87 protein-coding genes and 1 pseudogene (1 of these 88 only partly in view) are annotated in these 90,345 nt (G+C 61.1%); 26 read left to right on the top strand and 62 right to left on the bottom strand.

Annotated elements, in window-relative coordinates; genetic code table 11:
- Positions 1-220: 220 nt before the first annotated feature.
- A complete protein-coding gene (locus QK296_RS06195) occupies positions 221-1,009 on the bottom strand; it encodes a transporter substrate-binding domain-containing protein (protein WP_137205351.1) in 789 nt (262 codons plus the stop codon).
- Between the two features lie 92 nt (positions 1,010-1,101).
- Entirely contained in the window at positions 1,102-1,725 is a 624-nt protein-coding gene (locus tag QK296_RS06190) for a TetR/AcrR family transcriptional regulator (RefSeq protein WP_034136096.1), read from the bottom strand.
- Positions 1,726-1,875: 150 nt separating this feature from the next.
- On the opposite strand from QK296_RS06190, the gene QK296_RS06185 reads away from it, so the two are divergent.
- The 8 genes from QK296_RS06185 to QK296_RS06150 all read left to right on the top strand — a co-directional run bounded on the left by QK296_RS06185 (position 1,876) and on the right by QK296_RS06150 (position 11,251).
- Entirely contained in the window at positions 1,876-3,654 is a 1,779-nt protein-coding gene (locus tag QK296_RS06185) for an acyclic terpene utilization AtuA family protein (protein WP_282390708.1), read from the top strand.
- Positions 3,655-3,666: 12 nt separating this feature from the next.
- On the top strand, positions 3,667-4,539 hold the full coding sequence (locus QK296_RS06180; protein WP_282390707.1) for an SDR family oxidoreductase: 873 nt from the start codon (positions 3,667-3,669) through the stop codon (positions 4,537-4,539).
- Positions 4,540-4,543: 4 nt separating this feature from the next.
- Positions 4,544-6,157 carry a geranyl-CoA carboxylase subunit beta gene (gene atuC / locus QK296_RS06175; RefSeq protein ID WP_282390706.1) on the top strand — a complete coding sequence of 538 codons (1,614 nt, stop codon included), beginning with the start codon at positions 4,544-4,546 and terminating at the stop codon, positions 6,155-6,157.
- Between the two features lie 93 nt (positions 6,158-6,250).
- Positions 6,251-7,408, top strand: a complete 1,158-nt coding sequence (atuD, locus tag QK296_RS06170) for a citronellyl-CoA dehydrogenase (RefSeq protein ID WP_003192876.1) — start codon at positions 6,251-6,253, stop codon at positions 7,406-7,408.
- Positions 7,405-8,166, top strand: coding sequence for an enoyl-CoA hydratase-related protein (locus QK296_RS06165; RefSeq protein ID WP_282390705.1), 762 nt, complete (start codon positions 7,405-7,407; stop codon positions 8,164-8,166). Before atuD ends, QK296_RS06165 begins: the two co-directional genes overlap by 4 nt.
- A gap of 109 nt (positions 8,167-8,275) precedes the next feature.
- On the top strand, positions 8,276-10,159 hold the full coding sequence (locus QK296_RS06160) for an acetyl/propionyl/methylcrotonyl-CoA carboxylase subunit alpha (RefSeq protein ID WP_169855990.1): 1,884 nt from the start codon (positions 8,276-8,278) through the stop codon (positions 10,157-10,159).
- A 74-nt stretch (positions 10,160-10,233) separates the two neighbouring features.
- The gene (locus QK296_RS06155) at positions 10,234-10,776 is read left to right on the top strand and encodes an exonuclease domain-containing protein (protein WP_003192881.1); all 543 of its coding nucleotides are present in this window, start codon (positions 10,234-10,236) and stop codon (positions 10,774-10,776) included.
- A gap of 190 nt (positions 10,777-10,966) precedes the next feature.
- Positions 10,967-11,251: a pyrimidine/purine nucleoside phosphorylase gene (locus tag QK296_RS06150; RefSeq protein WP_003192883.1), complete on the top strand. Its 285-nt coding sequence runs from the start codon at positions 10,967-10,969 to the stop codon at positions 11,249-11,251.
- A gap of 49 nt (positions 11,252-11,300) precedes the next feature.
- Here the strand turns inward: QK296_RS06150 and QK296_RS06145 are convergent, their stop codons facing one another.
- Positions 11,301-12,107: an MOSC domain-containing protein gene (locus QK296_RS06145; RefSeq protein WP_003192885.1), complete on the bottom strand. Its 807-nt coding sequence runs from the start codon at positions 12,105-12,107 to the stop codon at positions 11,301-11,303.
- Between the two features lie 38 nt (positions 12,108-12,145).
- Positions 12,146-13,081, bottom strand: a complete 936-nt coding sequence (locus tag QK296_RS06140; RefSeq protein WP_003192887.1) for a chemotaxis protein CheV — start codon at positions 13,079-13,081, stop codon at positions 12,146-12,148.
- Positions 13,082-13,630: 549 nt separating this feature from the next.
- On the opposite strand from QK296_RS06140, the gene QK296_RS06135 reads away from it, so the two are divergent.
- The 3 genes from QK296_RS06135 (at position 13,631) to QK296_RS06125 (ending at position 15,885) form a co-directional block, all read left to right on the top strand.
- Positions 13,631-14,077, top strand: a complete 447-nt coding sequence (locus QK296_RS06135; RefSeq protein ID WP_282390704.1) for a hypothetical protein — start codon at positions 13,631-13,633, stop codon at positions 14,075-14,077.
- Between the two features lie 258 nt (positions 14,078-14,335).
- A complete protein-coding gene (locus QK296_RS06130) occupies positions 14,336-15,229 on the top strand; it encodes a sensor histidine kinase (protein ID WP_282390709.1) in 894 nt (297 codons plus the stop codon).
- The gene (locus QK296_RS06125; protein ID WP_094773739.1) at positions 15,226-15,885 is read left to right on the top strand and encodes a response regulator transcription factor; all 660 of its coding nucleotides are present in this window, start codon (positions 15,226-15,228) and stop codon (positions 15,883-15,885) included. Before QK296_RS06130 ends, QK296_RS06125 begins: the two co-directional genes overlap by 4 nt.
- Here QK296_RS06125 and yegS read toward each other — a convergent pair.
- The 6 genes from yegS to motD all read right to left on the bottom strand — a co-directional run bounded on the left by yegS (position 15,844) and on the right by motD (position 20,667).
- A complete protein-coding gene (yegS, locus tag QK296_RS06120; protein ID WP_003192893.1) occupies positions 15,844-16,764 on the bottom strand; it encodes a lipid kinase YegS in 921 nt (306 codons plus the stop codon). The genes QK296_RS06125 and yegS overlap by 42 nt on opposite strands.
- 429 nt (positions 16,765-17,193) lie before the next feature.
- Positions 17,194-17,586, bottom strand: a complete 393-nt coding sequence (locus tag QK296_RS06115; RefSeq protein WP_003192894.1) for a DUF2802 domain-containing protein — start codon at positions 17,584-17,586, stop codon at positions 17,194-17,196.
- A complete protein-coding gene (locus QK296_RS06110) occupies positions 17,587-18,069 on the bottom strand; it encodes a chemotaxis protein CheW (protein WP_003192896.1) in 483 nt (160 codons plus the stop codon).
- Positions 18,070-18,148: 79 nt separating this feature from the next.
- Positions 18,149-18,940 carry a CheW domain-containing protein gene (locus QK296_RS06105; RefSeq protein WP_034136105.1) on the bottom strand — a complete coding sequence of 264 codons (792 nt, stop codon included), beginning with the start codon at positions 18,938-18,940 and terminating at the stop codon, positions 18,149-18,151.
- Positions 18,940-19,728 carry a ParA family protein gene (locus QK296_RS06100; protein WP_003192898.1) on the bottom strand — a complete coding sequence of 263 codons (789 nt, stop codon included), beginning with the start codon at positions 19,726-19,728 and terminating at the stop codon, positions 18,940-18,942. Before QK296_RS06100 ends, QK296_RS06105 begins: the two co-directional genes overlap by 1 nt.
- A gap of 51 nt (positions 19,729-19,779) precedes the next feature.
- On the bottom strand, positions 19,780-20,667 hold the full coding sequence (gene motD, locus QK296_RS06095; protein ID WP_034136106.1) for a flagellar motor protein MotD: 888 nt from the start codon (positions 20,665-20,667) through the stop codon (positions 19,780-19,782).
- 42 nt (positions 20,668-20,709) lie between these two features.
- Here motD and QK296_RS06090 point away from each other — a divergent pair.
- A pseudogene (locus QK296_RS06090) lies at positions 20,710-20,820 on the top strand (outer membrane lipoprotein carrier protein LolA); the annotation flags it as partial.
- Here QK296_RS06090 and QK296_RS06085 read toward each other — a convergent pair.
- From QK296_RS06085 to flhA, 9 genes are all read right to left on the bottom strand, one after another.
- Positions 20,819-21,559, bottom strand: coding sequence for a flagellar motor protein (locus QK296_RS06085; RefSeq protein WP_003192902.1), 741 nt, complete (start codon positions 21,557-21,559; stop codon positions 20,819-20,821). The pseudogene QK296_RS06090 and the gene QK296_RS06085 sit on opposite strands and share 2 nt — an antisense overlap.
- Entirely contained in the window at positions 21,559-22,689 is a 1,131-nt protein-coding gene (locus tag QK296_RS06080; protein ID WP_003192904.1) for a chemotaxis response regulator protein-glutamate methylesterase, read from the bottom strand. Before QK296_RS06080 ends, QK296_RS06085 begins: the two co-directional genes overlap by 1 nt.
- A gap of 48 nt (positions 22,690-22,737) precedes the next feature.
- Positions 22,738-24,942: a chemotaxis protein CheA gene (locus QK296_RS06075; protein ID WP_282390703.1), complete on the bottom strand. Its 2,205-nt coding sequence runs from the start codon at positions 24,940-24,942 to the stop codon at positions 22,738-22,740.
- Positions 24,943-24,953: 11 nt separating this feature from the next.
- The gene (locus tag QK296_RS06070; RefSeq protein ID WP_003192906.1) at positions 24,954-25,742 is read right to left on the bottom strand and encodes a protein phosphatase CheZ; all 789 of its coding nucleotides are present in this window, start codon (positions 25,740-25,742) and stop codon (positions 24,954-24,956) included.
- 18 nt (positions 25,743-25,760) lie between these two features.
- A complete protein-coding gene (locus tag QK296_RS06065; protein WP_003192908.1) occupies positions 25,761-26,135 on the bottom strand; it encodes a chemotaxis response regulator CheY in 375 nt (124 codons plus the stop codon).
- A 167-nt stretch (positions 26,136-26,302) separates the two neighbouring features.
- A complete protein-coding gene (gene fliA, locus QK296_RS06060) occupies positions 26,303-27,043 on the bottom strand; it encodes an RNA polymerase sigma factor FliA (RefSeq protein ID WP_003192909.1) in 741 nt (246 codons plus the stop codon).
- Entirely contained in the window at positions 27,040-27,873 is an 834-nt protein-coding gene (gene fleN, locus QK296_RS06055; protein ID WP_003192912.1) for a flagellar synthesis regulator FleN, read from the bottom strand. Before fleN ends, fliA begins: the two co-directional genes overlap by 4 nt.
- Positions 27,874-27,978: 105 nt before the next feature.
- Positions 27,979-29,295, bottom strand: coding sequence for a flagellar biosynthesis protein FlhF (flhF, locus tag QK296_RS06050; protein WP_137205356.1), 1,317 nt, complete (start codon positions 29,293-29,295; stop codon positions 27,979-27,981).
- 11 nt (positions 29,296-29,306) lie between these two features.
- On the bottom strand, positions 29,307-31,421 hold the full coding sequence (gene flhA / locus QK296_RS06045) for a flagellar biosynthesis protein FlhA (RefSeq protein WP_169856175.1): 2,115 nt from the start codon (positions 31,419-31,421) through the stop codon (positions 29,307-29,309).
- 404 nt (positions 31,422-31,825) lie between these two features.
- On the opposite strand from flhA, the gene QK296_RS06040 reads away from it, so the two are divergent.
- Positions 31,826-32,080, top strand: a complete 255-nt coding sequence (locus QK296_RS06040) for a DUF6124 family protein (RefSeq protein WP_282390702.1) — start codon at positions 31,826-31,828, stop codon at positions 32,078-32,080.
- 113 nt (positions 32,081-32,193) lie between these two features.
- Here QK296_RS06040 and QK296_RS06035 read toward each other — a convergent pair whose 3' ends face one another.
- From QK296_RS06035 to QK296_RS05855, 37 genes are all read right to left on the bottom strand, one after another.
- Positions 32,194-32,397 carry a cold-shock protein gene (locus tag QK296_RS06035; protein WP_057709786.1) on the bottom strand — a complete coding sequence of 68 codons (204 nt, stop codon included), beginning with the start codon at positions 32,395-32,397 and terminating at the stop codon, positions 32,194-32,196.
- A gap of 17 nt (positions 32,398-32,414) precedes the next feature.
- The gene (locus QK296_RS06030) at positions 32,415-32,633 is read right to left on the bottom strand and encodes a cold shock domain-containing protein (RefSeq protein ID WP_244175815.1); all 219 of its coding nucleotides are present in this window, start codon (positions 32,631-32,633) and stop codon (positions 32,415-32,417) included.
- Positions 32,634-33,165: 532 nt separating this feature from the next.
- Entirely contained in the window at positions 33,166-34,302 is a 1,137-nt protein-coding gene (flhB, locus tag QK296_RS06025) for a flagellar biosynthesis protein FlhB (protein ID WP_003192934.1), read from the bottom strand.
- Positions 34,303-34,305: 3 nt separating this feature from the next.
- Positions 34,306-35,091, bottom strand: a complete 786-nt coding sequence (gene fliR / locus QK296_RS06020) for a flagellar biosynthetic protein FliR (protein ID WP_003192935.1) — start codon at positions 35,089-35,091, stop codon at positions 34,306-34,308.
- Between the two features lie 4 nt (positions 35,092-35,095).
- The gene (fliQ, locus tag QK296_RS06015) at positions 35,096-35,365 is read right to left on the bottom strand and encodes a flagellar biosynthesis protein FliQ (protein WP_003192936.1); all 270 of its coding nucleotides are present in this window, start codon (positions 35,363-35,365) and stop codon (positions 35,096-35,098) included.
- Positions 35,366-35,369: 4 nt separating this feature from the next.
- Positions 35,370-36,113, bottom strand: coding sequence for a flagellar type III secretion system pore protein FliP (gene fliP, locus QK296_RS06010; protein WP_181282796.1), 744 nt, complete (start codon positions 36,111-36,113; stop codon positions 35,370-35,372).
- On the bottom strand, positions 36,113-36,547 hold the full coding sequence (gene fliO, locus QK296_RS06005) for a flagellar biosynthetic protein FliO (protein ID WP_169855988.1): 435 nt from the start codon (positions 36,545-36,547) through the stop codon (positions 36,113-36,115). Before fliO ends, fliP begins: the two co-directional genes overlap by 1 nt.
- Position 36,548: 1 nt before the next feature.
- Positions 36,549-37,016 carry a flagellar motor switch protein FliN gene (gene fliN / locus QK296_RS06000; protein ID WP_003192941.1) on the bottom strand — a complete coding sequence of 156 codons (468 nt, stop codon included), beginning with the start codon at positions 37,014-37,016 and terminating at the stop codon, positions 36,549-36,551.
- Positions 37,017-37,059: 43 nt separating this feature from the next.
- The gene (gene fliM, locus QK296_RS05995; protein WP_003192943.1) at positions 37,060-38,028 is read right to left on the bottom strand and encodes a flagellar motor switch protein FliM; all 969 of its coding nucleotides are present in this window, start codon (positions 38,026-38,028) and stop codon (positions 37,060-37,062) included.
- A gap of 9 nt (positions 38,029-38,037) precedes the next feature.
- On the bottom strand, positions 38,038-38,538 hold the full coding sequence (gene fliL, locus QK296_RS05990) for a flagellar basal body-associated protein FliL (RefSeq protein WP_003192946.1): 501 nt from the start codon (positions 38,536-38,538) through the stop codon (positions 38,038-38,040).
- A 262-nt stretch (positions 38,539-38,800) separates the two neighbouring features.
- On the bottom strand, positions 38,801-40,084 hold the full coding sequence (locus QK296_RS05985; RefSeq protein ID WP_057709784.1) for a flagellar hook-length control protein FliK: 1,284 nt from the start codon (positions 40,082-40,084) through the stop codon (positions 38,801-38,803).
- A 161-nt stretch (positions 40,085-40,245) separates the two neighbouring features.
- Positions 40,246-40,602 carry an Hpt domain-containing protein gene (locus tag QK296_RS05980; RefSeq protein WP_057709783.1) on the bottom strand — a complete coding sequence of 119 codons (357 nt, stop codon included), beginning with the start codon at positions 40,600-40,602 and terminating at the stop codon, positions 40,246-40,248.
- 30 nt (positions 40,603-40,632) lie between these two features.
- A complete protein-coding gene (locus QK296_RS05975; RefSeq protein ID WP_057709782.1) occupies positions 40,633-42,351 on the bottom strand; it encodes a fused response regulator/phosphatase in 1,719 nt (572 codons plus the stop codon).
- Entirely contained in the window at positions 42,348-42,653 is a 306-nt protein-coding gene (locus tag QK296_RS05970; RefSeq protein WP_034136115.1) for an STAS domain-containing protein, read from the bottom strand. The genes QK296_RS05975 and QK296_RS05970 overlap by 4 nt, the downstream gene beginning before the upstream one ends.
- A gap of 183 nt (positions 42,654-42,836) precedes the next feature.
- Complete coding sequence (gene fliJ, locus QK296_RS05965) at positions 42,837-43,286, bottom strand: flagellar export protein FliJ (RefSeq protein ID WP_003192954.1); 450 nt, start codon at positions 43,284-43,286, stop codon at positions 42,837-42,839.
- 3 nt (positions 43,287-43,289) lie between these two features.
- Positions 43,290-44,648, bottom strand: a complete 1,359-nt coding sequence (gene fliI, locus QK296_RS05960) for a flagellar protein export ATPase FliI (protein ID WP_003192955.1) — start codon at positions 44,646-44,648, stop codon at positions 43,290-43,292.
- Positions 44,638-45,402 carry a flagellar assembly protein FliH gene (fliH, locus tag QK296_RS05955; RefSeq protein ID WP_003192956.1) on the bottom strand — a complete coding sequence of 255 codons (765 nt, stop codon included), beginning with the start codon at positions 45,400-45,402 and terminating at the stop codon, positions 44,638-44,640. Before fliH ends, fliI begins: the two co-directional genes overlap by 11 nt.
- Before the next feature lie 10 nt (positions 45,403-45,412).
- Positions 45,413-46,429 (bottom strand): flagellar motor switch protein FliG, encoded by a 1,017-nt coding sequence (fliG, locus tag QK296_RS05950; RefSeq protein ID WP_003192957.1) that lies wholly within the window; start codon positions 46,427-46,429, stop codon positions 45,413-45,415.
- Positions 46,422-48,197, bottom strand: a complete 1,776-nt coding sequence (fliF, locus tag QK296_RS05945) for a flagellar basal-body MS-ring/collar protein FliF (protein ID WP_014719351.1) — start codon at positions 48,195-48,197, stop codon at positions 46,422-46,424. Before fliF ends, fliG begins: the two co-directional genes overlap by 8 nt.
- A gap of 16 nt (positions 48,198-48,213) precedes the next feature.
- Positions 48,214-48,543 carry a flagellar hook-basal body complex protein FliE gene (gene fliE / locus QK296_RS05940; RefSeq protein ID WP_003192959.1) on the bottom strand — a complete coding sequence of 110 codons (330 nt, stop codon included), beginning with the start codon at positions 48,541-48,543 and terminating at the stop codon, positions 48,214-48,216.
- A gap of 283 nt (positions 48,544-48,826) precedes the next feature.
- Positions 48,827-50,206, bottom strand: coding sequence for a sigma-54 dependent transcriptional regulator (locus QK296_RS05935; protein ID WP_003192962.1), 1,380 nt, complete (start codon positions 50,204-50,206; stop codon positions 48,827-48,829).
- A gap of 4 nt (positions 50,207-50,210) precedes the next feature.
- A complete protein-coding gene (locus QK296_RS05930) occupies positions 50,211-51,422 on the bottom strand; it encodes an ATP-binding protein (RefSeq protein ID WP_003192964.1) in 1,212 nt (403 codons plus the stop codon).
- 110 nt (positions 51,423-51,532) lie between these two features.
- Positions 51,533-53,005 (bottom strand): sigma-54 dependent transcriptional regulator, encoded by a 1,473-nt coding sequence (locus QK296_RS05925; protein ID WP_003192966.1) that lies wholly within the window; start codon positions 53,003-53,005, stop codon positions 51,533-51,535.
- Positions 53,006-53,174: 169 nt separating this feature from the next.
- Entirely contained in the window at positions 53,175-53,471 is a 297-nt protein-coding gene (locus tag QK296_RS05920) for a hypothetical protein (RefSeq protein ID WP_003192968.1), read from the bottom strand.
- Between the two features lie 25 nt (positions 53,472-53,496).
- Positions 53,497-53,886, bottom strand: a complete 390-nt coding sequence (gene fliS, locus QK296_RS05915) for a flagellar export chaperone FliS (RefSeq protein ID WP_003192970.1) — start codon at positions 53,884-53,886, stop codon at positions 53,497-53,499.
- A gap of 125 nt (positions 53,887-54,011) precedes the next feature.
- Entirely contained in the window at positions 54,012-55,376 is a 1,365-nt protein-coding gene (fliD, locus tag QK296_RS05910; protein WP_003192971.1) for a flagellar filament capping protein FliD, read from the bottom strand.
- An 82-nt stretch (positions 55,377-55,458) separates the two neighbouring features.
- The gene (locus tag QK296_RS05905) at positions 55,459-55,803 is read right to left on the bottom strand and encodes a flagellar protein FlaG (RefSeq protein ID WP_003192973.1); all 345 of its coding nucleotides are present in this window, start codon (positions 55,801-55,803) and stop codon (positions 55,459-55,461) included.
- 74 nt (positions 55,804-55,877) lie between these two features.
- Complete coding sequence (locus QK296_RS05900) at positions 55,878-57,632, bottom strand: flagellin (RefSeq protein ID WP_003192975.1); 1,755 nt, start codon at positions 57,630-57,632, stop codon at positions 55,878-55,880.
- Positions 57,633-58,030: 398 nt separating this feature from the next.
- A complete protein-coding gene (locus QK296_RS05895) occupies positions 58,031-58,960 on the bottom strand; it encodes a ketoacyl-ACP synthase III (protein WP_169855986.1) in 930 nt (309 codons plus the stop codon).
- A gap of 276 nt (positions 58,961-59,236) precedes the next feature.
- Positions 59,237-60,847: a flagellar hook-associated protein 3 gene (locus QK296_RS05890; RefSeq protein ID WP_169855984.1), complete on the bottom strand. Its 1,611-nt coding sequence runs from the start codon at positions 60,845-60,847 to the stop codon at positions 59,237-59,239.
- 14 nt (positions 60,848-60,861) lie between these two features.
- Positions 60,862-62,907, bottom strand: coding sequence for a flagellar hook-associated protein FlgK (gene flgK / locus QK296_RS05885; protein ID WP_169855983.1), 2,046 nt, complete (start codon positions 62,905-62,907; stop codon positions 60,862-60,864).
- Between the two features lie 10 nt (positions 62,908-62,917).
- A complete protein-coding gene (gene flgJ, locus QK296_RS05880; protein WP_032900804.1) occupies positions 62,918-64,177 on the bottom strand; it encodes a flagellar assembly peptidoglycan hydrolase FlgJ in 1,260 nt (419 codons plus the stop codon).
- A gap of 4 nt (positions 64,178-64,181) precedes the next feature.
- Entirely contained in the window at positions 64,182-65,291 is a 1,110-nt protein-coding gene (locus tag QK296_RS05875; RefSeq protein ID WP_161793221.1) for a flagellar basal body P-ring protein FlgI, read from the bottom strand.
- Positions 65,292-65,297: 6 nt separating this feature from the next.
- On the bottom strand, positions 65,298-65,993 hold the full coding sequence (gene flgH, locus QK296_RS05870; RefSeq protein ID WP_032895934.1) for a flagellar basal body L-ring protein FlgH: 696 nt from the start codon (positions 65,991-65,993) through the stop codon (positions 65,298-65,300).
- Positions 65,994-66,045: 52 nt separating this feature from the next.
- On the bottom strand, positions 66,046-66,831 hold the full coding sequence (gene flgG, locus QK296_RS05865; protein ID WP_003192986.1) for a flagellar basal-body rod protein FlgG: 786 nt from the start codon (positions 66,829-66,831) through the stop codon (positions 66,046-66,048).
- Between the two features lie 62 nt (positions 66,832-66,893).
- The gene (locus tag QK296_RS05860; RefSeq protein WP_003192988.1) at positions 66,894-67,634 is read right to left on the bottom strand and encodes a flagellar basal body rod protein FlgF; all 741 of its coding nucleotides are present in this window, start codon (positions 67,632-67,634) and stop codon (positions 66,894-66,896) included.
- Between the two features lie 857 nt (positions 67,635-68,491).
- On the bottom strand, positions 68,492-70,057 hold the full coding sequence (locus tag QK296_RS05855; RefSeq protein ID WP_003192990.1) for a sigma-54-dependent phenylalanine hydroxylase transcriptional regulator PhhR: 1,566 nt from the start codon (positions 70,055-70,057) through the stop codon (positions 68,492-68,494).
- 257 nt (positions 70,058-70,314) lie between these two features.
- Here QK296_RS05855 and phhA point away from each other — a divergent pair, with 257 nt between their 5' ends.
- The 3 genes from phhA (at position 70,315) to QK296_RS05840 (ending at position 72,754) form a co-directional block, all read left to right on the top strand.
- On the top strand, positions 70,315-71,106 hold the full coding sequence (gene phhA, locus QK296_RS05850) for a phenylalanine 4-monooxygenase (protein WP_003192992.1): 792 nt from the start codon (positions 70,315-70,317) through the stop codon (positions 71,104-71,106).
- A 98-nt stretch (positions 71,107-71,204) separates the two neighbouring features.
- Positions 71,205-71,561, top strand: coding sequence for a 4a-hydroxytetrahydrobiopterin dehydratase (locus tag QK296_RS05845; RefSeq protein ID WP_003192995.1), 357 nt, complete (start codon positions 71,205-71,207; stop codon positions 71,559-71,561).
- Entirely contained in the window at positions 71,561-72,754 is a 1,194-nt protein-coding gene (locus tag QK296_RS05840; protein ID WP_003192997.1) for an amino acid aminotransferase, read from the top strand. Before QK296_RS05845 ends, QK296_RS05840 begins: the two co-directional genes overlap by 1 nt.
- 176 nt (positions 72,755-72,930) lie before the next feature.
- On the opposite strand, the gene QK296_RS05835 is transcribed toward QK296_RS05840, so the two are convergent.
- Positions 72,931-73,740, bottom strand: coding sequence for a UDP-2,3-diacylglucosamine diphosphatase (locus tag QK296_RS05835; RefSeq protein ID WP_003192999.1), 810 nt, complete (start codon positions 73,738-73,740; stop codon positions 72,931-72,933).
- 137 nt (positions 73,741-73,877) lie between these two features.
- Between QK296_RS05835 and QK296_RS05830 the strand changes: the two genes are divergently transcribed.
- On the top strand, positions 73,878-74,627 hold the full coding sequence (locus tag QK296_RS05830) for an AraC family transcriptional regulator (RefSeq protein ID WP_094775587.1): 750 nt from the start codon (positions 73,878-73,880) through the stop codon (positions 74,625-74,627).
- A gap of 100 nt (positions 74,628-74,727) precedes the next feature.
- Complete coding sequence (locus tag QK296_RS05825) at positions 74,728-75,609, top strand: DMT family transporter (RefSeq protein ID WP_094774028.1); 882 nt, start codon at positions 74,728-74,730, stop codon at positions 75,607-75,609.
- Between the two features lie 2 nt (positions 75,610-75,611).
- Here QK296_RS05825 and QK296_RS05820 read toward each other — a convergent pair whose 3' ends face one another.
- Entirely contained in the window at positions 75,612-75,899 is a 288-nt protein-coding gene (locus QK296_RS05820; protein WP_014719371.1) for a SelT/SelW/SelH family protein, read from the bottom strand.
- A gap of 83 nt (positions 75,900-75,982) precedes the next feature.
- Here QK296_RS05820 and QK296_RS05815 point away from each other — a divergent pair, with 83 nt between their 5' ends.
- On the top strand, positions 75,983-78,172 hold the full coding sequence (locus QK296_RS05815) for a patatin-like phospholipase family protein (protein WP_034136123.1): 2,190 nt from the start codon (positions 75,983-75,985) through the stop codon (positions 78,170-78,172).
- Between the two features lie 120 nt (positions 78,173-78,292).
- Here the strand turns inward: QK296_RS05815 and QK296_RS05810 are convergent, their stop codons facing one another.
- Together QK296_RS05810 and recQ are read right to left on the bottom strand one after the other, a co-directional pair.
- On the bottom strand, positions 78,293-78,727 hold the full coding sequence (locus QK296_RS05810; RefSeq protein WP_003193007.1) for a MarR family transcriptional regulator: 435 nt from the start codon (positions 78,725-78,727) through the stop codon (positions 78,293-78,295).
- Between the two features lie 121 nt (positions 78,728-78,848).
- On the bottom strand, positions 78,849-80,978 hold the full coding sequence (recQ, locus tag QK296_RS05805; RefSeq protein WP_034136124.1) for a DNA helicase RecQ: 2,130 nt from the start codon (positions 80,976-80,978) through the stop codon (positions 78,849-78,851).
- A 276-nt stretch (positions 80,979-81,254) separates the two neighbouring features.
- Here recQ and QK296_RS05800 point away from each other — a divergent pair, with 276 nt between their 5' ends.
- From QK296_RS05800 to QK296_RS05790, 3 genes are all read left to right on the top strand, one after another.
- Positions 81,255-81,842 carry a YecA family protein gene (locus QK296_RS05800; protein WP_003193011.1) on the top strand — a complete coding sequence of 196 codons (588 nt, stop codon included), beginning with the start codon at positions 81,255-81,257 and terminating at the stop codon, positions 81,840-81,842.
- A 20-nt stretch (positions 81,843-81,862) separates the two neighbouring features.
- Complete coding sequence (locus QK296_RS05795; RefSeq protein ID WP_019818414.1) at positions 81,863-82,246, top strand: YbaN family protein; 384 nt, start codon at positions 81,863-81,865, stop codon at positions 82,244-82,246.
- 119 nt (positions 82,247-82,365) lie between these two features.
- Positions 82,366-85,836, top strand: coding sequence for a PAS domain-containing hybrid sensor histidine kinase/response regulator (locus tag QK296_RS05790; protein ID WP_137205169.1), 3,471 nt, complete (start codon positions 82,366-82,368; stop codon positions 85,834-85,836).
- A gap of 201 nt (positions 85,837-86,037) precedes the next feature.
- On the opposite strand, the gene rmuC is transcribed toward QK296_RS05790, so the two are convergent.
- Positions 86,038-87,402, bottom strand: coding sequence for a DNA recombination protein RmuC (gene rmuC / locus QK296_RS05785; protein WP_169856798.1), 1,365 nt, complete (start codon positions 87,400-87,402; stop codon positions 86,038-86,040).
- Between the two features lie 175 nt (positions 87,403-87,577).
- On the bottom strand, positions 87,578-87,901 hold the full coding sequence (locus QK296_RS05780; protein ID WP_003193019.1) for a hypothetical protein: 324 nt from the start codon (positions 87,899-87,901) through the stop codon (positions 87,578-87,580).
- A gap of 457 nt (positions 87,902-88,358) precedes the next feature.
- Between QK296_RS05780 and QK296_RS05775 the strand changes: the two genes are divergently transcribed.
- The 4 genes from QK296_RS05775 to QK296_RS05760 form a co-directional block, all read left to right on the top strand.
- On the top strand, positions 88,359-88,664 hold the full coding sequence (locus QK296_RS05775; RefSeq protein WP_003193020.1) for a hypothetical protein: 306 nt from the start codon (positions 88,359-88,361) through the stop codon (positions 88,662-88,664).
- 443 nt (positions 88,665-89,107) lie between these two features.
- Positions 89,108-89,332 (top strand): hypothetical protein, encoded by a 225-nt coding sequence (locus QK296_RS05770; protein WP_003193022.1) that lies wholly within the window; start codon positions 89,108-89,110, stop codon positions 89,330-89,332.
- Between the two features lie 279 nt (positions 89,333-89,611).
- The gene (locus tag QK296_RS05765) at positions 89,612-90,094 is read left to right on the top strand and encodes a hypothetical protein (protein WP_003193024.1); all 483 of its coding nucleotides are present in this window, start codon (positions 89,612-89,614) and stop codon (positions 90,092-90,094) included.
- Between the two features lie 145 nt (positions 90,095-90,239).
- Positions 90,240-90,345, top strand: the 5' portion of a protein-coding gene (locus QK296_RS05760; protein WP_003193026.1) for an outer membrane protein transport protein. 1,172 nt of this gene lie beyond the right edge of the window; only the first 106 of its 1,278 coding nucleotides appear in the window; it begins with the start codon at positions 90,240-90,242; its stop codon lies off the right edge, out of view.

The following is a 90,345-nucleotide window of genomic DNA, read 5'->3' as shown; positions in this document are numbered from 1 at the left end:
CCGCCGTCAGGGCGGAACCCTAAGTGGCCGTTACCGCAGGAATGGATATGTACACAATCCAACTGTGTCGCCTGTCAGGCCGCCTTCGCGAGCAAGCCCGCTCCCACAGTTGGATGGTGGGGTGTCAGGTAGATAGGTGTCGGCTGGCAGGCCGTCATCGCAGGCAAGCCAGCTCCCACAGTTGACCCCACTGAGCCCAAAGGATCTTATTTACTGCGATCTAGGGCAGTGGCGTCACATCAATACGATACGGCTCAAAAATCCTCAGCATCTGCCCACTGCTGCGTAGCCCCTTGAGCAACGCCGAAAACGCCTCCCCCGTGATCGGTGCCTTTGGCCGCAGCAACGCGTAGTGGTGATACACCTGATCAATACGCTCCGACACCAAAAACTGCCCCGCCATGTCCGCGTTGCGCACCATGAAATCACTCAGGTACGAACGGGTAACCAACGCAATATCCGCACGCCCACGGGCGACCATCAGCAGATTACTGTCATGGGAGTACGTCAACGTCGCATTGAAACGCTCGGCCATGTTCTTGGGATCAGGATTGAAGTCAGCAAAGGCATAGTGATACCCACTGAACACCGCCAGACGTTTACCGGTAAGGTCAGAAAAATAACTCTGGTCGCGCCCGGGCTGACGCTGAGCGACAAAAATCTCCGCATCTTCGAGCCCCATATCAACACTGGTATGGGCAATATTCTGCCAACCCCAGGACGGGTTTTCGAAGATCGCCATGTCGACCCGGCCTTGCTCGAAGTCACGAAAACGCCGGGGGATCGAGGTAGGCACCACCACAAACTGGTAATCGGTTTGCGCAGCGTTCAACGCCTCGACCAATTGCGGCAGCAACCCGGTGTCGGCGCCTTGTTCGGGGCGAACGGTATAGGGCGGAAAGTGCGCCGCGCCGATTCTCACCAACTGCGCGGCACCGGCCTGCGTCCACGCGGCGGTGCCCAGTGCCCATAAAGTCAGTCCTGCAGCCAGCCGCCATGGCGAAAACATCGAGGCACACACCGTTGAAGAGTTCAATGCCGATAAGCTAGGCGTTTTTACCGGGGGAGACAACTTTCGCCAGCAAATTAATGGCTTGCGCCTCAGTCCGCCTTCAGCACCATCAACAAGGCCTCTTCGGCCAACTCTTCAAGGGTCAGGCTGCCTTGGGCGCGAAACCAGGTGGTGGTCCAGGACAAGGCGCCGGTGAGGAAGCGCCGGGTGATAAACACATCGCCCCGGATGTAGCCAGCGGCCTTGGCCTCGCCCAGTACCTGCAACCAGATCTGCTCATACACGTCACGCAGGGCCAGCACGTGCGCCTGGCCTTCGGCCGACAGCGAGCGCCATTCGTAGACCAGCACCGCCATGGCTTCGCCACTGCCGCCCATGATCGACTGCAACTCGCAGCGGATCAGCGCCAGCACGCGTTCGCGCACGGTGCTCGCCTCCTCCAGTGAAGCGCGCATCATCGCGGTGTTGTAATGGATGGTTTCCTCCATCACCGCGCGCAGGATCTCATCCTTGCTCTTGAAGTGATGGAAGATGCTGCCGGACTGGATGCCCACGGCGCCGGCCAGGTCACGCACGGTGGTGCGCTCGAAACCCTTGTTGCGAAACAGATGAGCCGCGGTTTGCAGCAATTTGCCGCGGGCGCTCTCGGGGTCGGTCAATTGGCCACCATCGACCATGGTGCGCATCACCCTCAGGGCTTTGTGCTCATCCATGTTGCTCTCCTTCACCTCTACTGTCATGGCCGGCAATTTAGGCCGTGACCGCCACCCAAGCAAGCGCTTGGGTAAAACTTGTGACTGGAGTTTACAAACCAAGCGCTTGCTTGGTAGTCTCGACGCCAGCCCTTGGAGGAAGGATTTCTCATGAGCAAGACGGTACGTATCGGCTGCGCCAGCGCCTTCTGGGGCGACACCTGCACCGCCGCCGCCCAATTGGTGCAGGGCGGCGCCCTGGATTACCTGGTGTTCGATTACCTGGCGGAAGTCACCATGTCGATCCTCGCCGGTGCCCGCCTGAAAGACCCCAAGGCCGGTTACGCCACGGACTTTGTCGAGGTGCTGACGCCCCTGCTGGCGGATATCCAGCGCCAAGGCATCCGGGTGATCAGCAACGCCGGCGGCATCAACCCCCAGGCCTGCGCCGCTGCCCTGCAAGCGGCCTGCGATAACGCGCACATCCCGCTGAAAATCGCCGTGTTGCTCGGCGATGACTTGCACCCTCAACTCAAACAGCTGCCGCCTGTCACCGACATGTTCAACGGCGCCCCACTGCCGCCCCTGTGCGTGTCCGCCAATGCCTACCTCGGCGCACCGGGCATTGCCCAGGCCCTGGGGCTCGGCGCCGATATTGTCATCACCGGCCGCGTGGTCGACAGCGCAGTGGTCAGCGCGGCATTGGTGCATGAATTCAACTGGTCCTGGCAGGACTACGATCACCTCGCCCAGGCCGCCCTGGCCGGGCATATCATCGAATGCGGCGCCCAATGCACCGGTGGTAACTTCACCGACTGGCGTGACGTGCCGGACTACGAACACATCGGCTTCCCCATCGTCGAAGTCAGCGCCGACGGCCAGTTCACCGTCAACAAGGTCGAGGGCAGCGGCGGCCTGATCAGCGAACTCAGCGTGGCTGAACAACTGCTGTATGAAATCGGTGACCCGCGCGCCTATGTGCTGCCGGATGTGATCTGTGATTTCAGCCAGGTCAAACTGCAGCAACAAGGCAAACATGCGGTGCGCCTGCACGGCGCCAAGGGCCTGGCACCCACCGACCAGTACAAGGTCAGCGCCACCTACCCCGATGGTTTTCGCTGTACCGCCAGTTGCCTGATCGCCGGCATCGACGCGGTGGCCAAGGCCGAGCGGGTCAGCCAGGCGCTCATCAACAAGACCTCGGAGCTGTTCAGCCAGCGCGGCTGGGCGCCCTACACCGACGTCAACATCGAACTGCTCGGCAGCGAAGCCACCTACGGCGCCCACGCCCGGCGTGCGGATTGCCGCGAAGTAGTGGTGAAGCTGGCGGTGCGGCACCCGAACAAGCAGGCGCTGGCGCTGTTCGCCCGCGAGATCGCCCAGGCGGCCACCGGCATGGCACCGGGGCTGACCGGCATTGTCGGCGGGCGGCCGACGGTGTATCCGCTGATTCGGCTGTTTTCGTTCCTGGTCGACAAATCATTGTGTAGCGTCGCCATCGAGTACCAAGGCCAACGTTATGCCGTCGAGCTGCCCGCCTCCGCGCCTCTGCTCACGCCGGCTGCGCCCATCGAGCCGGCCAAGCCCCTGGGCCGTGCCGATGCCAGCGTACCGCTGGTGAAACTCGCCGTGGCGCGCTCTGGTGACAAGGGCAACCACAGCAATATCGGCGTGATCGCCCGCCACCCCGACTACCTGCCGTGGATCGCCGAAGCCCTGACCCCGGAGGTGATCGTCGACTGGATGGACCACGTGCTCGACCCGATCCATGGCCGCGTCGAACGCTGGTACTTGCCCGGCAGCCACAGCCTCAACTTCCTGCTGGAAAACGCCCTGGGCGGCGGCGGCATCGCCAGCCTGCGCATAGATCCCCAAGGCAAGGCTTTCGCCCAGCAACTGCTGGAAATCCCCATCGCCGTACCGCAACACATTGCCGATCAACTCAGCTAAAGGACCGTTGCCGTGGCCTTCGACTCGATCTTCAAAGCCGACCTGTTCCAGGGGCACACCCTGATCGTCACCGGTGGCGGCAGTGGCATTGGCCGCTGCACCGCCCATGAACTGGCGGCGCTTGGCGCCCGCGTGATCCTGGTGGGGCGCAAGCCGGACAAGTTGCAACAGGTAGCCCAGGAAATTACCCAAGACGGCGGCGTCGCCCATTGGCAGGACTGTGACATCCGCGATGAAGAGGCGGTGAAGGCACTGGTCACGCAAGTTCTGCACGACCACGGCCCCATTCATGGCCTGGTGAATAACGCCGGCGGCCAATACCCGTCGCCCCTGGCCGCGATCAACCAGAAGGGCTTTGAAACCGTACTGCGCACCAACCTGGTGGGCGGTTTCCTGATGGCGCGGGAAGTGTTCAACCAGTCGATGAGCAAGCACGGCGGCGCAATCGTCAACATGCTCGCCGACATGTGGGGCGGCATGCCCGGCATGGGCCACTCTGGCGCGGCGCGCTCCGGTATGGACAACTTCACCAAGACCGCCGCGTTTGAGTGGGGCTATGCCGGGGTGCGCGTCAACGCCGTGGCGCCTGGCTGGATCGCCTCCAGCGGCATGGACACCTACGAAGGCGCCTTCAAGGCGGTGATTCCCACCCTGCGTGAGCATGTACCGCTCAAGCGCATCGGCACCGAGTCGGAAGTCAGCGCGGCCATCGTCTTCCTGCTCAGCCCGGCTGCGGCCTTCATCAGCGGCAGCACCCTGCGCATCGACGGCGCCGCCAGCCTGGGCAGCCGCGCATGGCCGCTGCACAAGGCGCAGGTACCGAGCGAGCCGTTCAATGGGTTCCACCGCGCCTACCTGCCGGATGTGCTCAAGGCGGAGCAATAACGCCATGCCAGTCATTGAAACCCTGATCGACCCCAACAGCCCAGCGTTCGCGCAAAACCGCGAAGCCATGCTGGCGTCCATCGCCCAGTTTCGCCAACTGGAACACACCCTGCTGGCCAAGGCCCAGGAAGCCAAGCCCAAGTTCGACAAGCGCGGGCAATTGCTGCCCCGTGAGCGCCTCAATCTGCTGCTGGACCCCGGCGCGCCGTTCCTGGAGCTGGCCAGCCTGGCCGGCTACAAGCTCCACGACGACAAAGACGGCAGCGCCGCTGGTGGCGGGCTGATCGCCGGCATCGGTTACGTCAGCGGCGTGCGCATGCTGGTGGTAGCCAACAACAGCGCGATCAAAGGCGGCACCATTTCCCCCTCCGGGCTGAAGAAATCCCTGCGCCTGCAACAGATCGCCATGGAGAACAAATTGCCGGTGGTGACCCTCGCCGAAAGCGGCGGCGCCAACCTCAACTACGCCGCCGAGATTTTCGTTGAAGGCGCGCGCAGTTTTGCCAACCAGGCGCGCATGTCGGCCATGGGCTTGCCGCAGATCACCGTGGTGCACGGCTCGGCCACGGCCGGCGGTGCGTATCAGCCCGGCTTGTCGGATTACGTGGTGGTGGTGCGCGGCAAGGCCAAGCTGTTTCTCGCCGGGCCACCGTTGCTCAAGGCCGCCACTGGCGAAGTCGCCACCGATGAAGAACTGGGGGGCGCGCAGATGCACGCGCAAACCGCCGGCACCGCTGAGTACCTGGCCCAGAACGATGCCGATGGCGTGCGCATCGTGCGTGAGATTGTGGGCCTACTGCCTTGGAATGACCGCTTGCCGCACGCGCCCCAACGCGCCTATCGCGAACCGCTGTACCCGATTGAGGAACTGTTGGGGCTGATCCCCGATGACCCGAAAAAGCCCTATGACGTGCGCGAGATCCTGGCGCGCCTGGCCGACGGTTCCAACCTGCTGGAATTCAAAGGCGAGTTCGACCCCCACACCGTCTGCGCCCATCTGCATATCCAGGGGCGCGCCGTGGGAGTGATCGGCAATAACGGCCCCATCACCCCAAAGGGCGCGAGCAAGGCCGCGCAGTTTATCCAGCTGTGCGACCAAAGCCGCACGCCGCTGCTGTTTTTGCACAACACCACCGGCTTTATGGTGGGCACCGAGTCGGAACAGCAAGGGGTGATCAAGCACGGCGCGAAGATGATCCAGGCGGTGGCCAATGCCCGTGTGCCTAAACTCACCATCGTGGTCGGTGGTTCCTACGGTGCCGGCAACTACGCAATGTGCGGTCGCGGCCTGGATCCGCGCTTTATCTTCGCCTGGCCCAACAGCCGCACCGCGGTGATGGGCGGCGCACAGGCCGGCAAAGTGCTGCGGATTGTCACCGAGGCCAAGCAACTCAAGGACGGCCTGGTGCCCGACCCCAAGGTGCTCGACATGCTCGAACAGGTCACCGCGCAGAAACTCGACAGCCAGTCCACCGCCCTCTACGCCAGCGCCAACCTGTGGGACGACGGGCTGATTGATCCACGGGACACCCGCACTTTGCTCGGTTTTTTGCTGGATATCTGTCACGAAGCCGAACGGCGGCAACTGCAACCCAACACCTTCGGCGTAGCGCGCTGATCGTTCCCACGCTCCACGTGGGTGATCGTTCCCACGCTCCGCGTGGTAACGCCAACCAGGACGCTCCGCGTCCCAACCGGGAGAACAATAAAAATGATCTTCACCCAGGAACACCAGGAACTGCGCCGCACCGTGCGCGCCTTCGTCGACCGCGAGATCAACCCGCACGTGGATGAATGGGAAAAAGCCGGGCGTTTTCCCATTCACGAGATCTTCCGCAAAGCCGGCGACCTCGGCCTGCTGGGCATTTCCAAACCGGAAAAATTCGGCGGCATGGGCCTGGACTACAGCTATTCCATCGTCGCCGCCGAAGAGTTCGGTACCATCCGTTGCGGCGGCATTCCCATGTCCATCGGCGTGCAGACTGATATGTGCACCCCGGCCCTGGCGCGCTTCGGCTCCGATGAACTGCGCGAGGAGTTCCTGCGCCCGGCCATCAGCGGCGAACAGGTCGGCTGCATCGGCGTCTCGGAAACCGGTGCCGGCTCCGATGTGGCCGGGCTCAAGACCCATGCGCGCAAGGATGGCGATGACTATGTGATCAACGGCAGCAAGATGTGGATCACCAATTCGCCCAGCGCCGACTTCATCTGCCTGCTGGCCAACACGTCCGACGACAAACCGCATATCAACAAGTCGCTGATCATGGTGCCGATGAACAGCCCCGGCATCGCCGTCAGCCCGCCGTTGGAAAAACTCGGCATGCACAGCTCCGAGACCGCCCAGGTGTTTTTCGACGGCGTGCGCGTGCCGCAACGCAACCGCATCGGCCATGAAGGCGCGGGCTTCATGATGCAGATGTTGCAGTTCCAGGAAGAACGCCTGTTCGGCGCGGCCAATATGATCAAGGGCCTGGAGCACTGCATCGACAGCACCATCGAATACTGCAAAGAGCGCCAGACCTTCGGCAAAGCGCTCATTGATAACCAGGTGATCCACTTTCGCCTGGCAGAACTGGCCACCGAAATCGAATGCCTGCGCGCCTTGGTCTACCAGGCCACCGAGCAGTACATCAAGGGCCAGGACGTCACGCGGCTGGCCTCCATGGCCAAGCTCAAGGCCGGGCGCCTGGGCCGTGAGGTCAGCGACAGTTGCCTGCAATATTGGGGCGGCATGGGCTTCATGTGGGACAACCCGGTAGCCCGCGCCTATCGCGACGTGCGCCTGGTGTCGATTGGCGGCGGTGCCGACGAAATCATGCTGGGCATCATCTGCAAACTGATGGGCACCCTGCCCGGTAAAAAGCCATGAACACCTTGCTGCTCGAAGCCCACAACGGCGTGCTGCACGTCACCCTCAACCGGCCTGAATGCCGCAATGCGATGAGCCTTGAAATGGTCAATGAACTGCGTGCGGTACTGACGCAGTTGGACAGCCAGGTGCGCGCCGTGGTGATCAGCGGCGCAGGCGGGCATTTTTGCGCGGGGGCCGATGTGAAGGATCTGGTGGGCGCCGGGGATCAACTGCAAGCGTTGAACCGCGCGTTTGGGAGCTTGCTGCAAGAGGTGGAGGCGCTGGCGCAGGTGGTGATCGTGGTGCTGCAAGGCGCGGTACTGGGCGGTGGGTTCGGGCTGGCGTGCGTAAGTGATATTGCGATTGCAGCGGGCCAGGCGCAGTTCGGCTTGCCCGAGACCCGCCTCGGGTTGCTGCCGGCGCAGATTGCGCCGTTTGTGGTCAAGCGTATTGGCCTTACCCACACGCGGCGCCTGGCGCTGACGGCGGCGCGGTTTGATGGGGTGGAGGCTGGGCGGCTGGGGGTGGTGCATTTTGTCGAGCACGACTCGCAGGCATTGGCGCAGCGGGTGGATGAGGTATTGGGGCAGGTGTTGCAGTGTGCGCCGGGGGCGAACGCACGGACTAAAGCGCTGTTGCTGGCCAGCCTGGATGAGCCGCTTGAGACCGTGCTGGATCGCGGGGCGCAGTGGTTTGCCGAGGCGGTGAGGAGTGAGGAAGGGGTTGAGGGGACGCAGGCGTTTGTGCAGAAGCGAAAGCCGAGTTGGTCTCGATGACGCCATAGCAGGCAAGCCAGCTCCCACAGGGGAACACATTTCAAATGTGGGAGCTGGCTTGCCTGCGAAGAGGCCCCAACACACGCCACATTCATCAAGGGATAACCCAATGCCCGCATTCAGCAAGATCCTGATCGCCAACCGCGGCGAAATCGCCTGCCGCATCCAGCGCACTGCCCAGGCCCTGGGCTACCGCACCGTGGCCGTCTACAGCGACGCGGATACCGATGCCCTGCACGTGCAGATGGCCGACGAAGCCGTACACATCGGCCCGGCGCCCGTACACCAGTCCTACCTGAACACACAGGCCATCCTCGCCGCCGCCCAACTGACCGGCGCCGATGCCATTCACCCCGGCTACGGCTTCCTCTCGGAAAACCCCGACTTCGCCCGCGCCTGCCAGCAGGCCACGCTCACCTTCATCGGCCCCAGTGTCGAGGCGATCGAACTGATGGGCAGCAAACGCCTGTCCAAACTCGCCATGCTCGACGCCGGCGTGCCCTGCATCGCCGGCTACCAGGGCAGTGCCCAGGACGACGCCACCTTGCAACAGGAAGCCGAACGCATCGGCTTCCCGCTGATGATCAAAGCCAGCGCCGGTGGCGGTGGGCGTGGCATGCGCCTGGTGCACCAGCGCGAACAGCTGCTGGAGCAACTGCGCACCGCTCGCTCGGAAGCCATGAATGCATTCGGCAGCGACGAACTGATCCTCGAACAGGCGCTGATCGACCCGCGACACGTGGAAGTGCAACTGTTCGGCGACAGCCATGGCAACCTCATCTACCTCGGCGAGCGCGACTGTTCGATCCAGCGCCGCCACCAGAAAGTCATCGAAGAAGCGCCCTGCCCCGTGATGACGCCCGAACTGCGCCAGGCCATGGGCGAGGCCGCACTCAAGGCCGGGCGGGCGGTGAATTATGTGGGCGCAGGCACCGTGGAGTTTCTGCTCGACCGCAACGGCCAGTTCTATTTCCTGGAAATGAACACGCGCCTGCAAGTGGAACATCCCGTTACCGAGATGATCACCGGCCTCGACCTGGTGGACTGGCAGTTGCAGATCGCCGCCGGGCAAGCGCTGCCACTTACCCAATCACAGGTGACCCTGACCGGCCACGCCATGGAAGTGCGCCTGTACGCCGAAGACCCGGCCCAGGGCTTCCTGCCGCAAACCGGTGACGTGTTGCGCTGGGAACCCGCCCCCGGCGTGCGCATCGACCATGGCTTGCGTGAAGGCCAAACCATCAGCCCGTTCTACGACCCGATGCTGGGCAAGATCATCGCCCACGGCGCCAGCCGCGAAGAAGCCCGGCGCAAATTGCTGCGGGCCGTGGAAGACACGGTGTTACTCGGCGTGGCGACCAACCAGCGCTTGCTCATCGACCTGCTCAAGCACCCGGACTTTATCGCCGGCGACTTCAGCACGGGCTTGATCGCCGAACACTTCAGCGTCATCCCACAGCACAAAGCGACCGCTGAACAGCTCTCGCTGGCCGCCGGGCTGTTTTATCAACACAGCGCCAACCAGCACTCACACCCCCTCGCGCGCTGGCGCAACACGGCGAGTGCCCCGGTGACATACCGCCTGGAAATCAACGGCCAACTGCATAGCGTGACCATTGACGACCTGCCACTCACCACCGACGGTCGCCACGCCACCTTTGTCATCAAGGGGGTTCGCCGCCGCATCGCCTATCACCTGGACGGCAACCGGCTGTGGCTGCCAGGGCTGACCGTCACCGACCGCACCCAGCAAGTCGCCAGCCGCCCGGCCGACGCCAGCAGTGGCACGGTCCAGGCCCCCATGGACGGCGCCATCGTCGATATACGGGTGTGCGTCGGTGAAAGCGTCAGCAAAGGCCAGCTTTTGCTGGTGCTCGAAGCGATGAAAATGGAGCACCCGTTGAAGGCCGGTATCGATGGCACGGTCAAGGAACTGCGGGTCGTGACGGGCGATCAGGTACGCAACCGCCAGGTTTTGCTCGAGATCGAATAACGCCCCTAGGCGGAACTACAGGGCCGGGCTACGCTCTATCCCCATCAGGAAGGGACGAGTACGGGAACCTGCACATGCCTCATTGGCTGATTATTGACCTTGAAGCCACAACGGATGACGGCGGCTGGCCCGTGACAGAGATGGAAGTCATCGAGATCGGCGCCAGCCTGGTCAACCGCCAGGGCCGCGAACTGGACCACTTCCAGCGCTTTGTGCGGCCCTTGCGGCGGCCCTTGCTGACGCCCTTTTGCCGCAAACTCACCCATATCACCCAGGCCAATATCGACATGGCCGCGCCGATCACCGAGGTGTGGCCGCTGTTCGAGCGCTGGCTGGGCCAACATCAGCCACGCCTGGAAGGCTGGGCCAGTTGGGGGGATTATGACCGCGTGCAGCTTGAGCTGGAGTGGCAGCGCCATGGCCTCGCCAGCGCCCTGGGCGACACCCCGCATGTGAACCTCAAGCAACGCTTTGCCAAGGCCCGGCGCCTGGACAAACCGCTGGGGCTCAATGGTGCGCTGCAATTGGCGGGGATGCAGTTCCATGGCCAGCAGCATCGCGCCCTGGAGGATGCCCGCAATACCGCGCGCCTGCTGCCCTTGATTTTGCCGGTCTAGGCAGCGCTTGCAGCCTTGGGCATACTGGCCAGCCATTTTCCTGCTGCTCTGTAGGAGCGAGCTTGCTCGCGAAGATCGCCGACGATAACGCAGCGCCTCTGGTTAAACGCAGTGTTCTCAGGTTTTTCGCGAGCAAGCTCGCGCCTACAGTGGTTGGCGTAAGCCTTGACCTTTTTCCGAGGATTCACCCATGTTCAAAGTCAACGAGTACTTCGACGGCACCGTCAAGTCGATCGCTTTCGGCACCGCAGAAGGGCCAGCGACCATCGGCGTGATGGCTCCGGGTGAATACGAATTCGGCACCGCCCAACGCGAAATCATGCACGTGGTCTCCGGCGCCCTGACCGTGAAGCTGCCTGAGAGCAGCGACTGGGAAACGTTCGCCGCCGGCAGCCAGTTCCACGTCCCGGCCAACAGCAAGTTCCAGTTGAAGGTCGCGGTGGACACCGCTTACCTGTGTGAATACCGCGGCTAAGGCACTACCCGACACACAAAAAAGCCCGTCTCCCACGAGACGGGCTTTTTTATTCCAACACCGTTACCGGCATGCCGACTTCCAGGCGCCCAATGCCATCGTTGACCAGGTTCTGGCCGAACATCGCGCCCTTTTCGGTCTTGCGGTAGGTTTCCAGCGTCGCAAAGGGCTCGCGGTCGGGGCTGCGCTCACCGGTCTGGGGGTCGATGGTGGTGAGGATGCACCGCGAGCACGGCTTGACCACCCGAAACTCCACGTCGCCAATGCGCACGCGCTTCCAGCCATCTTCAGCGAAGGCCTCGGCGCCTTCGATCACCAGGTTGGGACGAAAACGCAGCATCTCCATCGGGCGGCCGATCTTCGTACACAGGTCGTCGAGGGAGCCCTGGCCGATCAACAGCAACGGGTAGCCGTCAGCGAAGCCGACCTTGTCGTCATCCTTGCCATACCCGGCTTCGGTGGTGCGCGCACGTTCCAGGGGCAGTTGCACCAGGCGCGTCGGCTTGCCAATGAACTCGCTGACCCAGGCTGCGGCCGCATCGCCAGCATCCGGCACACGCAGGGTGTCACGCCAGATGGTCACACCGCGCAGTTCGCTGGCGCTGCCAGGCATTGCCACGTCCAGCGGCGCGTAGCCCGGCGAACTCAGAGTCAGGCCCCCGCTGCTGTTCCACAACGCGATGAGCTGGCTCATCTTCGCCACCGCCCGTTGCGTCAGGAACCGCCCGCTGGCTTCATCCACCAGCATCCAGCGTCGATCCCCGTCCAACCCGAGTTTATCCAGGCCAATCTGCTGCAAGGCTTGGGCCTTGCCGGACTTCAAGGGGTAACGGTACAACGCGCTGAGACGCAGCATGGGCCTGCCTTCCTAGGAAACAAAGTGTCATCCTAAAGTCAGGCGGGCATTTCGTCCAACATCAGTCGCTGGCGCACCACGTCCACCAGCTTGTCCGGCTGGAATTTGGAGAGGAAATTGTCGCAGCCGACCTTCTTGACCATGGAGTCGTTGAAGCTGCCCGACAGCGAGGTGTGCATCACCACGTACAGACCGCGCAGACGTGGGTCGTTGCGGATCTCGGTGGTGAGGCGGTAGCCATCCATCTCGGGCATTTCAGCGTCGGTAAAGATCATCAGCAGTTTGTCGGTCATCACCTGGCCGCTGTCGGCCCAGGCCTTGAGCATATTCAGTGCCTTGAGGCCGTCGCTGGCAATGTGCATCTTCACGCCCAACTGGCCCAGGGTGTCACGCAACTGCGACAAGGCCACGTTGGAGTCATCCACCAGTAGCACTTCACGGCCACGGGCACGCTCCAGCACCGGGTCTTCAAGTTTGTCCCGGGAGACCTTGGCGTTGTAGGGCACGATCTCGGCGAGGACTTTTTCCACGTCGATGATTTCCACCAGTTGCTCATCGACCTTGCTGATGGCGGTGAGGTAGTGCTGGCGACCGGCGCTGGTCGGCGGCGGCAGGATGGCTTCCCAGTTCATGTTGACGATGCGGTCGACGCCACCCACCAGGAACGCCTGCACCGAGCGATTATATTCGGTGACGATAATGGTGCTGTTGGGGCCCGGCACCAAAGGGCGCATGCCGATGGCCTGGGACAGGTCGATCACCGGCAGGGTCTGGCCACGCAGGTTGACCACCCCGCACACGAACGGGTGGCGCTGGGGCATCAGGGTCAGCTTGGGCAGTTGCAGGACTTCCTGCACCTTGAACACGTTGATCGCGAACAACTGCCGTCCGAAGAGGCGGAACATGAGAATTTCCAGGCGATTCTCACCCACCAATTGCGTGCGTTGATCTACCGTGTCGAGAATGCCGGCCATTAAAAACTCCTGGTGTACACGCCGCAGGCGCGTTGAAAGGGTGTGCAGCTGTATAAGCACGTTATCGGCGGCAAGCGCCGGACCTTGACCCCGATAAAATGCCATGCAAACCCATTGATGTCACACTGACATCATGCTTTACTGCTTGGGCCCTTGAGCCTCTTTCAAGCCCCCCTTGCGCGACAGTCGAATTGACGTGCAGTTCCACGACATAGGGGATTCCCCTATGCGCAATCAGGCCCAACCTGATATTCGCGATATCTAATAGCCATTAATGTGACGCCATTCTCATTGCATGAATGGAGTCAGGCTTTTGTTTGCCATCCCCAGCCCTTGGCCCACGGGCCTTTCAGGCACTCACGTACCGGCAACTGAAGTCGTGTCATCCCGCACAACCGGGGCTACATACGACTTTCGTGAGCATTTCACTAAATGTCCTACTGAAATATCAGAATCGACCTACAAGTCCGAGCCGTATTTCAGCGCTAGTTTTACGCCATTCACCCGGTGCGACATCTCATCACCCGACCTTACGTTGCGGAGACCTGCATGATGAACGACGGTAACGAGTGGCAACTTGCACTTCCCGAGTTCCTGCACGAGGCTGAAAAGCTGCTGATCAGGTCAGAAGAGTGCTTGAACCACCTGCATTTGATTCGAAACGACAGTGACGCTATCGACTGCATGAAAGCCAGCCTGAACAAGCTCGCCGAGAGCGCAGACTGCCTTGCATTGCAGGCCATTAGCGAGTTTTCCCGGCAGATTCAATACTTGATTGCCAATGCCGTGAGCCCGGTGCAATTGCATGACCAGGCGCTGGATGCCTTGCATGACTGCTTGACGCTACTGGCCTGGCAACTGGAACTGATCGATATCCGTACTGGCAAGCTTAGTCTGGATGAAGAAGAGCAATCATCGTTGATTGAGGCGGTCAGCTTGCAGATCCCGCAAAAAGCCCACCAATACATTGCGCAGCATGATCGGCGCGCCCAATAAATATCAATTAGCTATCAATGCAATAACGATACAAACCAACTTCATTAATACAACTTTCCATTTTGAACTCTGGGGTGCCCGCCCAGAGTACTCGCGTGGGTCATAACCCAATCAGACGACCAACGCTAATAGGGGTGTTACTATGCGCCCCCGAAGTGATTTAACTTCAACAGGCTTAAAAACGATTTGGCAGCGCACTCCAAACAGAGCCCGGTCAACCGGCCTCCCCGCAGTGAACCCTCATTGGCTCCATCCGCTATGTACGCCAGTTTCAAGTCACTTATCGTCAGGTCCTTGTCCCGCAGCCACGCGTGCCACCTTGCCCTTTCGCTGTGCCTGTGCTCGTTGTTGGCCAGCCTGTGGGCCTATCTGATGGGCGCGCCGCTGCCATTGCTGATCGTGCTGCTCAACCTCGCCACGCTGATGGTGGTGGGCCTGCAACAGTGGCGCTCGCGCAGAGCTATCAAGTTCGAGCCCCAGGAACTGGCCGCCCGCCTGCTGCAAGTTCAGGAGAACGAACGTCACCGGCTCAGCCGCGAACTGCATGATGACATCGGCCAGTTACTGACAGCCGCCAAGCTGCAAAGTGAATGGCTGCAGCGCCGCCTGCCCCAGGATCTGCAAAACCATTGCTCGGTGCTGTGCAATACCCTCAATGAAACCCTGGCCAAGGTACGTGACGTATCCGCCATCCTCAACCCGCGCCAACTGACCAGCCTGGGCCTGGAAGCCAGCCTGCGCGCGCACCTGCTCAAGGCCCTGGAAAACACCCAGGTGTGCTGGAGCCTGGAGTGCCAGCAACGGCTCACCGGCATCCCCGAAGAAATGGCCGTGGCGGCCTTTCGCGTCACTCAGGAAGCGGTGACCAACATGCTTCGCCATGCAAAGGCGCGCAACCTGCTGGTGCGTCTGCAACGCCTGCCTGAAGGCTTGTCGCTGATGATCTGCGATGACGGCCAGGGGTTCTTGCCTGCCCTCGATCCGGGCCGGGAAGGCCAACGGGGCATGGCCGGTATGTGCGAACGAACACACCAGCTGGGAGGCTCCTTTTCCGTCAGCAGCGAGCCCGGCAAAGGTACACGCATCAACGCACTTTTCCCTTGGGCGCCCCGCGCTCTCGAACGGGCTAGCGCCCCTAAGGTTCTCGAGTGACCTGCAATTTACTCCTGGTAGACGACCACGCACTGATTCGCGCCGGCGTGCGCGCGCTGATTCTGGATATTCCCGGCTACAGCGTCATCGGCGAAGCCAGCGATGGCGCGCAATTGCTGGAGCAATACAGTGCCTTGCAGCCGGATATCGTGCTGCTCGACCTGTCGATGAAGCACACCGGCGGGCTGAATGCCTTGCAGCAACTCAAGCGTTTTTACCCCACGTGCAAGGTACTGATTCTGTCGATGCACACCGAGCCGGACCTTATCATGCGCGCACTGGAGTCCGGCGCCCACGGCTACCTGCTCAAGGACACCACCGCCAATGAGCTGGAACACGCCCTGCTGGCCCTGCGCAACAACGAACGCTACCTGAGCCCCGCCATCGCCCACACAGTGATCAACCAGGCGCTGATCCGTAGCCAGGTCCCCAACGCGCCTGTCGCCCACAGCCACAACCTGACGGCGCGGCAACTGGAGATTTTGCGCTTGATCGTGCGCGGCAAATCCACCCGGGAAATTGCCCACGGCCTGGGGCTGAGCATCAAGACCGTCGAAGCCCACCGCTCGCAGATCATGAAGCGCTTGCAGATTTTTGACGTGGCGGGTCTGGTGTTATTTGCCGTGCGTGAGCAGATCATCAGCCTGGACGACTAACGGCGAGCCCAGCGGCAAGTGCACGCGCAGGGCCTGGGGCAGTGCCTCGAAATGCAGGTCGTCGCCTTCCAGCGGCTCACCGTCGAGGTTGATGTACAAGCCCTGCGCCACCTTGATCTTCACCCACGGCAGGCGTGCGCGCACAAACATGGTGTCCAGGCCCCAGCCGTTGTTCATCAACTCACGCAGCGTGCCAACCACTTCCTGGGGCGCCGGCAGAATGCTGACATCCAGCAGCCCGTCATCAGCCAATGCACCGGGGCACAACACATGCCCGCCACCGGCCTGGCGACCGTTACCGATGCCCAGCGCGAGCAACTCGCCTTTCCAATGGAAATCCGGGCCTTCCAATTCACCGTAGGCGGCTTTCAATTCACTGAAGCGGGATAAACCGGTGAACAGATAAGCGGCACCGCCCAAAACCTTCTTCAAATCTTCGGAGGTATTGGCCGTGACCTGGCTGCCAAAACCACCGGTGGCCATATTCAGGAAGATTTGCCCACCCACCTGGCCAAGGTCGATGGCCCTGGGCTGCACGTCCAGCAAGGCCAACGCACCAGCCGGCTCCAACGGCACGCCGGCCGCCTTGGCGAAATCATTGGCGGTGCCCAGCGGCATCAGCACCAGGCTGGCATCAGTGTTGGCATGGGCCATGGCTTCAGCCACATCGCGCAAGGTGCCGTCGCCACCGCCGGCAATGATGTGGGTGTAGCCCGCGGCCAAGGCTTCATTGACCAGGCGCTGAGCATCGCCGCCCTCCCACGTCACCCGCACGGCCAACTCCCCACCCTGCTCCCGCCGCGCCAGCACGGCAGCGCGCACATCCTCGTTGAGGGCTTGTTTGCCGTGAAGGATCAACAGGGCTTTGGGGGCGGTCATTTGAGGGTATCTCCTGGGTCTAGGTGCTTGAAGGATGTTGACCTTTGAGGAACAGGAAAAGTCTGTGGGCTGAAGAAAATTGATTGAAGTACACAGATCAAAATTGTGGGAGCTGGCTTGCCTGCGATGGCGGCAGCTCAATCGACAAACATCTCAAATCTGCCACCCAACGGTAACCACGATGCGAAGCGAGCCGCTCTTGATCTTGATCTGCTTTTGATCTCAGGCCGCCTTCGCGAGCAAGCCCGCACACAGTTGGATTGTGGGGTATCAGGTAGATAGATGTCGGCTGGTAGGCCGTCATCGCAGGCAAGCCAGCTCCCACAGTTGGATTGTGGGGTGTCAGGTAGATATGGGGCGGCTGGCAGGCCGTCATCGCAAGCCAGCTCCCACAGTTGGATCGCTGCGGCGGCCAGGCCGCGTCGAGAATCAGCTCTTGTGCAACTTGCTCATCAACTGCGCCTCAGCCTGGGTCAACCCACACGACTGGGTCAGCTCATCCACCGTCGCCCCCATGCCAACCAGCTTGGCCGCCTGGGCAAACGACAGGTTCGACGGATCACGCTGCTCCAACTGCACCAACCTGTCCGGCAACGGCGCAAGCATCGCACGCAGTTCATGCACCTCATCCCCCACCCGCACCGCACTTTGCTGGTAATGATCAACGCGCTTGACCAGTTCCAGAATGCGCCGGTCACGCACCGCATCGCGCTCGGCCTGTTGCAAGGCCAACTCCCGCTGCTGGCGCACATAGCGCAGCACAAACGCCAAGGTCCCGGCCCATAACAGGGCCAGGACAATCACCGCTGCCTCAAGGAACAATCAGATGCTCTCCAGTTCCGACCACTCTTCTTCGCTCATCATCTTGTCCAGCTCAACCAGAATCAGCAGTTCGCCGTTCTTGTTGCACACGCCCTGGATGAACTTGGCCGACTCTTCGTTACCGACGTTCGGTGCGGTTTCCACTTCCGATTGGCGCAGGTAAACCACCTCGGCCACGCTGTCGACCAGGATGCCGACCACTTGCTTGTCGGCCTCGATGATCACGATACGGGTGTTGTCGCTGACTTCAACCGTGTCCAGGCCGAAACGCTGGCGGGTGTCGATCACCGTCACCACGTTGCCGCGCAGGTTGATGATGCCCAGCACGTAGCTTGGCGCGCCTGGAACCGGGGCGATCTCGGTGTAGCGCAGCACTTCCTGCACGCGCATCACGTTAATGCCGTAGGTTTCGTTGTCCAGCTTGAAGGTCACCCATTGCAGGATCGGATCATCCAAACCTTGTGCGGACGCTGACTTGTTCATTCATCTGACCCCTTCAAATGCCGCTATCGACGGCGTGTGTGCAAGTGGGCCGCGCAACCGCACGGCCCTTATTGTTCAATCAACTGCGTTTGTTCTGTGGCATCGCCTTCACCGCACCGCTGGCGATCAACTCGGCCAGTTCGGCGACATCCAGCAACGCGCACATGTGTTCGATCACAGTGCCCGCCAACCACGGCCGCTGGCCACGGTGGCTGCGCCATTTGATTTCATTGGGGTCCAGGCGCAACGAGCGGCTGACTTGATGCACTGCCAGCCCCCACTCGTAGCCCTGCACGGAGATCACGTATTGCAGGCCCTGGCGAAAATCATCGCGGTAGCGGTCGGGCATCACCCAGCGCGCCGTGTCCAGCACCTTGAGGTTGCCGGCCTGGCTGGGCAGGATGCCGAGGAACCACTCTGGCTGCCCGAACAACGGCGTCAGCTCCTGGCCTTCCAGGGAATAGATCGAGCCCAGGCACACCAACGGCACCGCCAGGGTCAACCCGGCGACGTCGAACAGCAGGCACTCGAACGGCTCGGCAGCCCACGAAGGGCGACCGTCGCCCGTCACCGGTGGCGGCGTGATGCTGGGCGGCAGGTGCACGTCCACCAGCGGTTCGACCACCGGGGGCGCCACCACTGCCGGAGCGCTCGGCACCACGACGGGCGCCTCCACCCCCTTCGCATCCCGCGCCTGCTCTTCCATCACTGCCTGCTGGAATTCATCCAGCGGGCTGTCGGGCTCAACAGCAGGCTCAAGCACCAGAATCGGTTCTGGCAGTTCCTCGGCCGTCGCGTCCTGCAGCAAGGCATCCAGGTAGGATTCCAGTGCGAGTTGCGGCCGGGTCTTGAATTGGACAGGACGGTTCATCACGCCACCTGCGCCACAAGTTGTTGCGACAGCAGGTGCTTGAGCAACGCACGGTAGGCCAGCACGCCACGGCTCTTGCCGTCGAACTGCGACGGTGTGAGCCCGGCACGGCTGGCGTCACGCAGGCGCGTGTCCACCGGGATGTAGCCGTTCCAGATGGTGTCCGGGTAGGCATCGCGCAACACGCGCAAGGTACCGAGGGACGCCTGAGTGCGACGGTCGAACAAGGTCGGCACGATGCTGAACGGCAGCGCCTGCTTGCGCGAGCGGTTGATCATCGCCAGGGTGCTGACCATGCGCTCCAGGCCCTTGACCGCCAAGTGCTCGGTCTGCACCGGGATCACCAATTGCTGGCTGGCCGCCAACGCGTTGACCATCAGCACGCCGAGCAACGGCGGGCTGTCGATGATCGCGTAATCGAAGTCCTGCCAAAGCTGCGCCAGGGTCTTGGCGATCACCAGGCCCAGGCCGCTCTGGCCTGGCGACTGGCGCTCCAGGGTGGCCAGGGCGGTGCTCGACGGCAGCAGGGAAATACTGTCGTTGCTGGTGGGCAACAGCAGTTGCCCAGGCAGATCCGCCGGCACGCTGCCCTTGTGCAAAAACAGGTCATAGCAACTATGTTCCAGCGCATCCGGGTCGTAGCCGAAATAGCTGGTCATGGAACCGTGGGGGTCCAGGTCGACCACGACCACACGCTTGCCCGCTTCGGCCAGCAAACCGGCCAAGGCGATGGAAGTGGTGGTCTTGCCGACTCCACCCTTTTGATTGGCAACTGCCCAGACTCTCATTCGGTTGGTTCCTCCCGGCGGGCACAGGCGCGACCGAGACATTGCATACGGTTATTGAGCCGGCGACGGAGAATTGACGTTACTCGGTCGGACCGGCGGCTTGACAACGGGCGGTGCAGTTTGTGTGCCAGCACGCTTCAACGCCGCATCCGGGGTGGCATTGGCGGTGCCGGTTCCGGTCAGGCTGCGACGCACATCCAGGTTGCGCGAGACCACCAGCACCACCCGGCGGTTACGGGCGCGGCCTTCGACCGTGGCGTTATTGGCCACCGGCTGGAATTCACCATAGCCCACCGACGCCAGGCGCTGGGGGTTCACGCCCTGCATGGCCAACATGCGCACGATGCTCGACGCACGGGCCGAGGACAGTTCCCAGTTGGTCGGATACTGCGCAGTGCTGATAGGGAAATTGTCGGTGAAGCCTTCCACGTGGATCGGGTTTTCAAACGGTTTGAGGATTGCCGCGACCTTGTCGATGATGGTGAATGCCTGGTCACTGGGCAACGCATCGGCACTGGCGAACAACAGGCTGGAGTTCAATTCGATCTCCACCCACAGCTCATTGCCGCGCACGGTCATCTGGTTGGAACTGATCAAGTCGCCAAAGGCAGCACTGATATCGTCGGCGATGCTTTTGAGCGGGTCGCTGGTGCCTTGGATGCCGGCGGCGGTTTCATCACTGTCATTGACCAGAGGCTTGGCCGGGGTCACGGTCTTGGGCCGCTCTTCGCCGATGGGGATCGGCTTGAGCGCCCGCTCGGAATCGTTGAATACACCCACCAGCGCCTGGGAAATGATCTTGTACTTGCCTTCGTTGATCGACGAGATCGAGTACATCACCACAAAAAACGCGAACAGCAAGGTGATGAAGTCCGCGTAGGACACCAGCCAGCGCTCATGATTGACGTGTTCTTCAGGCTCGCGACGGCGACGGCTCACAGACACTCCCCCCCACACACCCACCCCACTGTAGGAGCGAGCTTGCTCGCGAAGATCGTTAACGAAAACGCGGGCATCCTGAATGCACGCGGCGCTCTCGGGTTCTTCGCGAGCAAGCTCGCTCCTACGGGGGTACGGGTGCTCATGTGCATCAATCCATGAAGCCCTGAAGCTTCAATTCGATGGAGCGCGGGTTTTCGCCCTCGGCAATCGACAGGATGCCTTCAAGCAGCATTTCGCGATAACGCGACTGGCGCATGGCAATCGACTTGAGCTTGCTGGCCACCGGCAGCAACACCAGGTTGGCACTGGCCACGCCGTAGATGGTCGCGACAAACGCCACGGCAATGCCGCTGCCCAGTTGCGAGGGGTCGGCCAGGTTGCCCATCACGTGGATCAGGCCCATCACCGCACCGATAATGCCGATGGTCGGCGCGTAGCCGCCCATGCTTTCAAAGACTTTGGCCGCATTGATGTCACGGCTTTCCTGGGTGTAGAAATCCACTTCGAGGATACTGCGGATCGCTTCCGGTTCGGCACCATCGACCAACAGTTGCAGGCCCTTGCGCGCGTAGCTGTCAGGCTCGGCATCCGCCACGCCTTCCAGGCCCAGCAGGCCTTCCTTGCGGGCGGTGAGGCTCCAATTGACCACGCGGTCGATGCCGCCTGCCAGGTCGACCCGTGGCGGAAAAATGATCCACACCAGAATCTGCATGGCACGCTTGAACGAGCTCAGGGGCGACTGCAACAACGCCGCACCCACGGTACCACCGATCACGATCAGGGCTGCCGGGCCGTTGGCCAAGGCGCCGAGGTGGCCGCCTTCCAGGTAGTTGCCACCAATGATGGCGACAAACGCCATGGTGATCCCGATCAGGCTCAAGACATCCATCAGAGGCAGGCCTCCACCAGGTGCTTGCCGATGTCGTCCAGGCTGTAGACCGCATCGGCCAGGTCAGCCTTGACGATGGCCATGGGCATGCCATAGATCACACAACTGGCTTCGTCCTGGGCCCAGATCGCGCTGCCGCCCTGCTTGAGCAGGCGCGCGCCTTCACGGCCGTCGGCGCCCATGCCGGTGAGCACCACCGCCAGAACTTTGTCGCCGTAGGACTTGGCCGCCGAACCGAAGGTGATGTCCACGCACGGTTTGTAGTTCAGGCGCTCATCGCCCGGCAGGATTTTGATCGCGCCACGCCCGTCCACCATCATCTGCTTGCCGCCCGGCGCCAGCAGTGCCAGGCCAGGGCGCAGGATGTCGCCATCCTCGGCTTCCTTGACGGTGATACGGCACAGCTTGTCCAGGCGCTCGGCGAACGCCTTGGTGAACGCCGCCGGCATGTGTTGTACCAGCACAATCGGCGCCGGGAAGTTAGCCGGCAGTTGGGTCAGCACCCGCTGCAAGGCCACCGGGCCACCGGTGGAGGTGCCGATGGCGACCAGCTTGTAAGCCTTGCGCTTGGGTGCCGGCGAATGCGCACTCGGCGCTGCGGCGGCACGTACCGGCGCTACCGCAGGCCGGGCCACGGGCGCAGGCGCCGGGCGCGCAAACGATGAGCTCGGCGCCGCTGCGGCGGGCGCAGGCGTAGGGGCTGGCGCGGGTGTGCTGAACAGGCTGCGACGGTTACTGCGGGAAATGCTGTGCACCTTCTCGCACAGCATCTGCTTGACCTTGTCGGGGTTGCGCGAGATGTCTTCGAAATTCTTCGGCAAAAAATCCACCGCGCCGGCGTCCAAGGCGTCGAGGGTCACCCGCGCGCCTTCGTGAGTCAGCGAGGAAAACATCAATACCGGTGTGGGGCAGCGTTGCATGATGTGGCGCACGGCCGTGATGCCATCCATCATCGGCATCTCGTAGTCCATGGTGATCACGTCCGGCTTCAAGGCAATGGCTTGATCGATCGCCTCTTTGCCGTTAGTGGCCGTGCCGACCACCTGGATCGTTGGATCAGCGGAAAGAATTTCCGAGACGCGGCGGCGGAAGAAACCCGAATCGTCCACCACCAGGACCTTGACTGCCATAAACACTCCGTTAGGCGGGGCGGGCATGACCGCCCTGCCCCACCAGAATCAAATACGCCGTGCGGCGTAACGCTTGAGCATGCTCGGAACATCGAGAATCAGTGCGATGCGACCGTCACCGGTAATGGTTGCGCCCGACATGCCTGGGGTGCCCTGCAGCATCTTGCCCAAAGGCTTGATCACCACTTCTTCCTGGCCCACCAGTTGGTCGACCACAAAGCCGATGCGCTGGGTGCCCACGGACAGAATTACCACATGGCCTTCGCGCTGTTCTTCATGGGCAGCCGAGGCCACCAGCCAACGCTTGAGGTAGAACAGCGGCAACGCTTTGTCGCGCACGATCACCACTTCCTGGCCGTCCACCACGTTGGTGCGCGACAGGTCGAGGTGGAAGATCTCGTTGACGTTGACCAGCGGGAAGGCGAACGCCTGGTTGCCCAGCATCACCATCAGGGTCGGCATGATCGCGAGAGTCAACGGCACCTTGATGACGATCTTGGAGCCCTGGCCCTTGGTCGAGTAGATATTGATCGAGCCGTTGAGCTGGCTGATCTTGGTCTTCACCACGTCCATGCCCACGCCACGCCCGGACACGTCGGAGATCTCGGTCTTGGTCGAAAACCCCGGGGCGAAGATCAGGTTGTAGCACTCGGTGTCGGTCAGGCGGTCGGCGGCGTCCTTGTCCATCACACCGCGCTTGACCGCGATATTGCGCAAGATGGTCGGGTCCATGCCTTTGCCGTCATCGGTGATCGACAGCAGGATGTGGTCGCCCTCTTGCTCCGCCGCCAAAATCACTTTGCCGTTGCGGGACTTGCCGGCGGCTTCGCGTTCTTCCGGGGTTTCTACGCCGTGGTCGACCGCGTTGCGCACCAAGTGGACCAGCGGGTCGGCCAGGGCCTCGACAAGGTTTTTGTCGAGGTCGGTTTCTTCGCCCACCAGTTCCAGGTTGATTTCTTTCTTGAGCTGGCGCGCCAGGTCGCGAACCAGGCGTGGGAAACGGCCGAAGACTTTCTTGATCGGCTGCATCCGCGTTTTCATCACCGCGGTTTGCAGGTCGGCGGTGACCACGTCAAGGTTCGACACGGCCTTCTGCATGGCTTCGTCGCCGCTGTTCAGGCCCAGGCGCACCAGACGGTTACGCACCAGCACCAGTTCGCCCACCATGTTCATGATGTCGTCCAGGCGCGCGGTATCCACACGCACGGTGGTTTCGGCTTCGCTGGCGGGCTTTTCCGCAACAGCCGGCGCCGCTGCACGCGCAGGGGCGGCGGCGGGTGCTGGCTTGGCAGCCGGCGCAGGTTTGGCTGCAACCGGTGCCGCAGTAGCAGCGGCTGGCGCTGCAACCGGGGCGGCAGCGGCCGGGGCCACTTCGCTGAACTTGCCTTTGCCGTGCAACTCGTCGAGCAGGGCTTCGAATTCGTGGTCGGAGATCAACCCGTCACCGGCCGGTGCGGTACTGGCCGCTGGCGCAGCGGCGGCGGCAGTCGCTGCAACCTCGGGCAGGGCTTCGGCCACAAAGGTGCCTTTGCCATGCAGTTGGTCGAGCAGTGCCTCGAATTCGTCGTCGGTAATGTCGGTGCTGGCGTTGGCAGCGGGTGCTTCTGGCGCTGCCGCAGGCGGTGCCACGGCATCTGCTGCGAACTGGCCTTTGCCGTGCAACTGGTCGAGCAACGACTCGAACTCAGCGTCGGTAATGTCTTCACTGCTCGGCGTCGCGGCAGGCTGCACCGGCGATTCAGCTTCGGCCTTGACCGCGCTGAGGGAGTTGAGCAGTTGTTCGAACTCGCTGTCGGTCACGTCCGGCTCGGCTTGCGCCACCGGCTCAGGCGCGGCCTCGACCACCGGCGCAGCCGCGGTGTCGGCAGGTTCGGCCAGGCGCGCCAGGGCGGCCAGCAGTTCCGGTGTGGCGGCGGTGACAGGCGCACGTTCACGCACCTGGCTGAACATGCCGTTGACCGCATCCAGTGCTTCGAGAATCACGTCCATCAGTTCCGAGTCGACGTGACGCTCACCCTTGCGCAGGATGTCGAACACGTTCTCGGCGATGTGACAGCACTCCACCAGCTCATGGAGCTGGAGGAAGCCGGCGCCCCCTTTTACAGTGTGAAAACCGCGAAAAATTGCATTGAGCAGGTTCGCATCATCCGGTCGGCTTTCCAGCTCGACCAGTTGTTCGGACAGTTGCTCTAGAATTTCGCCGGCCTCTACAAGGAAATCCTGAAGGATTTCTTCATCGGCGCCGAAGCTCATGTGGGTGCTCCTTAGAAGCCTAAACTGGATAACAGGTCATCTACGTCATCCTGACCTGACACAACGTCTTCACGTTTATCGGCATGAATCTGCGGACCTTCACCCTTGGCGAGATGTTTTTGTGGATCTTTTTCCGAGAGGATCGCTTCGCGGTCATGTTCGATGCCGGCAAAACGATCGACCTGGCCGGCCATCAGCACCAATTTGAGCAAGTTGCTTTCCACTTCGGTGACCAACTGGGTCACGCGCTTGATCACCTGGCCGGTAAGGTCCTGGTAATCCTGGGCCAGCAGGATGTCGTTGAGGTTGCTGGCCACCGTGCGGTTTTCCTGTTCGCTGCGCGACAAGAACCCGTCGACGCGACGCGCCAATTCACGAAACTCTTCAGCACCGACTTCGCGGCGCATGAAGCGGCCCCAGTCCTGGCTCAAGGCCTGGGCTTCGGTGGCCATGCCATTGACCAGGGGCGTGGCGTTTTCCACCAGGTCCATGGTGCGGTTGGCCGCCGCCTCAGTCAGCCTGACCACATAGGACAGGCGCTCAGTGGCATCGGTGATCTGGGAAATTTCTTCGGCCTGGGGCATGCGCGGGTCAATCTGGAAATTGACGATTGCGCTGTGCAGCTCGCGTGTGAGCTTGCCCACTTCCTGGTACAGGCCGCGGTCACGGGTCTGGTTAAGCTCATGGATCAACTGCACCGCATCGGCGAACTGGCCTTTTTCCAGGCTGTCGACCAACTGGTGAGCATGTTTTTTCAGGGTCGACTCAAAGTCGCCCTGTGACGTTTCGTTATGCTCCATAGCTCCCCCGCGATGGCATTAGCCGTGGATGCGTTCGAAGATTTTCTCGATCTTCTCTTTCAAGGCCAGTGCCGTGAATGGCTTGACCACGTAACCGTTGACCCCGGCTTGGGCGGCTTCGATGATCTGTTCACGCTTGGCTTCGGCGGTCACCATCAGCACAGGCAAGCTGCGCAGTTTTTCATCGGCGCGCACATGGCGCAGCAGGTCGATACCGGTCATGCCCGGCATGTTCCAGTCGGTCACCAGAAAGTCGATGCTCCCGCTGTTGAGGATCGGAATGGCCGTCAGGCCGTCATCCGCCTCGACCGTGTTGGTGAACCCAAGGTCACGCAACAGGTTTTTAATGATCCGCCGCATCGTTGAGAAGTCATCAACGATGAGGATTTTCATGTTCTTGTCCAATTCGACCTCCAAGCAGTCTTAAACGCGCCCAGCACCTGGACGCGCCATTTCAATCAACAGGCGTTACACAAAAAGGACTGCCCAGGGCACCACGGTACTCACCCGCAAAACCCTGCGGTTTCACGGTAGCGTCTGCAGTGTCCCCACACTGCCTGTCAGCGCGCGCGCCACTCGGCCAATCGCCCCCGCAAGCGGGCTGCGCACTGGCTATGCAACTGGCTGACACGCGATTCGCTGACCCCCAGGACCTCACCGATTTCCTTGAGGTTCAGCTCTTCGTCGTAGTACAGCGCCAGCACCAGCCGCTCACGCTCCGGCAGATTGGCGATTGCATCGGCCAACGCGCCCTGGAAACGTTCATCTTCCAGGTCGCGCGACGGCTCCGTATGCGCGCTCGCGCCGTCCTCGTGCAGCCCTTCGTGTTCGCCGTCCTGTAAAAGGTCGTCGAAACTGAACAGGCGGCTGCCCAAGGTATCGTTCAAAATCCCGTAGTAATCGTCGAGACTCAATTGGAGTTCGGCCGCAACTTCATGATCTTTAGCGTCACGACCGGTTTTTGCTTCAATTGCACGAATTGCATCACTGACCATGCGCGTATTGCGGTGTACCGAACGCGGCGCCCAATCGCCTTTACGGACTTCATCGAGCATCGCGCCACGGATACGGATACCCGCATACGTTTCGAAACTGGCACCCTTGCTGGCGTCGTATTTGGTCGACACTTCAAGCAAGCCGATCATGCCGGCCTGGATCAAGTCTTCGACCTGCACACTCGCGGGCAGGCGCGCCAACAGGTGATAGGCAATGCGCTTGACCAACGGCGCATAGCGCTCGATCAATTCGCCCTGGCTGTCACGTGCCGACTTTTTGTAAAGGTTGTAGCCGCTGGATGTCATAGCACCGGTCCTGCGCTCGTCTGATGCACCAAACGCTCGACGAAAAACTCCAGATGCCCCCGCGGGTTGGCGGGCAACGGCCAGGTATCGACCTTCTGGGCAATGGCCTTGAACGCCAGTGCACATTTCGAACGAGGGAACGCTTCATAGACCGCACGCTGCTTTTGCACGGCCTTGCGCACACACTCGTCATAGGGAACTGCGCCGACGTATTGTAAAGCCACATCGAGGAAGCGATCCGTGACCTTGGTCAACTTGGCGAACAGGTTGCGCCCTTCCTGCGGGCTCTGGGCCATGTTGGCCAGCACGCGAAAGCGGTTCATGCCGTAGTCACGGTTAAGCAGTTTGATCAGCGCGTAGGCATCGGTGATCGAGGTGGGTTCGTCGCACACCACCAGCAGCACTTCTTGCGCAGCGCGCACAAAGCTGACCACGGATTCGCCAATGCCGGCGGCGGTGTCGATCACCAGCACGTCGAGGTTGTCGCCGATGTCGCTGAACGCCTGGATCAACCCGGCATGCTGCGCGGGGCTCAGGTGCACCATGCTCTGGGTGCCCGAGGCCGCCGGCACGATGCGGATGCCTCCGGGGCCCTGGAGCAGCACATCGCGCAGCTCACAGCGGCCCTCGATTACATCGGCCAGGGTATGTTTGGGTGTCAGCCCCAGCAGAACGTCCACGTTCGCCAAGCCCAGGTCAGCATCCAGCAGCATGACGCGACGGCCAAGCTCTGCCAGGGCCAGGGACAAATTCACTGACACGTTAGTTTTCCCGACGCCACCTTTGCCGCCGGTCACCGCGATCACCTGTACGGGATGCATGCTGCCCATTTTATTTCTTTACCTTGTCTTGCTTAGACGCAGGCTACATGGCTTGGCCGCGTGAATCGCTTGCAGACCATCGATGTAGGTACATTTCACGGTGTTCATCCTGCCTCAACCCACCCGTTTAGCCGGGTGGTGGTAAAGGTCGGCGAACATATCGGCCATCGCTTCCTCGCTAGGCTCGTCTTGCATTTGCACACTCACGGCACGGCTGACCAACTGATGACGGCGCGGCAGATGCAGATCATCCGGGATCCGCGGCCCGTCGGTGAGGTAGGCAACCGGTAATTCATGGCTGATGGCCAGGCTCAATACCTCGCCCAGGCTCGCGGTTTCGTCGAGCTTGGTGAGGATGCAGCCGGCCAGGCCGCAACGCTTGTAGCTATGATAGGCAGCGGTAAGAACCTGTTTCTGGCTGGTGGTTGCAAGCACCAGGTAATTTTTCGATTTTATGCCACGGCCGGCCAGGCTTTCGAGTTGCATGCGCAGGGCCGGGTCGCTGGCTTGCAGGCCGGCGGTGTCGATCAGCACCACGCGCTTGCGCAGCAGCGGGTCGAGGGCATTGGCCAGGGACTGGCCCGGGTCGACATGAGTCACCGGCACGTTGAGGATGCGACCCAGGGTCTTGAGCTGCTCCTGGGCGCCGATGCGGTAACTGTCCATGCTCACCAGCGCGATATTCTGCGCGCCGTACTTGAGCACATAACGGGCAGCCAGCTTGGCCAGGGTGGTGGTCTTGCCCATGCCGGCGGGGCCGACCATGGCGATCACACCGCCCTCTTCCAGGGGTTCGATTTCCGGCGTGGCGATCATGCGCGCCAAGTGCGCCAGCAGCATGCGCCAGGCCTGGCGGGGCTCTTCGACTTCAGCGGTCAAGGCCAGCAGGTCGCGGGACAACGGGCCGGACAGGCCGATACGCTGCAGGCGACGCCACAGGTTGGCTTGCTGCGGCTTGCTGCCTTGCAGTTGGGTCCAGGCCAGCGAGCCCAGCTGCACTTCGAGCAATTCACGCAGGCCGTTGAGTTCAAAACGCATCGAATCGATCACACGCTGGTCAACTGCGGCAGCCGGGGCAGGCGCTGCAGGACGCGGCGGTTCGACAAAGGAGGGCTCAACCAGCGGCTCGGCGGCGGTCAGCGGCAGGCCGGCAAACAACTGGCGATTGGTGCTGGCATCGCTGTCGCCACGCATGCTCAGTTCAGCCTGGGCCGACACAATGCGCGAGGCGGTCTTGCGCAGCTCGTCTTCGAGTTCCATGTTCGGTACGCGCGGGGCCAGCGCCTGGGGTGTGTAATCCAGGGCAGCCGTCAGCTCGACACCGCCGGCAATCCGACGGTTACCGATAATCGCGGCATCGGCGCCCAGCTCATCGCGGACCAATTTCATGGCCTGACGCATATCGGCGGCGAAAAAACGCTTAACTTGCATAACCCACTACCTCAGCCATTGGGCCCAACTGTCGCGACGATAGTCACTTGCTTATTGTCAGGAATTTCCTGGTAAGCCAACACGTGCAAATTCGGTACAGCCAGGCGTCCGAACCGCGACAACATCGCGCGAACCGGGCCGGCCACCAGCAGGATCACCGGGTTGCCCTGCATTTCCTGGCGCTGTGCGGCGTCGATCAACGAACGCTGCAGCTTTTCAGCCATGCTTGGCTCCAGTAAAACGCCCTCTTCCTGGCCTTGCCCTGCCTTCTGAATACTATTGAGCAATATTTGTTCCAACCTGGGTTCCAAGGTGATCACAGGCAGCTCGGACTCAGTCCCTACAATGCTTTGCACGATTGCGCGGGACACGCCGACACGCACCGCCGCCACCAGAGCGGCAGTATCTTGACTCTTGGCGGCATTGTTGGCGATGGCCTCGGCAATGCTGCGAATGTCGCGCACGGGCACCTGTTCGGCCAACAGCGCTTGCAACACCTTGAGCAACTGCGACAGCGACAACACGCCCGGCACCAGTTCTTCGGCCAGTTTCGGCGAAGATTTGGCCAGCAAGCCCATCAATTGCTGGACTTCCTCGTGACCGATCAACTCGTGGGAGTGCTTGTAGAGAATCTGGTTGAGGTGCGTGGCGACCACGGTGCTGGCATCCACCACGGTGTAACCCAAAGACTGCGCCTGGCTGCGCTGGCTCACTTCGATCCACACCGCTTCCAGGCCGAAAGCCGGATCTTTGGCGGTGATGCCGTTGAGCGTACCGAACACTTGCCCCGGGTTGATCGCCAGTTCGCGGTCTGGGTAGATCTCGGCTTCGGCCAGGATCACGCCCATCAGGGTCAGGCGGTAGGCGCTGGGGGCCAGGTCGAGGTTGTCGCGAATATGCACGGTGGGCATCAGGAAGCCCAGGTCCTGGGACAGCTTCTTGCGCACGCCCTTGATCCGCGCCAGCAATTGCCCGCCCTGGTTGCGGTCGACCAGCGGGATCAGGCGGTAGCCGACTTCCAGGCCGATCATGTCGATGGGCGTGACGTCGTCCCAGCCCAGCTCCTTGGTTTCCTGGGCACGGGCCGGAGATGGCAGCAGCTCCTGTTGACGCGCGATCTCCTGCTCGGCCTGGACCTTGACCTGGTTCTGCTTCTTCCAGAACAGGTAGGCCGCGCCACCCGCCAGGGCCGCCATGCTCAGGAACGAGAAGTGCGGCATGCCCGGCACGATGCCCATGATCGCCATGATGCCCGCCGCCACGGCCAGAGCCTTGGGCGAAGCGAACATCTGCCGGCTGATCTGCTTGCCCATGTCTTCGGAGCCCGAAGCACGGGTGACCATGATGGCCGCCGCTGTGGATAACAACAGTGATGGCAATTGCGCCACTAAACCGTCACCGATGGTCAGCAAGGCGTAGACCTTGCCGGCATCACCGAATGTCATGCCGTGCTGGAACATACCGACGGCCACGCCGCCGATCAGGTTGATGAACAGGATCAACAGGCCGGCGATGGCGTCACCGCGCACAAACTTGCTGGCACCGTCCATGGAGCCGTAGAACTCGGCTTCCTGGGCAACTTCGGCCCGGCGCGACTTGGCCTGGTTCTGGTCGATCAGGCCGGCGTTGAGGTCGGCGTCGATGGCCATCTGCTTGCCGGGCATGGCGTCGAGGGTAAACCGCGCGCTCACCTCGGAAATCCGCCCAGCGCCCTTGGTCACCACCACGAAGTTGATAATCATCAGGATCGCAAACACCACGATACCAACCACGTAGTTACCGCCGATCACCACCTCACCGAACGCCTGGATCACCTTACCGGCGGCCGCGTGGCCGTCCTGGCCGTGGAGCATCACCACCCGCGTGGAAGCCACGTTCAATGCCAGGCGCAACAGGGTCGCCACCAGCAGAATCGTCGGGAATACCGCAAAATCCAGCGGCCGCAGGGCGTACACGCACACCAGCAGGACTACGACGGACAGGGCAATGTTGAAGGTAAAGAACACGTCGAGCAGGAACGGCGGCATCGGCAACATCATCATTGCCAGCATCACCAGCAACAACAACGGCACACCCAGATTGCCCCGCGACAAGTCAGTCAGGGTGCCACGGGCCGTGTTGAGCATTTGAGAGCGATCTACCACCGGTATTCCTCGGGTCCTTGAAGCAAAGTTTTGACGCTGGAGGGCGACTTGGAGGCGGGGTTGCAAGAAGCCTTCCAACTTTGGTTCTGTGGTGATCGTCGGGTGGTAACTCATTCAAGTGTGGGAGCTGGCTTGCCTGCGATGGCGGTGTGTCAGTCACGCAGATATTGGCTGTGAGTCAGTCATCGCAGGCAAGCCAGCTCCCACATTTGGATTTGTGTGCAACCGGTATTGCTGAGGAAATTTCTGACAAGGATTTGGGGTTGCCCCTAGGAAACTCGCTCTCTAGTCTCCGTACACCGCTGCAAACGCAGCGGACGGGCGTCGCGGCCCGGATTACCTAGGAGCAAAAGCACCCTCTCCCTTTCAGTAAAAGGAGCTTCACAGTGATCAAACACGCCCCAAATCCCCCCATCCGGCTGTTTACCGTAGCCGACGGCATCAGCAGCGAAGACCTGCTGGTCAACCTCAGCGAAACGCTCGCTTCGGCCAATGCCTTGAGCTGTGACCTGGCCTTGGACCTGGAAGGTTCGAAACGAGAGGAATTGCTCGGCGTTGCGCAGTTGATCGAACTGGCGCAGTTACTGGCTGATCGCTTGCACCTTGGCGCAGCAATGGCGGGCAAAGCAAGCAGCGGATAATACGGGACAAGGGTGGTAGCTGGCTTGCCTGCGATTGTGGTGTGTCAGGCACCGGGATATTGGCTGTGAGTCAGCCATCGCAGGCAAGCCAGCTCCCACACATGATTCGTTTTTTAAACTGGCCGTATATTCGCAGCCTGTCGGCCTTTTGGACCTTGTGTGATTTCAAACTCTACTTTTTGGTTCTCATCCAGGCTCTTGTACCCGTTCGTCTGAATAGCCGAGTGATGGGCAAACACGTCTGCACTCCCATCATCCGGTGTAATAAAACCATACCCCTTATCCGCGTTAAACCATTTCACAGTACCCATTGCCATTGCCGCTCTCCTTACATTTACTCAGAACCCAACCCACCCCGGTGATGCACCCTGACGGGCAACGCATAGATGCCCTTGGGCCGATGGACCATTTGAAACCTCAGTTGCTTACCCACCGACAGCGCCGTGCAACGCCAATCCTTGCGATTGATGAAGACCTCTTCAGTCCCTTCATCCAATTCGATCAGCCAATCGCCCCTGATCCAGTCATAGGATTTGACAGTCCCTGTAGCCACCTTCAATCCCGCTCTCCCTGCCTCTCGTTAACTACATACGTGCAGTGTTTGGTTCAGTCATAGAACAACGGGAAACATCCTTTGGCTACTGTCAGAGTTGACAGGTAGACGCGAGCTGCCGATAGGTGCTAGCGGTGGCGCAACAGACGATTCATGCATCCGATGTATTTTTGCGCTTGCGGGGTTTTCGCGGCTTGGCAGGGGTGGGTGGCAGATCACTGCATTGCGTGCCTGCCGATTGGACGGCAACCGGGTTGCCATCGCGATCCCGGGCAATAAAGCCGATGCCTTTGACCGCATCAAACCACCTGACCGTACCCCTATCCATCACCGCCTCCCGAGTCGTGCAGGGCTGCACGTCTCATCGCTGTATCAAACAGTGAAGGCGGCGTATTGGCTACTGTCAAAGTTGACAGGTTGTAGGAGCGAGCTTGCTCGCGAAGGTGGGTAACGATAACGCAGGGAGTCAGGATGAACGCGGCGACGGGGAGTTTTTCGCGAGCAAGCTCGCTCCTACAGTGGGCAGCAGCGGTCAGGAATCGCGGCGCAGGTCTGGCGGGATCGGCAGGTCTTTGAGCGGATCAGGCCGCTTGCCCTTGCCGGCGCGGTATTGGCGGATCTGGTACACGTAGGCCAACACCTGCGCCACCGCCAGGTACAGGCCGGCCGGGATTTCCTGGTCCAGATCGGTGGAGTAGAAAATCGAACGCGCCAATGCTGGCGACTCCAATAACAGAATGTCGTTGGCCACCGCGATTTCGCGGATTTTCAACGCGGTAAAGTCGCTGCCCTTGGCCAGCAGCATCGGCGCGCCGCCTTTCTCGGGGTCGTACTTGAGGGCCACGGCGTAGTGGGTCGGGTTGGTGATGACCACGTCGGCGTCGGGCACCGAGGCCATCATCTTGCGCTGAGACATTTCCCGCTGCAGTTGGCGGATGCGTTGCTTGACCTCGGGCCGGCCTTCCTGGTCCTTGTGCTCGTCGCGCACTTCCTGCTTGGTCATCAGCAGTTTCTTGTGGCTTTCCCACAGCTGGATCGGCGCATCCACGGCGGCGATCAGGATCAGCCCGAGCGCCATCCACAGCGCGCTCCAGCCCACCACCTGCACGCTGTGGATGATCGCCGACTCCAGCGGCTCATGGGCGATACGCAACAAGTCGTCGATGTCGGACGACAACACCGCCAGGGCCACGAACAGAATCAGGAAAAACTTGGCCAGGGCCTTGAGCAATTCCACCAGGGCCTTGACCGAAAACATGCGCTTGAGCCCCGCCCCGGGGTTCATGCGGCTGAACTTGGGCGCCATGCTGCCCGCAGCAAACAGCCAGCCGCCCAGAGCCACCGGGCCGATCAGCGCGGCGAGCAACAAGGTGATCAGAATCGGCTGCACCGCCAGCAACGCGATCTTGCCCGAGTGCAGCAGGTACTGGGCCATGGCGTCGGGGTTGAGCAACACTTCGCGCGGCAGGCTGAAGTTATGTTTCATCATCTCCAGCAGGTCCAGCGCCAGGCCACCGCCGTAGATCAGCAAGGCGCCGGCGCCAGCGATCATGGTGGCGAAGGTGTTGAGCTCTTTGGAGCGCGCGATCTCGCCCTTTTCCCTGGAGTCCTTTTTACGTTTCTCCGTGGGGTCTTCTGTTTTGTCCTGACCACTCTCGCTCTCGGCCATGGCTCAGCGCGCCCGTGCCAGATCACGTAAGAACTGCAAGGCTTCGCTCGCAAGCGGTTGATACTGATTGAGAATGTCAGCCAGGCCGACCCAGAAAATCCCCATGCCCAACACCAGGGTCAAGGGGAAGCCAATCGAGAAGATGTTCAGTTGCGGCGCCGCACGGGTCATCACGCCAAACGCGATATTGACCACCAGCAGCGCCGTGATCGCCGGCAGCACCAGCAACAGCGCTGCGCCCAGCACCCAACCGAGGCGCCCCACCAGCTCCCAGAAATGGTTGACCACCAACCCCGAGCCCACCGGCAAGGTGGTGAAGCTTTCGGTCAAGACTTCGAACGCCACCAGGTGACCGTTCATGGCCAGAAACAGCAAGGTCACCAGCATGGTCAGAAACTGCCCGATCACCGCCGCTGACACCCCGTTGGTAGGGTCGACCATGGACGCGAAGCCCATGCCCATCTGGATCGAGATGATTTGCCCGGCGATCACAAACGCCTGGAAGAACAACGTGAGGGAAAACCCCAGCATGGCGCCGATCAGGATCTGCTCGGCAATCAGCAGCAAGGCGCTCAGGTCGAGGGCGTTCACTGGCGGCATCGGCGGCAGGCCAGGCACGATCACCACGGTGATCGCCACCGCAAAATACAGGCGCACGCGACGCGGTACCAGGGTGGTGCCGAACACCGGCATAGCCATCAGCATGGCCGTGACGCGAAACAGCGGCAGGATGAACGAGGCCACCCAGGTACTGATCTGGGTGTCGGTCAAGGCCAGCAAGGATTGCATCGGCTCAGCCGATCAACTGCGGAATACTGCCATACAACTGCAGGATGTATTCCATGAAGGTTTGCACCAGCCATGGGCCGGCGACAATCAGGGTCACCAGCATTACCAGCAGGCGCGGCAGGAAGCTTAAGGTTTGTTCGTTGATCTGGGTGGCCGCCTGGAACATCGCCACCAGCAGGCCGACCAACAGGCTCGGCACCACCAGCACGGCAACCATCAGGGTGGTCAGCCACAGCGCTTCACGGAACAGGTCGACGGCGACTTCTGGCGTCATAGCGCTATACCCCTCCGAAACTGCCGGCCAGGGTGCCAATGATCAGCGCCCAGCCGTCCACCAGCACAAACAGCATGATCTTGAACGGCAACGAGATGATCAAAGGCGACAGCATCATCATACCCATGGCCATCAACACGCTCGCCACCACCAGGTCGATGATCAGGAACGGGATGAAGATCATGAAGCCGATCTGGAACGCGGTCTTCAGTTCAGAGGTGACGAACGCCGGCACCAGGATGGTCAGCGGTGCCTGGTCCGGGGTGGAGATGTCGGTGCGCTTGGACAGGCGCATGAACAGCTCAAGGTCGCTGGAGCGGGTTTGCGACAGCATGAAGTCCTTGATCGGGCCCTGAGCCTTGTCGATGGCATCCTGGGCCGTGAGCTTTTCTGCCAGATAAGGTTGCAGGGCTTGCTGGTTCACCTTGTCGAACACCGGCGCCATGATGAACAGCGTCAAAAACAGCGCCATGCCGGTGAGGATCTGGTTCGACGGCGTCTGCTGCAGGCCCAGGGCCTGGCGCAGGATCGAGAAGACGATGATGATCCGCGTAAAGCTGGTCATCAGCATGACGAACGCCGGGATAAAACTCAGCGCCGTCATGATCAGCAGGATCTGCAGGCTGACCGAATATTCCTGCGCGCCCGCCGCATTGGTGCCCAGGGTGATCGCCGGGATCGACAACGGGTCGGCGCCCAGGGCCATCGGCGCGGCCAGCAACAGCATGAGCGTCAACAAAACGCGCATTACTTCTTATCCTTCTGATCCTTGCCCAGCAACTCCATCAGGCGCTGGGCGAATTCTGGCGTGGCGGCTTCGGTCTTGACCGCGTCCACCGGGGTCTTGAGTACATGCAGCGGGGTGATGCGGCCGGGGGTGATGCCGAGCAGGATCTGCTCCTCGCCCACCTGCACCAGCACCAGCCGGTCACGCGGGCCGAGGGCACGCGAGCCCACCAGTTCGATCACCTGGCCGTTGCCCGGGCCGATGCGCTGCACGCGGCGCATCAACCAGGCCAGCAGGAAGATCAGGCCGATCACCAGCAACAGGCCCAGCACCAGTTGCGTCAACTGCCCGCCGACGCTGCCGACCGCTGGCGCCGTAGCCACCTGCGCCACCGGCTCCGCCGCCAGGGCGCTCAATGGCAGCGCCAGCAACAGTCCCGCCATCGAGTACTTCATCTCAGCGCAACTTCTTGATGCGTTCGCTCGGGCTGATCACGTCGGTCAGGCGGATGCCGAACTTCTCGTTGACCACCACCACCTCGCCATGGGCAATCAGGGTGCCGTTGACCAGCACGTCCAACGGCTCGCCGGCCAGGCGGTCCAGCTCGATCACAGAGCCCTGGTTGAGCTGCAACAGGTTGCGGATGTTGATTTCGGTGCTGCCCACTTCCATGGAAATCGACACCGGGATGTCGAGGATCACATCCAGGTTCGGGCCGTCGAGGCTCACCGGGTCGTTGTTCTTCGGCACGCTGCCGAATTCTTCCATGGCCAGGCGGTTGCCGGCCGGCGCGGTGGCGGCGTCGGCGGCCAGCAGCGCGTCGATGTCGTCCTGGCCTACATCGCCGGTTTCTTCCAGGGCCGCAGCCCACTCGTCAGCCAGGGCCTGGTCTTCGGCGGAAGTGTTTTCGTGTTCGGTAGCCATTACATGTCCTCGGCGCAGCAAACAATCATGAATTAGGGTTGAATCAGCGGCGGTTGATCGGCTCAACCACTTGCAGCGCCAGGTTGCCCTTGTGGGAACCGAGCTTGACCTTGAATGACGGCACGCCGTTGGCGCGCATGATCAGCTCTTGCGGCAAGTCGACGGGGATGATGTCCCCAGGCGCCATGTGCAAAATATCCCGCAGGCGCAACTGGCGGCGGGCCACGGTGGCGCTCAGCGGCACGTCGACGTCCAGCAGGTCTTCGCGCAGGGCCTTGACCCAGCGTTCGTCCTGGTCGTCGAGGTCGGACTGGAAACCGGCGTCGAGCATTTCGCGCACCGGCTCGATCATCGAATACGGCATGGTCACGTGCAGGTCGCCACCACCGCCATCGAGTTCGATGTGGAAGGTCGACACCACAATGGCTTCGCTGGGGCCGACGATGTTGGCCATGGCCGGGTTCACTTCCGAGTTGATGTACTCGAAATTGACTTCCATGATCGCCTGCCAGGCTTCCTTCAAGTCGATGAAGGCCTGCTCCAGCACCATGCGCACCACGCGCAGTTCGGTGGGGGTGAATTCACGCCCTTCGATCTTGGCGTGACGGCCGTCGCCACCGAAGAAGTTGTCCACCAACTTGAACACCAGTTTGGCGTCGAGGATAAACAGCGCAGTGCCGCGCAATGGCTTGATCTTGACCAGGTTGAGGCTCGTGGGCACGTACAGCGAGTGCACGTATTCACCGAACTTCATCACCTGCACACCGCCCACGGCCACGTCCGCCGAGCGGCGCAGCATATTGAACATGCTGATGCGGGTGTAGCGGGCAAAGCGTTCGTTGATCATCTCCAGGGTCGGCATGCGCCCCCGTACGATGCGATCCTGGCTGGTCAGGTCATAACTTTTGACGCTGCCGGGTTCGGCAGCCATTTCGGTCTGTACCAGACCATCGTCCACGCCATGCAACAGCGCGTCGATTTCATCCTGGGACAGCAGGTCTTGCACGGCCATGTCGTGATCCTACTGCAATACGAAGTTAGTGAAGAGCGCCTGCTCGACCACGACTTTGCCGAGTTCTTTCTGGGCCACTTCCTGCACGCTGGCAGTGACCTTCTGGCGCAGCATTTCCTGGCCGACGGGCGTGGCCAGGCTGTCGAAGCTCTGCCCGGAGAACAGCATCACCAGGTTGTTGCGGATCACCGGCATATGCACCTTGAGGGCATCGAGGTCCGCCTGGTTGCGCGCCAGCAAGGTGATGCTCACCTGCAGATAGCGTTGGCGACCATTCTGGTTGTAGTTGGCGACAAAGGCCGGAAGCATCTGCTCGAAGATTGCCGGTTGCTTGACGTTGGTGGCAGCTTCGGCGGCGGGCGCCGGTTTGCTCGCACTGCTGTGCATGATGTACCAGGTGCCGCCCACCGAGGCGCCGATGGCCAGGAGCAGGCCCAGCACAATCAACAGGATCAGCTTGAGCTTGCCTTTGCCTGCGGGGGGAGTTGCTGCGTCGTCGCTCTTCGCCATGCCAATAATCCGTCACTATTCGGGGATTCGTAGATCTATGGCAAGGCAAGAGCAAGTGTTATGCCAGAGTTGGCTGGCAGGCGCAGGAAGATGATCGTTCCCACGCTCTGCGTGGGAATGCATCCTGTGACGCTACGCGTCACCGTGCGCAACGGTCGAAAACATCGCCGACTTCGGGACGCGGAGCGTCCGGGGTGGCATTCCCACGCAGAGCGTGGGAACGATCAGCCAGCTCCCACACTGACCGGGTTTGAACAGGAAGTCAGGCGTAGTAGTCGACCGCGCTGGAGCCAATCACGCTCTGACTCACTGGCGCCGCCACTTCGGCCACGTCCACAGGGCCACCGGCGTCGCCGCTGTCAGCACGCCTGCCGCTGCCACTGACGCCCCGCGCCTGGCCCTGCTGTTGTTGCTGGTCCTGCCCCCGCGATTGGTCGGAGACATTCACATCCACCTGCCCCATGCCCTGCTGGGCAAACATCTCCCGCAAACGCCCCGACTGGCTCTCCAGCGCTTCACGCACCACCGCATGGCCGCTCATGAAGTTGACCTGGGCTTGCTGATCCGCCGTCATGTTGACCTTGATATCCAGGCGCCCCAGCTCAGCGGGCTGCAACTGGATCTCGGCCGACTTGAGGTTGGCGCTGGACAGGTACATCACGCGGTTGACCACCTCTTCGGTCCAGCCGCTCTGGTGCATGGCCAGGGGCGCATTGGTGACGGGCGGCAAGGCATTCGCGGTTTTCGGTGTGGCCGCCTGGGTGAGCGCCGCCAGGCGGTTGGCGAAGTCGTCCACACGGGTGTCGCTGCTGGCGTTCTTGAGGTCCTTGAGGCCGTCATCGATCAGCGCGCCGAAGGCCTTGTCACCGCCTTGGTCGGTGCTGTCCTTGGTGGCTTGCTGGTCAACCATGTTGGCTAGGCCAGCGGCAAAGTTCTGCGCAGCGGTCGGTTGGTCCTGGGTGGTGGGCGCGGCTTTCTGCGGCGCCTGGCTGCTGGCCGAGACGTGACCGCCCTGCTCCATCGCCAGGCGCACGGCCGGCATCGAATCCAGCGGGTCAGCCTCGGGGTCGAAGGCCGGCTGCTTGGGCTCCTCGGTCACCGCGATGAGCGGCAGGGCCTGGTCATCTTCGGCAGCGACGGCAGGCGCTTGTACGGGCACAGGGACCGCCACCGGCGTTACGGTGGCAACCAGCGCCGGGTCGGCCACCGGTTGCTGCGCCAGGGACGGGTCGGCCGGTGGCTCGCCTTCACTGTCAGCGTGGTCGTCGCTCTTGGCCGGCTTGGCAGGCAAGGGATTGCCGCTATCGGCAACCGCTGGCGCGCTGGCGGCAGGTTTATCGCTGGCTTCAGCCGCTTTGTCGCGCACGGGTTTGGCTGGCGCGTCGTCGCTCTTGGCCTGCGGTTTGGCAGCTTGCTTGGCAAACACTTGAGCGAAGCCAGCGCCCTTGTCCCGCGGGGCCGCAGGCGCTACCGCAGGCGTGGCGGCCGGCGCTTGAGGCTTGGCCGCGGTGGCAGCCTGAAGGAGCGAATGGGGGGCGACTGGCATAAGTAAGGGTCTCCACTGCATGGGGGTCGGGGATGCAGTCTATGGAGGTAGAGCAAGAGTCGGGCCAGGTTTACAAAATGCCTGGACATATCCGATTCAATGTAGGAGCGAGTTTGCTCGCGAAAAACTCACAGGCGCCGCATTCATCCAGGAAGTACGCGTTATCGTTGACGTTTTTCGCGAGCAAGCTCGCTCCTACATTCATACAGTGGCTTGACCAGCGCGAACTCATGATCAATCTGATCAACCAGTGCACTTAGATCCGAGGCCGCCTCGACGGCCTCGGCCTCCAGCAACTCACACAATTGGGCCAAACGCACCGCCCCTAGATTGCCGCTGCTGCCTTTGAAACTGTGGGCAATCCGCCCCAACGTTTTGGCGTCGCCTCCAGCCTTGCGCAGTGCTGCGACGCGCTCTTGCGAGTCCTCGATAAAGGTGTCGAGCAACGTCGGGTACTCGCTCTCCATGACTTCCTGCAAGTCCGACAACACGTCGGGGTCCAAATGAATCTCAGCCACTTGCTCGCTCCTTGATCAAGAATCGGCGGATTATGCCAGAGCCTCCCAACAAAACTCCACGCAGACACTGCGCCCGCCATCGGACCAGCCTACAGCGCTGCTCAGTTGACGCACCAGGCTAAGACCCCGACCAGACAGACGGTCGATGTCCACGGGGCGGGCCAGCTCCTGTTCCACATCAAAACCCTGCCCGCTGTCTTCGACGCGCAAGGTCAATTTGCCGCCCTTGTCGGTGGGTACCACCTGCACATGCACGCGCACGTAACCGCTGTCCAACTGCGCCAGCCGCTCATGGCGCTGGCGATAATACTGCGCAAACCCCTGGGCATCGCGCTTGAGCCGTGAGTCCAGGCCCAGCACGCCATGCTCCAGCGCGTTGGAATACAACTCGGCCATCACGCTGTAAAGCGCCCCACTCTGCTCACGCAGGCCGTGGATCTCCAGCAGCAGTTGCAGCAGGTACGGCAGCGGGTTGTAGGTTCTGAGGGTCTGGGCGCGAAATTCGAAACTCACCGACCAATCCAGCGGGCACGACTGGCCGCTGTCAGCATACATCGGCTCGGCCGCCCGCAAGGGCTGGCCTGCCTGCAACGTGATCTCGACCATGCTGACGTCATCGCGCGCCTGGCCGCGAAAGGCCGCCAGGGCCTGCTCGATGTCCTCGAACAGGCGGTCAGGCTCGCGGTTGGCGGCGAACACCTGCTGCAAGCGCTCGGCGCCGAACAGTTGATCGTTGGCGTCAGCGGTGTCCAGCACACCATCGGAGAGCAAAAACACCCGGTCGCCCAACGCCATGGGCCAGACCTCGGTACTGTCATCGAACGCCTCTGCCGACAACACCCCCAAGGGCAGGTGCCGCGACATCAACGGCGTGCGCCTGCCGGTGGCGACTTCATGCACATAGCCTTCGGGCATGCCGCCGTTCCACACTTCCACCGCCCGCCGCTGGGCGCTCAGGCACAGCAAGGTGGCGCAGCAGAACATGTCCACCGGCAGGATGCGCTTGAGCTTGGCGTTCATTTCCCGCAGGGTCTGCGTGAGGCCGTAGCCCTTGGCGGTCATGCCGTAGAACACTTCGGCCAGGGGCATGGCGCCGATGGCGGCCGGCAAGCCATGGCCGGTGAAATCCCCGAGCAGCACGTGCATGTCACCCGATGGCGTGTAGGCCGCCAGCAACAAGTCACCGTTGAACAGCGCATAAGGCGATTGCAGGTAGCGAATATTCGGCGCGGCGTTGATACAACCGGAATGGGCGACCTTGTCGAACACCGCCTTGGCCGCCCGCTGTTCATGCATCAGGTGTTCGTGATGCTTGGCGATCAGGTCACGCTGTTGCAAAACCGTGGCCTGCAGGCGGCGCAGGCGGTCCATGGCGTTGATCTTCGCCGCCAGGATCAAGGGGTTATAGGGCTTGGGCAAAAAGTCATCGCCACCGGCGTCCAGGCACTGGGCCAGGGCTTCGCTTTCGCGCAGCGAGGTGAGGAAGATGATCGGCACCAGCGCCTCCCCCGCCAATTGCTTGATCTGCCGCGCGGCTTCAAAGCCGTCCATCACCGGCATCAGCGCGTCCATCAACACCAGTTGCGGGCGCTCACGGGCAAACACCTCAATCGCTTCGGCGCCATTGCTGACAGTCAGCACCTGATGGCCCTGGCGGCGGATGATGCTCGCCAGCAACAGGCGGTCGGCGGCGCTGTCTTCGGCGATCAGGATGGTCAGCGCTTCCAGGACCGGGGCCAGGGCGCTCAACTGATGTCGAACAGCTTGTCGAAGTTGGAGATGGCGAGGATCTTGCGAACGTCGGAGTTGCTGTTCGTCACGCGGACCTCGGCGTCATCGCCGCCGGCATGATCACGTAGCAACAGCAGCATGCCGAGGGCTGAACTGTCCATGTAGGTGGCCTCCTTGAGATCGACGATATAGATCTCGGGGACCTTGTAGAAACGCTCGTAGGCCTCCCGAAACGCCTGGTGGCTGCCGAAATCGAACCGGCCCCTGATTGCGATCGTCAACTTCTTCCCATCCAGGGATACTTCTGACTCGACTGACATGTGACTGCTTCCTTGTCATTGCACTAGACACAAGGTGTAGCAGCTGAAGAGCATCTGAGCAACACAGTGAATCAACTGTGGGAGCTGGCTTGCCTGCGATGGCGGCGTGTCAGCCACGGAATCTCTAACTGAACCACCGCTTTCGCAGGCAAGCCAGCTCCCACACTGGGTTTGTAGTGCCGATTAGAACTGTTCTGGGCGGGGAAGGCGTTGGGACAATTCATCGAGCAGCTTTTGCTCGCGCTTGTCTTCGATGGCGCGCGCTTCGTCGATGTAGCGCTGCACCAGTTTGCGCAGCCCCTCGACCCGGGCAAACGCCTGTTGCCAGGCCTCGCGGGCTTTGTCGAGGTTGGCCTCGTGCCAGGCCAGGCTCTGGCGTTGCTGACCAACGGCGGTTTCAAGCTGATTGAGAAAGCCCTGGTATCCCATCAGCCACTGGCCGGACACACCCTGGCTGCCGCGCTCGATCCACTGTTGCTGGTACTCGCCACGAAAGCGCTCCAGGTCGCCCAGCTTGCTTTGGGCCAAACGCACCTGGCCCTGGAAGTAGCCAAGGCGCTGTACGGCGGCTTTCTCGGCCTTTTCGGCCATGTCCACCACTGGGGCCAGGCGCGCGGCGCGGCTGTTGGCCATGGCTTAGCCGCCCGGCGCCGGGGCGAAGATGGACTGCAAGTGCGACTGGCTCTCGCCCATGGTGATCTTGTCGTTGAGACCCTGGCGCAGGTAGGTCACCAGTTGCGGCTGCAAGGCGATGGCCAGGTCGGTGTCGCGGTCGCCACCGGCCACATAGGCGCCGACGCTGATCAGGTCACGGCTTTGCTGGTAGCGCGACCACAGCTGCTTGAACTGCTGGGCACGAGCCATATGCTCCGGCGTGACCACCGCCGGCATCACCCGGCTGATGGACGCTTCGATATCGATGGCTGGGTAATGCCCCTCTTCCGCCAGGCGCCGCGACAGCACGATGTGGCCGTCGAGCACGCCCCGGGCCGAGTCGGCAATCGGGTCCTGTTGGTCGTCGCCTTCAGACAACACGGTATAGAACGCGGTGATCGAGCCACCGCCGGCTTCGGCATTACCGGCACGCTCCACCAGCTTGGGCAACTTGGCAAATACCGACGGCGGGTAACCTTTGGTCGCGGGCGGTTCACCGATGGCCAGGGCGATCTCGCGCTGGGCCTGGGCGAAACGCGTGAGCGAGTCCATCAGCAACAGGACGTTCTTGCCCTTGTCGCGAAAATATTCGGCGATGCGCGTGCAGTACATCGCCGCGCGCAATCGCATCAGCGGTGCATCGTCTGCCGGAGAAGCGACGACAACGGAACGCTTGAGCCCTTCCTCACCGAGGCTGTGCTCGATGAACTCCTTCACTTCGCGGCCCCGCTCGCCGATCAGCCCCACCACGATGATGTCGGCCTCGGTAAAGCGCGTCATCATGCCCAGCAACACCGACTTACCCACGCCGGTACCGGCGAACAGGCCCAGGCGCTGGCCGCGACCGACCGTCAATAAACCGTTGATGCTGCGAATGCCCACGTCCAGCGGCACGCTGATGGGGTTGCGTTTGAGCGGGTTGATGGTGGGGCCGTCCATCGGCACCCAGTCTTCGGCCTTCATGCCGCCCTTGCCGTCCAGCGCACGACCGGCACCATCGAGTACGCGGCCCAGCATGCTCATGCCCATGGGCAGGCGGCCAGTGTCGGCCAGCGGCACCACGCGGGCGCCAGGGGCAATGCCGGCGAGGCTGCCGACCGGCATCAGGAAGATCTTGCTGCCCGAAAAGCCCATCACCTCGGCTTCGACCTGCACCGGGTGGTAGCTGTCGTCGTTGATCACCAGGCAGCGGCTGCCCATGGCGGCGCGCAGGCCCTCGGCTTCGAGGGTCAGGCCGACCATGCGCAACAGGCGCCCTTCGAGGATCGGCTGGCCGGGCAACTCGGTGGCCTCGGCGTAGCTGCCCAGGCGCTTGGCGAAGCTGGTGCGATCAAGGCGCATCGGTGGCGTCCAGGTCAACGCTCAGATCCGGCTCGGCGGGGTGCAGGGCTTGTTCATGCAGTTGATCGAACAACTTGGCCATGATCTGGCTGATGCGGGTTTCCACCGTCGCATCGATGCGGCTGTGTTCGGTCTCGACGCGGCAACCGCCGGGCTGCAACGAAGCGTCTTCGACGATGCGCCAGGTTTCTTCATGGCGCTCGCGCAGGGCTTTGACCTGTTCGAAATCCTGGGGGTTGATGTACAGCCGCACATTGCCGACGCCCAGGGGCAGCAGCTTGAGGGCTTCACGCATCACCGCTTCGATCTGGCTGGAGTCGAGCACCAGTTCGCGCTGGATCACTTGGCGCGCGATGTGCTGCACCAGGCCGACCATGGATTTTTCCAGCTGTGAGTCCTGTTCGGCGATAGGGTCGAACAGGTTACCCATCAGGCGCTCCAGGCTACCCAGCTTGGTGGCCAGCGCCGCCTCGGCTTCCTGGCGAACCTTGAGGGTGGTGCTGCGAAAGCCGTCTTTTTCCCCCGCCGCAAAGCCTTCGTTATAGGCCTCCTGGCGGATAGTTTCCAACTCTTCGAGGGTCAGTGGCTGGACTTCATCCAGCGGCACTTCTTCCATTTCCGCCGGTGGTTCCTCCACCGGTTCAGGCTCGGGCTCCGGCACATGGGGGTCGAAGCTGGGCAGCGACCAGATGTCAAAGCCGCCGACATCCCGCGCGCGAATCAGATCGCTAGGCGCCTCATCTTTATTCGACATGCAAGGCGCCTTAGATCATTTCTTCGCCGCCCTTCCCGCCGAGAACGATTTCTCCGGCTTCGGCCATACGGCGGGCAATGGTGAGGATTTCCTTCTGGGCGGTTTCCACGTCGCTGACGCGCACCGGGCCCTTGGCTTCCAGGTCGTCGCGCAACAGCTCCGAGGCGCGCTTGGACATGTTCTTGAAGATCTTTTCTTTGACGTTTTCGTCCGAGCCCTTGAGCGCCAGCACCAGAACGTCCGAGGACACTTCGCGCAGCAGCGCCTGGATGCCACGGTCGTCGACATCGGCCAGGTTGTTGAACACGAACATCAGGTCTTCGATCTGGCCGGACAGGGTGTCGTCGATCTCGCGGATCGAGTCCATCAACTGGCCTTCCACCGAGCTGTCGAGGAAGTTCATGATGTCGGCCGCGCGCTTGATACCACCCAGGGTGGTGCGCGAGGCGTTGGAATTGCCGGAGAACTGCTTCTCCAGAATGGTGTTGAGTTCTTTGAGCGCCGCCGGCTGCACGGTGTTGAGCGACGACACGCGCAGGATGATGTCCAGGCGCACTTTATGGTCGAAGTGGCCGAGCACTTCGCCGGCCTGGTCCGGGTCCAGGTAGGCCACCACGATCGCCTGGATCTGTGGGTGCTCGTAGCGGATCACGTCGGCCACTGCCCGCGGTTCCATCCACTTGAGGCTGTCCAGGCCGCTGGTGTTGCCACCCAGCAGGATGCGGTCGATCAGGCCGTTAGCCTTGTCTTCGCCCAGGGCCGAGGTGAGCATCTTGCGAATGTAGCTGTCGGAGCCGACGCCCAGGCTGGTCTGGTCGCCGACGATCTCGACGAACTCGCTCATCACCTGCTCGACTTGCTCGCGGTGCACATTGCGCATCTGCGCCATGGCCACGCCGACACGCTGGACCTCTTTGGGGCCCATGTGGCGCAGCACTTGGGCCGCGTCGGTTTCACCCAGGGACAGCAGCAGCACGGCGGCTTTGTCGACCCGGGACAGCTTGGCCACAGCGGCTCGATCATTCATCTGCGTTAATCCACTCTTTCACGACCTGGGCCACACGGCCCGGGTCTTCTGCCACCAGACTCTTGATTGCGTTCAACTGAGCGTCATAGCCTTCGCTCGGGCTTGGCAACAGGATGCTTTGCGGGCCGCCGAGGCTGACCCGGTCGTTGGCCAGTTCGCCGTCCAGGCCGCCCATGCCACCCAACTCGACGTCGCCACCGGCCAGTGCCAGTTGCTTCTTGCCGCCACCGGTGATGTTGTTGAGCACCGGGCGCAATACGCCAAACACCAGCACCAGGATAAACAACACGCCCAGTACTTGCTTGACGATGTCCCAGAACCACGGCTGGGTGTAGAACGCCGGGTCAGCGATGACTTCACCGCGCTCGGCGGAGAACGGCATGTTGATCACGCTGACACTGTCGCCACGGCTGGCGTCGAAGCCAACGGCGTCCTGCACCAGGCGGGTGAAACGGGCCAGTTCGTCAGCCGTCCACGGCGCACGGGTCACCGCGCCGTCCGCTGGGTTGACCTTGACCTGGTCATCGACCACCACCGACACCGACAGGCGATTGATCTTGCCCTGCTGCTGCTTGGTGTGGCTGATGGAACGGTCGAGTTCGAAGTTCTTGGTGGACTGGTTACGCTTGTCCGCAGGGTATGGCGCAAGCATCGGCTGGCCGGTGGCCGGGTCCATGATCTGCTGGCCGTTGGCGTCCAGCAACGGCTGGCCAGGCTGGATCGCGCCAGCGGTAGCGGCGGCGCCACCGGTGGTCTGCGGTGCCGAGGCCGGCGCAGGCGGCTGGTTGCTCAGGGCGCCCGGCACACCTTGGGGGCCATTGCTGGCAGTGCGTTGTTCGCTGGTGGACTGCTCGCTGCGCAGGGCCGGTTGGTCGGGGTTGAACTGCTCGGAAGTGGACTCGACGGCGCTGAAATCCACATCGGCCGACACTTCAGCCTTGTAGCGGTCGTTGCCCAGTACCGGTTGCAGGATGTTATGCACGCGCTGGGTGAGCATGCTTTCCATGCGGCGGCTGTAGTCGAATTGCTTGCCGGCCTGGGTCAGCGCGGAGTTTTCGGCCATGTCGGACAGCAGGTTGCCCTTCTGGTCCACCACGGTGATTTGCGACTTGCTCAATTCGGGAACACTGGTGGCCACCAGGTTGACGATCGCCAGTACCTGACCAGGCTCCAGGGAGCGGCCAGCAAACAACTCGACCAAGACCGAGGCGCTGGGCTTGCGTTCGTCACGCACGAACACCGAGCTTTTCGGAATCGCCAGGTGCACACGGGCAGCCTTGACGTTATTCAGGCTGGAAATGGTGCGCGCCAGTTCGCCTTCCAGACCACGACGATAACGGGTGGCTTCCATGAACTGGCTGGTGCCCAGGCCCTGGTCTTTGTCGAGGATTTCAAAACCGATATTGCTGTCGGACGGCGCCACGCCAGCGGCGGCCAGCTTCATCCGTGCGCGGGCCACATCATCGGCCTTGACCAGCAAGGCGCCGGAGTTGGGCTCCACGGTGTAGGCGATGTCGGCGGCGGCGAGGGTTTCCATGATCTGCTTGGAATCCATGCCCGACAGGCTGCCGTACAGGGGGCGGTAATCGGGTTGCTGCGACCACAGCACCACGGCAAAACCAATCGCCACGCTGGCTGCCAGGCCCACCATCAGGCCCACCTGACGCAGCATGGTCATTTCCGAGAGGTTTTCCAGGAACGACAGGCCAAACAACGGCGGCTTGCCGTCGGCCTTGGCGGGGAGGTTGTCGGAGACTGCTTCAGCCATGACTTAAATCTCGTCCTTAAACCGGCATCTGCATGATGTCTTGATACGCCTGAACCAGCTTGTTACGCACTTGGGTCAAGGCTTGGAAGGACACGCTGGCCTTCTGCGAAGCGACCATCACATCGGTGAGGTCCACGCCGCTTTTACCGATCTCGAAGGCCGTCGCCAACTGGCTGGACGCCTGCTGGGTATCGCTGACTTTATTGATTGCCTGACCGAGCATGTCGGCAAAATTGCTTTGGCCCAATTCCGGCGCTGGCGCGACGGATTTCGGTTGAGCCATGGCATCCATTTGCATGGCGCGCATATCCAACATCAACCGATTGAACTCAATACCCTGGCTCATGACCTTCTCTCTCCGACGACCCGCAATTTTTTGACACTACGCAGCGGTTACCAGGGGTGGTAGCAACAAGGGTGCCAGCTCTGGAGCAACTCGTAAGAAAAGGCGACAAAGCTTGTCGAACTTGTTACCGCAAGTTTTTTGCGCCCTTCTTCCCGCACGTTTTTTTGTAGGAGCGAGCTTGCTCGCGAAAAACGTCAACGATAACGCGCGCTTCCAGCATGCCCGCGGCGCCTATGGACTCTTCGCGAGCAAGCTCGCTCCTACACACGGGATTGGCGCGAGGTCAGGTGGCGAAAAGATAGGCTTCCACGTCCATCCCGGCATCGCGCATCTGCGCCAGCTTGTAGCGCAAGGTGCGCGGGCTGATGCCCAGGCGCTCGGCCGCTTCTTTGCGGCGGCCGCGCTCGGCGCGCAGGGTGTCGATGATCATCTGGAATTCACGGCGGCGCAGGTCATCGCCCAGGGCTCCGGCCGATTCTGCCTCGGCGACCACGGGAGCCGGGGCCAGGCTCGGCAGCGGCGCAGCGCCATTGCCCATGGCCAGGCAAAAGTCTTGCGGCTGGATCAAACCGCCCTGCTGCAAAATCAACGCACGCTGGATCGCATTGTCCAGCTCGCGCACGTTGCCCGGCCATGGATAACTGACCAGGCACGCCTGGGCCTCGGGTGATAAACGCGCCTGGGCATGCTTCATTTTTTTGACGTGGTTGTTCAGCAGGCGCTCGGCCAAGGGGATGATATCCGCCGGGCGCTCGCGCAATGGGCGCCAGGCCAGCGGGAACACCGACAGCCGGTAGAACAGGTCTTCACGAAAGCGCCCCGCCGCTACTTCGCCCGCGAGGTCGCGGTTGGTGGTGGCGACCACGCGGATATCCAGCTGGATCGGCTTGCGTGCACCCACGCGCTCTACTTCACGCTCCTGCAATACGCGCAGCAACTTGGCTTGTAGGCCCAGGGGCATTTCCGAGATTTCGTCGAGCAGGATGGTGCCGCCGTCGGCCTGTTCGAACTTGCCGGCCTGGGCCGCGATGGCGCCGGTGAACGAGCCCTTTTCATGGCCGAACAAGGTAGCTTCGAGCATGTTGTCGGGGATCGCCGCACAGTTGATCGCGATGAACGGTTGCTTGGCACGGCCCGATTGCTGGTGGATATACCGCGCCAGCACTTCTTTACCGGTGCCAGACTCGCCGGAAATCAGCACGGTGGAATCACTGCGCGCTACCCGCGCTGCCAGTTCCAGCAATTGCGCGCTGGCCGGTTCAAAGGCAATCGGGCCATCGCCGTCGGCTGCGGGCATCACGCCGAGGGCATGCCGGGCCACCAGCTCGATCAACGCCCTGGGTTCGAACGGCTTGACCAGGTAATCGGCTGCGCCTTGACGCATGGCATCCACCGCCCGCTCCACCGCGCCATGGGCGGTCATCAGCAGCACCGGCAGTTGCGGCTGACGCACCCGCAGCAGGCCGAGCAACTGGTGGCCGTCCATGCCGGGCATGTTGACGTCGCTGACCACCAGGCTGAAGGTTTCCTGTTCGACCGCCTCCAAGGCTTCCTCGGCAGAGCCGACCGCACGGTAGTCATGGCCCGCTAGCAGCAGCGTGTCAGCCAATGCTTCACGCAGGGCGCGATCGTCTTCCACCAATAAAACCTTGATAGTTTTCATCCTCTTACTCCGCGCTTGCCGCACTGGTAAACAGCGGCAAGCTCATCAATGCACAGGTGCCACGCCCCACGCGGGAACGCAGCTGCAATTGTCCCTGATGGGCACGGGCCACGGCCTTGACCACGGTCAGGCCCAGGCCAGTGCCGTTGGTCTTGGTGGTAAAAAACGGCTCGCCCAGGCGCTGCAGCACCTGCGGGGCAATACCGCTGCCGCTGTCGCTGACGCACAGGCGCAGGGTTTGCTCGCGGGTGTACAGGTGCACCTTCAATCGCGCACCTGGGCCACTGGCCTGGGTGGCGTTCTCGATCAGGTTGAGCAGCGCGCCCACCAGGGTGTCACGGTTGCACAGCAATTCGCCCTGGTGGCTGTCGCATTGCCAACGCAGGTTGGCCTCTTGCACATGGGTCGCCGCTGCCGCTTGCAGCGACTGCATCAAGCCGGCAGGGGTAACGCGATCGGTCAGCGGAAGTTCGCCGCGGGCAAACACCAGCATGTCGCGCACTTGGTGTTCCAACTCATGCAAGCGCTCCTTGAGGCGCCCGGCAAAGCGTTGGTGGGTGGCCGCCGGTAATTGCTCGTCAGTCAAATGGCTGGCGTAGATCAATGCCGCCGATAATGGCGTACGAATCTGATGCGCCAAGGAAGCGACCATCCGGCCCAAGGACGACAGCCGCTCATGGCGGGCCAACTGATCTTGCAGGTGCCGGGTTTCTGTCAGGTCATTGAGCAGCACGAGCTGGCCAGGCTCGGCGTCCAGGGAACGGGTGGCGATGGACAGCCGGCGCCCGTCCTTGAGAGAGACTTCGTGGCCGTCGTCTTCACGGGGGGCAAAACAGCGGGTGATGACTTCACGCCACAGCTCGCCTTCCAGCGGCAGGCCGAGCAGGTCGCAGGCGGCCGGGTTGGCTTCGCGCACACGGCCCTGGTCGTCGATGACGATCACGCCACCGGGCAATAGGTCGAGCAGGTTTTGCAGGCGGTTGGCCAGACGCTCTTTCTCGGCCAGCTCTTGCATACGCTGGGCGCTGACCACCGCCAGTTCGCCTTTAAGCTCGGAAACCCGAGCCTCAAGCAGGCTGTAGGAGTCGGTCAGCTGGCTCGACATCTGGTTGAACTGCGAGAACGCGTGCTCCAGGCCCTGGCGGGTTGGCGGTTCTACAGGCGAAACCAGCCCCTGGATGGCAGGGGCCGAAGATAGTTGGGCGGCGTGGGGCATGATGCTCTCTCGCTTGGCTGACCGTCAGTTAAACGGAACGTTGCGAGGGCTGTAGCAATACCCGTGCCGAAAAAAATCTAGCTATAAATCAAGTAGTTGAAAAAAAGGCGTCAATCATCCGCCTGTTCATCACCTTCTTTGCGGCTCATACCGTACTTGCGCATCTTCTCCACCAGGGTGGTACGACGGATGCGCAGGCGCTCGGCGGCGCGGGCCACGATGCCATGGGCATCGTCCAGGGCCTGCTGGATCAACCCTTGTTCCAGGTTGCCGAGGTAGTCCTTGAGGTCCAGGCCTTCGGGCGGCAACATCGCGGTGGCGCCGAAGTCCGGGGTATGCCCGTTGATCGCCACGCGCTCTTCCATGTCGCTGCGCAGGCTGTCCATCTGCTCGTCTTCGTCGTCGACGTAGCGGAATTTCTTCGGCAACTCGACCACGCCGATCACCCCGTACGGATGCATGATCGCCATGCGCTCCACCAGGTTGGCCAGTTCGCGGACGTTGCCCGGCCAGCCGTGGCGGCACAGGGACATGATTGCCGCGGAGTTGAAGCGAATGGAGCCACGCTTTTCGTGCTCCATGCGCGAGATCAGTTCGTTCATCAGCAACGGGATGTCTTCCACGCGCTCACGCAGCGGGGCCATCTCGATAGGGAATACGTTGAGGCGGTAGTACAGATCTTCGCGGAAGCTGCCGACCTCGATCATGCTTTCGAGGTTCTTGTGGGTGGCTGCAATGATGCGCACGTCCACGCTCTGGGTCTTGTTGCTGCCCACGCGCTCGAAGGTGCGCTCCTGCAATACGCGCAGCAGCTTGACCTGCATCGGCAGCGGCATGTCGCCGATTTCGTCGAGGAACAGGGTGCCGCCATTGGCCAGCTCAAAGCGCCCGGCACGGCTGGTGATCGCCCCGGTAAAGGCGCCCTTCTCGTGGCCGAACAATTCGCTTTCCAGCAGCTCTGCCGGGATCGCCCCGCAGTTGACCGGCACGAAGGGCCCGTCGCGGCGCTTGGAGTGATAGTGCAGGTTGCGCGCGACCACTTCCTTGCCGGTGCCCGACTCGCCGAGGATCAGCACGCTGGCGTCGGTGTCGGCCACTTGCTGCATCATCTGGCGCACGTGCTGGATGGCACGGCTGGTGCCGACGAGGCTGCGAAACAGGTTGGGTTCACGGTGACGGCCGCGCTCGCGGGCCTGGTCGTACATCTCGCGATAGACCTGGGCGCGGTGCAGGGAATCGAGCAATTTGCTGTAGCTGGGCGGCATTTCCAGGTTGGAAAGCACGCGGCGGCGCTGGTCTTCCGGCAGGTCCACGGAAGAAATATCGCCCATCAGCAACACCGGAAGGAACTCATCCCAGGTAGACAGTGTCTTTAACAGGCCCAGAACTGCGCCAGGAGCGTTTACCGTCCCGATCAATACGCAAATGACTTCACGGCTCGACGACAACGAGCTGACCGCCTGCTGCCAATCGTGGCTGCCGCAGGGTAAATTTTCTTCACCGAGAAAATTTAAAATCACCGCTAAATCGCGGCGGCGGACGCTATCGTCATCGATCAGCAGAATTTTGGTTTCACGCCACATGCAATAGCAACTTCCCTAGTAAAACTTCCTGCCCCGGAATGAGGGCAATCTAGACGTCTGTAAGATTTCTTACCTTCTAGACGTCTGAAATCTGAAAACAGCACTAGTTAAGTCAAAAATGTTGGCACAGTCAAATATATGACGCGCCGTTCGGATTAACTGCGCCCGTTCAACCGAACAGATGGTAAACCTTTGACGCATTTTTCGCTTGGTTGATCTGCGACATCTCTTCGAAAATCGCCTGGCGCTCGCCGGTCGTCACCTCCAGCAACTGCCGATACACCACCAGCAGGCTTTCCAGCTTTTCGCGCAGTGCATCCTCATCTACCGGCGCCTCGCTGAGCACCTCATCAATCACCGCTCGACACCCCAGGTCCAACTCGCCGACAGCTTCCCAGTTGCGCTCGGCCAGCGCGCCGATCAGGGCTTCGCGGGTTTCGTCGATGCGTTGCAGTGCGTGGCTCATGATGTGTACCTCAAGGCAATCGGCCTTATTGTGGAGCGATGGCATCCCAGCCGGTCTTGACGGTGATCAGCAGACGGGCGACTTCGTCGATAGCGTCTGCGTCATTTCTCGCATTGGCTTGCACCAGGCGCGTATTCATATATTCGTAAAGGCTGTCCAATTGCTGGATGGCCGCTGGATCTTCCGCTTTCTCTTCGTCCAGGCCTTGGCGCAACCCAGTGATGATGTCGATTGCCTTGGTAATCAGCACACACTTTTGCGCGGTGTCACCACGAGACATGGCACCCTTAGCCTGCGCCAAGCGATCAAGGCCACCCTCAAGCAGCATCTGGATCAGACGATGAGGGCTGGCCTCAGATACCTGAGCATGGGAATTGACCTTCTGGTACTGACGAAGGGCTTTCATCGGATTCATGTTGCTACCTCGTTAAACGCCAAGAGCGAATAGGTTTTCTCTAACCAGCTTTTCGACCATGACGCCAAAAACTTTAATGACACTCCGACGGTCGCAGATCGTTGTAGGGCGCGCGCGCCTCACGATCAGTTCGACTTCGGGTTGTTCAGCGAATTGAGGGTTGTCATGATGCTGGAGCTGCTGGCGTTGATCTTGGCGATCAGAGTGTCCATGGCCGTGTACTTGGCGCTAAGAGACAACTGCAGAGCTTCCATGCGCCGATCCAGGTCAGCTTGTTGGGTAGTTAGATCAGTGAATTTGGTATTCAGATCCTTGACCCGCGAGGCTAGTGTACCCGTCGTACCCACATAACTGTCGGTAGCTTTGTTCATGCGCGCAATCAAGCCATCGGAACTGGTAAAAAGCTTGGCGATATCGGTCGGGTTCTTCGCCACCGCCGCGTCCCATTGCTTGTCATCCAGCGAAAGCAAGCCGGTTTTTTGGTCGGTGGTGATCCCCATTTGCGACAGGCTGCTGATCGAGCCATTACCCGAACCATTGACCAACTCTCCGCGCAGACTGGAAACAAGGTCACGCATCGATGCGTCACCGGTCAGCGCACCGGCAGTGGTCGTCGCTTGGTCCCCTGTGGCCGTGACTTTTGTCTGAGCATTGATGGCAGTCATCAAGGCGTTGTAGGAGGTGACGAACGACTGCACGGAGGTTTTTAAGGTGGCAGTATTGCTAGCCACGTTGATGGTAGTCGTCTTGTCCTTGTCGGTCGGCGCAACAAGCTCCAGAGTCACACCGCTGATCGCAGACTTCACCGTATTACTGGTGGACTCCATGGCAATGCCATCAATGGAGTATTTGGCGTTTACTGCGGCCGGGCCTTTGTCGTAACCAACCGCAAGATCTGAGTCGCCGCTTAGAGTAATATCCGTGCCCACACCACTGTTGGTGGAACCAATGACTAGCCGTGCGCCGTTGGCGTCGCTCAGCACGTTGGCGCTTATGCCTTGGGCAGAAAGCTGGGTATTGATGGACTCACGCACTTGTTGCAGCGTCGAACCGCCAGTAATGACGACGTTGTAGCTCTTGCCTGACTGATTAATGGTCAGGGTCTGGTTTTCTTCACCTGGGTTAGCCACCGCAGCCGCGCCAGTGAACGCTTTACTGGTCACTTTTGAAGAGGTCGCCAAGTTGTCCACTTTCAAGACGTACTTACCACTAGAGGCCCCATCACCGAGGGTGGCCTTGACGGTCTTGTCATCAGACGTGGTTGCAGCCAGACCGTTAAACGAAGCGGCGCTATTCAACTTGGTGATTGCCGCCCGATAAGCTTCCAGCGCACTTTTAACCGAGCCCACAGCCGACAACTGAGTCGTCGTGACCGTTTGTTGCTTGGTGATCTGGGACTGCTTGGGTGCCTTTTCAGCGCCGACCAGTGCTTTCACGATACCTTGAGTATCGTAGCCCGAGCCCGGCCCGGTAATCGTTGAACTTGCCATGTCTGCTTCTCCTGTCCTGTGGCTGCCGCTTTCTTGGCGCGCTATGGCCTAAGCAGCAATCAGAAACATGTTTCGTGCCAACTCAAGCCTTGCTATCGAACAACAGGCTGCTGGCATCGCTCAGATTCTGCGCCAGCTTCAACGCAGTCTCGGATGGAATTTGTCTGATCACTTCACCGCTGTCAGTGGCAATCACTTTGACAACTACGCGACCGGTAGTGTCGTCGATGGAAAAGTCCAGATTTCGCTGGGAAGCCTGAACAAATTCGCGAATATCAGTTACCGCTTTTTCCAGCGCTACGCGCTGCGGCTCCACGCCGGATGCCGAATCAGTCTCGGTTACAGGAAGAGGCCTGGCCGCAATGGCGGCATTGGCCTGGGTCGTGCCAGCAGGGTAAGACGCGCTCAGCTTAATGCTCATATCCATGTCATCACCTCAAAACTGAAAAAACGGAAGGGCACGTTAGACGCACCCTTCCGTTATCTAACCGCTAACCGATGTTACTGAAGCAGCTTCAGTACAGCGGAGCCCAGTTGGTTAGCCTGGGACAGGATCGCGGTGGATGCTTGTTGCAGAGTTTGCTGCTTGGTCAGTTCAGCGGCTTCGGAAGCGAAGTCGGCGTCCTGTACGCGGCTACGAGCTGCGGTGGAGTTTTCCGAGATGCTTTGCAGGTTGGCCACGGTGCTGTCGAAACGGTTCTGAACCGCACCGAGCTGGGAACGCTGGCTGTCTACCTGTTGGATCGCACCTTCCAGAGCCTGGATGGTTTGCTGAGCGCTGGCGGCATTCAGGATGCTCAGGTCAGCAACGGTGGTGTCCATTTTAACTGCAGCAGTAGGCGCTGCGGCGGCAGCAGTCAGACCCAGGGTCGACAGGCCAGTACCTGCGCTGCCGTCGGCAACGGTGATGTCTTTGGTGGAGAACAGGCTCAGGGTATTGTCAGCGTTTTTGCTGGCAGTCACACCGGTGCTGGCGCTGTTGATGGACGATACGATGTCGGCCATGGTCGAACCAGCAGTGAACTTCACTTCGGTACCGTTCAGGCTAACGGAGGTTGCAGCACCCAGTTTGGCTTCGGTAGTACCAGCAGACAGACCCAGCTTGGCCAGCGCGCCCGCACCGCCGTTGGCAGCGGCACCAGTGCCGTTACCCAGTTTGATGGCTTTGCCGTCAGCCGAAGTCAGCTCCAGGCGGCCCTCAGCCGATACAGCAGCCTTGACACCAGTACCTGGAACAACAGGTGGACCTGCTACGTCTGCGGTTGCAGCGTTGATCTTAGTAGCAATCGCAGCCAGATCATCGCCAACAGCCAGAGCAATGTTCTTGCCGTTTACGTTGATTTCCGCTGCAGCGTCAAGCTTACCGCCTACAGCAGGAGTGATAGAGGTAACGCCACCCGAAGCGGTAGCCGTGGCCAAACCACCAACTGCGCCTGCACCAATGGTAATTGCAGAGCTGGATGTCAATACCAGCGCACCACCGGTAACGGTCGCCGAAACACCGGAAACAGCACTCAACTTAGTGGCGGCAGTAGCAGCGGTATCAGCAGTGGTAAATGTTACGTCTTGACCATTAACCTTGAAGGTAGTGTCGGCAGCGGGAGCTGCGAAAGCAGCACCTGTCTGCACGAATGGAGAAGTAGTGCTTTTCGCTGGAGTACCGCCAGGCAGATCAACAGCATTGGCAGTTACAGAAGCCGACAAAGTAGTAGTCAGGCCATCAACCTTGGCTTCGCTGAAAGTACCTTTCAGGCCGGCGGCGCTCAAGTCGCTCATACCAAACGAAATAGTCTGGTTGGCGTCAGAACCGATCTGGAAAGCAACGTTCTGGAACGAACCGTCCAGCAGGTTGCGACCACCGAAAGTGGTGGTTTGGGCGATACGGGTCAGTTCACCGGATTTGGCGGTGAATTCTTGTTGCAAGGAAGCACGGTCAGCGTCGCTTTTATCACCGTTCGCGGACTGCAGGGCCAGTTCACGCAGACGTTGTAGAATGTTGGTCGATTCTTGCATCGCGCCTTCAGCAGTCTGGGCGATGGAAGTGCCGTTGTTGGCGTTGGCGATTGCGACGGTCATACCCTTGACCTGAGAGGTCAGACGGTTGGCGATCTGCATGCCGGCGGCGTCATCTTTAGCGCTGTTGATTTTCAGGCCGGAAGACAGGCGGGTCATCGAGGTGCTCAGAGCATCACCGGCTTTGTTCAGGTTTTTCTGAACGGACAGGGAAGTGATGTTGGTGTTTACTGTTAAAGCCATGACGAAATCCTCGTGGGGTTGTTTACTGCGGCTTCCGGCCCTGGCAACCGCCGGGTGTGGCCTAGAGAACCTACGTAATAGTTATCGTCGTGGTAGCCGGTTGCTTGAGGATTTTTTTGAGTTTTTTTAGTAGCCCTGTGCCAGCCCTTGTATTTCAAGGCCTTATAGAGGCGTGAAACGCCAGTAATCACCGGTTACTGGCGCCAAAACTTCGCCTTCAAGACATACCCCCTTGTAGGAGCGAGCTTGCTCGCGAAGAACGTTAACGATGACGCGGGCATTCAGGATGCACGCGGCGCTCTCAGGTTCTTCGCGAGCAAGCTCGCTCCTACAGGGGGGGCAAAAAAACGCCGATGATCGTGGGATCATCGGCGTTTTTTTGTGCAGCGGCTAAAGCATCACGGACGATAAAGAATCGCCGAGCCCCACGACAGGCCCACGCCAAAGCCGCTGATTGCCACGCGCTTCCAGGTGGCGTCCATCACGTGCTTTTCCAGCAGCAGCGGGATACTCGACGACACGGTATTGCCGGTCTCGACCATGTCCTTGATGAACTTGTCCACCGGCGCTTCTTCAAAGCGGCGCGCCACGGCGTCGACGATGGCCGCGCTGCCCTGGTGGATGCAGAACGCATCGATGTCATCCGCCTTGAGGTCCGACTCATTGAGCAGCTCGTGCAAGTGCGCTGGCACCTTGAGCAAGGCGAAGTTGAACACCTGGCGGCCGTTCATGAAGAACACACCATCGCTGACCTTCAGGTGCGGTGCGCCGGAACCGTCGGTACCGAACTTGGATTTGCCCAGCAGCCATGGCGCGTCCTCGCCCATCCAGGTGGCGGTGGCGGCATCACCGAACAGCATGGTGGTGTTGCGGTCTTCCGGGTCGACGATTTTGGAATACGGGTCGGCGGTGATCAGCAGGCCGTTTTTCAGGCCGGCGGCTTCCATGAAGCCTTTCATCGCGTAGATACCGTAGACGTAGCCGGAGCAGCCCAGGGAAATATCGAAGGCGGCCACGTGAGTCGGCAGGCCCAGTTTGTCCTGGACAATGGCGGCGGTGTGGGGCAAACCCTCTTCATCGCCGTTCTGGGTGACGACGATCAGCGCGTCGATGGACTCGCGCTTTAAATCCGGGTTATTGGCGAACAATGCGTTGACGGCTTCGACGCACAGGTCGGACGTCTCCTGTGCAGCTTCCTTGCGCGGCAGGAACGCCGAACCGATCTTGCCGATGATGAATTCTTCATCCTTGGCGAATTTGGCACCCTGGGTGTAGTTATCGATCCCGTCTGCCGGCACGTAACTGGCGATGCTTTTTATGCCAATCATTGTGGCTTCCCAATACTAAATAGCTGGAGAACACCCCTCGGGCTGCGCCGGGGGTGCTGACAATAAAGGGGATAACCCCATGAAAAACTCGCTGAAAGCCGCCCGATGAAGGCCCTGTGACGACTTATCCTTTTCACACGATACAGTGAAGATGCGCTTTATGACTCACAGGTCACTCAATTTTGCGTGGTTTATGCAAAACGTTTCAACAATTAAGCCCCAGAAACGACAACGGCCCGCCCTGTTTCCAGAGTGGGCCGCTTGACGAAACGCCGATTACATCTTGTTGAACAGGCTCAACTGCGAGATTTTCACAAAGGCCAGTTGCGAAGCCTGCAACATGGTTTGCTGCAATGTCAGATTGATCGCTGCTTCCGCCATATCAACGTTGCCAAGGGAGCTCATGGTCGACGTGTTAGCAATGCCCAGGCTGGTGTTCTCCTGCGTCTGGATTTCCAGCGCATTTAAACGGGCAGCTCCAGCGCCACGCACCTGCGCAATCTGACCTTTGGCGTTAGTCAAGTTACCGATAGACCTGGCCACAACATCCTTGAGTTCTTTTTGTGCTATCGGATTACCATCAGAAGGCGTTTCAAGCACTTTGCGCAGATGACTGAGGGTATCGAGGACGTTTTCGTTCTTGTTGCTGGTAGATCCAATCGAAAACTGATCGCCGCTTGCCGGTGCAGGCGCAGCAGTGACGTCAAACGTCACACCTACGGCAGTGATCGAGGTTGCACCGGGAGCCAGCGTACCGTTGGCAATGGACTTACTCTCTGCCGTGTAAGGCTGCGCATAAACATCATAAGCACCGGCCGCACCAAATTTAACGATAACGCCCGAGTTAGGAAACGTGCTGGCGTAAGCCGCCGAGTCACTTACTGTGCCGCCGCTCAGTTGCGCCGTGGTCGGGTTGCTCGGGGTACGCGAAACACTGAAAGTGTCCGGTTTGACCGATAGGCTGAACTCGCGGTCTTTGACGATAGCGTCCGACGGCGCGCCGGGCAGCACATCTTGGCCCAGCGTGTCTTTGCCCAGATTCAAGCTGATGTCGAACTTGACCCCGCGCAGGCTAATGCTTGAAGCACCCTCTTTGGACGCGTCAAATACTCCATTGCCTGGAATCTCCGAGGTGATGTCCTTGCCGGTGTTGTCGCTCACACTGTACTGGGTACTGCTGATAAACGTCAGCTTATAAGGCTGTCCGTCGGAGAAGCTACTGCTATAACTGGCTCCAGAAGCGATCAAGCCCGCTGAGACAGCGACTTTGCCATCATCCACCTCAGGAGGTACGAGGACACGTGTTGTCTGGGTACGCCCGGTGTTCGCCGACCCCTCAAGCATGGTCTTCGCAGTATCCCCCATCGATATCGACAGGTCCTGCGCCACTTTAAGGCTCAATGGCGTGTCATCACCCTGGTAGCTATAGGTCCCATCGTTGTTACGCGAGTAAGGCGCAGTATCGGTCTTGCTTCCCGAAAACAAATAGTTGCCACTAGCGTCTTTCGAGTTGAGCAGGCCCAGCACCTGATCTTGAATCGAACCGATGGAATCAGCAATCGCCTTGCGGTCAGCATCACTGATACCGACGTTGCCTGCTTTCAGCGCCAACTCACTGGCCGTCTGCAGAGCGACACCAATATTCTCCAACACGCTTTCCTGATTGTTCAGCGAGCTTTTCAGCGTATCGATGTTGCCGTTGAACTGCCCCAACATGTCTTTCTGTTGCTGCAACATCAACAACCGTGCTGCCGCGACAGGGTCATCCGCAGCGGTTTGTACGCGCACGCCGGAACTGGCCTGGTCCTGCGCCTTGACCACGCTGGAGTAGTTATTCTGATAGCTCGCAGAGCTGGTCTCAAAATACTGCTGTGTAGAAATACGCATCGTCCCAGCCTCCCTTAAAGAGCATTCATCAGTGTGGTGAAGGTTTCCTGCGCAGCCTTGATGATCTGCGACGACGCGGTGTAGTACTGCTGGAACTTGATCATGTCGCCCGCTTCATCATCCAGGTTGACCCCGGATACCGAGTTGCGTGCTTCCTTGTTGGCGCTGAGCAACGCGCCGGTGGCGGCGGTGTCGACCCCGGCCTGGCTGGCCTTGGCCCCCACGGTCGAGACCAGCTTGCTGTTGGCACCCACCAGGCTGGTGCCCGCGTTGCCATCGCCCATGCCGACGGTGGCCTTGGTTTGCAGGTTCAGCAGTTCCTGGGCATTGCGGCCGTCGGACTTGCCGCCACTGTTGAAGGCAAAGGTGGTGCTGTCGCCGTCTGCCGGCGAGCCGTTGACGGTGGTGTCGAACTTGAAGCTCTTGCCGGGAATGGCGGCACCGCTGGCGTCGCGCATCGGCACGTCCACGGTGATCTTGTTGCCCTGCCCCGGAATGATCGAGCCAGTGCCAATCGGGTTGCCCTTGGAATCGTTGATGGTATAGGACTGCGTGCCGTCGGCGGCGGGCTTGCCGAACACCATCTTCACCGGCATCGAGTTTTCAATACCGGCGCGCAACTGGGCAGTGTCAGTGCCGCCATGGATATCCAAAGGCACTGTCAAGGCCGGCTGGGTAAAGGTGCCCGTGCCACTGTTGGTCTTGCTGCTGGTACCTGCCAACGGGCCGGCGAACGCCAGTTTGTTCGCATCGGTGAGCGCCACGCCAATACCGCTGGCGCCCGTGGCGGTGGGGCTGACTTTGAAACTGTCGCCAAATGCCATGGTGCCCTTGCCGTCCAGCGCCAGGGTGAAGCCATCCAGGGTCGGCGGCGGTGTTGAGCTCATGTCGAAGGTGCCCATGGCCTTGCCGTCCGAACGCAACACCGTGATCTTGTTAGGATCGGTCTTGTCGCTGAAGGTCACGGTGTAGTCAAACGTGGACAACTGACTGCTGTCCTTGATCGTCACGTTCAGGTTGCCCGCGCCGGCACTGTTGCCCGAGGCACCCTGGCTGCGCGAGGCAATGGCGGCGGCGCTGTTGATGTCTTTGAACAGCGAAACGCCAAAGTCACCGTTGAGGTCCAGGCCCTGGCCCAGTTGGTTGTTGAGCGTGTCTGCCGTGGCGATGGCGATACGGCCCAGTTCATTGATGGCCGGCATCAGGGCATCGCTGCGATAGCGCAACAGGCCGCCGATGCTGCCGCCGCTGATCACCGAGCCCAGGTCCAGGGTGGTGCCGTTCATGTCCAGCTGGATGGTGTATTGGCTGTTATCGGTTTTGCTTGGCGCGGCGGAAATCTTGTTGGAGATCCCGCCCTCTACCAGAGACTGGCCGCTGCCGGTGGTCACGCTGAATTGGCCGTTTTTCTCGGTGGCCGTCACGCCAATCAACTCATTGAGCGAACGTACTGCCTCGTTACGCGAGTCCAGCAGGTTGGCCGGGGCGCTGTTGGAGCTGCCTTGGGCCTGGGAGATCTGCTGGTTGAGGGAGGCAATCGAGGCGGTCAATTGGTTGACCTGGTCACTCATGCTGCTCAGTTGGTTGTTGATCGTCTCTTTCTGCTGAGTCAACTGCGTGGAGATCGCGTTGAAACGGCTGCTCAGGGTCTGGGCGTTGGTCACCAGCAGTTGGCGGGCCGACAGGTCGCTGGGGTTGGACGCGGCGGTTTGCAGGGTGGCGAAGAACGAACTGAGCACCGAGGACAGGCCGGTGGTTTTGTCCGACAGCACTTTGTCGACGGCCCCCACCTGGTCCAGGTACGCCTTGGCGTCGTTATTGAGCGCCGTGCTGTTCTGGTAAGCGGTGTCCAGGTACTCGTTGTACACCCGGCGCACATCGGCCAGGGTGGTGCCGCTGCCGATGTACACGCCGCCGAACGGGTTCGACGCGTTGGTATTTTGCGTGGTCTGCTGACGCGAGTACCCCGGGGTATTCACGTTGGCGATGTTATTACTCAAGACCGACAACGATCCTTGAGCGGCATTGAGCCCTGACATCCCGATACTGAGCAAACTCATGGTTCAGACCTTATAAATGTGTGGTTGCGCCAGCGGCAGCGTAGTTCTGGTAACTGTTCATGTTTTTTGCGATCTGCGAAATCTTGCTGGCGTAATCCGGGTCGGTTGCATAACCGGCTTTTTGCAACTCGCGTACAAACTGTTCCGGGTTGTCGGCTGATTTCACAACTTCTTTATAGCGATCATGGCTTTGCAGCAGGGTCACGAGGTCGTGGAAGCTGTCCTGGTAGGAGCTGTAGGAACGGAACTGCGCCGTTTCCTTGACCATCGCACCATCGCGAAACTCGCTGGTGATCGCCCGGGCCTGACCGCCCTGCCAGCTCTGGCCGGCCTTGATGCCGAACAGGTTGTGGCTGCTGCTGCCGTCCTCGGCGCGCATCACCGATTTGCCCCAGCCGGTTTCCAGCGCGGCCTGGGCCACCAGGTACTTGGGGTCGATACCGATACGTGCGGCGGCGGCCTTGGCCATCGGCAGCATGGTGGCGACAAACTCATCCTGGGAGCTGAAGGCTTTCTTCGCTGGCGCCAGCGGTGGCTGGGCAATGGCGCGGCCATACACTTGCATGCGCCCGCTCGGCACGGCAAAGCTACGCGCACTGCTGTTGATGACCGTGTCGTCGGCAGCGCTGTTACGCAGGGGCGCGGCTTTGGCTTCAACCGGAGCGTTCGGCACGATGCCCGCCAGCAGACGGTCGGCCAGCTTGCTGGGCAAGGCGATACGGCGCTGGTTCATCAGTTCCATGTCGTTGGCATGGGTACTGGCCCCCTCAGGCACAGCCACGCGATATGCCCACAAAGGCCGCTGGCCATTGGAGCGGCCCAACGGGCCTTCAGCCTGGGTACCGGCGGCAATCTCAGTCGGCACATCGACTTTCTTCACCGGCGCATCCGCCGCCGGGCCTTGCAAGGTGGCGGCCTGGGCCTCCACCGGTTTGTTCTTCTGCATCTGGCGCATCAGCACATCGGCCAGGCCGATACCGCCGCCTTCGCGGGACATCGACACCGCCAGTTGCTGGTCGTACATTTCCTGGTACTGCTTGGCGGCCGGGGTGTTCAGCGGGTTGTCCTTGCCCAGGGCGTCGGTGGCCGAACGCATGGACTTGAGCATCTCGTTCAAAAACAGCGACTCGAATTCCTGCGCTACTTTGCGCAGGTTGCCTTCGCTGTTTTTGTCGTCACCCACCTTGAGCTGGTTAAGCCGGTTGAGGTCGGAGTAAGACCCCGAGTCCGCCGTGCTGCTGATACCGCTCTTGCGCATATCCATGGCCATGGCCTCAGATCACGATCAGGTCGGCTTGCAACGCGCCGGCCTGCTTCAAAGCTTCGAGGATCGCCATCAAGTCGCCGGGCGCAGCGCCCACCTGGTTCACCGCGCGGACAATCTCATCCAGGGTGGTGCCGGGGCCGAACTTGAACATCGGCTTGGCTTCTTGCTGGGCATTGACGCGCGAACGCGGGACCACGGCAGTCTGGCCACCGGACAACGGCCCCGGCTGGCTGACGATCGGGTCTTCGGTGATGGTCACCGTCAGGCTGCCGTGGGTCACCGCCGCTGGCGAGACCTTGACGTTCTGGCCGATCACGATGGTGCCGGTGCGCGAGTTGATGATGACTTTGGCCACGGCCTGGCCGGGGTCGACCTCAAGGTTTTCCAGGATCGACAGGTAGTCCACACGCTGGCTTGGGTCCAAAGGCGCAGTGACACGAACCGAGCCGCCGTCGATGGCCTGGGCCACGCCAGGGCCGAGCATGTCATTGATCTTGTCGACCACGCGCTTGGCGGTGGTGAAGTCGGAGCGGTTGAGGTTCAAGGTCAGGCTGTTGCCCTGGTTGAAGCCACTCGGCACGGTGCGTTCAACCGTGGCGCCACCAGGGATACGCCCAGCCGACGGCACGTTGACGGTGATCTTCGAACCGTCGCGGCCTTCGGCGTCAAAACCGCCGACCACCAGGTTGCCTTGGGCGATGGCGTAGACGTTGCCGTCGATACCTTTGAGCGGCGTCATCAGCAAGGTGCCGCCGCGCAGGCTCTTGGAGTTACCCATGGACGACACGGTGATGTCCACCACCTGCCCCGGCTTGGCGAACGCGGGCAGATCGGCGCTGATCGACACTGCTGCGACGTTCTTCAACTGCACGTTGCCCGAGCCAGGCGGTACCTTGATGCCAAACTGCGAGAGCATGTTGTTGAAGGTTTGCAGGGTGAACGGCGTTTGGGTGGTCTGGTCACCCGTGCCGTTGAGCCCCACCACCAGGCCATAGCCGATCAACTGGTTGGAGCGCACGCCGGAAATACTGGCGATGTCCTTCAAGCGCTCGGCCTGGGCCACAGCGCTCAAGGCCAACAAAAGCGCCATCGCCATCAGCTGTTTGAACTTCAAAATGGCCACCTAGAAAGGGAACAGCGGGCTGAGGAAGAAGCGGTCGAACCAGCCCGGCTGGCTCGCATCGGCAAATGAACCGGTGCCCGAGTAGGTAATGCGTGCATCGGCAATGCGCGTCGACGGCACGGTGTTGTCGGTGGAGATGTCATCGGCGCGGACCATGCCGGCGATGCGCACCAGCTCGTCGCCGGTGTTGAGGGTCATCCACTTTTCACCGCGCACGGCAATGATGCCGTTGGGCAATACGTCGGCGACGGTCACGGTGATCGAACCGGTCAGGCTGTTGCCCTGCCCTGCCGCGCTCTTGCCGTTGGTGGCACGGTCGCCGCTGTAGCCGGCGTCCAGGCTCAGGTCACCACTGCCCAGCGGGTTGTTGGTGTTCAGGCCGCCGCCGAACAGCGAGGTCAGGCCGATGCTGGTCTTGCTGTTCTTGCCGATCTGCGAGTTGGCGTTCTTGCTGGCCTGGGTCTTCTCATTCAGGGTAATGGTGATGATGTCACCGACCCGGAACGCCTTGCGGTCGCTGTACAGGTTCTGCTCGAAACCAGCCTGGTAGATCGAGCCATTGTTGGCCGCCGCCGGCAGCGGCGTGCGTGGCAACACCGGCGCGTAGTACGGGTCATTGGGCTTTGGCGAGGGGGCGACACAGCCCGCAAGCACGGCGATCCCACTCAATGCCAACACACAAACATAGCGATTCATGACCCTAACCTCACGGTGTTGCAGGCACCCTCAAGGGCGCCCCATAGACTGATTACAGATTCTGCGTGACGAACGAAAGCATCTGGTCGGCGGTGGAAATCACCTTGGAGTTCATCTCGTAGGCGCGCTGGGTGGTGATCATGTTGACCATCTCCTCAACGGTGCTGACGTTGGAGGTTTCCAGGGTGCTTTGCAGCGTGGTGCCGAAGCCGTTCAAGCCAGGGGTGCCGATTTGCGGCGCGCCACTGGAGGCGGTTTCCAGGAACAGGTTGTTGCCCATCGCCTGCAGGCCGGCCGGGTTGATGAAGTCGGCGGTTTGCAGGTTGCCGATCACTTGGGAGGCCGGGTTGCCCGCGACGGTGATGGACACGGTGCCGTCGTTGCCGACGGTGAAGGTCTTGGCGTCGGGCGGCACCACGACAGCAGGCTCCAGGGCGAAACCGTTGGCGGTCACGATCTGGCCGTTAGAGTCCAGGTGGAAGGTGCCGTCACGGGTGTAAGAGGTGGTGCCATCCGGTTGCAGTACCTGGAAAAAGCCGCGGCCATTGATCGCCATGTCCAGGGGCTGGCCGGTTTGCTGCAGGTTACCGGCGCTGAAGTTTTTCTGGGTGCCGACGATCTGCACACCGGTACCCAGTTGCAGGCCCGACGGCAGTTCGCTGTCCTGGGTCGATTGGGCGCCCGGTTGCTTCTTGATCTGATAGAGCAAGTCCTGGAACTCGGCGCGGTCACGTTTAAAGCCCGTGGTCGACACGTTTGCCAGGTTGTTGGAAATGGTCGTCAGGTTGGTGTCCTGGGCGGACAGGCCTGTCTTGGCAACCCATAGAGCCGGAAGCATGCTGTTCTCCTTCGTGCGCCGGATGGTTGGCGCTGCGTTGCAAATTAATTAGTGGGCTTGAATCAGCTCATCTGCATGACGCGCGTCATGGCCTGGTCGTCTTCTTTAGCGCTGTTCATCATCTTGATGTGCAGCTCGAACTGCTTGGCCAGCGCCAGCACCGCGGTCATTTCTTCCACGGCATTGACGTTGCTTGCCTGCAGGAAACCCGAGGTCAGCCGCACGTTCGCGTCGGCCTGGGCCGGCTGGCCATCCTTGGTGTGGATGGTGCCGTCCAGGCCTTTGGTCATGTTCTTGAGGTCAGGCTGGACCATCTTGATACGGTCCACTTCCGCCATCACCCGCGGGCCTTCGCCCATGGCACGGATGCTGATGGTGCCGTCCGAACCCACTTCGATTTTCTGCTGGGGCGGCACGGCAATCGGGCCACCGTTGCCCATGATCGGCATACCGTTGCCGGCACGCAGCACGCCCAGGGCATCCACGTTCATGCTGGCGCTGCGCACGTAGGCTTCGCCGCCATCGGGGGTTTGCACGGCCATCCAGCCGTCGCCGCTGACGGCCACGTCGAGGTCGCGGCCGGTTTCAATCATCGCGCCCGGAGAAAAGTCAGTGGCCGGCCGCTCGGTCATGGCAAACGCCCGCGCCGGAAAGCTGTCACCGAACACCGGCATCGAACGCGCCTGCTCCAGGTCGCGCTGAAAGCCGTTGGTGGAAATGTTCGCCAGATTGTTGGCATGGGCCTTCTGCGCCAGTGCATTCTGGCTGGCGCCGGTCATTGCCACATAAAGGTACTTGTCCACGCTCTATCCTCTTTCTGACGGACGCTTGCCGCCCACCGCTGTACTGAGGAGGCTTAAGCAATTTGCGAACCAACTTTTCAAAAGAGGCCAAAGTCCAGGCGCGGCGGGGGTTTCGTGGAGATAGCTGAAATAGGCAGGGCAGAAACAGTCGAAAAAACGGCGGACTACTGCCGCCTGCGGCAAACACCGGCCTGAAAAACGACAGAGCTCAAATGTGGGAGCGGGCTTGCTCGCGAATGCGGTGGATCAGTCACTGATATGTTGAATGACCTACCGTATTCGCGAGCAAGCCCGCTCCCACAGAGGATTGATGCCGGGCGCTGATTCCGTGGCCAATACCCAACTAATGTGGGAGCTGGCTTGCCTGCGATAGCGGTGGAACAGGCACTGACATGCCAACTGACAGTGGGCTGTAGCAGCAGACGGTACCCACGATGCGAAGCGAGCCGCTCTTGATCTTGATCTGCTTTTGATCTCAAGCGCCCCGTTAAACCACGCTGGCCGGAATTCGACAGGGATTTGGGGGGTAAACCGGCAGGGATGCCGGTTTAGCCGCCCCGCGCCATGGATGGCGCGTGGCGGCGGCCCCCCAAATCACTGGCGGATTACGGGCACACCGAGCCTAGGCGAGGTGCCGAGTGGTGGGGCAAGAGCGTTTTGCTTACTTTTGCGCTGTTCAAAAGTGAGCCGCCGTCAGGGCGGAACCCTAAGTGGCCGCTACCTAAATATCGGATATGTACCCGATCCAACTGTGTTAACTGTTAGGCCGTCTTCGCAGGCAAGCCAGCTCCCACATTTGGATCGCGGTGCGTCAGTTAGATCAGCGCCGGCCGTCACAGGAGCAAGCTCCCACCGTTTTAACTGCGATCAGCCTTGAGCACTTCGTAATCACGCAGCTTGTTGGCAATGGTGGTGTGCGACACCCCCAGGCGCTTGCCCAACTGGCGACTACTGGGGTGTTCGGCATACAGGCTTTCCAACACCGCCTTCTCAAAGCGCCCGACGATATCCTCCAGGCTACCCTCCAGAGAAAAATCACCCAGCGGCTGACGCACGCCATAGTCCGGCAGACGAATATGCTCAACCTTGACCGTACCGCCCTCACACAACGACACCGCCTGGAACAGCACGTTTTCCAGTTGCCTCACGTTGCCCGGCCAGTGGTAGTGGCTGAGTTTGTCCATGGCCGCAGGGGCCAGCTTGGGCAGTGGGCAACCGATCTGCCGACTGGCCTGGTCGAGAAAGTGCTCGACCAACGGCGCGAGGCCATCCAGGCATTCGCGCAACGGCGGGATATGCAGCGACAGCACATTCAGCCGGTGATAAAGGTCCTGACGAAACTCACCCCGGGCGCAGAGTTCCGACAAGTCCACCTGGGTCGCGCAGATCACCCGCACGTCCAGGTACACCTCTTCATCACTGCCCACCCGGCGAAAACAACCGTCCTGCAGAAAGCGCAGCAGCTTGACCTGCAAGCGCGCGCTCATTTCCCCCACGCCATCGAGAAACAAGGTACCGCCCGCCGTCAGCTCAAGCAGGCCCAATTTACCTTCCGCCCGCGCCCCTTCAAATGCGCCGGGGCCATAGCCAAACAGTTCAGTCTCGGCCATCGACTCGGGCAACCCCGCGCAGTTGAGCGCCATCAACGGCGACTGCCCCCGCGGGCTGGCCAAGTGGCAGGCCCGGGCCAACAGCTCCTTGCCGGTGCCGGTTTCGCCTTCTATTAATAGCGGCGCATCCAGCGGCGCCATGCGCCGTGCTTCGCGCACCACTGCGGCCATGACCTTGGAGCTTTGGAAGATGCTGTCGAAACCGCGCAGCTCTTGCTTGCGCACGTTATAGATACGCTCACCGACACGGTCGGCGCGGTGCAGGGTGAGCACGGCGCCGGCCATGGCTTCGCTGTCGTCGTGCTCGGAGGATTGCAGGGGCGCGATGTCCGCCAGAAATACGTCGCCCTTGACCTTGACCCGCAGGCCATTGATTCGCGATTTGCTGGCGCGCACCAGTTCCGGCAGGTCGAAGTCCTCGGCATACCGCGACAGGGGAATCCCGGGCACTTCATCTACCCGTACGCCAAGCAACTGCGCCGCCGCACGGTTGGCGGCCACGATGGAGCCGCCCATATCAATGGACAGCACTGGAAATTCCAGGGCGCCGAGCAACGCATTGAGTTCCATATGCCGACGCTCGCTGGGCATCAGCCCTACCCGCTTGACGCCAAACACCCCGGCAATCGCCTCGAACTGCGGTCGCAACGCCTGGAACTGCATGTTCACAAGGTTAGGGCAGAACAGGTAGATGGCGTTGCCATGCTCACCGCCGACTTCGCCCTTGGCGACGTTGACGCCGTACTCCACCAGCAGGTTGAGGATGTCCCGCAGGATGCCGATGCGGTTCTGGCAGTGCACTTTGATACGCATGGAAAGACTCGAAAAGGGAGTAGGCGCCGCGTCTTTTTGTCGCTGGGCGCAGATAGTCGTCAAGATTATGTGACAGTACGGCAGCCATTCCCAGCCCATAGCTGTGACAAGTCGGACTATCGTAACGAATACTTTACGATTGTCGGTGATTTTTCCTACATGCGTCCATTAAAGGCTGATGGAATCCTGCGCCTATCCGGTTATCAATAGAGGCATCCCAGGACATAACAAGAACGAATGCCTAGCAGGAGAGCCGTATGAAGCAGACGCACTACGTGGCCCGCGAGCCCGATGCGCAAGGTTTTATCCACTACCCGCCAGAAGAACATGCGGTGTGGAACACCCTGATCACTCGCCAATTGAAAGTGATCGAGGGCCGCGCCTGCCAGGAATACTTGGACGGCATCGACAAGCTCGGCCTGCCCCTGGACCGCATTCCCCAACTGGGCGAGATCAACAAGGTGCTGGCCGACACCACCGGCTGGCAAGTCGCCCGCGTGCCGGCGCTGATCCCCTTCCAGACCTTTTTTGAATTACTGGCCAGCAAGCAGTTCCCGGTGGCGACTTTTATTCGCACCCGTGAAGAACTGGACTACCTGCAAGAGCCGGATATTTTCCACGAGATCTTTGGCCACTGCCCGCTGCTGACCAACCCCTGGTTCGCTGAATTTACCCACACTTACGGCAAGCTCGGCCTGGCGGCCACCAAGGAGCAACGGGTGTACCTGGCGCGCCTGTACTGGATGACCATCGAGTTCGGCCTGGTGGACACGCCTCAGGGCCGGCGTATCTACGGTGGCGGCATTCTGTCGTCGCCTAAAGAAAGTGTGTATTGCCTGTCGGACGAGCCCGAGCACCAGGCCTTCGACCCGCTGGAAGCGATGCGCACCCCCTATCGCATCGACATCCTGCAACCGCTGTACTTCGTCTTGCCCGAACTCAAGCGCCTGTTCGACGTGGCGCAGGAAGACATCATGGGCATGGTCGAGCGCGGTATGCAGCTGGGTCTGCACGCACCGAAATTCCCACCCAAGCCCAAAGCCGCGTGAACCTCACGTTTTAAGGCCAGGTGAGTCTGTTCCCTGGCCCCGCGTTGCTTTAGGGTAACGCCACTGACCTTCAATCATTCGAATTCAGGACACCTTCCATGACCACCTTGAACCAAGCCCACTGCGAAGCCTGCCGCGCCGATGCCCCGCAAGTCAGCGATGAAGAACTGCCGGTACTGATCAAGCAGATCCCTGACTGGAACATCGAAGTGCGCGACGGCGTGATGCAGTTGGAAAAGGTTTTCCTGTTCAAGAACTTCAAATTCGCCCTGGCCTTCACCAACGCCATGGGTGAAATCTCCGAAGCCGAAGGCCATCACCCAGGCCTGCTCACCGAGTGGGGCAAAGTCACCGTGACCTGGTGGAGCCACTCCATCAAGGGCCTGCACCGTAACGACTTCATCATGGCCGCGCGCACCGACGAAGTGGCCAAGACCGCCGAGGGCCGCAAGTAATGCATTTCGATGCCATTGGTCGCGTGCCCGGCGACCCGATCCTCGGGCTGATGGACCTGTATGCCCAGGATGCCAACCCGAACAAGTTCGACCTGGGCGTAGGTGTCTATAAGGACGACCAAGGCCTGACGCCGATTCCTCACTCGGTGAAGCTGGCGGAACAGCGCCTGGTCGACACCCAAGTGACCAAGACCTATATCGGTGGCCATGGCGATACAGCCTTCGGCAGCCTGATCAGCGAACTGGTGCTCGGCGCCGACTCGGCCTTGCTGCGTGACCGCCGCGCTGGCGCCACGCAAACCCCCGGCGGCACCGGCGCCCTGCGCCTGAGTGCCGACTTTATCGCCCACAGCCTGCCGGGCCGTGGCGTGTGGCTGAGCAACCCGACCTGGCCGATACACGAAACCATTTTTGCCAAGGCCGGGCTCAAGGTCAGTCATTACCCTTACGTGGGCAGCGACAACCGCCTGGACCTGACGGCGATGCTGGCGACCCTGTCCAGCGTGCCCAAGGGCGACGTGGTATTACTGCACGCGTGCTGCCATAACCCGACCGGCTTTGACCTGTCCCAGGATGACTGGCGCCAGGTCTTGCAGATCGTGCGTGAACGCCAGTTGCTGCCACTGATCGACTTTGCCTACCAGGGCTTTGGCGACGGCCTGGAGCAAGACGCCTGGGCGGTGCGCCTGTTTGCCGCCGAGCTGCCGGAAGTGCTGATTACCAGTTCGTGCTCGAAGAACTTCGGCCTGTACCGCGACCGCGTAGGTGCATTGATCGTCTGTGCGGCGGATGCCGAAAAGCTCACCGATGTACGCAGCCAACTGGCGAATATCGCTCGCAACCTGTGGTCGACACCGCCGGATCACGGCGCCGCCGTGGTGGCGACCATCCTCGGTGATGCGCAGCTGAAAAAGCAGTGGAGCGAGGAAGTCGAGGCCATGCGTTCGCGGATCGCCCAGTTGCGTTCCGGGTTGGTGGAAGCGCTTGCGCCCCATGGGCTGGCCGAGCGCTTTGCGCATATCGGCGCGCAGCGTGGGATGTTTTCCTATACCGGCTTGAGTGCCGAGCAGGTCAAGCAACTGCGCGAGAAGCACAGTGTGTATATGGTCAGTTCGGGACGGGCTAACGTGGCTGGGGTTGATGCGACGCGCTTGACGTTGCTGGCTCAAGCCATCGCCGACGTTTCCAACTGAAGCAACAGGATTACGTGTGGGAGCTGGCTTGCCTGCGATGGCGGTGGTTCAGTTGCAGATTAATTGCCTGGCCCACCGCCATCGCGGGCAAGCCCGCTCCCACAGGGGATTGATGCCGGACGCTGAATCCGTGTGCGATACCTAGCCAGCGCCCACTTTTATAAGCACGCAGGGCTTCAGCCAGCGACCATTTCGGCCTTTAGCAGTGCCTCTTTGGCCTGCGCATCCGCCAACCGATACAACTCGATATGCCCATCCCAGTGCTCGATCAAGGCCGTGCACGACTCCACCCAATCCCCGCAGTTGAGGTAATCCACCTCGCCCACCTTGCGAATCTCGGCATGGTGAATATGCCCGCACACCACCCCGTGCAATTCACGCTTGGTCACTTCGTGGGCAATCGCCTCTTCGAAATCGCTGATAAAACTCACTGCCGTCTTGACCTTGTGTTTCAGGTACGCCGACAGCGACCAATAACCGTAGCCGTACCGCGCACGCCAGTGGTTCAGCCAGCGGTTCAGCGTCAGGGTGAATTCGTAGGCCGAATCGCCAAGGAAGGCGAGCCAGCGGTGATAGCGCGTGATTACATCAAACTGGTCGCCATGAATCACCAGCAAGTGGCGACCATCGGCGGTGACGTGCACGGCTTCATCGACCAACTGGATATTGCCCAGGATCAGCTTGGAATAGCGACGCAGGAACTCGTCATGGTTGCCGGTGACATAGATGACCTCGGTGCCACGCTTGGCCATGGTCAGCAGGCGGCGGATCACGTTGGTATGGGCTTGAGGCCAATACATGCCGCCGCGCATTTTCCAACCGTCGATGATGTCACCGACCAGGTAGACCTTGTCGGCGTGGTAGCCCTTGAGAAAGTGCGACAGGTGTTCGGCCTGGCAATCCCGGGTGCCCAGGTGCACGTCGGAAATCCACAGGGTTCGCACCCGTTGCTTGCGGCTGGGCTTGGTGAACTCGGCACGGGTCATGGGCATCCCTCGACGCTGTTTTGGCGAGCTTGCGCCTTGGCGATTAATAGTCCATGACAAGCGTGCGTCAGTCTGATGACAGCGCCCGCGGCCCGCCAAGCGTTGTAGACTGACGGCTTGCCGCCCTGGAGACCGCGATGAGCCCGACCCTCACGCTACGCCACTACCTCGAAGCGCCCATTGCCCACAGCCATGACCATGCGCAGTTGGTGTTCGGCCTGTCCGGGCACCTGGACCTTGAAGTCGATGGCCGTGGCAGCCAGGTGCGCGAAAGCAGCGTGATGGTGCTGCCCTTCTGCGCCCACCACGCCTGCATCAGCCGCGACGGCAGCCGCTGCCTGGTGCTGGATGTGCCGACTGAGCACTGGGTGGTGCAATCCTTGGGCGAACATGCCGACGCCAGCCGCCGCTTGCTCGACCAACCCGCGCGCCTGGCGCTGGATGCCCGGCAACACCAACTGGTGCAGTGGCTGGCACACAGCCCGGTGCACGACCCGCTGATCGTCCAGCAAGGCGCCGTGTTGTTATTGGCCAGCCTCAACCATCCCCAGGCCCAACCGCTGCCCGGCCGGCGCTTGCCTTACGCCGCGTTCAATGCCCATATCGAGCGCCATGCGGCGCGCCCGCTGCAGGTGGCCGACCTGGCACGAATTGCCGATTTGTCCGTGACACGCCTGCACGCACGGTTTATGGCTGAATGCGGGCAGACGCCGATGGACTATCTACGCAGTCGTCGCCTGCATATGGCCCTCACGCTTTTACGCGAAACATCCCTGCCCATCGGCGAGATTGCCGAGCGCGTCGGCTACGCTTCGCAAAGTGCATTTTGCGCGGCCATGCTACGGGCGTTTGGCGCCTCGCCCGGGGCGTTGCGTCGGGCGGGCTAGCAAGAGTCTTGCGCTAAAAATCACCCGGCCCGCGACAGACGCCCATCCTCCAACCCTCTAGACTGCGAGGCTGTCACCCCCTGTTGGATCAAGGATCGCAATGACTCCCCGCTCAGCCCTCGGCGCCCTACATATCGGCGCATTGATGTTTGGCCTTACCGGCGTATTCGGCAAACTCGCAGCCGCCTCCCCCGCCATCATCGTATTTGGCCGGGCGGCGTTTGCCGTGCTGGCGCTGGCGGTATTCGCCCGCTTTGCCAGCAACGCTCCTTGGAAGAAACTGCAGATGCGCGACTGGCGTCGCCTGCTGGTCAGCGGTGTGTTGTTGGCCGCCCATTGGGTGACGTTCTTTATTGCCGTCAAAGTCGCCGGCGTGGCCGTGGCGACCCTGGGGTTCACCGCCTTTCCGGCCTTTACCGTGATTCTTGAAGGGCTGATCTTCCGCGAGCGCATTCGCGCCAATGAAGTGCTGCTGGTGGTGCTGGTCACCGTTGGCCTGGTGCTTGTGACCCCGGATTTCAATCTCGCCAGCGAGGCCACGGGCGGGCTGCTATGGGGCATCGCCTCGGGGCTGTTGTTCTCGTTGTTGTCGCTGAACAATCGCGCCAGTTCAGGGCGCATTCCTGCGGTACAGGCCGCGCTGTGCCAGAACGTCGTGGTCGCCGCGCTCCTGCTGCCCGTGGCCGCGCCGGGGCTGGCAGATGTGCGAGGGATAGATTGGCTGTGGATCGGGCTGCTGGGGGTGTTTTGTACCGGCTTGGCCCACAGCCTGTTTGTTGCCAGCCTTGCGGTGATCAAGGCGCGCACCGCGTCGGTGGTGTTTGCGATGGAACCGGTCTACGGCATCACCGTGGCCTGGCTGTTGTTTGCCGAAACCCCGACCCTGCGCATGCTGCTGGGCGGCGCCTTGATCATCGTCGCCATCGTGCTTTCCGGCCTGATGGGCAGCGCCAGCCAGGCCAAGCAACCGGCGCCGGCCTGACTTCAGACGGTACGGTCGTTATGCCCGAGGTCGCGCTGCGGGTCGATCTGGTCGCGCACTCGCTGCTTGAGCACCTTGGCCTCGGGAAAACCGCCATCGGCCTTGCGCTCCCAAATCTGCACGCCATCACAGGTGATGCGAAACGCGCCGCCAGTGGCCGGTTCCAGCGCCACGCGCCCCAGGTCATCGGCAAAGGTGCTGAGTAACTCCTGGGCCAGCCACGCGGCGCGCAGCAACCACTGGCACTGGGTGCAATAGGTGATCACGATCTCGGGTTTGCATGCAGACATCATTAAGCGGCTCCTGGCGTAACAGGCTCAGCGAATCGGGTGGCTATAATAGCGGCCTTTGTCGCCCAGCCACGAGATTGATGATGCGCCGCCTGCTGTCTTGCCTGTTCCTGTGCCTTGTCCCCCTACTTGCCGACGCTGTAGAAGCCCCCCGCCCGAAAATCGGCTTGGTGCTGTCCGGCGGTGCCGCCCGTGGCCTGGCGCACATCGGCGTCCTCAAGGCGCTTGAGGAGCAAGGTATTCATATTGATGCGATTGCCGGCACCAGCATGGGCGCGGTGATTGGCGGGTTGTACGCGTCGGGCTACAAGATCGACGAACTGGAGAAGTTGGCGCTGGGTATCGACTGGCAGCAGGCCCTGTCCGACGCGCCACCGCGTGAAGACGTACCGTTTCGGCGCAAACAGGATGACCGGGATTTCCTGGTCAAACAAAAACTCAGTTTCCGCGACGATGGCAGCCTCGGCCTGCCGCTGGGTGTGATCCAGGGCCAGAACCTGGCGTTGCTGCTGGAGAGCATGTTCGCCCACAGCAGCAACACACGTAACTTCGACAAGCTGCCGATCCCCTTTCGCGCCGTGGCTACCGACATCACCACCGGCGAAAAAGTGGTGTTCAGCAAAGGCCACCTGCCCCAGGTGATACGCGCCAGCATGTCGATCCCCGCGGTGTTCGCCCCGGTGGAACTGGACGGCCGCCTGCTGGTGGACGGCGGTATGACCGACAACATCCCGTTGGATGTGGCGCGGGAGATGGGCGTTGATATCGCGATTGTGGTCGACATCGGCACCCCGCTGCGCTCGCGCAAGCAACTGGCCACCGTGGTGGACGTGCTCAACCAGTCCATCACCCTGATGACCCGGCGTAACTCCGAGGAACAACTCAAGGCCCTGTACCCCAAGGACGTGTTGATCCAACCGCCGCTGGCCGCTTATGGCGTCACCGACTTTGGCCGCGCCAAGGACATGATCGATGCCGGCTACCGCGCCACCCGTGCCCTCGACGTACGCCTGGCACACCTACGCCCTGCCGAACCCATCGACGCCGACCTGATAGCTGCGCGCACGCCGGGCGAACGCACCCCGGTGATCACCGCAATCCAGGTGGAGAACGACTCCAAGGTCAGCGACGACGTTATCCGCTACTACATTCGCCAGGGGCTGGGAGAACCGTTGAACCTGGGCCGCCTGCAATCAGACATGGGCACCCTGTACGGCCTGGATTACTTCGAGCAGGTGCAATACCGAGTGGTAAAAAAAGGCCAGGACAACACCCTGGTGATCAGTGCACGCGGCAAGCGCAGCGGCACCGACTACCTGCGCCTGGGCTTGAACCTCTCGGACGACATGCGCGGCGACAGCGCCTTCAACCTCGGCGCCAGTTACCGCGTGAACGGCATCAACCGCCTCGGCGCGGAATGGCTGACGCGGGTGCAGATTGGTGATCGGCAGGAGCTGTACAGCGAGTTCTACCAACCCATGGACACCGGCTCACGCTACTTTGTGGCCCCCTACATCAAGGCCGAGGCACAGAACGTCGAGCTGATCCTGGACAACGACCCCATCTCCGAATACCGCCTGGAACGCTACGGCTTTGGTTTGAACGTGGGCCGACAGATCGGCAACAGCGGCGAGATCCGCTTCGGCGTGGGCGAAGCCTGGGGCAAGGCGGACGTGCGCATTGGCGACCGCGATCTACCGAGTGTGAACTTCAGCGAAGGCTTCTATGAGCTCAAATACTCCTTCGATTCCCTGGACAACGTGTACTTCCCCCACAGCGGCGAAGACATCAGCCTGGCCTTTCGCGAGTTCGAACCCGGCCTGGGCTCCGACCAGCGCTACCGCCAGTGGGAATTCAAGCTGGACAAGGCCATGAGCCACGGCCCGGACACCCTGATACTGGGCGGCCGCTATGGGCGCACCCTGGATGATTCGGATGTGGTGATTTCCAGCTTCCTGCTGGGGGGCGCACGGCAATTGTCGGGCTTCCGCCAAGATGCGATTTCAGGGCAGAACATCAGCCTGATGCGCGCAGTGTACTTCCGCAGGCTCACCCCGCGCTCGTACCTGCCGCTGGACTTCCCGTTGTACCTGGGCGCATCCCTGGAACGGGGCCGGGCGTGGAACAACGATAACGAGTTCGACAGCGGCTATATCAATGCCGCGAGTATTTTCCTGGGGTTTGATACGCCATTGGGGCCGCTGAATTTCAGCTATGGGTTCAATGATGATAACCAGAAGGCGGTGTACTTGAACCTGGGCCAGACGTTCTAAGAAGCCGAACACTAAACCCAATGTGGGAGCTGGCTTGCCTGCGATAGCGGTGCGTCAGTCAGCTAATCCCTTGACTGAATGTCCGTTATCGCAGGCAAGCCAGCTCCCACATTATTCAGTTCAGGACTTTTCCAGGTTCGCCAGGATGTGCTCATGCACCCGCATGCACACCCGCAGGTCTTCCTCATTCACACCCACGAACAACTCATGGCGCAACGCCGTGGCGATGGTTTCGATCTGGTCGATCAGCGGTTGGGCGGTATCGCACAGCAGGATGCGTTTGGCACGACGGTCTTCCACCACGGCTTGGCGTTGCACCAGGCCCTGGCCTTCCAGGCTATCGAGCAGACGGGCCAGGGTGGGCCCTTCCACGCCGACACTTTGGGCCAATTCACGCTGGGTGGGTGCTTCGACAAAACGAGCCAGGTGCAACAGCACGAGCCAGCGCGCCTGGGACAAGCCCAGCCCCGCCAGCCGGCGATCCAGTTCGGCGCGCCAACCTCGGGACATTTGCGCCAACTGCATGCCAAAACGGTGTTGATCGGTTAACGGCATAAAAAACTCATGTTTAAGACTGAAAATAAAGTATGGCTAATTATTAGTCAGCTAAGCATGAGCCCTGTCAGTAGGCAAGGCCCGCTATGTACTGATTCGTTACATTGTCGTAATTGGCACACTAAATTTCGAATTCCGACTGCAAAGCGGCACGCACGCAGTACAAAACGCCTTCCGGAACACGCCCGGTAAATAACGGCGCAATCTCCGTGACAGCTGGCAATTCGCCTTCTCCATCGAGAAAAGCGTCCTGGATTTCACCGAGCAAATCCTCAGGCAAATCAAGGGCCTGCTCCAGGGACAATTGCTGCTTGCCGATGGCTTCGGCGAGCAAGGTGTACACGTTTTTTTCCGAGCATTGCAGCTGGCCGGCGATCTGGATCGGGGTCATGCCGGCACGGGCCAGGCTGATCAGTTCGTGGCGAATATCGGCGATTTCCTTCGGCGCTTCGGCCTGGCCGCCGAGCACTTCCAGGAAGGCCTGGCCGTAGCGCTCCAGTTTGCGCGCGCCCACACCGCTGACCCGGGCCATCTCGGCCATGGTGGTGGGCTGCTCGCGCAGCATCTCCAGCAAGGTGGAGTCGGGGAAGATAACGTAGGGGGGCACGCTGTGCTCCTGCGCCAGTTTGCGCCGCAGGGTGCGCAAGGCTTCCCATTGTTCGCGCTCCTCGCCCCGCACCAATTGGCTGGCCTGGCTGGCGCTGCTGCTTTTGGCGGTGGTCTGCGGCTTGAGGTCGCGGCGCAGTTCCAGGCTCACTTCGCCCTTGAGCAACGGCCGGCAACTGTCATTCAGGCGTAGCCCGCCGTAGCCTTCGATATCGATGTCGACCAGACCACGGGCAACCATCTGGCGAAACAGCGAACGCCACTCCCCTTCGGCGCGGGCTTTGCCGACCCCGTACACCGAGAGTTTCTCGTGGCCGAAGCTGCGGATTTTTTCGTTGTCCTTGCCCAGCAGTACGTCCACCAGATGGCCCACACCATAACGCTGACCGGTGCGATAGATCGTCGACAACGCCTGGCGCGCCGGCTCGGTGGCGTCCCAGGTTTGTACGCCGTCGATGCAGTTATCGCAGTGGCCGCAGGGTTCAGGCATGTCTTCGTCGAAATACGCCAGCAGGGTCTGGCGACGGCAGCGGGTCTCTTCGCACAACGAGAGCATGGCGTCGAGCTTATGCTGCTCCAGGCGCTTGTGGCGCTCGTCGCCCTCGGAGTTCTGCAGCATCTGCTTGAGCATCACCACGTCTTGCAGGCCGTAGACCATCCAGGCATCCGCCGGCAGGCCATCGCGGCCAGCACGCCCGGTTTCCTGGTAATAGGCCTCGAGGGACTTGGGCAGGTCCATGTGCGCCACGAAACGCACGTTGGATTTGTCGATGCCCATGCCAAAGGCGATGGTTGCCACCATGATCAGGCCTTCCTCGTTGAGGAAGCGTTTTTGGTGCGCTGATCGCGTTTCATTGGGCAGGCCGGCGTGGTAAGGCAGCGCCGGGTAACCTTGCTCACAGAGGAACGCGGCGACTTCGTCGACTTTCTTGCGCGACAGGCAGTACACGATGCCCGCGTCACTACGCCGCTCGGACAGGAACGCCAGCAACTGCTTGCGTGGCTGCTCCTTGGGCACGATGCGGTAGAAAATATTGGGCCGGTCAAAACTCGACAGGAAGCGCTCGGCGTTCTGCAAATGCAGGCGCTCGACGATCTCTTCGCGGGTACGCTTGTCGGCGGTGGCGGTCAGCGCAATGCGCGGCACATCGGGAAACAGTTCGGCCAATTGGCCAAGCTGCAGGTATTCGCGGCGGAAATCGTGACCCCATTGCGACACGCAGTGGGCTTCGTCGATGGCGAACAGGGCGATCTCAAGGCTCTGCAAAAAGGCCAGCATGCGTGGCTGCACCAGGCGCTCCGGCGCCAGGTAAAGCATTTTCACCTCGCCACGCTTGATGCGAGCAGCCAGGTCGCGCTGCTGCTCGGCGCTGAGGGTGGAGTTCAACGACGCGGCCGCGACTCCGAGTTCTTCAAGGGTGGCGACCTGATCGTCCATCAGCGCAATCAGCGGCGACACCACCACGGCCAGGCCATTGCGCAACAGCGCCGGCACCTGGAAGCACAGCGACTTGCCGCCACCGGTAGGCATCAGTACCAGGGCATCGCCGCCACTGGCCACGCGCTCAATGATCGCACCCTGGCGGCCACGAAAACTGTCGTAGCCGAAGATGTCCTTGAGGACGCGTTGAGCCTGCTCGAGCATGTAAAACTCCAAAATGGTGCCGAAATCCCTCTATACAGGCTGGCCGAAAAAAACCGCGCTCACGAAAAATAATCCGTAAGCGAAGTTTTCCCGGATTGGCGCTGGGCCTGCAGGGGCATCACAAAACGCGGCAGTATACCCGAGCGTTATCCACCAAAGGGCGCCACTGACGAATAGACGCACCAGGCTAAAACCGGGCAAATATGCCGTGCGGCTGGCCTGGGCGCTCAAGAAAGCCTAGAATTCAGCATCGTTTATTCCCAAGGTAGCCCTTCAATGTCCTTCGCTGAGCAACTAACCCGCCTGCAAGCCTTCCTCGACGCCGATGAGCTGCATGACGAGGCGCTGGACTACGTGGCCGCCCACGGCTACCTGACCGCCCTGTCGATCTGCTCCGACCCCGTCCCGGACCGTGAATGGATCGATGCGCTGTTCGCTGAAGAGCCTCACTACAGCGACGACGCCCAGCGCGCAGAAATCGAATCCACCCTGGTCGCCCTCAAGGCGCACATCGCCCGCCAACTGGCCTCCGACGAAGAGTTCGAGCTGCCGTGCGAGCTGGACCTGGGCGACGATCCGGATGACTCCGACCTGCGCGGCTGGTGCATCGGTTTCATGGAAGGCGTGTTCCTGCGCGAAGCCGCCTGGTTCGAAACCGCCGAAGAAGAAGTCAGCGAAATGCTGCTGCCGATCATGGTCGGTTCGGGCCTGTTCGAAGAGGAAGCAGAGTTCTCCGACATCGCCGCCGACGCCAACCTGATGGACGACATGATCGTGCAGATCCCGGAAGCCCTGACCGCGCTGTATCTGCTGTGCAACGCGCCTGACGAAAAACCGGCGATCCTCAAGCCACGTCACCACTGAGTCGCTTGCCCGTGGAACCCATGGGCAACCGTCCACTGCTCCTGCGCTATGCGCTGCTGGCCATCGGCTGGCTAAGCGTAGCGTTGGGAGTGATCGGCATTTTCCTGCCGGTATTGCCGACCACACCCTTCCTGCTACTCGCCGCCGCCTGCTTCGCTCGCAGCTCCCCGCGCTTCTACCACTGGCTGGTGGAACACCCGCGTCTGGGGCCTTGGGTGCGCGATTACCTGGACGGTAATGGCATCCCGCTCAAAGGCAAGGTCTACGCCATCGGCTTGATGTGGCTGAGCATCTCGATTTCCTGCTACCTGGTGCCACTGCCATGGGCGCGGGGCTTTATGCTGACCAGTGCGGTGCTGGTGACGATCTACATCCTGCGCCAGAAAACCCTGCCGCCACGCTGAACGCCGCCTGCGACATTCGATCCCACACGACCTTGGTCGACACTGACTAACACCAGGCATCATGCGAGACTGTCCAACCGGGCCTGGAATGCCCGGGTGTTCTTATGCTCGGAGTTACCATGACGCTGTCCAGCGGGCTGATCGCCGCCGTTGCCCTGGCCTATATGGCCACCATGTTTGCCATCGCCTTTTACGGTGACCGCCGCCATGCGCCGCTGCCGCCGCGCGTGCGTGCCTGGGTGTATAGCCTGTCGCTGGCGGTGTACTGCACCAGTTGGACCTTCTTCGGCGCCGTGGGCCAAGCGGCCGAACAACTGTGGGCATTCTTGCCGATCTACCTGGGGCCCGTGCTGTTGCTGGTGCTGGCCCCCTGGGTGCTGCAGAAGATGATCCTGATCAGCAAGCAGGAAAACATCACCTCCATCGCCGACTTTATCGCCGCCCGCTACGGCAAGTCCCAGTCCCTGGCGGTGGTGGTGGCACTTATTTGCCTGGTCGGCGTGCTGCCCTATATCGCGCTGCAGCTCAAAGGCATTGTGCTGGGCGTGAACCTGCTGATCGGCGCCGGCCCCGACACCACCGGCACCCGCGCCCAGGACACGGCCTTGATCGTGTCACTGGTGCTGGCGCTGTTTACCATCGTGTTCGGCACACGCAACCTCGACGCCACTGAACACCACCGCGGCATGGTGCTGGCGATTGCCTTTGAGTCGCTGGTCAAGCTGTTCGCTTTTCTGGCCGTGGGTGCGTTTGTCACCTACGGCTTGTACGACGGTTTCGGCGACCTGTTCAGCCAGGCCATGCTCGCCCCGCGCCTGGAGGAATACTGGAAAGAGACCATCAACTGGCCATCGATGGTGGTGCAGACCGGCGTCGCCATGATGGCGATCATCTGCCTGCCACGACAATTTCATGTGACGGTGGTGGAGAACATCGACCCCCAGGATTTGCGCCTGGCCAAGTGGGTATTTCCGGCTTATTTGATCCTCGCGGCACTGTTTGTGGTGCCCATCGCCCTGGGCGGCAAGATGCTGTTGCCAAGCTCAGTGCTGCCGGACTCCTATGTGATCAGCCTGCCGATGGCCGAGGCGCACCCGGCGCTCGCGGTGCTGGCATTTATTGGCGGTGCGTCGGCGGCCACCGGCATGGTGATCGTGGCGAGCATCGCCTTGTCGACCATGGTCTCCAACGACATGCTGCTGCCCTGGCTGTTGCGGCGTTCCAGCGCCGAACGGCCATTCGAAGTGTTCCGCCACTGGATGCTGTCGGTGCGCCGGGTGAGCATTGTGATCATCCTGCTGCTGGCGTACGTGAGCTATCGCCTGCTGGGCTCCACCGCCAGCCTGGCGACCATCGGCCAGATCGCCTTTGCCGCCGTGACCCAACTGGCCCCGGCGATGCTCGGCGCACTCTATTGGAAGCAGGCCAACCGGCGTGGGGTGTTTGCCGGTTTGGCCGCCGGTACCTTCCTGTGGTTCTACACCTTGGTCTTGCCAGTGACGGCGAAAAGTCTGGGCTGGTCGCTCAACCTTTTCCCCGGCCTGACCTGGATGCATTCCCACCCGTTCGGGCTGTCGGTCACGTCGCTGACCTTGGGCACCGTGTTCTCCCTGGCCGGTAACTTCACCCTCTTCGTGTGGGTGTCGATGCTGTCGCGCACACGGGTTTCGGAGCACTGGCAGGCAGGCCGTTTTATCGGCCAGGAAATCAGCCAGCGTGCGAGTGCGCGCTCCATGCTGTCGGTGCAGATCAGCGACCTGCTCAGCCTCGCGGCACGCTTCGTCGGGGAAGAACGGGCCCAGCAGAGCTTTATTCGCTTCGCCTACCGCCAAGGCAAAGGCTTCAACCCCAACCAGAATGCCGATAACGATTGGATCGCCCACACCGAACGCTTGCTGGCCGGCGTACTCGGGGCCTCCTCGACGCGGGCGGTGGTGAAAGCGGCAATCGAAGGGCGGGAAATGCAGCTGGAGGACGTGGTCCGTATCGCCGACGAAGCCTCGGAAGTGCTGCAGTTCAACCGCGCCCTGCTGCAGGGCGCCATCGAGAACATCACCCAGGGCATCAGCGTGGTGGACCAGTCGCTCAAGCTGGTGGCCTGGAACCGGCGTTACCTGGAACTGTTCAACTACCCGGACGGCTTGATCAGCGTGGGCCGGCCAATTGCAGACATCATTCGCTACAACGCCGAGCGCGGCCTGTGTGGCCCTGGCGAAGCGCAAGTGCACGTGGCGCGTCGCCTGCACTGGATGCGCCAGGGGCGTGCGCACACCTCCGAGCGCCTGTTCCCCAATGGCCGGGTGATCGAGTTGATCGGCAACCCGATGCCCGGTGGCGGCTTTGTCATGAGCTTCACCGACATCACCGCCTTCCGCGAAGCCGAACAAGCACTGACCGAAGCCAACGAGGGCCTGGAGCAGCGGGTGACCGAGCGCACACATGAACTGTCACAACTGAACGTGGCCCTCACCGATGCCAAAGGCGTGGCCGAATCCGCCAGCCAGTCGAAGACGCGGTTCCTGGCGGCCGTGAGCCATGACCTGATGCAACCGCTGAACGCTGCGCGGTTGTTTTCTGCCGCCCTCTCCCACCAGACCGATGGCCTGTCCGGCGAGGCACGGCAGTTGGTGCAGCATCTGGACAGCTCACTGCGCTCGGCTGAAGACTTGATCAGTGATTTGCTGGATATTTCGCGCCTGGAAAACGGCAAGATCAATCCACAACGCCAGCCCTTTGTCCTTAACGAGTTGTTCGACACCCTGGGCGCAGAATTCAAGGCGTTGGCCCAGGAGCAACACTTGCGCTTTCGCTGGCGCGGCAGCCGTTTGCGAGTGGACAGCGACATCAAGCTGCTGCGGCGGATTTTGCAGAACTTTCTGACCAATGCCTTCCGTTATGCCGACGGCCCGGTACTGCTAGGCGTACGTCGCCGCAAGGGCGAACTCTGCCTGGAGGTCTGGGACCGCGGCCCTGGCATTGCGCCGGATAAACAAAAGGTGATCTTCGAAGAGTTCAAGCGCCTGGACAGCCACCAGACCCGTGCCGAAAAAGGCCTGGGCCTGGGCCTGGCGATTGCCGACGGCCTGTGCCGCGTGCTGGGCCATCGCCTGAGCGTGCGCTCCTGGCCGGGCAACGGCAGCGTCTTCAGCGTGTGCGTGCCGCTGGCCCGTAACCAGGCCAGCGCGCAGCCCAAGGCGCCGGCAGAAACCGGCCTGCCCTTGAGTGGCGCACGGGTGCTGTGCGTGGATAACGAAGACAGCATCCTGATCGGCATGCGCAGCCTGCTCACGCGCTGGGGCTGTGAAGTCTGGACAGCCGCCAACCAGGCCGAATGCGCGGCGTTGCTGGCCGACGGTATACGCCCGCAACTGGCGTTGGTGGATTACCACTTGGACCACGGCGAAACCGGCACCGAGTTGATGGGCTGGCTGCGTGCGCAATTGGCCGAGCCGATTCCCGGTGTGGTGATCAGTGCCGATGGGCGACCGGAGATGGTGGCCGAGGTGCATGGGGCGGGGTTGGATTACTTGGCCAAACCGGTGAAGCCGGCGGCGTTGCGGGCGCTATTGAGCAGGCATTTGCCCCTGTAACGGGGCTGTATTCGATCGCTATTGTAGGAGCGAGCGTGCTCGCGAAAAACTCAAAGGCGCCGCGCTCATTCAGCAAGCACGCGTTATCGTTGACGTTTTTCGCGAGCAAGAACTAGGCGTCCCCCTGGCTCCTACAGAAGGCGATGACCGCTTAACTGACTGGCATTAGAGCAAGCCCGCTCCCACAATTTCGATCCGTGTTTATTCAGGGAGATGCGCCACGCCGTCCGAATCGGTCATTGCCCGCTCCAGCAGATCTGCCGGCAAGCTCTTACTGGCGCGGGCCCCGAGCAACCTTAATTGCTCGGTACGGCTGACCAGATTCCCACGCCCATCCGTCAGCTTGTTGCGCGCCGCGCTGTAGGCCTTGTCCAACTGTTGCAGCCGGTTGCCCACTTCGTCCAGGTCCTGGATAAACAGCACGAACTTGTCATACAGCCAACCGGCACGCTCGGCAATTTCCCGCGCGTTCTGGCTCTGGCGCTCCTGCTTCCACAAGCTGTCGATCACGCGCAGGGTGGCGAGCAAGGTCGTGGGGCTGACGATTACGATATGGCGGTCGAAGGCTTCCTGGAACAGGTTGGGCTCGGCCTGCAATGCCGCAGAAAAGGCAGCCTCGATCGGTACGAACAGCAGCACGAAATCCAGGCTGTGCAAACCTTCAAGGCGCTTGTAATCCTTGCCGGCCAAGCCTTTGACATGATTGCGCAGGGACAGCACGTGTTGCTTCAAGGCGGCCTGGCCAATCACCTCGTCATCCGCCGCAACGTACTGTTGATAGGCGGTCAAGCTGACCTTGGAGTCGACCACCACCTGCTTGTCGCCCGGCAACATGATCAGCACATCGGGCTGGAAACGCTCGCCATCCGGGCCTTTGAGGCTGACCTGGGTCTGGTACTCACGGCCCTTCTCCAGGCCCGCATGCTCCAGCACCCGTTCAAGAATCAGCTCACCCCAGTTGCCCTGGGTTTTCTGGCCCTTGAGGGCACGGGTCAGGTTGGTGGCTTCGTCCGACAGGCGCAGGTTCAATTGCTGCAGGCGCTCAAGCTCTTTGGCCAGGGAAAAGCGCTCACGGGCTTCGTTCTGATAGCTTTCTTCGACACGTTTCTCGAAGGACTGGATACGTTCCTTGAGCGGGTCCAGCAGTTGACCGAGGCGTTCCTGGCTGGTTTCGGCAAAGCGTTGCTCACGCTCGTCGAAGATCTTGCCGGCCAACTCGGCAAATTGCGCACGCAGTTCGTCTCGTGAGCCTTGCAGGTCGGTGAGGCGTTGCTGATGACTCTCTTGCTGCTCGCGCAATTCGGCGCTCAGGGCCGCGGCCAAGGCGTCGAGGCGACGCAGTTCGGCTTCCTTGGCGCTACGATCGAGGTTCCAGGCGTGCGCGGCATCGCGGGCGTTATCGCGGTCGATCTGCAACAGCTCGACTTCACGGCGCAGCGCCGCCAAGTCGGCTTGCTTGGCAGCATTGGCCTGGCTCAGGTCACTGATCTCATCGCGGCTGGCGTCCAGTTGAGCGGCGAGCCCTTCCTGGGCCAGTTGTGCGGTCGCCAGGCGCTCCTCCAGCAGCTCCCAGCCGGTGGTGCGTGCGGTCAGGCGCCGCTGGAGTTGCCAGCACAGCGCCAGTAGCGGCACGGCTGCGCCCACAAGACCCAAGGCGATACTGGTCCAGTCAAACACCATAGCCATTTCTGCCATCACCGAAAAAGATCAAGGGTAACCAAGCCTAAGGCCGGAGGACAGCTCAGTCTTCGACCTGGCCCAGTTCGCGCTGGGCGCGACGGTCGCCGGCGCGAGCAGCCGAACGCAACAAATCGTGGCCGATGCGCCGGTCACGGGCATTTCCGCACTCGCGGCACATCAGTTGGCCAAGACGGCTCTGAGCGGCCACCACGCCTTCGCGGGCGGGCTGCTTGAGCAAGCGTCCGGCAAGATGCTTGATATTGGTGCTCTGCCCAAGGCGCGGGCTGTCGAGCAGCCACAAAGCGACCTTCAAGGAAAAACGCTTGGGTGCGGTAACAGTTTGGGGCGTGTCGGTAACAGAATGTGATACTGAGCGAAACTTCATAAAGCACTGTGGGGCAGAACGGAAGGCGCGCCACTCTACTCTTTTTTTCGTACAGGTAAAGCTGAAAAAACCGTGCACGCCCGTCCTAGAGCAAGCGCTCGGGACAATCCACAGAAGCTGTGGATAACTCAGTGGACAACCCCCCTGGAACAGGCGCAAAGCCCCATGGAACGGGGGCCGCAGTCAAACTGACGATTTTTTCACCAATAAAAAAAAGCGAGATTTTTCATTGACTTAAATTTTGATTACAGGCAAATGGGCGCACTTGCACACCAGTGACAGCAGGGTTACACCCTTGGCCTTGAATGTGCACAAGTCCTTATCGGCTGGTTATATCGTCGGCGTTTTTTGATTCAACACCGGTTAAACATGTTACTGAGCAGGCAAACCCAAGGGCTTTTCAAATCTGCCTCGGTTCGCCACACTGCGCCACCGACAATGCAAACCAGTAGGGCCGATGAAAGGAATTCTGTTATTCGCCGGGCTGCTACTGGCCATCTGCGCGATCTCCCTGGGAATCAATGCCGCGCTCCCCTCTCCGGACGGCGCACTGTTCGCCATTGCTATCTTGCTGTCAGCCGCCTTTACCGCCGTGATCCTGTGCATTGAACTCAGTGACGGAAGGATCAATGACATGCGCGAGGTGATCCGCATGATCGAGACCGGCCAGTCCTTGCGGCTGACGCTCGCCGCCTACGGGCTGGGGTGCGCACTGGCCGCGTCCATGACCGTGCTGGTCTATCGCGAGTTGCTCGGCGGCTGATCGAAGTTTTTTTGCAATCGGCCTTCCCTTCCCTGTTTCAATCCGTTACTATCCGCGGCGTTAGTACCAAGCTGAAAGTCAATTCTGGTCGAACACGTCCCCTGAACCACATGGGATCGACCACCTCGATGGTTTCCAGGTATTCCTTGCGACGACACTGCCTTTGAACAAGCAAAGGGTGGCGCGAAGTTCCAATACTCTGACCGAACCAACCTGCAAATTGATCAGGATCTCCACCCTGGGCCCAGAACCTTTGCCCCTGTTGTGTTGCCTGCCCTCCTAAGTACCTACCTGCCAGCCCAAGCGCGCCAAATTTAATAGCGCTTCAAACTGGCTGCTTTGTTCCAGTCGGGTTCTTCGTTTGATCAATGGTGATCAGCGTTACTGGAACGTTTTAACGTTGCACGGTTCTTATCCGTGTCATTTGTAGGAACACCAATAATATGAACGCTCAAATCCACACTCAGGATGCCATTCGCACCCTCACCAACGCTTTTGCCCCAATGAACTGCCTGATCATGGCCGCTCGCAAAGGCTGCTTCAGCTTCACCCTGGTCAACGAACACGGCATCGCTCGTCACAGCGAACGCCTGTACCCCGATCAATACTCCAGCGCAGAACCGCTGCAGGCCGTGATCGATCGTACCCGTCAGGCACTGACTGCCTGATCGACCCGCGTCGCTGAAACCTCAAAAAACCCTGTTTGAATAACAGGGTTTTTTATTGCCTGGAATTTGGCCTTGAACCCGTGGCGCTAAGTACAAATCGATATAAACGTTATAACCGGTTGCAGAAGATGTTTTAAAAACAGTCCTTTACATCGTGAATATGACACTACACTTCAACTCAAGCGGCATGATCCGCTTACGACGGGCCTGAGATCCGATTCACCGCTGCCAAGCTCCCCTTCTCAGGCTCGTCCACTCTTTGCAAGGACTGAGGCTCGTATGGGTATTGCCGCCAGTGAATTGTGTCGTTATGTGATCCGGCCGACGCTGATGTACCTCGGCCGTCACAGCCCAACAGCCGAATCCCTGCTGCTGGGCATTGCCGCCAGCCAATCCGAACTGGGCTCGGCGCTGCATGACCGTCGCGGCCATGGCCTCTACAGCATCACCGAACCCCGCCACCGCGCCCTCTGGGATGGCTACCTGGCCTTGGACCCGGAACGCGCCAGCCTGGTGCGTGGGCTGGCCAGCCAACATGCGTTCCTCAGCGCGCCCCAGTTGGAGTTGACGGTAAACCTGCGCTACGCCACGGCGATCGCCTGGCTGTTGGTGGAACAACATCGTCCCGCCCTGCCCGCGCCCGGCGATGTACTGGCCATGGCGCGTATCTGGAAAGAAATATTCCACCCCCAGGGCCGCCTGCGAGATTTCACCCACGCCTGGCAAACCTGTGTAATCCCAATGAAACAGGCAGCTTGCTGACCGGGCAAATTGCAAGATTCGGCAAAAAACGGCAATTTTGGTCGGATTGTCCTACAAAACCGCTCTATCTCCAGCATTACAGCCTATAGCGCGATCTGAAATTTATTGATACTTTCCGCAGCGGTGATCACACGGAGTTCTAATAATGAAAAAAGTAATGCTCAAGACCACACTTAGCCTCGCCGTTGCCATGGCATCCTCCCAACTGTTCGCCAGCGGCTTTGCGCTCAACGAACAGAGCGTGAGCGGGA

Source organism: Pseudomonas sp. AL10 (genome assembly GCF_029960685.1).
Taxonomy (GTDB): domain Bacteria; phylum Pseudomonadota; class Gammaproteobacteria; order Pseudomonadales; family Pseudomonadaceae; genus Aquipseudomonas; species Aquipseudomonas lactis.
The sequence above is the reverse complement of the archived record's forward strand: the minus strand, read 5'-3'. Positions and strand labels throughout refer to the sequence as shown.

What these genes read in the sequence shown, in the direction of transcription:
- QK296_RS06195 (WP_137205351.1), bottom strand. Translation starts at nt 1,009, where the DNA reads ATGTTTTCGCCATGGCGGCTGGCTGCAGGACTGACTTTATGGGCACTG.
- QK296_RS06190 (WP_034136096.1), bottom strand. Translation starts at nt 1,725, where the DNA reads ATGGATGAGCACAAAGCCCTGAGGGTGATGCGCACCATGGTCGATGGT.
- QK296_RS06185 (WP_282390708.1), top strand. Translation starts at nt 1,876, where the DNA reads ATGAGCAAGACGGTACGTATCGGCTGCGCCAGCGCCTTCTGGGGCGAC.
- atuC (WP_282390706.1), top strand. Translation starts at nt 4,544, where the DNA reads ATGCCAGTCATTGAAACCCTGATCGACCCCAACAGCCCAGCGTTCGCG.
- atuD (WP_003192876.1), top strand. Translation starts at nt 6,251, where the DNA reads ATGATCTTCACCCAGGAACACCAGGAACTGCGCCGCACCGTGCGCGCC.
- QK296_RS06165 (WP_282390705.1), top strand. Translation starts at nt 7,405, where the DNA reads ATGAACACCTTGCTGCTCGAAGCCCACAACGGCGTGCTGCACGTCACC.
- QK296_RS06160 (WP_169855990.1), top strand. Translation starts at nt 8,276, where the DNA reads ATGCCCGCATTCAGCAAGATCCTGATCGCCAACCGCGGCGAAATCGCC.
- QK296_RS06155 (WP_003192881.1), top strand. Translation starts at nt 10,234, where the DNA reads ATGCCTCATTGGCTGATTATTGACCTTGAAGCCACAACGGATGACGGC.
- QK296_RS06150 (WP_003192883.1), top strand. Translation starts at nt 10,967, where the DNA reads ATGTTCAAAGTCAACGAGTACTTCGACGGCACCGTCAAGTCGATCGCT.
- QK296_RS06145 (WP_003192885.1), bottom strand. Translation starts at nt 12,107, where the DNA reads ATGCTGCGTCTCAGCGCGTTGTACCGTTACCCCTTGAAGTCCGGCAAG.
- QK296_RS06140 (WP_003192887.1), bottom strand. Translation starts at nt 13,081, where the DNA reads ATGGCCGGCATTCTCGACACGGTAGATCAACGCACGCAATTGGTGGGT.
- QK296_RS06135 (WP_282390704.1), top strand. Translation starts at nt 13,631, where the DNA reads ATGATGAACGACGGTAACGAGTGGCAACTTGCACTTCCCGAGTTCCTG.
- QK296_RS06130 (WP_282390709.1), top strand. Translation starts at nt 14,336, where the DNA reads ATGTACGCCAGTTTCAAGTCACTTATCGTCAGGTCCTTGTCCCGCAGC.
- yegS (WP_003192893.1), bottom strand. Translation starts at nt 16,764, where the DNA reads ATGACCGCCCCCAAAGCCCTGTTGATCCTTCACGGCAAACAAGCCCTC.
- QK296_RS06110 (WP_003192896.1), bottom strand. Translation starts at nt 18,069, where the DNA reads ATGAACAAGTCAGCGTCCGCACAAGGTTTGGATGATCCGATCCTGCAA.
- QK296_RS06105 (WP_034136105.1), bottom strand. Translation starts at nt 18,940, where the DNA reads ATGAACCGTCCTGTCCAATTCAAGACCCGGCCGCAACTCGCACTGGAA.
- QK296_RS06100 (WP_003192898.1), bottom strand. Translation starts at nt 19,728, where the DNA reads ATGAGAGTCTGGGCAGTTGCCAATCAAAAGGGTGGAGTCGGCAAGACC.
- QK296_RS06085 (WP_003192902.1), bottom strand. Translation starts at nt 21,559, where the DNA reads ATGGATGTCTTGAGCCTGATCGGGATCACCATGGCGTTTGTCGCCATC.
- QK296_RS06080 (WP_003192904.1), bottom strand. Translation starts at nt 22,689, where the DNA reads ATGGCAGTCAAGGTCCTGGTGGTGGACGATTCGGGTTTCTTCCGCCGC.
- QK296_RS06075 (WP_282390703.1), bottom strand. Translation starts at nt 24,942, where the DNA reads ATGAGCTTCGGCGCCGATGAAGAAATCCTTCAGGATTTCCTTGTAGAG.
- QK296_RS06070 (WP_003192906.1), bottom strand. Translation starts at nt 25,742, where the DNA reads ATGGAGCATAACGAAACGTCACAGGGCGACTTTGAGTCGACCCTGAAA.
- QK296_RS06065 (WP_003192908.1), bottom strand. Translation starts at nt 26,135, where the DNA reads ATGAAAATCCTCATCGTTGATGACTTCTCAACGATGCGGCGGATCATT.
- fliA (WP_003192909.1), bottom strand. Translation starts at nt 27,043, where the DNA reads ATGACATCCAGCGGCTACAACCTTTACAAAAAGTCGGCACGTGACAGC.
- fleN (WP_003192912.1), bottom strand. Translation starts at nt 27,873, where the DNA reads ATGGGCAGCATGCATCCCGTACAGGTGATCGCGGTGACCGGCGGCAAA.
- flhF (WP_137205356.1), bottom strand. Translation starts at nt 29,295, where the DNA reads ATGCAAGTTAAGCGTTTTTTCGCCGCCGATATGCGTCAGGCCATGAAA.
- flhA (WP_169856175.1), bottom strand. Translation starts at nt 31,421, where the DNA reads ATGCTCAACACGGCCCGTGGCACCCTGACTGACTTGTCGCGGGGCAAT.
- QK296_RS06035 (WP_057709786.1), bottom strand. Translation starts at nt 32,397, where the DNA reads ATGGCAATGGGTACTGTGAAATGGTTTAACGCGGATAAGGGGTATGGT.
- flhB (WP_003192934.1), bottom strand. Translation starts at nt 34,302, where the DNA reads ATGGCCGAGAGCGAGAGTGGTCAGGACAAAACAGAAGACCCCACGGAG.
- fliR (WP_003192935.1), bottom strand. Translation starts at nt 35,091, where the DNA reads ATGCAATCCTTGCTGGCCTTGACCGACACCCAGATCAGTACCTGGGTG.
- fliQ (WP_003192936.1), bottom strand. Translation starts at nt 35,365, where the DNA reads ATGACGCCAGAAGTCGCCGTCGACCTGTTCCGTGAAGCGCTGTGGCTG.
- fliP (WP_181282796.1), bottom strand. Translation starts at nt 36,113, where the DNA reads ATGCGCGTTTTGTTGACGCTCATGCTGTTGCTGGCCGCGCCGATGGCC.
- fliO (WP_169855988.1), bottom strand. Translation starts at nt 36,547, where the DNA reads ATGAAGTACTCGATGGCGGGACTGTTGCTGGCGCTGCCATTGAGCGCC.
- fliN (WP_003192941.1), bottom strand. Translation starts at nt 37,016, where the DNA reads ATGGCTACCGAACACGAAAACACTTCCGCCGAAGACCAGGCCCTGGCT.
- fliM (WP_003192943.1), bottom strand. Translation starts at nt 38,028, where the DNA reads ATGGCCGTGCAAGACCTGCTGTCCCAGGATGAAATCGACGCGCTGTTG.
- fliL (WP_003192946.1), bottom strand. Translation starts at nt 38,538, where the DNA reads ATGGCGAAGAGCGACGACGCAGCAACTCCCCCCGCAGGCAAAGGCAAG.
- QK296_RS05985 (WP_057709784.1), bottom strand. Translation starts at nt 40,084, where the DNA reads ATGCCAGTCGCCCCCCATTCGCTCCTTCAGGCTGCCACCGCGGCCAAG.
- QK296_RS05970 (WP_034136115.1), bottom strand. Translation starts at nt 42,653, where the DNA reads ATGTCAGTCGAGTCAGAAGTATCCCTGGATGGGAAGAAGTTGACGATC.
- fliJ (WP_003192954.1), bottom strand. Translation starts at nt 43,286, where the DNA reads ATGGCCAACAGCCGCGCCGCGCGCCTGGCCCCAGTGGTGGACATGGCC.
- fliI (WP_003192955.1), bottom strand. Translation starts at nt 44,648, where the DNA reads ATGCGCCTTGATCGCACCAGCTTCGCCAAGCGCCTGGGCAGCTACGCC.
- fliH (WP_003192956.1), bottom strand. Translation starts at nt 45,402, where the DNA reads ATGTCGAATAAAGATGAGGCGCCTAGCGATCTGATTCGCGCGCGGGAT.
- fliG (WP_003192957.1), bottom strand. Translation starts at nt 46,429, where the DNA reads ATGAATGATCGAGCCGCTGTGGCCAAGCTGTCCCGGGTCGACAAAGCC.
- fliF (WP_014719351.1), bottom strand. Translation starts at nt 48,197, where the DNA reads ATGGCTGAAGCAGTCTCCGACAACCTCCCCGCCAAGGCCGACGGCAAG.
- fliE (WP_003192959.1), bottom strand. Translation starts at nt 48,543, where the DNA reads ATGAGCCAGGGTATTGAGTTCAATCGGTTGATGTTGGATATGCGCGCC.
- QK296_RS05935 (WP_003192962.1), bottom strand. Translation starts at nt 50,206, where the DNA reads ATGAAAACTATCAAGGTTTTATTGGTGGAAGACGATCGCGCCCTGCGT.
- QK296_RS05930 (WP_003192964.1), bottom strand. Translation starts at nt 51,422, where the DNA reads ATGCCCCACGCCGCCCAACTATCTTCGGCCCCTGCCATCCAGGGGCTG.
- QK296_RS05925 (WP_003192966.1), bottom strand. Translation starts at nt 53,005, where the DNA reads ATGTGGCGTGAAACCAAAATTCTGCTGATCGATGACGATAGCGTCCGC.
- QK296_RS05920 (WP_003192968.1), bottom strand. Translation starts at nt 53,471, where the DNA reads ATGAGCCACGCACTGCAACGCATCGACGAAACCCGCGAAGCCCTGATC.
- fliS (WP_003192970.1), bottom strand. Translation starts at nt 53,886, where the DNA reads ATGAATCCGATGAAAGCCCTTCGTCAGTACCAGAAGGTCAATTCCCAT.
- fliD (WP_003192971.1), bottom strand. Translation starts at nt 55,376, where the DNA reads ATGGCAAGTTCAACGATTACCGGGCCGGGCTCGGGCTACGATACTCAA.
- QK296_RS05905 (WP_003192973.1), bottom strand. Translation starts at nt 55,803, where the DNA reads ATGGATATGAGCATTAAGCTGAGCGCGTCTTACCCTGCTGGCACGACC.
- QK296_RS05900 (WP_003192975.1), bottom strand. Translation starts at nt 57,632, where the DNA reads ATGGCTTTAACAGTAAACACCAACATCACTTCCCTGTCCGTTCAGAAA.
- QK296_RS05895 (WP_169855986.1), bottom strand. Translation starts at nt 58,960, where the DNA reads ATGATTGGCATAAAAAGCATCGCCAGTTACGTGCCGGCAGACGGGATC.
- QK296_RS05890 (WP_169855984.1), bottom strand. Translation starts at nt 60,847, where the DNA reads ATGCGTATTTCTACACAGCAGTATTTTGAGACCAGCTCTGCGAGCTAT.
- flgK (WP_169855983.1), bottom strand. Translation starts at nt 62,907, where the DNA reads ATGAGTTTGCTCAGTATCGGGATGTCAGGGCTCAATGCCGCTCAAGGA.
- flgJ (WP_032900804.1), bottom strand. Translation starts at nt 64,177, where the DNA reads ATGGCCATGGATATGCGCAAGAGCGGTATCAGCAGCACGGCGGACTCG.
- flgH (WP_032895934.1), bottom strand. Translation starts at nt 65,993, where the DNA reads ATGAATCGCTATGTTTGTGTGTTGGCATTGAGTGGGATCGCCGTGCTT.
- flgG (WP_003192986.1), bottom strand. Translation starts at nt 66,831, where the DNA reads ATGCTTCCGGCTCTATGGGTTGCCAAGACAGGCCTGTCCGCCCAGGAC.
- QK296_RS05855 (WP_003192990.1), bottom strand. Translation starts at nt 70,057, where the DNA reads ATGCGTATCAAAGTGCACTGCCAGAACCGCATCGGCATCCTGCGGGAC.
- phhA (WP_003192992.1), top strand. Translation starts at nt 70,315, where the DNA reads ATGAAGCAGACGCACTACGTGGCCCGCGAGCCCGATGCGCAAGGTTTT.
- QK296_RS05845 (WP_003192995.1), top strand. Translation starts at nt 71,205, where the DNA reads ATGACCACCTTGAACCAAGCCCACTGCGAAGCCTGCCGCGCCGATGCC.
- QK296_RS05840 (WP_003192997.1), top strand. Translation starts at nt 71,561, where the DNA reads ATGCATTTCGATGCCATTGGTCGCGTGCCCGGCGACCCGATCCTCGGG.
- QK296_RS05835 (WP_003192999.1), bottom strand. Translation starts at nt 73,740, where the DNA reads ATGACCCGTGCCGAGTTCACCAAGCCCAGCCGCAAGCAACGGGTGCGA.
- QK296_RS05830 (WP_094775587.1), top strand. Translation starts at nt 73,878, where the DNA reads ATGAGCCCGACCCTCACGCTACGCCACTACCTCGAAGCGCCCATTGCC.
- QK296_RS05825 (WP_094774028.1), top strand. Translation starts at nt 74,728, where the DNA reads ATGACTCCCCGCTCAGCCCTCGGCGCCCTACATATCGGCGCATTGATG.
- QK296_RS05820 (WP_014719371.1), bottom strand. Translation starts at nt 75,899, where the DNA reads ATGTCTGCATGCAAACCCGAGATCGTGATCACCTATTGCACCCAGTGC.
- QK296_RS05815 (WP_034136123.1), top strand. Translation starts at nt 75,983, where the DNA reads ATGCGCCGCCTGCTGTCTTGCCTGTTCCTGTGCCTTGTCCCCCTACTT.
- QK296_RS05810 (WP_003193007.1), bottom strand. Translation starts at nt 78,727, where the DNA reads ATGCCGTTAACCGATCAACACCGTTTTGGCATGCAGTTGGCGCAAATG.
- recQ (WP_034136124.1), bottom strand. Translation starts at nt 80,978, where the DNA reads ATGCTCGAGCAGGCTCAACGCGTCCTCAAGGACATCTTCGGCTACGAC.
- QK296_RS05800 (WP_003193011.1), top strand. Translation starts at nt 81,255, where the DNA reads ATGTCCTTCGCTGAGCAACTAACCCGCCTGCAAGCCTTCCTCGACGCC.
- QK296_RS05795 (WP_019818414.1), top strand. Translation starts at nt 81,863, where the DNA reads ATGGGCAACCGTCCACTGCTCCTGCGCTATGCGCTGCTGGCCATCGGC.
- QK296_RS05790 (WP_137205169.1), top strand. Translation starts at nt 82,366, where the DNA reads ATGACGCTGTCCAGCGGGCTGATCGCCGCCGTTGCCCTGGCCTATATG.
- QK296_RS05780 (WP_003193019.1), bottom strand. Translation starts at nt 87,901, where the DNA reads ATGAAGTTTCGCTCAGTATCACATTCTGTTACCGACACGCCCCAAACT.
- QK296_RS05775 (WP_003193020.1), top strand. Translation starts at nt 88,359, where the DNA reads ATGAAAGGAATTCTGTTATTCGCCGGGCTGCTACTGGCCATCTGCGCG.
- QK296_RS05770 (WP_003193022.1), top strand. Translation starts at nt 89,108, where the DNA reads ATGAACGCTCAAATCCACACTCAGGATGCCATTCGCACCCTCACCAAC.
- QK296_RS05765 (WP_003193024.1), top strand. Translation starts at nt 89,612, where the DNA reads ATGGGTATTGCCGCCAGTGAATTGTGTCGTTATGTGATCCGGCCGACG.